Raw genomic sequence first — 114,789 nt, forward strand, 5'->3', positions numbered from 1 at the left:
CAACGCTCATCGGCGCGCTTCAACTGGCCCGCGCCCTGGAAGGGACGGAATTGTCGGATCGCATCCTTGCAGCGGGAGCAGCTGCCGCAAAGGCGCTGATCCGGCCGGTTCAAGACGAGGTGGCCCCCTGAGGGCAGCCCGGACTATTCGGCCGGCTCGAATCTGCCTTGCACCAAGACAGTCTCCACCGGTCCAAGCGGATTGATGATCCGGCTCTCCAGGACTTCGATAAGTTTGCGTCCAACACCCGCCATATCCACGGAATGAACTCCGATCTTTGCCGGCAGGAAACGTGCCAGCCGCGTGCTGTCACGGGTGACGATGTGGACGTCGCGGCCTGGTGTAAGACCCCGCTTGCCGAGGGCGTGCAACGCTCCCAGAAGGCCCAGTTCGTTGGCGCACGCCAAGCCCGTCGGCGGATCTGATGACGCCAGCAAGCGATCGAACCAGCCTGCGCTCGATTCCATGGTGAACATGCCATGACCGATCAGCGATTGGTCGATCGGAATACCGGCCTCGGCCATTGCCCTTCCATACCCGGAAAGACGCATGGCACTCGCCTGGTCCTCCGGAACGAGAAGTTGCAGCGCAATGCGTCGACAGCCCTTATCCATGAGCCGCCGGGTCGCCTCGTAGGCAATCTGTTCATTGTCGACATCGACATAAGGATACGCGATATCCAGGTCGGTTCTTCCAAACGCGACGAATGGCATGCGTTTATCCAGCAGCAGCTTGACGCGCGGATCAGCCGACACCAGGCGTGTGATGATCAGGCCGTCTGCGCTGCGCGCCTGGAGCTGCCGCTCCACACTCTCGACGGGATCGTCGTCGGGAGTGGTGGAATAGATGGACAGACTATAACCGGCTTGCCGCGCCGCCAGCGTCATGCCTTCGATTAAAGGAAGCTTCAACAGATCGGACAGATGATCTCGTGTCTCCATCGGGAGTACTGCCGTCAGCGTCTGCGTTCGACCGGTTTTGAGCGCGCGACCATGATGATTTGGTAAATAGCCGACCCGCTTAGCCGCCTCCTTGACGCGGGCTATGGTCGAGGGCTGCACTTCCGGCCCATCCTTCAGAGCGCGGGATACCGTGGTCACCGAGAGGGAAAGTTCCGCCGCGATCTGCTTTAGATTGGCCATTGTTCGCCCGACTTCGTTTGCGAAAGCGCCGGCTGATTTTGCTGACCGCCAACGTTACCGGATTCGACATCCCGGTCAATCCAAACTCCCGCAGGAAGCAGCTTGACTCCAGCGCATTCAAATGCAATCGTAACGTTACGATTACAAAATAATGGCACTTTTGAGCGACATTTGGATAAAGTTGGGGAGGAGAACCTATGTCCTGGCTACGCATTTCCTTAACAGCATTCGCAATCTCGGCTGCCTTGCCCGTCCATGCGCAAACAGTCACCATCACGACCGCAGGTGGCGATTATGGCAACGCCATGAAGGAGGCCATGTGGGGGCCTGCTGCAAAAGAGCTCGGCTATGATGTCCGCGAGGAGACCCTAAGCGACGGCCTGCCGCCTTGAAGATGCAGGTCACATCGGGTGCGGTCACGACCGACGTCATTCACCTGGGCTCACCGGAAGGTGCCCAGGCGGCCGCACAATCGCTGCTGGAGCCACTCGACTACAAGATCATCGACCCAAAGGCCGTGCCGGAGGGTGCGAAGTCCGACTACTGCTATCCGTTCGATTCCTATGGCACCGTCATGTCGTGGAACACCAAGACCTATGGCGAGAATCCGCCGAAAACCTGGGCGGAATTCTGGGATGTTGCCAAATTCTCGGGCCGCCGCGCGTTGCGCGCCAATGCGCAAGACTCGATCGAGATCGCGCTTCTCTCCGATGGCGTAGCACCGGCGGACGTCTATTCCGTGCTCAGCACGCCGGAAGGGCTAGAGCGCGCCATCAAGCGGCTTGAAGCGATCAAACCAAACGTTGCCGTGTGGTGGACCTCGGGAGCTCAGTCGGCGCAGTTGCTGAAAGATGGTGAGGCGGATTTGGTCATTACCTGGAACGGACGGGCTCAAACCGTGAAAGCAGATGGCGGCGCGGCTGACTACACGTTCAAGGGTTCGGTCATCGGCACGGACTGCCTTGGGGTGCCGAAGGGAGCGCCGAACAAGGAAGCCGCGATGAAGCTCATCGCAGCGATGACGCAGCCTGCGCGAGTTGCGAAGCTGACCGATTTCATTGCCTATGGCCCAGTCAATCCTGCGGCATATGAGGGTGGCCTTATTCCCGAGGACCGTCTGAAGACCCTTGCGACCGCGCCTGAAAATGCTGGCACTTCGGTGTTTTCGAATTCAGAATGGTGGGTCAAGAATGGCGAGGCTGCCCAAAGAGCCTTCGATGAAATGATGGCCCGCTGACTCTCAGCTCTAATGCATATCGCGCAAAAGTGTGCAGCGGATTTGCGACAACGACATGCATGAAAACAAGAACCTAAAGCGTGTCGCGTGAGGCCGGTCGAAGGCGACGCGCCTTAAGGCTGGAGCACATGATGAAGTCGCTCGCGATCACCATCGAAAGCGTGCACAAGGCTTATGGATCCTACGTCGCACTGGATGATGTTTCGCTCGACATTCAGGCTGGCGAATTCCTCACGCTGCTAGGGCCATCGGGATCGGGCAAGACCACGTTACTCATGGCTCTGGCCGGTTTTGTCCGGCCGGATTCCGGTAAACTTCTCTTGGGCGATCGAGACATCACCCGCCTGCCGCCCAACAAACGAGACATTGGCATAGTATTCCAGAATTACGCCCTGTTTCCCCACATGAATGTCCTGGCGAACGTCGCGTATCCGCTGGTGCTGCGCAAGATACCGAGAGCGGAGGCGCGTCAGCGGGCGCTTGATACCTTGGCCCGCGTGAAGCTGGATGGCCTGGCGGAGCGCAATGTTGCCGCACTATCCGGCGGCCAACGTCAACGGGTGGCATTGGCGCGGGCTATCGTCTTCGAACCGCGCGTGATGTTGATGGACGAGCCGCTGTCGGCGCTCGACAAGAATCTGCGCGAGACCATGCAGTATGAGATCCGGCGCCTGCATGATCATCTAAGGATCACCACAATCTATGTGACCCATGACCAGCGCGAAGCGTTGATTATGTCTGACCGGATTGCGGTGATGAATTCTGGCCGCATCCAGCAGATAGATACGCCGCAGCGGATTTATGATCGTCCATCGACCCGCTTCGTCGCGGAGTTCATGGGCGAGGCTAACATTGTGGCGCCAGGCTCAGCACGCAGAATCGACGGCGCCGAACCATCACGCGAAACTCTGATGATCCGCGCCGAAAGCTTCCATCTTGATGCGAAGCTCGTCGGGGGAGACGGAGTGGCTCTCGAAGGAATACTGCGCGCCAAAGTGTTCCGCGGCGAGAATTGGCTTTTGACGCTGGCGCTTGACGGTGGGCAAGAGGTTCTTGTCTGCATTCCGGCAGCGCTGGCCGGCGGCTGCGCCGAGCTTGCCGCCGGTCAGCGGATGACTGCATATGCACCAGCAGCGAAGGTTCACGCGATACCGGGAGCGATGGCGTGATCGTCGTCCGGGATCCGGCGCTCGCGGCGGATGCACGGCGCGAGCGGCGGTTTTTTCTTTCGCTTTCGCTCCCGGCGCTGTTCATCGTTGGGCTGGCGGCGATACTGCCCATCCTTTGGATCATCCGGCAATCCTTCCTGACCACCGGGGGTGAGTACACGGTCGGCAATTACCAGAAGGTCCTTTCGAGCGGACTGACGTGGTCGGCGCTCGTCACGACCCTCGAACTGTCCTTGGGTACGCTGGCGGCCTGCATTCTTCTCGGCATCCCTCTGGCGCTGGCTCTGGCCAGCGTCAGACCAAGGGTGGCCAACGTGCTGATGGCGTTCGTCATGCTGCCGCTGTGGACCTCCATTCTGGTGCGTACCTATGGTTGGCTCGTGCTCTTGCGGCGCGATGGCCTGATCAACGCGGCGTTGACCGGTTCAGGCCTGACGGCGGAGCCATTGCCGCTGGTCTACAACTTCACCGGAACGCTCATCGGCATGGTGCACTACATGCTGCCACTCTTTCTGCTGCCTGTTTATGCTGCGATGCGCGATATCGACCCAAATCTCATTCGCGCGGCAGCGAGCATGGGAGCCACTCTCAGGCAGGTCATCCGCACAGTCATTTTGCCGCTATCGGCGGGCGGCATCTTCTCCGGTTCGATCATCGTCCTCATCTACGCCATAGGTTTTTTCATCACGCCGGCGGTGCTTGGCGGCGGCAAGGTAAATCCTCTCTCTACCCGGATCGAGCGTACACTATCGACCTTTCAGGACTGGGGGTCGGCGAGCGTCCTGGGCATTCTGCTCCTCGTTCTTATGGCGCTGATCGGTGTGATGTTGCTGGCGGCACGCCGCCTGGTGGCCCAGAACACAGTGGAAGCCCCCTATGCTTGAAGCCTATCCGCAAAACAGGCTCGCCCGCATTTTGCTCTGGAGCTTTGCCGCTCTTGTCATGGCATTTCTGATGCTGCCAACGCTCGTGGTGGTGCCGCTTTCCTTTTCGGCGTCGAATCTCCTCGAGTTTCCGCCGCACGCCTACTCGTTGCGTTGGTATGAGAACTTCTTCGGCTCGGCAACGTGGATGGCTGCGCTCAGAACGAGTTTGATCCTTGGGACATTGACGGCGTTGATCGCGGTGCCGTTTGCGCTGCTCGCCTGCATTTCAATGAATCGGCTAGGCGGAAAAACCGCTGCGATCATCCAGAGCGTCCTGCTAACCCCCTCGATCACCCCGGGTATCCTGCTTGCGATCGGTCTCTTCTTTGTCTTGGCTGCACAACATCTGATCGGAACGCTATTCGGTGTGCTGGTCGGACATGTGGTGCTGGCCGTTCCGGTCGCCTGCATTGTGTTGCTGCCGGCTCTCGCCCGCTTTGACTGGAACCAGGTCCAGGCGGCGCGCAGCCTCGGTGCAAACTGGGCCAGAGCCATTGGCGGAATAATCGTTCCGCAACTTCGGATCAGCTTGCTGTCGGCGACATTGATGGCGTTCCTGACTTCGCTCGACGAGTCTGTGATTTCGATCTTCATCGCAAGCGGTCGCAACAGCACGATGCCGAAGCTTATGTTCCTGTCGCTGCGCGATCAGATCGATCCGACCATTGCGGCGATCTCGACATTGTGGACCGTCATCGTGGTGGCCGTGGTCCTGATTGTGACCCTTCGCCAAAAATCCTGACCGAGACTGGAAACATGCCCACCAATCACCATGCAGCCGACGATCTGACGGATCATTCGACGGACATCCCTCAGGTAGGGTTGGGCATCATCACCGGGTCGGCAAACTGGGGGCTTGCCTTCCCGGAAGATGTCGAATTCGATGGTGTGCGCACGTTGCGGCGCGACATGAGTTTTGAAACGCCTTTCGGTCGTACCGACAACTGGAAGCTGCTCGAGTTCGATGCGTCGATCACAGCCGAAGGGAGAGCAAAACGTGCGTTGTGCATGTATTCGCACGGCAATCCCCGCGACCGTATCGACCATTCCTGCCATCGCCGCGCGTTCTGGGTATTGATGCGGGCGGGTGTACGGCAAGTTCTCGCCTGCTCGACTGTAGGCGCCGTCAACAAGGCGATCCAGCCGGGCGACATGGTGGTGACCGCCGACATCATTGAACTGACGCAGACCCCGTTTTCACTGCTTCCTGACCGCCAGAGCTTTGACTGTTCGGGCAAGCAAATCGTGTGTCCAAGATGTGCGGCGGTTCTGGTCGAAACGGCCCGCCGTCATTGGCCAGCCGAATGCCGCGTTTACGGCATCGAACAGCAGTTGGTGGCTGCCCATTGTTATGGGCCCCGACTGACAACGCCAGCCGAAGCCTTGGCGTATCGGGGCATGGGTGCGGATGTCCTCAACCATTCCATCGCCCCTGAGGCGACCTTGTCGCGCGAGATCGGCGCGTGTTTCGTGCCTTGCGCATTCGTGACGGCGGGCTTCAACGACTATATGGATCGCAATCGCCAGAAATTGCTGCAGGAGGACGTGCTGCCCAGTCTCTCCATGACAGCCTCGCGGGTCGCGCTGGAGACCGCCGCGCGACTTCCCGCTGATCCGGAATGCTCCTGTCACGGCTTGAAGTCGCCTCAGCCGAAAGAACGCTCCAGCCGGTTCTGAGACGACCTTGGTGCGCCGGATAGCTGAAGCTCTGCCACCGACCAAGAATCCCGAGGGCGCTGCATTGGGCGTGTTTGCGACGTTCGAAACGCTGAGGGCGGCGTTTGAGGATTAGGGTCAAAACTCAATCAGACTGGCTGCCGCCAATGGCCCAGATGGGCGGAACTTGCCGTTTGAATTAGTCGGCGGGAATGAGCACAGAGCGCCATTTGCTGACAATCATGGCGCTTCAGCATTGCGCTCGTTCTCGCTACGACCTGATGCGGACCCGAAGCGGATGGTCGTTTGATCCGGTTAAACTCAACGCGCCACCCGACCACATGCGCCATCTCGAGACGTTCCCGAAAACCCCCACGTCGGTCGCGACTCGACCATGGAGCGGAAGTACAGGCGAAGTACTGTTTCGTTCGAGATGGCCTGGTTCAATCTCCAGCATCCTCCTCCTGCCATACTGGCCGGAGCGAGTGCCGGCCGCGAGCGAGTGGCCTTTGAGCGTAGCTCAGAGCGTCTTGCTCATCATCAGGATCGGAACCGGAGCGCCGCCACGGTCATCGACGAATTTCTCGGCGGGTTGGTAGCCGCAGGCTCGATAGAGCGGCTCTCCTGCCATCGTGGCTGCCAGATCGGCACGGCGGAAGCCCTCAGCCTTAGCGGCACGTTCACACAGCGAAAGGATAAGGCGGCCGACGCCTCGCCGGACAAAGTCCGGATGCGTATACATGGCTCTGATACGCGCCGCGTCCGTGGCTGGATCAAGCAGTGCCGCGTTGCGTCCCGGTGACTGATCACCACCATACATGGTCGTGCGCCGGCTCCAGCCACCGCAGCCTGCCAGGACGCCGGCGTGCTCCACGACGAAATAGGTGCCATCATCGACAAGCTGCGTGTCCAGCCCCATGATTGCGCGGCTGGATCGGATCTGGTCATCGTCGAGAAACGGTTTCTGGAGTTCGGAGATCGCTGCATCCATGAGCGCAATCATGGAGGCGAGGTCCTCGCGTCGCGCTATCCGGTGCCGAAAGTCTTCACTGGCCATGTTCAAGCACACCATGAGGCGAAACAAACGCACGATATGGCGAATTTCGTTCCGTCAGAAGACCAAAATGTTCGCTGCTGCGGCAGCCTTGGGACGCCTGTCGACAGCAGGCCGAAGGTATAACCAATGACAGTCATTCTGGCAGCCCCGCCATGCGATAACCTTCCACGATATGCCGGCGCACGTCTTCGGCTGGGAATGGCTGCGAATCCGACCAGTGCCGGATAGTGAAGTGCGGATTGCTTATCATGAACATTTTCGCCTCCCAGCGCGCTTCCTCCAAACGGCCAAGTTGCGCAAGGCTTGCTGCAAGCAGGCGTCGTGAAGTCGTGCGATAGGTTTCGGGCCTGCGCAGCGTTTGGATCGCGGATTCGTAGTCGCCCATGGCATATTGGGCCTGGCCCAACATCCAGTAATACCAACCGGGCGGGTGAGGGTTGAGTCGCAGTGCCCTGCGGACCTGCTCTATGGCTTCGGCAGGTCGCCCCTTTTCAGTCGTCAACTCGGCCCGCATCGCCCAAGCGTCGGCGTGGTTGGGGTCCAGCTCGTGGGCAGCATCGAATTCGGCATCCGATTCCACCCAGCGACTCTCATGTCCCAGTATGACGCCCAATACCCATCTGTTCCCGGCGTCGTTCGGGTCGAGTTCGACCGCCAGCTGTGCTTCGGCGAGCGCTCTTGCGCGGTTGGGGTCCATCGGTTCGTCCCAGAACTCCCAGCCCAGCCAGAGGTTGAGTGCCAGCCAACGGTGCGCCTCCGCGTATTCCGGGTCGAGCGCGATTGCCCGGTTCAGCAGCAAAATGGCCTCTTTCGCGGTGAGCGCCGTTTGCAGGCCAAGGGCCCGGGCACGCACACAGAGATCATAGGCCTCCAGGTTGCTCGGTCTGTTGCGCGCCGGCGCGGTGGTCAGGCGGCCAACCAGAGCCTCGACAATCTTGCCGGTCACCTCGTCCTGAACGGCGAAGATATCTTCTAGGCTCCGATCGAATCTTTCGGCCCAAAGGTGGTCACCCGCGATCGCGTCGATCAGTTGGGCGTTGATACGCACCCGTCCAGCGGCCCGCCGTGCACTACCTTCAAGAAGATGGCGAACTCCCAGTTCTCGCGCGATGCGACGCACATCCACGTGCCTGCCTTTGTATGCAAATGCCGAGTTGCTGGCGATGACGAACAACTCGCTTGTCCTCGACAGATCCGTAATCAAGTCTTCGGTGAGGCCATCGACAAATGCCTCCTGCTCCGGATCATTGCTCATGTTCGTAAAGGGCAGGACGGCAATGGAGGGCTTGGCGGGGAGCTGCAGAGGCGCTTTCTCCGCGAGCCCGCCATCGTCCGATGCGGTCGACAGCCGGATCCGGTAGACAGACACTGGTTCGGTGACGTTCTTGATCGCTTGCGGACCAAGTTCGTCGAAGCCGCAATCGAGCTTCCGCTTGACTTGGTCGTAGACGCTGCCGGACACACAGACATCTCCTGCCCCGGCCATTGCCTGGAGCCGCACTGCGACAATGACGCCGTCGCCGAACAGATCGCCGTCCTCGACAACGACATCGCCCAGATTGATGCCGATATGCAGGTAGATTCTCCGGTCGGCGGTCACACCCTCGTTTGCGGCCGCCATCCGCTTCTGAAGGTCCACGGCGCATGACACGGCGTTCACCGCGCTTCCGAACTCGACCAGAACGCCATCACCCATCACTTTCACAATACGGCCATGACGGTCGCGGACGAGTGGTTCGAGGATTTCCTTCCTCGTCCTCCTTAAAGCGGCCAACGTTCCTTGCTCGTCCAGGTCCAGAAGTCGACTGTAGCCCACCACGTCGGCAGCCAATATGGCGGCAAGGCGGCGTTGGGCGCGTTCTTCGGCCATTTCGCGTTGCTTTCATTGAAAGCAGAAAAGCGAATTTTATGCCGCCCATTTCAAAAGTCTATCAGGTTGACTTCGAGGCTCGATCGCCAAGCAGCTACATAGGGTGATCGCGCCTGTCGATTGTCCCCACTGGGGCCACGACTTGCGCTTGGGGCTCGTCTTGGAGAAGGTCAGCAAGGGGTCAGTGCCGAGTGCCGCGAATGTCGGCTATCGCGCAGTGAAATGGGCTGACGAAGGGCAGCTCAGGGTCAACTTGCGTCGTCAGGGCTCTCGGCGTCAAAGGTCCGAGAGGGTTCGAAGTCGGTCGTTCAGAGTGATTGCGTTTTGACTCCAGAGCGCCGCGCGTCATTGGACGCGCAAAGGACGCTATAACACTTTGAATTTGCATGATCCTTTCCGAACCGGAGGTCAGCGCAGCAAAACCATGCCGGTTTCCGGGTGTCATGCCCTAAGGCAGCCTAAACCGGTATTCCGTCACGTGATGGTAGATCTGGCCCGGCCACAGCGTGGCTTGCGGGAAATACGGCCGGTTGGGCGCATCCGGCCAGATTTGCGGTTCCAGGCAGAAGCCTGAAAAAGGCTTGTACTGGCGGCCGCCCAAACCAGGCGAAGACGGCGCCAGATACTGGCCGGTATAGAGCTGGACGCCCGGCTCGGTGGTCCAGAGCTCCATCTCGACGCCGGAATTCGCGCCTTGCGCCCATGATGCCTGCTTCAGCGGCCCGCGCGTCGAGGCAAGGCAGAAATTCTGGTCGTAGGGGAGCTGTTCGCCCTCGGTCTCCATGCGCAGCGGCCGCGCCTGGCGAAAGTCGAAAGGTGTGCCGTCGACCGGCTTGACCGTGCCTGTCGGAATCAAATCGGCGTCGACAGGAATATAGGCGCCGGCATTCAGCATCAGCCGGTGGTCGAGAATGTCGCCGGCGCCGCCGTCATCCAGGTTGAAATAGGAATGCTGGGTGAGGTTGCAGAGCGTCGGCTCCTCGCAGGTGGCGGTCAGTTCGATGCTGAGCGTGCCGGGGATCTTCAGCCGGTAGGTGCAGGTCACGTCGAGCGCGCCGGGAAAGCCCATCGTGCCGTCGGGGTCATGCAGGGTCAGCGTGACAAAATCCCTGCCATGCAGCGAAACCGCCCAGGCTCGTCGCGAAAAACCTTGCGAACCGCCATGCAGCGTATGCTTTTCGAGGAAATTGCGCTCGGTCTGGTAGCGTTTGCCGGCAAGCGTAAAGCGGCCGTCGCGGATACGGTTGGCGTAGCGCCCGACGACAGTGCCGAAGAAGGCCTTATCCGTCTCATAGTACTGGAAACGATCATACCCGAGCACCAATGGCGCCTCGTGCCCGGCCAGGTGCAGATCCTGGATGATCGCGCCCAGGCCGATAATGTTGGCGGTAAGGCCGCCGCCACGGATGGTGAAACGGCGGACTTCCTCGCCCGCCTGCGTCGTGCCGAAAACCTCGCCGTCCTTCATCGCCATGCTCGCAAGTTCGTTGCTCGATCGACGCCAGCCTGGCCTTTCCGAAGCGGCCCAGGATCGTTTTCGGTATTACCGTATGAGGCTTCTAGAGACCAAGTCCGCCGATGCAGACATATTTGGTGTCGAGATAATCCTCGATGCCCTGATGGCCGCCTTCCTTGCCGAGGCCCGATTCCTTGACGCCGCCGAACGGCGCCTCAGGCGTGGTGATGAGCCCTTCATTGACCCCGACCATGCCGTATTTCAACCCTTCCATGACCCGGAAGGCGCGGCCGAGATCGCCGGTGTAGAAATAGGCGGCCAGCCCGAACTCGGTATCGTTGGCGAGTCCTACGGCCTCTTCCTCGGTCTCGAACTTGAACACCGGCGCCACCGGGCCAAAGATTTCTTCCTTCATGAAGCGCATCTTCGGCGTGGCATTGGCGATCACCGTCGGCTGGAAGAACGAGCCGCCGAGCGCGTGGCGCTTGCCGCCGGCGACGATCTTGCCGCCTTTGGCAGTAGCGTCGGCAATCAGCTCCTCGACCTTCTCCACCGCCTTCTCATCGATCAGCGGTCCCTGCTGGACACCGTCTTCGAGGCCGGAACCGACCTTCAGCCCGTTGCTCGCAGTAGCCAGCTTTTCGACGAACCGGTCATAGATGCCGGCCTGCACCAGGAAGCGGTTGGTGCAGACGCAGGTCTGGCCGGAATTGCGGTATTTGGCGGTGATGGCGCCAGCGACGGCCCGATCGAGATCGGCGTCGTCGAAAACGATGAACGGCGCATTGCCGCCGAGCTCCATCGACACTTTCTTGACGGTCACCGACGACTTCTGGATCAGGATCTTGCCGACCTCGGTCGAGCCGGTGAAGGTGATCTTCTTGACCAGCGGATTGGCACAGATCTCGTCGCCGATCTCGCCGGCGGCGCCGGTCAGGATGTTGATCACGCCTTTGGGGAAGCCGACTTCTTCGGCAAGCGCGCCCCAGGCAAGCCCGGAATAAGGCGTCTGCGACGCCGGCTTGACCACGGCCGTGCAGCCGGCGGCAAGCGCCGGGCCGAGCTTGCGGGCCAGCATCGAGGATGGAAAATTCCATGGCGTGATGGCGGCGATGACGCCGACCGACTCCTTGGTCACCAGGATGCGGCGGTCCGCCCAGGGTGACGGAACGACGTCGCCATAGGTGCGGCGGCCCTCTTCGGCGAACCACAATATGTAGGACGCGGCCGAGCCGATCTCGCCCTTCGATTCGAACAGCGACTTGCCCTGCTCGATGGTCAGCAGTTCGGCCAGCACGTCCTGATTGTCCATCATCGCGTCGTGCAGCTTGCGCAACAGCTTCGAGCGTTCGAGCGCGGTGGTCTTGCGCCATGTCTTGAAGGCAGCGTCGGCGGCCTCGATGGCGCGGCGGGTCTCGGCCTTGCCCGACTTCGGCACGGTGCCGATCTTGAGGCCGGTGGCAGGGTTGTTGACGTCGACCGTCTGGCCTGAATCGGCCTGCACCCATTCGCCATTGATGAGATTGGCCTGCCGCATGAAATGGCTGGTTTTCTGAAGCATGATCTCGCCTCCGTTCGGCACCTGGCGGGCCGGTCGCTGATTTCGTGAATGGACGTGCGCGATAGCATCGCTAGAGCCACTGCTCTTAGCCCAGGGCAAGCCCCGCAAGCAATCACAAGATGGCATATAGGGTTTAGGCCAGCCAAAGCGAGAGCGATCCCGCCGGGCTCCTATCCAAAAATATGGACGACCACTGTCAGCCAAAACGCAGTGGTCACGACCGCACTGGCGGTGGCGATGGTCATCTGGTTCGATGCCAGCGCCTGGCCGGTGTTGAACTGCACGGCAATGAGATAGGAATTGATGCCGGACGGCAACGCCGCAACCATGACCGCCACTTTGGCGGTCAATGGCGGCAGGCCGATCAGCCAGACCAGGCAAAGAACCAGTGCTGGCATCAGGAACAGTTTCAGCGCCGACAGCGCCAGCGCCGGGCGGACATTGCCGGAAATACCGAAACGGCGCAGGCTTAGCCCCATGGCAAACAGCGCCACCGGGGCGGCCGTGCCGGCCAGCGCGTCGCTCAACCGCGTCGCAAGCGCTGGCAGCGGCGTACCGGTGAAGCGCCACGCGAGCCCGGCCAGTATGCCGATGATCAGCGGGTTGATGAATACCCTCCTGAGAAAGCTCGTGATGACGCGGAGCGGATGCACAGGCTCGCTGCCGCCGCGGCCGAACATTTCGAACAGGATGATCGAGGCCATCATCATCACCGGCAGGTGAATGGAAACCAGCAGCGACAGCACTTCGAACCCGGCCGGGCCGAACACGCCGATGATGAAGGGAGCACCGAGCAGGACGACATTGGAATAGGACGACGACACGCCGCCGACGACGCCGGCGCGTGCGTCTCGTCCGAAGATGCGCGTAATGACCAGATGGCCGGCAGCCCAGGTAAGCGCCACCGCTGCGAAATAGGCGCCCCACAGCGACCACGGCGCCACGCCGTGGAAATCCGCCTTTATCATGGTCTGGAACAGCAAAAGCGGCATTGCCACGTTGATGGCGAATTCGGATACGCCCTCGCCGCTCGCCGGCTTCAAATAGCCGGTCAACCCGGCAAGATAGCCGAGCCCGACGAGACTGAAGACGAAGAGGACGGTTTCGGTAAGCGGAGACATTTTTGCCGTGATAGGCGAGCCCTGATCGCGGCGCAATCGCCCTTCCCTCGCGAATGTACCAGCCAACAATCCGGCCGCTCGGATCTTGCCCGAATTTGCTCATGGTTGGATGGCAGCGCTATACAGGGTTGTCGGGGGACACGCGGCGAATGGGCCTTGTCGGAAATCAGCACTTCTTCAAGCAGGCGTGGCTGACGGCTTTCGTCGCCGCCCTGCTCTGTCTCGTGGTGACCTCGACTCATGCCGCGGAGCCAGCAAGCCTCAAGGGCGTGGCGCTGATCGTCGGCCAGTCGAAATACCGGCACATAACGGCTCTTCCCAACCCCGCCAACGACGCCCGCGACATCGCCAAGTTGCTGACCGATCTCGGCTTCGACGCGCGCAGCGTCACCGACCGCGACGCGGCAAAGCTGAAGCGTGATCTCGAGCGTTTCGCCGAGGATGCCGAGGACGCCGACGTCGCCTTGATCTACTATTCCGGCCACGGCATCGAGGCCGGCGGCGAAAACTATCTGGTGCCGGTCGACGCCGACGTTTCTTCATTGAAGGACGCCGATCAGGCCCTGGTGCCGATCTCCGCCGTCATGGACGAATTGAAGACGACCGTGCCGGTAACGATCATGCTGCTCGATGCCTGCCGCACCAACCCGTTTCCGGCGGACGCGGTGCTGCGCCGGACGCCCACGGCCTCGGCCTCGCCGATCGGCGCCGGCGGACTGGAGCCGGTGCGCGGCGCCAAGGCACTGGCGGACGCGACCGCGACGGAAAATCTGGGAACGGTGATCGGCTTTGCCGCCGAGCCGGGGCGGCCGGCACTCGACGGTATCGTCGGCGAAAACAGCCCCTACGCAGCGGCACTTCTGCGCCATCTCGCGGCGATGAAGGGCACGGAGTTCGGCTCGGTCATGCGCATGGTGACCGAGGAGGTCTATCTCGACACCAAGGCAAAGCAGCGGCCATGGGTCAATGAAAGCCTGCGCCGGCTGCTCTATTTCGGCGTAGCACCGCAGGAACCGACCGGCGACGACGGGCTGATCACCGGCGAGCGGCGGCAATTGCTGCTGACGATTGCCGAGTTGCCGGACCCCAAGCGGGCACAGGTGGAACTGGCCTCGCTGCAGGACGGCGTGCCGCTCGACGCGCTTTATGGCGTGCTGAAGGCGCTCGGCACCGAAAAGATGCCGGAAGACCCCACCGACCTGCAAAAGCTGCTCGACGCCCAGGCCGAGCGCCTGAAGAAGATGATTTCCGAGCGCGACGCGCTGCGCACCGACGACCCCGAGATAAGCCGCCTCGTCGCCTCGGCCGACAAGGCCATAGGCCAGGGCGCCATCGTCACCGCGCGCAACTTCCTCGACCAAGCGGTGGGCCGGGTCGAGCAGGCCAGCGGCGCCGTCGACCAGGCGGAGGAATTGGTCAGGCAAAAACGTCTTGCCGACGCGGCGATTTATACCAGGCGCGCCGACGCTTCGGCGCTGGTCTTCGACTATCTGTCGGCCGCCAACGATTACGGCAAGGCCTTCTCGCTGGTCGAGAAACGGGACGACAGACTGCGCTGGAACTACAAGAACCAGGAGGCGGAAGCGCTGAATGCCCATGGCAATGCCACCGGCGACAGGCAAGCGCTGCAGCGCGCCATCGACGCCTACCGCGTCATCCTGAATTTCATCCCCAATGGCGAGCAGAACCGCGACTGGGCGATCACCCGCAACAACATGGCGGTGGTGCTGCAGACGATCGGCGAGCGCGAGCGCGAAACCGACCGGCTGGAAGAGGCAGCGAAGATCTTTCGCGATTCGCTTGTCGTGTTCGAGCGCGAGAAGGACGACCTCAACTGGGCCGCCGCCCAGAACAACCTGGCCAATGTGCTGCTTAAGATCGGCGAGCGCGAGAGCGACCCGAAACGCCTGAACGAGGCGGTGGTGGCGATGCGCGCCACGCTGGAGAAGCGTCCGCGGGACAAAGTCCCGCTGGACTGGGCCGCCTCGCAAAACAATCTCGGCCTTGCGCTTTATGCGCTTTCGGAACGGGAACCGAATGGCGAGCGCCTGACCGAGGCCGAGACTGCCTACCGGCTGGCGCTTGAAGAGTACACGCGCGAAAAAGCACCCGTTCAGTGGGCGATGCTTCAGAACAATCTGGGCAACACGCTGGTGTCTCTCGGCACGCAACGCAACGACAAGGCGAAAATCGACGAAGCGGCCGATGCCTTTCGCGCTGCGCTCAAGATCCGCACCCGCGCCACCTTTCCGGTCTCCTGGGCGACCAGCCGCCTTAATCTCGGCAACGCGCTGAGCAGTGCTGCTCGTTTCGATCTCGGCACCGGCCTGCTCGAAGAGGCGGCTGCCGCCTACGGCGATGCGCTGACCATCTTCACCCGCCAGCGCTTTCCGATGGATTGGGCTTCCGCTGAGAACAATCTCGGCTCGATCTACCAGACGCTCGGCCAGCGCACCCGCGATGCTGCCAGGCTTGAGCAATCGGCCGCCGCATACCGGGCGGCACGGCGCGTCTATACCAAGAAGGGCTTTCCGCTCGACTGGGCGATGACCCACTATAATCTCGGCAACACGCTGCAACTGCTCGGCGGCGTGACCGACAAGCCGGTGCACTACGAAGACGCGATCGAGGCCTATCGCGATGCACTGCGCGAATACAAGCGCGAGACGACGCCGCGGCAATGGGCGCTGGCGCAGGCCGGCCTCGGCTCGGCGCTGCAATGGCTGAGCATGAGCGAGGCCGATCCCGGCAAACTGGCCGCTTCTATCGCCGCGCGCCGGGCGGCGCTACAGGTGCTGACCTTCGAGACCTCCCCCGTCGATTGGGCAAACGCGCAGAACGGCATCGGCATGAGCCTGATCAATCTCGGCAATCTCGAACGGACCGGCAGATATCTGGACGACGCCGAAGCCGCCTTCGAGGCGACGCTCAAGGTCTTCACCCGCGAAGGCCAGCCGATGCAATGGGCCTTCGAGCAGAACAATCTCGGCGACGTCCACTGGAACCGCGGCAGCTATGGCGGCGGCAATGCCGAATACCAAAAGGCGATCGAATTCTTCGAGAACGCCAAGCAAGGCTTTACCGAAGCCGGCTACACACTCCCCATCCCGCTGACCGACCGCAAGATCGATCTGGTGAAGAAGCAGATAGCGAAGAAATAGGCGTCTCGGCCGCAGGTTGCACTCGGCTTGTCTTTCAGCCGGCTTTGCCGTCCCTATATGCCGGTCACCGGGGACCTGCCTGCCGGTCACCCGAAAGGATGTCTGATGCTTCGATTTGTGCTGGCGCTGCTGTTGCTTGCCGTTTCCGCCACAGCCCATGCGACGGAAGCCGGCTGGGCGCTGCTCCGCGACGGCGGGCATGTGGTCCTGCTTCGCCATGCCATGGTCACCGGCACCACCGATGCGGCCAATTTCGACCTCGGCAAATGCGCGACCCAGGTCAATCTCTCTGAGCGCGGCAAGCAACAGGCGCGCAAGATCGGCGCGCTGTTTGGCGCCCGCGCCGCACCGGTCGAGCGCGTGCTGTCCAGCCGCTATTGCCGCTGCCTCGAGACCGCCCGCATCGCTTTCGAAAGCGAGCCGGAGCCGTTCGCACCGCTTGACCTGCTGAAGACCGACGAAAAGGAAAAGGCCGACCAAATTGCCGCGATCCTTGCCGAGATCCGCGGCTATTCCGGCTCCGACAATCTGGTCATGGTCACGCATCTCGAAAACATCCAGGAATTGACCGGGATCTCGCCGCGTGAAGGCGAGGCGGTGGTCGTCGAGCCGCAGGGCGACGGCCTGCGAGTACTCGGCCGCGTCACTTTCTGACTGCGCCGGAGCCGGTTGAAGCGTTCGCTAGTAGTGAAATCTAGCGTTTGGTACCTTAAGCGGAATACCGGTTCCGACCCGCGATGAGGTCTTGATCGAGTCCAAGGTCGACATTGACCCTTAGTCAGGACCAACGAGCGCTTTCAACGAAAGCGAATGCGATGGTACGTCTCATTAGGCCTTCCGAGCCGTGACAACGGGCGAGGTTTTCGTCCTCTACTTTGCCGGCCGGAGCCTCAGCGGCCGAAAAAAGGCCCGGATGTCCTCGACCAGGAGTTCGGGTTGCTCAATCGCCGCGAAATGTCCTCCTTTCGGCATGTCGGTCCAGCGCTCGACACGGAAGACTCGTTCGACCCAGGAGCGAGGTGGCATAGGGAGCTCTCGAGGGAAGACTGCAACGCCGAGGGGCGGTGTTATTCGCTCCCTTGGCCCGAAGATCAGGGGGCAGAGCCGGTTCTCTTTGTAAATCCGGAGCGAGGCCTCGATCGTGTTACCGAACCAGTAGAGCGAGATGTCGGTAAGCAGCGTGTCTAGAGGGATGGCGCGTTCGAGTTCGCCTTCGCAGTCGCTCCAACTGCGGAACTTCTCGGCAATCCATGCGGCTAGCCCGATTGGGGAATCTGTCAGTGCAAAGGCTAGCGTCTGGGGCTTGGTCCCCTGCAGAAAAGCGTAGGCCCCCTCCGTCGCGACGAAATTCGCCGCACTGTCGAGGAATGCCTTCTCCTCCGGCGTGACAGGTGGGTCGCCGCGACCGAGGGTCGGGCGGAAACTGCCCGGAATGTAATTCAGGTGCAATCCGATAAGGTCCTCCGGGTAAAGCTGAGCGAGCCAGGTCGAGACGCCGGCGCCGATGTCGCCACCTTGTGCGGCGAAGCGATCATATCCCAGTTCGCGCATCAGCCCCCGCCACAGCTTCGCGACATGCTTTGAGCTAACGCCGGCTTGACGCGGCGGGGACGAGAAGCCGAAACCCGGAAGCGACGGTGCGACGACATCGAAGGCGTCATCGGCATCCCCGCCGTATTTGGCAGGTTCCGTGAGCAGCGGAATGACATGCTCGAACTCGGCGAAGGAGCCGGGCCAGCCATGAGTGAGGATCAACGGCAAGGGCGATGACCCCTTTCCTTTCTGGTGAACGAAATGGATGTCGCACCCGTCTATCGTGACCCTAAACTGAGGCAACAGGTTCAGACGTTTTTCGTGATCGCGCCACCTGAAATCGTATTCCCAGTAACGTGAAAGCTTTCTGAGGAAATCAACGTCAGTACCGTCCTCCCATCCGTATGCGAAGATCGACGACGGCCATCTTGTCGCTTGGATACGACGCTGGAGGTACTCGATCTGTTCATCCGGGATGTGGATGTGGAAGGAATGCATGACCACGGGTGTTGCTCCGATCAGCGGCGAAGAATTGTCCCATCAAGGCACAGAACGAAGGAAAACTCACTGAGCGACCGCTTTGTCCGCTACTTGCTCGTTCCCATCTACGAGACGAAGGTAACATTCCACCGTTGGTGGCAATTCGTTCAAGTTACCCGGCGTCAGATTTTCACCGCTACCAGCCAAGCGTCGACATGGAGCTTCCATCCCTCGATCATGTCCGCGAACGCGTCCTCCGTCAGTTCGGACAGATACGATGCTCCTGCCGGGCTCAGGCAGTGAACGCATAGGTAATCGACGCCTCCGTGCCTCCGTTAGTGGTCGGTCGGCAGGCCACCTCGACAATCCGACACGCGAATCCGGCGTAACGCGAACATAGCGGATGCGGTGCGCCAGCCGCCCACCCATGCTCATGTCGCCATGCTTAGCCAAGGCCTTGAGCACCTTCACCAATCGTTTTTCCAGGCGCACCCGGTCTGCACGCGTTCTATGGTCATAGATCTTCGTGGTACATTGGTACACGCAATGACCAGAGATGGGACGGTTTCGGCATATCGCCGGGAGGAGTTGCCAGCGACCCCTATTGCTCTGCCAGAACAGCAATCCCAGTTGCCGCCGGCGCATCAGGCCTTTTCCTGCCCGGAAAAACCGATTAGACAGCCCAAAACACATGCGGACAGATTCCGCCCGCAATCGAAGGAAAAGCCCTTGTCCACCACGTTCGACAAAGTCGCCAAGATTATCGCCGACACCAGCGAGATCGACATCGAGACGATCACGCCCGAAAGCCACACCATCGACGATCTCGGCATCGACAGCCTCGACTTCCTCGACATCGTCTTTGCCATCGACAAGGAATTCGGCATCAAGGTGCCGCTGGAAAAGTGGACGCAGGAGGTCAATGACGGCAAGGCGTCGACCGACGACTATTTCGTCATGAAGAACCTGTGCGCCAAGATCGACGCGCTCGTCGCCGCCAAGAACGCCACGTAAGCACAGCGCTTGACGCGCCTTCACCCGAACAGCCGCCCATGAACCCCCACGACGTCGTCATATCAGGCATCGGCCTAGTCTCGTCGCTGGGCGAGGGTCCGGATGCGCATTGGCAAAAGCTCGTCCAGCCGCGCCTTGAGCCGGTTCTGGAGGCCTCGCGCTTCTCGCCCTATACAGTCCACCCGCTGCCGGAGGTCGACTGGAACCTGCAGATCTCCAAGCGTGGCGACCAGCGGCAGATGGAGACCTGGCAGAGGCTCGGCACCTATGCGGCCGGCCTTGCGCTCGATGATGCCGGCATCAAGGGCAATGACGAACTCTGCGCGACCATGGACATGGTGGTGGCCGCCGGCGGCGGCGAGCGCGACGAAGCGGTCGACGCGGCCATTCTCGCGGCATCGGAAAGCCGCAATGACCGCGACGTGCTGCTCAACGAGAAGCTGACCACGGAATTGCGCCCGACGCTGTTTCTGGCACAGCTTTCCAACCTGCTCGCCGGCAACATCTCGATTGTCCACAAGGTGACGGGGTCGTCGCGCACCTTCATGGGCGAGGAAGGTGCGGGCGTCGCCGCCGTCGAGACCGCGGCCGCGCGCATCCGTTCCGGTCAGTCGACGCATATACTGGTCGGCGGCGCTTTCCAGACCGAACATTCCGACATGCTGCTCGGCTATGAACTGGCCGGCTACCTGCATCGCGGTCCGTGGCGGCCGGTCTGGCAGAGGCAAGGTGCCGAGGGCGGCGGCGTGGTGACCGGATCCGGCGGCGCGTTTCTCGTCCTGGAGCAGCGCGAGCACGCGACAAGCCGTGGCCGGAAGATCTATGCGGAACTTGGCCCGGTCCTGTCCGGTCGCGCCAGGCGCCGGCGGGGCGAACTCGATGGAGAGATCGCCATGCTGCTGAAGCAAGCCGCATTGCCGGACGGCGAGTTGCTGGCGATCTCCGGCGCTTCGGGCGCCCATGCCGCGACCGCCGCCGAGAAATCGGCGCTCGAGGCCAATCCGGCGATCGCCGCACGCGGCTTTTCGACGCTCACCGGCCACATGAAGGAAGCGCAGTTCCCCTTCGCCGTCGCGCTGGCGGCCCTGGCTGTCGACCGCGAGGCCGCCTACCCTGTCTTCGACGCCACAGTCGAAAAACCGTTTGCCGGCGTCCCGAAGACCGTCCTTGCAACGGCGATCGGCTATCACCAATTCGAGGGCATGGCGCTGATCAAAGCCGCCTAGAGCATCGGACCGAAAACGTGACGCGGTTTTCGGGCGATCCGATGCTCCAAGAGAAACAGGTTTTTGGACAACAAATGGCCAATCTGAACGACCACATGGGCAGGCCGATCGTCGCCGTCACCGGCATCGGCGTGGTGACCTCGCTCGGTGTCGGCAAGGCCGATAATTGGGCGGCGCTGACATCCGGCAAGTCCGGCATCCATCCGATCACCCGCTTCCCGGTCGATCATCTCAACACCCGCATCTCCGGCATGGTCGATTTCCTGCCGTCGAGTTCCAAGGGCGCCAGTCTCCTCACCTATGAGCTTGCCGAAACCGCGGCCCAGGAAGCGATGTCTGAGGCAGGCCTCGATGCCGGCGATTTCGGCGGACCGCTTTTCCTCGCTTCGCCGCCGGTCGAACTCGACTGGAGCGAGCGCTTTTCGCTCTACAATTCCGACACGCACGATACCGGTGCAGAGAGGCTCCTGCGGGTGGCGCGCGGCCTGAGGGAACTCGACATTTTCGAGACCACCCAGTTCGGTTCGATCGCCGACCGGCTTGCCGATCGTTTCGGCACGCGCGGCCTGCCGATCACGCTGTCGACCGCCTGCGCCTCGGGCGCCACGGCGATCCAGCTCGGCGTCGAGGCGATCCGCCGCGGCGAATGCGACCGGGCGCTGTCGATCGGCGCCGACGGATCGGCAACCGCGGAGGCGCTGATCCGCTTCTCGCTTCTGTCGGCGCTCTCCACCCATAACGACATCCCCGAAAAGGCATCCAAGCCGTTCTCCAAGGATCGCGACGGCTTCGTGCTGGCCGAAGGCTCGGGCGCCCTTGTGCTGGAATCGCTGGAGGCAGCACTTGCCCGCGGCGCCACCATTCTCGGCATATTGCGCGGCTGCGGCGAAAAGGCCGACGACTTCCATCGCACCCGCTCCAAGCCGGACGGTTCGCCGGCGATCGCGGCGGTGCGCGCCGCCCTTGCCGATGCCGGCCTGAGCGAGGACGGGATCGATTATGTCAACGCCCATGGCACCTCGACGCCCGAAAACGACAAGATGGAGCATTTGTCGCTGTCGACGGTGTTCGGCGAGCGTATCTCGTCAATGCCGGTCTCGTCGAACAAGTCGATGATCGGCCATACCCTATCGGCAGCCGGTGCCGTCGAGGCTGCATTTTCGCTGATGACGATGCGCGAAAGCGTCATTCCGCCGACCATCAACTACGACAATCCCGACCCGGCGATCGTGCTCGACGTGGTGCCGAACACCAAGCGCAACGCCGAGGTCGGCACGGTCCTGTCGAACTCCTTCGGCTTCGGCGGCCAGAACACCTGCCTTGTCATGGCGCGGGAACCGGTCTAAGCGACCGTTCCGCTCTAGCACTGTTGTCGTGCGCATGGTCCTTTCCGAAACGGTTCTCGGGTCATGCGCAACCTGGGATCTGGCATGCGCGCATTGCAACTTATCGAGGATCGCCGGCTTGAAACGGTGGACCTGCCACCACCGCCGCCGCCTTCGCTCGGCGAGGTGACGCTGTGCATCAAGGCCGTGGCGCTGAACCACATCGACGTCTGGGGCTGGCGCGGCATGGCTTTTGCCAAGCGCAAGCTGCCGCTGGTCGTCGGCGCCGAGGCTTCCGGCGAGGTCGAGGCGGTCGGCCCCGGCGTTTCCAGCCTTGTGCCCGGGCAATTGGTGTCGATCTACGGTGCCCGCACCTGCGGTCTTTGCCGCGCCTGCCGCGAAGGCCGCGACAATCTCTGCGAGCATGTTTCGGGCGTGCACGGCTTCCATCTCGACGGCTTTGCGCAGGAAAAGATCAACCTGCCGGCGCGCCTTCTGGTCCCCGCGCCGCCCGGCGTGAGCGAGATCGGCGCGGCGGTGGCGCCGGTTACCTTCGGCACGGTCGAGCATATGCTGTTCGACAATGCCCGGCTGCAGCCCGGCGAGACGATACTGGTCCATGCCGGCGGCTCCGGCATCGGCTCAGCCGCCATTCAGCTGGCCAAGAAGATGGGCTGCACGGTCATCACCACCGTCGGCTCGAACGAAAAGATCGACAAGGCCAAGGCGCTCGGCGCCGACCACGTCATCAATTACCGCGACGACCGCTTCGAAGGCGTCGTGCGCAAGCTGACGAAGAAGAGGGGCGTTGACGTGGTGTTCGAGCATGTCGGCGCCGACACCTTTGCCGCTTCGATGCTGTGCCTGAAACGCGGCGGACGGCTCGTCACCTGCGGCTCGACCTCCGGCGTGTCGACGCAGATCAATTTGATGCAATTGTTCCAGCAGCAGCTGAAGCTGCTCGGCTCGTTCGGCTGCCGCATGGAAAACATGGCCGACGCCATGCAGAAGATGGCGGCAGGTCTGGTGGCGCCGGTGATCGACACCGAGGTCGGTTTCGACGGCATCGATGCCGCGCTGAAGCGCATGGAGGGCCGCGACGTGTTCGGCAAGATCATCCTGCGCGTCGGCTGAGAATGATCGGCAACGCTTTCAGGAAGATCCGCAGGGACCTGGGATTCCGCTATGGCAGGCGGCTTCGCCAGTTCAACTACTGGCTGGTCGCGCGGGTTGCGATGATCATCATCTCCGCGCTGCGGCTGCTGCCGCCCGACCGGGCGCTCAATTTCGCCGACCGCGCCGCCCGCCGCATCGGCCCTTGGGTGCAGCGCCATCAAGTTGCTGTCGACAATCTGCGCAAGGCCTATCCGGAAAAAAGCGATGCCGAGATCGAGGCGATCGCTTCCGATATGTGGGGCAACATGGCTCGCCTCGCCGCCGAATATATCTTCCTCGATGCCCTATTCGACTATGATCCCGCTGCGACAAAGCCGGGCCGCGTCGAGGTCAAGGGCGAGCAGCATTTCGTGCGCATCGCCGGCGAGGACAAGCCGCATATCGTCTTTACCGGGCATCTCGGCAATTTCGAGCTGCTGCCTGTCGCGGCCGCCACTTTCGGCATGAACATCACGGCACTGTTTCGCCCGCCCAACAATCCTTACCTAGCCGATTACATCCTCTCGACCCGCCGCTCGAGCATGGGATCGCTGCTGCCGTCTTCGACCGGCGCCTCGTTCGCGCTTGCGGCCGTCCTCGAGAAAGGCGGCAATATCGGCGTGCTGGTCGACCAGAAATTCACGGGCGGGCTCGAAACGACGTTCTTCGGCCGCCCCTGCGAGAGCAACCGGGTTCTCGGCACCCTGGCGCGGCACTATGACTGCGATGTCTATCCGGCGCGCTGCGTGCGCCTGCCGAACAATCGTTTCCGGCTCGAGATCGAGGACAAGCTCACCTTGCCGCGCACCGCAGGCGGCAATGTCGACGTCCCCGCCACCACTCAGCTTCTCAACGATGTGGTCGAGCGCTGGGTGCGCGAAGACCCTGGCCAGTGGATGTGGTTCCACAAGCGCTGGGAGATCAGCAAGCGCAGAAAGCGGCGGCCGTTGAAATTGCGCGACAAAGCCGCCTGAGCGGAAATCATAGCAAACATTTTCCGCTACTGACGTATTTTGTTCTTGCTTTGTGCCGGCAGCTATGCTACTAACTTCGGTATGGTGCTACTTGGCGCCGACGAACCTGCCGCTCCGGCGGGTTTTTTATTTTCGGGCCCAGTGACAGGCCTAATTCGTCACCAGGATCCGCGTGTTGCCGAAGCCGGCTTTGCGCACCATCGAATAGAAGGCCGCGGCGTTGCTGGGGTGGAGGCGCACACAGCCATGCGATGCCGGGCGCCCCAATTGCCGGACGGCACCGGTGCCGTGGATGGCATAGCCGCCGCGGAAGAACACCGAATAGGGCATCGGCGACATATCGTATTTGCGCGAATACCACATCCTGGCCGTCCGCTGCGGACGATAGCTGCCGCGCGGCGTGATGTAGCCTTTGCGGGCGGTGGAAACGCTCCACCGGTAATACGAAAGCCCGTATCTTACCGTCATCGTCTGTGAGGAAATATCAATGTTCGCGACCAGGCTGGCCGCCCGGCCCTCGAACGACGAACCGAACAGCATCGCTACCAATGCTGCTGCCATGAGAACAGTGTTTTTCATGCGATCAAACCCCTTTGATGCCCCTTGCCTGCCTGCCCTCACGCTGTTCTCCAGCATTTTGATGGCAAGCCAGCGAGCTAACACCTACTCCCTGACGATTTCACCAATCCAAAGCAGCGAATTTGAACGATTTCCCGCAATAGTTGCCGTAACGACACGCAATCGCCTCGCAATTCGCCATCGGGCTTGCAAAACCGCCTCATCCGCTGCTCAATTCGCCGAATGAACGAACCGAACGAACGGCTCCTCAAGGCGATCGATGACCGAGCCGATGATCTGGTTGCGCTGGCCGCGGATCTGATCCGCTTTCCGACCATCAACCCGCCCGGCGAAGCCTATCAGCCGTGTGCCGAATTTATCGGCGCGCGGCTGAAGAAGCGCGGTTTTGAGATCGAATTCATCCGTGCCGAAGGCACGCCCGGCGACACTGACCGTTATCCGCGCGTCAACGTCGTCGCCCGCTTCGATGGCCGCGCGCCGGGTGCTTGCGTGCACTTCAATTCGCATATCGACGTGGTCGAGCCCGGCGACGGCTGGAGCCTCGATCCGTTCGCCGGCATCGTCAGGGATGGCAAGGTCTATGGCCGCGGTGCCTGCGACATGAAAGGTGGGCTTGCCGCCTCGATCATCGCCGCTGAAGCCTTCATGGAGGTCTTTCCCGATTTTCCCGGCGCCATCGAGATTTCGGGGACGGTCGACGAGGAGTCCGGCGGCTTTGGCGGCGTCGCCCATCTGGCCAAGCTCGGCTATTTCTCCAGGCCGAAGGTCGACCACGTCATCATTCCCGAGCCGCTCAACAAGGACCGCATCTGCCTCGGCCATCGCGGCGTCTGGTGGGCGGAGATCGAGACCAAAGGCGAGATCGCGCACGGCTCGATGCCGTTCCTCGGCGACAATGCGGTACGCCATATGGGCGCCGTGCTGCGGGCCTTCGAGGACGAATTGTTTCCGGTGCTCGACCGCAAAATGACGCGCATGCCGGTCGTGCCCGAAGGCGCAAAACGCTCGACCATGAACATCAACTCGATCCATGGCGGCCAGACGGAGGATTTCCGGCCCGGCCTGCCCTCGCCCAACGTGCCTGATTCCTGCCGGCTGACCATCGACCGCCGTTTCCTGCTCGAAGAGGATCTCGGCACGGTCAAAAGCGAAGTGATCGATATCCTCGAGCGGCTGAAGCGCGAGCGCAAGAAATTCGATTACGAAATCCGCGATCTGATGGAAGTGCTGCCGCTGATGACCGAGCGCGACGCACCGGTGGTGAAGGCGGTCGCGCAAGGCATCATGGAGATATTCGACCGCGAGCCGGATTACGTGATCTCGCCCGGCACCTACGACCAGAAACACGTCGCCCGCATCGGCCACATCTATGACTGCATCGCTTATGGGCCGGGCATTCTCGACCTTGCCCACCGACCCGACGAATGGGTCGGCATTGCCGATATGCTGGACTCGGCAAAGGTGATGGCCATCGGCCTCGGCGTTCTGCTGAGGGGGGCCGGCCCGCAATGATCCGGCCATGGGCGGAAAAACATTCCTCCCGGCGGCGGCGGACGGTACGAAACGCAATTTACTCGGCGGCGAATTCACGCTTCTATCCGCCGGGTTTCAGCACGTGTTTTAGCATATGGGGAGTTGCACGATGAAATTGTGGAAAACCATTCTGGCCGCAGCGGCGCTGGCGTTGGCCGCCGGAACCTCGGCGATGGCCGCGCGAACTGACCTGGTCATCGGCATTCCGCTCGAACCCCCGCATCTCGATCCGACCGCGGGTGCCGCGGCTGCGATCGACGAGGTGCTCTACGCCAATGTCTTCGAGGGCCTGACCCGCATCGGACCGAACGGCGAAGTGCTGCCCGATCTCGCCGAAGGCTGGAGCATTTCCGACGACGGCAAGGTCTACACTTTCAAGCTGCATACAGGCGTGAAATTCCATGACGGCAGCGACTTCAACGCCGACGACGTGAAATTCTCGCTCGATCGTGCCCGCGCCGACAATTCCGTCAACGCGCAAAAGGGCCTGTTCGCCGCCATCGGCAAGGTCGAGGTCGTCGATCCCGCGACGGTGACGGTCACGCTGAAGAACCCGCAAGGCTCGTTCCTTTACAATATGGGCTGGGGCGACGCGGTGATCGTCGCGCCTGAGACAGCCGACACCAACAAGGAAAAACCGATCGGCACCGGCCCGTTCAAGTTCCAGAACTGGGCCAAGGGCTCATCGATCACGCTGGTCAAGTCGGACAATTACTGGGGCGCCCCGGTGTTCCTCGACAAGGCCGAGTTCCGCATCGTTCCGGACGCCGCCGCCGCCGTTCCGGCGCTGCTTTCCGGCGACATCCAGGCCTTTCCGTTCTTCGATCCTGACAGTGTCGCCCAGGTCAAGGACGACCCGCGCTTCAAGGTGGTGATCGGCTCGACCGAGGGCGAAACCATCCTGTCGATCAACAACAAGAAGCCGCCCTTCGACAAGCTGCAGGTCAGGCAGGCGATTTCCTTTGCGCTCGATCGCAAGGCGATCATCGACGGCGCCTCGGCCGGCCTCGGCGTGCCGATCGGCTCGCACATGTCGCCCGCCAGCAAGGCCTATGTCGACCTCACCGGCCTCTATCCGCACAATGTGGACAAGGCCAAGGAGTTGCTGAAGGAAGCCGGCCTGGAGAATGGCTTCAAGGCGACGCTGAAGCTGCCGCCGCCCTCCTATGCGCGGCTTGGTGGCGAGATCATCGCCTCCGAGCTTCGCGAAATCGGCATCGACCTCGAGATCATCCCTGTCGAATGGGCGCAGTGGCTTGATCAGGTCTTCACCAAGAAGGATTACGACCTGACCATCGTTTCCCACACCGAGCCCAACGACATCGATATCTATTCGCGCAAGGACTATTACTTCAACTACGACAATCCGGCCTTCGACAAGATCATCGACGAGCTGAACCTTACCTCCGACGAGGCCAAGCGCATGACGCTGCTCGGCGAGGCGCAGAAGGTTCTGGCCGATGACGCCGTGGTCGGCTTCCTCTACGAATTGCCGAAGGTCGGCGTCTGGGACGCCAAACTGCAGGGCCTATGGGAAAACGCCCCCATCCAGGCCAACGACCTGACCAAGGTGAAGTGGACGGATTGAGCCGCTGACAGAAGGGCGAAAGTTGCACTCCGTCACACCCCCCTCTGTCCTGCCGGACATCTCCCCCTCAAGGGGGGAGATCGAGCCCTCATCGCCGCTTTCGCTAACCACTAGCGTTGCAAGGACAGTGTCAGCGTGGAAACTGCCAATCTCCCCCCTTGAGGGGGAGATGTCCGGCAGGACAGAGGGGGGTGGGCGGGAACGCAAGCTTCGCCCGGTTTTTGCGTCCGGCAACACAGCGGTTCCTCAACGTCCATGACCGCCTACCTCCTCAAGCGCCTCGCCATCGCCGTCGTCACGCTGGTTCTGGCCTCGATGGTGGTCTTTGCCGTGCTGGAGATCATTCCCGGCGACCCGGCACGGCTGATGCTTGGCCTGAACGCCAGCGCCGACCAGATCGAATTGCTGCGCAACCAGATGGGCCTCAACGCTCCCGTCGTGCTGCGCTATCTGCATTGGGCCGGCGGGCTGCTGAGCCTCGATTTCGGCCGTTCCTATACCTATTCGGTGCCGGTCATCGATCTGGTCCGCGAGCGCCTCGTCGTGTCGCTGCCGCTAGCGTTGATGGCGCTGGCGCTGTCCACCGTCATTGCCATCCCGGTCGGGCTGTTTTCCGCCAGCCGTAGCGGCCGGGCCGGCGACACGATCGCTATGGGCGCCGCCCAGCTTGGCGTCGCCGTGCCCAATTTCTGGTTTGCGCTGATGCTGATCTATCTTTTCGCCGTCTGGCTGCGGCTGGTGCCTGGCGGCGGCTTTCCCGGCTGGAGCGCCGGCGTCTGGCCGGCGCTGAAATCGCTGCTCCTGCCGGCAATCGCACTCGCTCTGCCGCAGGCGGCGATCCTTGCCCGGGTCACCCGTTCAGCGCTGATCGAAGTGCTGAGCGAGGACTACATCCGCACCGCCCGCGCCAAGGGCCTGCCCTATCGTATTGTCTTGTGGCGGCACGCACTGCGCAACGCCATGCTCCCGGTGGTCACCATTCTAGGCCTGCAATTCGCCTTCCTGCTCGCCGGCACCATCATCATCGAGAACGTCTTCTACTTGCCCGGCCTCGGCCGGCTGGTGTTCCAGGCGATCAACCAGCGTGACTTGATCGTGGTCGAGAGTGTCGTCATGCTGCTGGTCGCCGCCGTCATCGTCGTCAATTTCGTTGTCGATCTCTCCTATGCGGTGGTCGATCCGCGCCTGAGAGGCCGGCAATGACGCTGCACATCGACATCCCCGACGAGAACCTTGCCGGCATCCTGGCCAAGGCGTTTCGAAACCGTTCGTTCCTCGCCGGCTTCGTCGTCACCGCACTGGTGGCTGCGGTCGCGATCCTCTCCTTCGTGTGGACGCCTTACGACGTCACCAGGCTGGTCATTTCCGACAAGACCCAGGCGCCGTCGCTGGCGCACTGGTTCGGCACCGACCATTTCGGTCGCGACATCCTGTCGATGATCATGGTTGGCGCCCGCAACTCGATCGCCGTGGCGCTGGTGGCGGTCGGCATCGGCATGGGCATCGGCGTGCCGCTCGGCGCCTTTGCCGCGGCGCGTGGCGGCTTCGTCGACGACGTGCTGATGCGGCTGAACGACCTGGTCTTCGCCTTTCCGGCGCTGCTTTCGGCAATCATGATCACCGCCATCTTCGGGCCCGGCGCGTTCAACGCCATCATCGCCATCGGCATCTTCAACATCCCGGTGTTCGCGCGCGTCGCCCGGGCCGGCGCCCTGGCGATCTGGCCGCGCGAATTCATCCTCGCCGCCCGCGCCGCCGGCAAAAGCAGGACGCTGATCAGCATCGAACATGTGCTGCCCAACATCGCCACGCTGCTGCTGGTGCAAGGCACCATCCAGTTCGCGCTGGGCATACTGGCCGAAGCCGGGCTTTCCTACGTCGGGCTGGGCACCCAGCCGCCGATGCCGAGCTGGGGCCGCATGCTGTTCGACGCCCAGACCCGCATGGTGGTGGCGCCGTGGATGGCGATCTTTCCGGGCATGGCGATCGTCATCACCGTGCTTGGCCTGAACCTGCTTGGCGACGGCATTGCCGACATTCTCGACCCGAAGTCGCGGCGGCAGCGATGAGCCTGCTCGAAATCGAGAAGCTGTCGCTGACCATCGGCGGCACGCCCATCCTCAGGGACGTCGAGCTATCCGTCGCGCCCGGCGAAGTCATGGGGCTGGTCGGCGAATCCGGCTCCGGCAAGTCGATGACGGCGCTCACCGTGATGCAGCTCTTGCCCTGGGCGGCACGCGCCACGGGACGCGTTACCTTCGACGGCATCGATATTCTGGCGGCGAGCGAGGACCAGATGTGCGCGCTGCGCGGCGACGACATCGGCATGGTGTTCCAGGAGCCGATGACGGCGCTCAATCCGGTCAAGACCATCGGCGAGCAGGTCGCCGAAGGTATTCGCTGGCACACCAGGGCGAGCCGCGCGGACGCCGAGCAACGGGCGCGAAAAATGCTCGACCGGGTCGGCTTGCCGGCGGCGCAGTTCCCGCTGTCGCGTTATCCGCATGAGCTGTCCGGAGGCCAGCGCCAGCGCGTCGTCATCGCCATCGCCTGCGCGCTGAAGCCCAAGCTGCTGATCGCCGACGAACCGACGACCGCACTCGACGTGGTGCTGCAGGCGCAGATCCTCGACCTGCTGCGCGACCTCGTAGCGGAAAACCGCATGGGTCTTCTGCTCATCTCGCACGACCTCGCAGTGGTGACCGAGATGGCGGACCGCATCACCATCCTGCGCCATGGCGAGGTGATGGAGGCCGGCGATACCGCGCGCACGCTATCCGAACAGCTTCACCCCTACACGCGCCAACTGGCGCAGGCCTCGATGCATTTGCCGGCGCGAGCCCGCACGCATGACAGCGGATCAGCCAAACCGCTGCTTCAGGTAGCGAACGTAACGCGGGACTATCCCGGACGGCGCATATCGCTGTTGAAACCGGCAGCTCCCATCCGCGCCGTCGACGATGTCTCCTTCTCGATGGCGCCCGGCCAGTCGGTGGCGCTCGTGGGGCGCTCCGGCTGCGGCAAGTCGACGCTCGCCCGCATGGTCCTGGCGCTGGACAAGCCGACGGCCGGTACGATCCGCTTCCGTGGCGACACCCTCACCGGCAAGAGCGAGGCGGAGCTGAAGCCGGCGCGGCGCGACATGCAGGTCGTGTTCCAGGACCCGTATGGTTCGTTCGACCCACGCCAGAAGGTCGAGAGATTGGTGGCCGAGCCGCTGCATGTGCTGGAGAAGAAGCCGGCGCCCGCCGCGCGGCGCGAGATGGTGGCGCATGCGCTGCACGAGGTCGGCCTGTCGCCTAAAGACATGGACAAATATCCGCACGAGTTTTCGGGCGGCCAGCGTCAGCGCCTGTCGATCGCCCGCGCCATCATCACGCGACCGAAGCTGGTCGTCGCCGACGAGCCGGTCTCGGCGCTCGATGTCTCGATCCGCGCGCAGATCCTCGATTTGTTCGCCGAACTCAACCAGAAACTCGGCATCGCCTATCTGTTCATCACCCATGATCTGACCGTCGCCCGCGCCATCACCGACGAAGTGATGGTCATGCATGACGGCAAGATCGTCGAGCGCGGCAGGACGAGCGAAGTGCTCGACCACCCGCAATCCGAAGCCGCCAAGGCGCTGGTCGCCGCCGCTCCCGATTTGCATCGGGCAATTGCGAAAAGGCTGCAGGAACAGGGGTGAGCAGCTTCGTGGCACGGCTTGATCCACAAAGCATACCTACCCCCCTCACGTGAAAACTACACCGATCGCGGTCAATCAGGCGAGCGGAGTGTCGAGTCTAGCCACAAAGAAAGCAAGGATTCGACCGGCAACAATGGCGGACATTAGAATGGCTAAGGAGGCGGCGAAACGGGGCGTCGGGACCCTGTAAAGCCAAATCCCAACAAAGGAGGCGATAAACCTCCTTCTGTTCCAAACGACTAACAGGAGGGGCTAATGGTCGACCTATCAATGCTCGAGTGGTTAGAGGAGTGGTACCAAGGGCAGTGCAACGGCGATTGGGAACACCAATACGGCATAAAAATTGATACGATCGACAACCCTGGATGGGAAGTTTCAATAGATTTGCACGGGACGCAGCTCTATGGAAGAAAGTTTACAGACGTAAGCTTTCAGTATGGCGAGGAAATAGATTGGTTTTTTTGTAACAGTCAAGGATGGTACTTTCAAGGGATTTGGAGGGGCAAGGAACTTGTCGAAGATTATCGAACAGTTTAAAAAGTTTGCGATGGAGACGCAAAGGTAAATAGAGAAATTAGATGCCTAAAGATTTTTTTCGCTAGATGTACAAAACTGGAACTACGGTGACAGTGCTGGACCTCACCACATAAATGAGACACGGCAATTTCTGTGACAGGTTATCCTGGAGGATGACCTATTACAGACAAAATGACGCTCAGAACGTCAGCAGTCAGCCGATGACTCAGTCTTGCGGCTTCACCACATCGGCCGGGCTGATGTCGAGCAGGTCGAGGGTGCGGCGTAACAGCTGCATCTCGCTCCCGGCAAGTTGCGAATCGGCCTTGGCGATCTCGGCCATATGGCGGGCGAGCAGCTTGCGCCGTTCGATGTCGAGGTCGCGAAACTGAGCGATGGCCTGCGAGCTGTTGGTCTCGTAGCCGAACTCGTTGAGATATTCGATAACGCTGTCGATGCTGGTTTCGGGAATGCCGAAGGCTTCCCGGCAGATACGCCTGAAGGCTGTCATTTCGCTTTCGCTGACCGATCCGTCGGCCAGGATCATGCGGAACAGCATCAGCAGTTCCGCCGACAGCACCGGATCGTCTGCGACCTTGCGCACGCCGGGATCGCCGTCGAAGATCGAGCGTATCTGGTCCAGCAATCCCATCGCCATGAGCCCCTTCCGATTCGTCGGGAAGGTAGCGCGGAATCGGCTTTGCGCAAACGGGGTGCGAAGGGTGGAACTGGGCAATCGCTTCAGGTTTTGAATTCGTCTCCTCACCCCTTTAGGGCGTTGGCGCTGCCCCTCACCTGCCTGCCGGCATCCTCTCCCCGTTTAGTAACGGGGAGAGGGCGCTCTCGTCACCGGTTTCGCCAATCGCAGACGCTGCAAGAAAAGGCGCCGACGTTGCGACCAGCCCTTTCTCCCCGTCACTATACGGGGAGAAATGCCCGGCAGGGCAATGAGGGGCGGCGGCGACATCGACAATTGGTGGTCTCCGCCACAATTTGGAAACTGTCATTCGTCTGAAGCGATTGCCCTTCGTGATCGAACTCGCGGCACCGTTCTGGCCGCTCCCATAAAACTGCCGGCCAATCCGGCAAGCCCGCTGCGCTCATTGGTGTGTGACCGCGCGACTGATACTATGCGGCTGTACGAATCATGTTGAGGAGGGACCGGACATGAATCTCAGTGCGCCTACCCAGCTTATTTTCATCATATCCCTTGTCATCGCCATCATCGGCGTTCTCGCCGCGCTTGGCGTTCTTGCGTTTATCCCTTTGAATGCCGCGTGGATTGTCGTCATCGCCTACATCGTGCTGGCCGCCGGCTGCCTGATGCGCGGCGCTTAAACACGTCCAGACAATTCAGAATCTCAGGCAACTCGGAGCGCCCGGCCAAAAGCCGGGCGCTTTGATTCTGCAGGATGGTCTGTTAGAATTCCTGGACGAGGGAAGCACATGCCCGCCAGCGAAGACGGCAGCCGCCACGACGGCCCAGGGCTCGATCGGTTCGAGATGGTGCGGCGCGCGCCCAGTCATCGGCTTCAAGGCGCCGTCACCGACATGTGCGGCTTTCGCGAAACCATGCCAGGCCATTTCCGCGTCATCGAATATGCCTCGCTGACCGTGCCGCTGGTCATCAGCTTTGCCGAACCCTTTGCCATCGGGCTCGGCAGGGACCCCGGCGACAATGACCGCTTCGCCAGTTTTGCCGCCGGCCTCTACGCCGGGCCGGTGGTGATCGAATCCTTCGGCGGCGCCTGTTGTGTGCAGATCAATTTCACCCCGCTCGGCGCTCGTCGCTTCTTCGGCCGGCCGATGAGCGAACTGACCGATCGCATGGTCGGCCTGGATGACGTGCTCGGCGTTGGAGGCGTCGCGCTTCGCGAAAGGCTTGGCAATGCGCCGGATTGGAGCTCACGCTTTGCCATCGCCGAGGCCTTCGTCGCCGACCGGTTGGCAACCACAGACGGCACTCAAGCCGAAATTGTCTGGGCCTATGAGACGATCGTCTCGACGAGTGGTCGGACCCGCATCTCGACGCTGGCCGAAAAGCTTGGCTGGAGCCGCAAGCATCTCGCCGGAAAATTTTCGGGCGCGGTCGGCGTTGGACCCAAGACGCTCTCGCGCATCGTCCGCTTCAACCACGCGCTTTGCCTGTCGAGAAAGGCCAACAGCGATTGGGCCGACATCGCCGCCGACTGCGGCTATGCCGACCAGGCGCATCTGGTGCGCGAGTTTCGCGACCTCGCAGGCGTCACGCCGACGACTGTCGCCGTGAGGTAACATTTCTTCAAGACGCGCGACCGGCCTTCGCCCAGACTGGGTTGATCGACCAACACAGCGAAGGAGATCAGCCATGCCGAACACCACCGAAGCACAGCGGCTTTACCCGGCGCTGCGCTACAGAAATGCCGGCAAAATGATCGACTGGTTGTGCGAGGCCTTCGGCTTCAGCGTCCGCACCCGCTATGGCGAAGGCGACGTGGTGCACCATGCCGAACTCGCATTCGGCTCCTCGATCATCATGCTCGGCACGGCCCGCGACGATGCCTATGGAAAGATGGTCGGCGCGCCCGGCTCGGGCGGCGGCAAGTCGATCTATGTCGCGGTCGCTGACGCCGACGCGGCATACGCTCGGGCAAAAACCGCCGGCGCCGAGATTCTGGAAGAGCTCACCGACCGCGACTATGGCAGCCGCGAATTCATCTGCCGCGATCCGGAAGGCAATGTCTGGTCGTTCGGCACCTACTGGCCGAAGGCTGACGACGCCGCCAGCTAACGCGCCAGCCCGAAAATCGCGTCGCAGTCGAGGTGGGTTTCCAGTTCGGCTGCGATCTCGTCCAGTGCCCGTTCGACCTCGGCGCGGTAGTCGATGCCGCCGCCCTTGACGCCGAGGCTTTCGAGGAATTTCGCCCGGAAGGCGTCGGCGGAAAACAGCCCGTGCATGTAGGTGCCTGACACCTTGCCGTCGGCGGAGATGGCGCCGTCATCGACGCCGTTGATAACGGCGGATGGCCGCAGCGTGTCGGAACCGGTGGTGCGGCCGAGATGGATTTCGTAGCCCTCGAGCGGCAGATCGAACGGCACCGAGCGCGCGCTGACATTGCGCACCGTCTTTTCCGGCTCCATAACCGTTTCGACGTCGAGCAGGCCGAGGCCTTGCGTCTCGGTAACGCTGCCCTCGATGCCGTAGGGATCGCGCACGCTATGGCCGAGCATCTGGAAGCCGCCGCAAATACCGACGATATGGCCACCGCGTTTCCTGTGCGCGGCAAGGTCGCGGTCCCAGCCATTCTCGCGGAATTTCACGAGATCGCCGATCGTCGACTTTGAGCCGGGAATGACCACCAGCCCTGCATCCTGCGGCAGGCGTTGGCCAGGCGGCACGAACACCATCTCGACCTGCGGTTCGGCCTTGAGCGGGTCGAGGTCGTCGAAATTGGCGATGCGCGAGAGCACCGGCACGGCGATCTTCAGCGCGCGCCTCTGGCCGGACGCCAGCCGTTCGAGCACGACGGAATCCTCCGACGGCAGCCGCGCCGCCGCCTTCAGCCACGGCACGATGCCAAAACAGCGCCAGCCAGTGAATTTTTCGATCGCCTCGATGCCGTCATCGAACAGCGAGACATCGCCACGGAACTTGTTGATGAGGTAGCCGACGATCATACGCCGGTCCTCCTCCGGCAGGATCAGATGGGTGCCAGCGACCGAGGCGATGACACCGCCGCGATCGATATCGCCGACCAGGATCACCGGCACGCCGGCGCGCGTCGCAAAGCCCATATTGGCAATGTCTCGGCTCCTGAGATTGATCTCGGCCGGCGAGCCGGCGCCCTCGACAATGACCAGATCGGCGCCCTCGCCGACCTTCGCCCAGGAGTCCAGCACCGCATCCATCAACCGGCCCTTCAGCGCCTGGTAGTCGCGCGCCCGCGCCTCGCCGAACACCTTGCCCTGCACGACAACTTGAGCGCCGACATCGGTCTGCGGCTTGAGCAGCACCGGATTCATGTGGATGGTCGGCGGCACGCCGCAGGCGATCGCCTGCAGCCATTGCGCGCGGCCGATCTCACCGCCGCTTGAATCGCCGGGAATATCGGCGACGGCGGCATTGTTCGACATGTTCTGCGGCTTGAACGGCCGCACTTTCAAGCCGCGGTTCTTCGCCGCGCGGCAAAGACCGGCGACGAGCACCGTCTTGCCGACATCCGAACCCGTGCCCTGCAGCATGATTGCCTTGGCCATATCAGCCCCTGCCCTGCGCAACGGTTCCGGTGATCGTCGACTTGGCTGCCAGCGGGCCGCCGCGCCAGAGATAGAGCGCCATCAGTGGCTCCTTGCCGGTGCGCATGGCGTGGCTGACGTCAGAGGCATGGTGGATCACCTCGCCCGCCGCTCGAAGGCGAAAACCGCCATCGCCCATGCGCCATTCGGTGCCGCCGGTAAGCGGGACGTAGATCTCCTCCGCGACATGGTGGTGATCGGGGTAGACGATGTCGGGCCCAAGGATCAGCAGGCCGGCCGCGACCTCTTCATTGACGAAATGACCGCGCGTGCCGAATACCTCCAGCCAGCCGTAATTGTCGATGAAAATCTTGCCGAAATCCGCTTCGCCATAGGTCTGGCCCCAGCGCAGATCGCCGCGACGCTGCGCAACCAGCCGCGCCAGCGGCTTGGCCGCAGCGGGAGCGAGTTCGACGATACGGTCGAGCAGGACGAGACAAGGCAGTGCATGCGGTTCGAGCGGCCGGCTTGGCATGTCCCAGCCGATTCGGGCCACGGCGTCGCGCACCAGCGCATCATCGAACGTCTGGAGATAGGCATGGAAGCGTCCAAGCAGTTCGTCGAAATTTGTCGTCACACTTTGCTCCAAAGCGCATTCGCACACAGCGGCTGCGCAGACGGTCGGGTTGCGCGGCGGCATCATTGGTCTAGATTGGACGGCGCGCAAAGCCAAAAACGACAGGCCAGCAGGCCGGAAACATCAGGGAGCACGCCATGGACGCCGCTGTCGATGCGGGCACCAGCCAGTTCGAACTCAACGAGGACCAGCGCGCCATCCAAGAGATGGCCGAGGCCTTCGCCGCCGATCGTGTGGCGCCGAACGCACTCGACTGGGATCGCAACAAATATTTCCCCGCCGACGTGATCCGCGAGACCGGCCCGCTCGGCCTTGGCGGCATCTATGTCCGCGACGATGTCGGCGGCTCGGGGCTCGGCCGGCTCGACGCCGTGCTGATCTTCGAGGCGCTTTCGCGTGCCGATCCGGCGTTTTCCGCCTTCATCTCGATCCACAACATGGCAGCATCGATGATCGACCGCTTCGGCAGCGACGAGCAGCGCCGGCGCTTCCTGCCGAAGCTGACCTCGATGGAATGGCTGGCAAGCTACTGCCTGACCGAGCCGGGCTCGGGCTCGGATGCGGCGGCGCTGAAGACGCGCGCGGTCAAAAGCGGCAGTGACTATGTGCTGAACGGCGCCAAGCAGTTCATCTCCGGTGCCGGCGACAGCGACCTCTATGTCGTCATGGCGCGCACCGGCGCCGACGGGCCGAAAGGCATTTCCACCTTCGTCGTGTCGAACGATGCGCCCGGCCTTTCCTTCGGCGCCAACGAACACAAGATGGGCTGGCACATGCAGTCGACCCGCCAGGTCGTCTTCGAGGACTGCAAGGTGCCGGCGGAAAACCTTTTGTCGGCAGAAGGCGCCGGCTTCGGCATCGCCATGGCCGGGCTCGACGGCGGCCGCTTGAACATCGCCGCCTGTTCGCTCGGCGGCGCGCAATCGGCACTCGACAAGGCTCTCGCCTACACCGCCGAGCGCAAGGCCTTCGGCTCGAAGATCAACCAGTTCCAGGCGCTGCAGTTCAAGCTCGCCGACATGGAGACCGAATTGCAGGCAGCACGCATCTTCCTCTACACCGCCGCCTCGAAGCTCGACCGCAAGGCGCCGGATGCCGGAAAATGGTCGGCGATGGCCAAGCGCTTCGTCACCGACACCGGCTTCAACGTCGCCAATGACGCCCTGCAGCTGCATGGCGGCTATGGCTATCTGCACGATTACGGCATCGAGAAGCTGGTACGGGACCTGCGCGTCCACCAGATCCTCGAAGGCACCAACGAGATCATGCGCGTCATCATCGCTCGCGCGCTGATCGGACGGTAAGGCAGTAGGCAGTAGGCAGTAGGCAGGAAGATGACCGGCAAGATCAATTCGTACAAGGATCTTATCGTATGGCAGCAGGCGATGGATCTGGCCGTCACCACCTACTCCTTGACCAAGGCATGGCCAAAAGAAGAATTGTATGGGTTGACCAGCCAAATTCGCCGCTCAGCAACCTCTATTCCTGCAAACATCGCGGAAGGTTATGGTCGAGACAACAGAGGCTCCTATCAGCAATTTCTCAGGATAGCCCAAGGATCGTTGAAGGAGTTCGAGACACACCTTCAGATCGCTGAACGCATTGGCCTTGCCACGCATGACCAAGCTTATCACGTACTGTTAGCGACCGAGGGCATCGGAAAAATGCTTCGCCAACTTATTAGCAAACTTGCGCCCGAATAGGTCGCCTACTGCCTACTGCCTACTGCCTGCCTTACCCAAACCGCGGAGTGCCATTATGACCACCATCGCCTTCATCGGCCTCGGCAATATGGGAAATCCGATGGCCGCCAACCTGGTCAAGGCCGGGTATGCCGTGCACGGCTTCGACCTGGTGCCGGAAAACCTCGTCATCGCCAGGGAGCACGGCGTCGTCATCATGGCCAATGCCGTTGCGGCGGTAAAGGATGCCGATGCGGTCATCACCATGCTGCCGGCCGGCAAGCATGTGCTGTCGGTTTACGCAGACATCGCGGCCAAGGCGAAAAAAGGCGCGTTGTTCATCGATTCCTCGACCATCGACGTCGAGTCGGCGCGAAAGGCCCATGCCACCGCGGCCAAGCACGGATTGCTGACGATCGACGCGCCGGTCTCCGGCGGGACGGGCGGTGCGGCGGCCGGCACGCTGACCTTCATGGCCGGCGGTTCGAAGGACGCCTTCGCCAAGGCCGAACCGATCCTCAAGCCAATGGCCGGCCGCATCGTTCATTGCGGCGACGACGGCGCCGGGCAGGCGGCGAAGATCTGCAACAACATGATTTTGGGCATTTCGATGATCGGCGTTGCCGAGGCCTTCGTGCTGGCGGAAAAGCTCGGCCTGTCGCACCAGGCGCTGTTCGACGTCGCCTCGACCTCGTCCGGCCAGTGCTGGTCGCTGACCACTTACTGCCCGGTGCCCGGCCCTGTGCCGACATCGCCCGCCAACAATGGCTATAAGCCCGGGTTTGCAGCGGCACTGATGCTGAAGGACCTGAAACTGTCGCAGGAGGCCGCACAGAGCGTCGGTGCGGCAACGCCGCTCGGCGCCGAGGCAGCCCAGCTTTATGCGCTGTTCAACGCACAAGGCAATGCCGGCGCGGATTTTTCCGGCATCATCAATTTCCTGCGCGGTGACCCTGCGTAAGGTCAAATTTCATAGTTTTCGATCTGCCCAAAGCGGAAAGTCGGCAAATTTAGGTTTGCTTAAGCTCTTGCTAACCCTGCAGTAACGATGTGCGTTTAAAACGGATTGCGAGGCGGACATCCGCCCGGCGCTCCGGATCAGGTCTCGCGTACCGGAGCCCGTAAGTTTCGCCGTAAGTTTCGCAAGTGTATTGTTGGCGAAGCACCATGCGTATCTGGCAAAGCCGCGTTCCGATGGAGCGCGGTTTTTGCGTTTTCGCCATGTCGTCGGAGCTATATTCCGATTGCCGCGTCGCTGATGCGGCCCTTCGGTGCTGTCTCAGTTTGAATTTCCGCTCACGACCCCCACATGAATTTCGGCTCGCTACCATTTCCACCGAGCGGGCTCGAAAGCTTGAAGGCAACCCAGTTGCAGACATAGTCGCGAAGACTATTTCATTAGAGGCTATACGGCCGCACGAATCTCTTCACATATTGAGGTCCCGCAATGGCGCACGAGCCTCGAAAAAGACCATTATTCCGCAAGCTCGATAATCATCTATTGCGGGTGAGCGACCTCGATGCAGCCGTATCGTTCTATGGGGATCGTCTCGGTCATGCGCTCGTTTGGCGGGACGATGAAGCCGCCGGCTTTGCGCTGCCTGAAACCGATGCGGAGCTGGTTGTCCATCTTCATATCGGTCCCGAGACCGACATCCTGGTCGATAACGTGGACGACGCGTTTGAGGAATTCTTGGCCGCCGGCGGTGAGGCTGTGCAACCGCCATTCGAGATCGCGGTCGGGCGGTGCGCCCGTGTCCGCGATCCTTTCGGCAACATTGTTGTGATCTTGGACCAATCGAAAGGGATGTTGGTCACTGACGCGAAGGGGCACGTCATCGGTGTCAAGGCGGGCCAGTGATCACGCGTGGTCGTCGATACTGCCAACAGCCTCGCCTGGCGAACTCTTCGCCATAAAGCGGCATTCAAACTCCGGGCGCCCGATTACCGGACGCCCGGCGATCGTTCCATCTTACCGCTTGCGCAAATCTGCTTCGGCCAGGTCGAGCGCCCTGGCGATGCGGTCGCAGGCCATGTCGATCGTCTCGCGCGTCCAGATCAGCGGCGGCGACAGGATCATCGTGTCGCCGGTGGCGCGCAGCATCATGCCTTGGGCAAGGGCGTGGTCGCGAACCATCACCGCCGCGCTGCCGGCCGGCAGGAAGCGCTCCTTGGTCACCTTGTCCTTGACGATCTCGATCGCCCCCATCAGCCCGAACGAGCGCACCTCGCCAACCAGATCATGCCCACCGAAACGTTCCTGCAGCGCCCTGGCGAAGTAAGGCCCGGTGTCGTTCCTGACGCGCTCGACCAGGCCCTCGCGCTCGATGATCTCGAGGTTCTTCAGTGCCACCGCGCAGGCCACCGGATGCCCGGCATAGGTGTAGCCGTGATAGAATTCGCCGCCCTTTTCGACCAGCGTCGCCGCGATGCGGTCGCCGACAAGCAGCGCCGACAGCGGCTGATAGCCGGAGGTCAGCGCCTTGGCCGTGGTGATGGTGTCGGGCTCGACATCGAAGGCTTGTGCGGCGAACCACTCGCCGGTGCGGCCATAGCCGGTGATAACCTCGTCCAGCATCAGCAGGACATCGTATTTGCGGCAAATGCGCTGCACCTCCGGCCAGTAGCTCATCGGCGGGATCTTCACCCCGCCTGCCCCCATCACCGGCTCGCCGATGAAGGCGGCGACCTTATCGGCGCCAGCTTCGAGGATCGCGTCCTCGACCGCTTTTGCCGCGCGCAGGCCGAAATCATGGTCGCTTTCGCCGGGCAGTGCGAGCTCGTACGCATAGGGCATCATCACGTGGACGATGTTGGGCACGGCGCCGCCGAGCTGGTTGTGCATCAAATCCATGCCGCCGAGCGAGGCACCGGCTATGGTCGAGCCGTGGTAGCCCATCTTGCGCGAGATGATGCGGTTCTTCTCGGGGCTGCCTTCCAGCACCCAATAGTGGCGGACGAGGCGCAGCGCCGTGTCGTTGGCCTCCGAACCGGATGAGCCGTAGAACACCTGGTTGATGTGCCTTGGCGCGATCTCCGCCAGCTTTTTCGACAGCAGAACCGGCGTCGGCGTCGAGCATTTGAAGAAGGAGTTGTAGTAGGGCAATTCCTTCATCTGGGCGTAGGCGGCGTCGGCAAGCTCGTCGCGGCCGTAGCCGACATTGACGCACCATAGCCCGGCCATGCCGTCGAGGATTTCCGTCCCTTCGGCATCGTAGATGAACGGACCGTTGGCGTGAGTGATGATGCGCGAGCCGGTCTCGCGCATCTCCTTGTGGTCGGTGAACGGATGAAGGTGATGCGCGGCATCGATCTGCTGAAGCTGCTTCAGCGAATAATTCTGGTAGGTCATGTCTGGTCTTTCCTCTTGAACCAATCCGGCAGCTTTCGCGCCGGGGCGGATTCGTTAGAGGACAGCGGGCGGCGAATAGCCGATACGGGCGCACAGCCGCAACAGCTCGGCGCGAAGCGTGCGCGGCGACGGCGTCACCGCCACCCCAAATGCGCACCCCGATTTCGCCAGCCGAGCCATGCATGTACCTTAGGCTGCCTCCAGCCCTCAGTTCAAGCCGTACCGGTCAAGCGATGTCGGTCAATTGGTGCCAGTCAGGGCCCGCTGCAGGAAGACGTACTTCATCGCCGCCTGTGCGGCCTGCGGCCGCCGATCGCCGCGCCCGCCATGCCCGCCCTCGGTCTCTTCGAAGAACAGCGTCTTGCCATGGCCCGCCGCCTGCAGCCGCGCCGCCATCTTGCGGGCATGGCCGGGATGGACGCGGTCGTCGGCAGTCGAGGTCGTCAGCAGTACCGGCGGATAGGCTGCATCCGTGTCTACATGCTGGTAGGGCGAATAGGAGGCGAGCCAAGCTGCCTCTTCCGGCTTCGCCGGATCGCCATACTCGGCCATCCATGACGCGCCGGGCGGCAGCTCGGTGTAACGCAGCATGTCGAGCAGCGGCACGTCGATGATCACCGCGCCGAACAATTCCGGGCGTTGCGTCAGCGAGACGCCAGTCAGCAAGCCCCCGTTCGAACCGCCCTGGATGCCCAGCGTGGCCGGTGTGGCGATGCCGCGTTTGACCAGATCTTGCGCCACCGCTGCGAAATCGTCGAATGCATTCTGGCGATTGGCCTTGAGCGCCGCCTGGTGCCAGTTCGGGCCGAACTCGCCGCCGCCGCGGATGTTGGCCTGCACATAGGCATTGCCCTTCTCCAGCCACAGCCTGCCGCGCACGCCGGCATAGCCGGGCAGCAGCGGCACTTCGAAGCCGCCATAGCCGTAAAGCAATGTCGGCACCGGCCCGTCCTGGTCGCGCCGCCTGACGACGAAGTACGGGATCATCGTGCCGTCCTTCGAGCGCGCCTCGAACTGTTCGGAGACCAGGGACGACGCATCGAAGCGCGCCGGCTGCGACTTCACCGTTGCCAGCGCCGCGGCATTATCGTCCGACCAGATGATCGAGCTCGGCGTCAGGAAATCGGTGAAGGAGAAGGAGACGCTGGAGCCGAAATGCTCGGCATGGCTGATGCCGACATTGCCGTTTTCGGGCAATGCAACGGGCTTGAACTCCCAGCCGCTGTCGCTGCGCTCGCCGGCGATGACCTTGCCGCGCACATTGTCCATCAAATTGATGAACAGCCGGGCCTGCGTGCGGGCGATGCCGGCGATCGAGACACGGTGCGCCGGCTCGAGCACGATATCGATGGATCCGAACAGACCGGTTTCGATCCAGCGCTCGAAATCGAGTGAATAGAGCCCGTCGGGCTTGCACAGCGTGCCGTCCGGCGCCGTCCACGGGGTACGCACGCCGAAGACAAGCTGGCCCTTGAACAGCGCCGTATCGGTGACGTCGTCCGGCAACGGGATGCGCCGGTTCTCGCCAGAAGGCAGCCGCAGGAAACTGTGCGAGGCGAAGAAGTCGAGCGTCCGGGCCAGGAAGACGTGGCGCCTGTCACCGTCGAATTCGACGGATCCGCCGGCGGCGAGATCCTGCTTCAGCGCCTCGAAGATCGGCATCGCCGCTTCCAGTGGCGTGCCGCGCCGCCAGAGCTTGACCACGCGCGGATAGCCGGACTGGGTCTTGTCGTCCTCCTCGAAGGCGGCGGAAACGATGACCGTGTCCTCGTCCAGCCAGCTGAAGTTCGATTTCGAGGCGGGAGCACGAAAGCCACCCTCGACGAAGGACCTGCTTTCGATATCGAATTCGCGCATCTCGCTGGCATCGCCGCCATCCGGCGACAGGCTGAGCAGGCAGCGGCTGAAATCGGGGTAAAGCCGGCTGGCGCCGCTGAACACCCATTTCACCCCCTCTTCCGCCGCCAGACTGTCGAAGTCAATGATCGTCTGCCAATCCGGCTTGTCGGTCTTGTAGGACGCGACGGTGGTGCGCCGCCAGAGGCCGAGTACGTTCGTGCGGTCCTGCCAGAAATTATAGACATGGCCGTTGATAGCGGCCCCGACGGCGATGTTATCCTCGGCCGTCATCAGGTCGAGCGCGGTCTGGAACGTTGCCTGGTAGGACGGGTCACCCTGCAATTCGGCGACAGTGATTTCATTCTGGCGATGAACCCAGTCGAGCGCTCGCTGGTCAGTCCTGCCCTCCAGCCAGAGGAAGGGATCTTCGGCCGCCGGATCCGGTTGGGCCTGGCTGTTCAATTTGGTCATGAGGTCTCCGGTTGAGTCGGGCGTCGGCATCGCCAAGATCGACACGGGGCCGCTAATATTCAAGTCATTGCGTCAGAACGGCGACTTCAGGCATTCACACCATCCGCCTTCGAATGACCGTTACAAGCGCCAGCGCCAGGCAAATGGCGCCAAGCGTGAGCGGCAGGCCGCCTGCGCCAACAACATCCATGGCGCCGCCCGCCAGCGGCGGCACGGCGATGCCGCCGACGCCCCACATCAGCGAAAAGGCGGCGTTGCCGGCGACCAGCGCCGAGCCGGTGAACCGCTCGCCGAGCTCGATGATCGACATCGTGTAGATGCCGTAGGAAACCGCACCCCAGATGAAGACGCATGGCCATATGAGCGGCGTCTCGATGAGAACCGGCAACAGCACGCATCCGAGCACCGTCACCGCCACACAGATGAACCGCACCAGCCGCGCCGTCAGTCGTTCCGCCAACAGGCCGAGCGGCACCTGCATAGCGATGTTGCCGGCGATCATCACCGACAGCAGCGCCGACATGCGCGCTTCGGCGATGCCGTAATGCGTTCCGTAGACCGGCAGCAAGGCGAGCACTGCCTGTTCGAAACCAGCGGCCACCACGACCGCCGACAACAGCAGCCACGCCTGCGGCACGAATCCCAGCACCGAAACCCGGTGCCCGCTCTCGTCGACCCTCGGCAGCCGTGCCAGCACCGAGGCAAGGCAGGCGCCGCAAAACAGGAATGCGCCGATGCCGACCAGAAACGGCGGCCATCCCACGGTGCCGACCGCAAGCAGGCACAGCGGCCCCGCCGCAAAGCCCGCCGAAATGATCGTCGAATAGATGCCCATGACGCGGCCGCGGCGTGCTGGCGGCGCCAGTGCGATCACCCAGACTTCGCTCAGCACGTAGAGCGGGTTGGTGACCCCACCGATCAAAAAGCGCAGCGGAAACCACAGATAGACATTTTGCGTCCAGCCGATCAGCGCCAGCACCAGCGCGGAAAGTGCCGCGCAAGTAAGCGCGGTGCGCCCGGCCCCGAAACGGCGCGACAGAGCCGGGACCAGCGGCGAGGAGACGATGAAGCCGATCGGCGTCATTGCCGCCGACAGGCCTATCATGGCCGGCGAGACGCCCTGGCGCTGCAGGATGAAGCTCAACAGCGGATAGCTCAGCCCTTGCGCAATGGCGAACACCGAGACGGTTGCGATCACGCCGGTGATGGCCGCCCATTGCACTGTCTCGCCGCTGTTCTGTTCCGCCCGGTCCATGATGCAGGATTAGCGTTTCGGTTCCGTCGCAGTAAGCACCGGCAACGAAAACCGCTTGCGCCAGCCGGAACGCGATCAAGAGGCTGACGATCCCGCCGGCTGCCCCCAGGGCATGTCGCTTCCCTCGTCCTAGTGGTCGCCGCCTCCGCAATGGCCGGAGGGCCGGCAGTCCATTATGCCGCCGCATTGCCGCAGCGTACGAGGACTATCATGACCGCCGCCCTTCAGCCCGCCGAACCGGCACTGGCAAACGACCGCGCCCGTCGCGGCGGCCGCGCGGGGAAGCGTGCCGGCGGATCGGCGGCGTTCGACCAGCCGCCGTTTCGCCAGTTGAAGAACCCGCTGACGCCGACCCGGCTGGTTTCCGAGGACGAGCTGGAATCCATCCACCTCGCCTCTCTGCGCGTGCTGCGGGAAATCGGCGTCGACGTGCTGCATGACGAAGCGCGGCGCATCATGAAGGCGCATGGCGCCGATGTCCGCGAAGGCAGCGAGCGGGTGCGCTTCGACAGCGACATGATCCTGGAACTGGTTGCGCACTGCCCGCCGGAATTCACCATCCACGCCCGCAACCCGGCGCACAATGTGCGCTTCGGTGGCGATAATCTGATCATCTCGATGATGGCGTCGGCACCCAATTGCTCCGACGTCGACCGCGGCCGCCGGCCGGGCAACCAGCAGGACTATCGCAACTTTCTCAAGCTTGCGCAGATGCACAACATATTGAATTGCACGGGCGGTTATCCGGTGGAGCCGATCGACATCCATCCGTCCGTGCGCCACCTCGAATGCATCCGTGACCTCGCCACGCTGACCGACAAGATGTTCCACATCTATTCGCTCGGCAAAGAGCGCAACGTCGACGGCATCGAGATCACCAGAATCGCACGTGGCATCAGCCACGAGCAGTTGCTTGCGGAGCCGTCGGTGTTCACCATCATCAACACCAATTCGCCGCTCAAGCTCGACGTGCCGATGATGGAAGGCATCATCCAGATGTCGAGCAAGGGCCAGGTGGTCATCGTGACGCCGTTCACCCTGTCGGGCGCCATGGCGCCGGTGACGATTGCCGGCGCGCTGGTGCAACAGAATGCCGAGGCGCTGTCCGGCATCGCCTTCGCACAGATGGTGCGCAAGGGCGCGCCTGTCGGCTACGGCGGCTTCACCTCGAATGTCGACATGAAGTCCGGCGCGCCGGCCTTCGGCACGCCGGAATATATGAAGGCGCAGCTGGTCGGCGGCCAGCTCGCCCGCCGCTACAACATCCCCTACCGCACCTCCAACACCTGCGCCGCCAACACCGTCGACGCGCAAGCCGCCTATGAAAGCGTGTTCTCGCTGTGGGGTGCCATCCAGGGCGGCGGCAATCTGATGATGCATGCCGCCGGCTGGCTCGAAGGCGGCCTGCGCTGCTCCTATGAGAAGACCATCCTCGACATAGACCTGTTGCAGATGGTCGCCGAGTTCCTGACGCCGCTCGATCTTTCCGACGAGGCGCTCGGTTTCGACGCCATCCAGTCGGTCGGCCCCGGCGGCCATTTCTTCGGCACCCAGCACACGCAGGACCGCTACAAGACCGCCTTCTATGCGCCGATCATTTCGGACTGGCGCAATTTCGAGAGTTGGGCGGAGGCTGGGTCACCGACCGCGCTCGAAAAAGCCAATCGCGTCTGGAAGGAGCGGCTGGCCTCCTATGAAGAGCCTTACATGGACCCGGCGACCCGCGAGGAGCTCAATGCTTTCGTCGACAAGCGCCGGGCCGAAGGCGGCGCCCCGACCGATTTCTGATCATCTGATGAGTAGTGGGCCCCCCCGCCGGCGGGCCTCGGGGGCCCCCCCCCCTTTTTTCTTATCTTCTTCTTATCTCCCCCCCCCACCGCGGTCTCGTTGCGCCCCCCACCTCTCCCCCGATCGACGGGGTAGAGGAAGGGCGCGAAACGATTCCAGTTGGCGCCCTTCCTTTCCCCCCGGAGGGGGGAGAGGTGGCGCCGCGAAGCGGCGACGGAGTGGGGGAAGCCGTTCATGAAACGCGCAGCCGCCGCAAAACAGGCACAACCCAGCGAGCGCGTAGCCTGCGGCAAGCAGGCAATCAGGCCGAAGCACTGCTTTGGCCTGAACTAAAGGCGCGCAAGCTTGGCGGCTATCGCTTTACGCGTCAGTTCTCCATCGGCGCCTTTTTTGCAGACTTTGTCTGCCGCGAAAAATGGCTTGTTGTTGAAGTCGACGGACAACAGCACGCCGGCAGTTCATATGACCGCCGCCGCGATGATTTCATGCGCGCCCAAGACTACTCGATCCTGCGTCTTTGGAGCCATGACGTCCTGAAACATCGTACTTCCGTCTGTGAAACCATTCTTGCCGCGCTTGATGGCAGGCTGGCCGAAAACATCGCTGTATTCGATCTCCGCTTTGTTTTCGCGCCCCGCTCACTCGATTCAATCTCTTCAAAAACGGAACTATCTTCATGAAATCTCATGCAAAAGCGGTTGTTATCGGCGGCGGCGTCGTTGGCTGCTCGGTGCTCTATCATCTGGCCAAGGCCGGCTGGACCGACATCATGCTGATCGAGCGTTCGGAGCTCACCTCCGGCTCGTCCTGGCATGCGGCGGGCGGCTTTCATACGCTGAACGGCGATCCCAATGTCGCCAAGCTGCAGGCCTATACGGTGCAGCTTTACAAGGAGATCGAGGAGATTTCCGGCCAATCCTGCTCGCTGCACCTGACCGGCGGCGTCATGATGGCCGACACGCCCGAGCGCATGGACTTCCTTCGCCTCGCCCATGCCAAGGGCCGCTATCTCGGCATGGACACCGAACTGATCACGCCGTCCGAAGCCAAGGCGATGTTCCCGCTGATGGACGAGACGAATTTCGTCGGCGCTATGTGGGACCCAGTCGAGGGCCACCTCGACCCTTCCGGCACCACCCACGCCTATGCCAAAGCCGCCCGGAAGCTCGGCGCCGAGATCGTGCTGCGCAACCGCGTCGTCGAACTGACGCAGGAGGTCGACGGCACCTGGAACGTCGTCACCGAGCAAGGCACGATCAAAGCCGAGCATGTCGTCAACTGCGGCGGCCTGTGGGCGCGCGAGATCGGTCGCATGGTCGGCGTCGAGCTGCCGGTGCTGGCGATGGAGCACATGTATCTCCTGACCGAGCCGATGCCGGAAGTCGAGGAATTCAACAAGTCGACTGGGCGCGAGATGATCGGCGTGCTGGATTTCAAGGGCGAGATCTACACCCGCCAGGAACGCAACGGCATCCTGCTCGGCACCTATGAAAAAGCCTGCAAGCCGTGGTCGCCGGTCAACACGCCATGGGATTTCGGCCACGAGCTGCTGCAGCCCGACATCGACCGCATCGCGCCGTCGCTCGAGATCGGCTTCAAGCATTTTCCCGGCATCGAGAAAGCCGGCATCAAGCAGATCATCAACGGCCCCTTCACCTTCGCGCTCGACGGCAACCCGCTCGTTGGCCCTGTGCAGGGCCTGACCAATTTCTGGTGCGCCTGCGCCGTCATGGCCGGCTTCAGCCAAGGCGGCGGCGTCGGCTTGGCGCTGTCGAACTGGATGGTCCATGGCGACCCCGGCTTCGACGTCTGGGGCATGGACGTTGCGCGCTTCGGCGAATGGGCAACGCTGCGCTATACCAACGCAAAGGTGCGCGAAAATTATTCGCGCCGTTTCTCCATCCGCTTTCCCAACGAGGAATTGCCGGCGGCAAGACCGGCGCAGACGACCCCGCTTTACGACACCATGCTCGCCAACAACGCCGTCATGGGCGACAGCTGGGGTCTCGAAACCCCGCTCTGGTTCGCGCCGAAAGGCTCGGAGCCGAAGGACATCGTGTCCTTCCACCGCTCGAATGATTTCGGCGCGATCGGCGAGGAAGTGTGCGCCACCCGCGAGAGGGTCGGCGTCACCGAGATCGCCAACTTCGCCAAATACGAAGTCTCCGGACCTGGGGCCGAGGATTTCCTCAACCGGCTGATGACCAACCGCATGCCGAAGACCGGCCGCATCGTGCTGACGCCGATGCTGAACGAGTTCGGCAGACTGATCGGCGACTTCACCATCGCCAAGGCGGGCGAAGAACGCTTCATGATCTGGGGTTCTTCGGCCGCGCAAAAATATCACATGCGCTGGTTCGAGAAGCATCTGCCGAAGGACGGTCCAAGGGCGTCGGAGGTGCGCATCCACCGCTTCGACCAGACGCTGGTTGGCCTCTCCATCGCCGGGCCGAAATCGCGCGACCTGCTGCAGAAACTGGTCGACGTCGACATCTCGACCAAGGCCTTCCGCTTCATGGATTTCCGCGAGATGGCGGTCGGCGGCGCGCCCTGCATGGTCAACCGCATCACCTACACCGGCGATCTCGGCTATGAGATCTGGATGGCGCCGGCCTATCAGCGTCTGGTCTACAAGGCGATCAAGGAGGCCGGCGAAGAGTTCGGACTTGTTGATTTCGGCATGCGCGCCCTGCTCTCGATGCGGCTTGAAAAGAACTTTCCGACCTGGTTCCGCGAGCTACGTCCGATCTACGGACCGTTCGAAGGTTCGATGGACCGCTTTATCAAGCTGGAGAAGAACGATTTCATCGGCCGCGAGGCAGCGGCCAAGGAACAGGCGGCAGGGCCGAAGCTGCGCCGCGTTTCCTTTATCGTCGATGCTGCGGATGCCGACGTCATGGGCGACGAGCCGATCTGGGCCAAGGTCGGCGACAAGGATTTCGGCACGGTAGAAAAGCCGCATGGCTATGGCGCGCCGCGCTTCGACGCGGGCGGCAAGGAAGTGCGCGGCTCGAACGCCGCTGAAGGCGCGTCTGCCGTGCGCGGTATTGTCGACGGCAACTGGCGCGTGGTCGGCTGGGTCACCTCCGGCGGCTATGCGCATTATGTCGAGAAGTCGATGGCGCAAGGCTACGTACCGGCAGTGCTTGCCGAAAACGAGAGCGCCGGGCTGTTCGAGATCGAGATCCTTGGACACCGGCGGTCGGCGCGCATCAACGTCGAGCCGCCCTTCGATCCGAGTGGCGAAAAGATGCGAACGTAGGTGCAGCCAGCCGGTCGCATTGTGCGGAGCACGCTCTTCATGCTAGCCCAGCCGGCAACTGTGCCGGCAGGGGCGATGAGACTTCCTTGAAGTACGACATGAAATGGGCCGAGTGGCTGGCCGAGGGACGGATCGGCCCCTTCCCGGCGGCGATCGTCATGGTCGCGGCTTATTTTGCCTTGCAGACCATCATACTGTCCCTGTTGAGCTCTTGGGCGGGAACCGGCGTCGGCATCGACGATGCGGAGCAGCTGATCTATGTACCGTATCTCTGGGCTGGATATGGCGGCTCGCAACCACCTCTCTACACCTGGATCAATTGGCTGGCCGCGCATGTTTTCGGCACCAGTATCTTCACGCTGAAGCTCGTCAAATACTCAGTGCTGTTCCTCGCCGCCTGCAGCGTGTTCGCCGCCATGCGGCGGTTCGGCTACACCAAGGCGACAGCGGCGGCGGCCATGTTCGGCCTGTTTACGATCCCGCAGGTCGTCTGGGAATCGCAGCGCGCTTTGTCGCATTCCGTCGCCGTCGTCGGCTTCTGCTCGCTGCTCCTGCTCACCATGGCCTATCTTCTCGAGCGGCGTAGCATGATTGCCTATGCGGCGTTTGGCCTGGCCACGGCGGCGGCAATTCTTGCCAAGTATAACGATGTCTTCCTCGTGGTGGCCCTTGTTGCGGCAGCGCTGTCGCTGCGCGAATTGCGCAGCGCCATCCTTGATCCAAAGTTCGCAATCAGCATAGCGGTCGCGATATTGGTGCTGGCACCAACCACCTATTGGAGCCTCATGCATCCCGCCGATTTATTGTCGAGAGGCGAGAAGTTCGGAATAGACCCGCAACAAGGGCGCATCGCGGCGGCCTTTGTCGGCGCCGGCAAGTTTGTCATGGGGACCTTCAATTTCGCGGTCTTGCCGGTGCTCGTTTCCGCGCTGGCCTTCGGGGTGGCGAAGTTCCGTTTCTCCGAGCGGCACCCGAAACGTCCGGCCAGGGAAATTCTGTTGTGGCGTAGCTTGGCGCTCGGCTTGGCTATGCTGGCAATACTTGTGCTGGCCACCGGCGTGACGGTTGTCAAGGACCGCTGGCTGCTGCCGGTCCTGTTCATGTTGCCGCTGGCCATCGTCGCCACTATGGAACGGCTGGCGCCGCGCGGCAGGAATGCGCAGCTCCTGGTGATCGCGGCTGGAGCGATCATCGCCGTGTTGCTCGCGCCCGCCACTTGGTACGTCCAGATAAACGGGACCAGTGGCCTCTCCCGCATGATCCGCTTGGATTACCCGGCCCTCTATCGCCAACTGACCGCGGACGGACCGGTGAAAACTGCAATATCCGACGGTGCATGGGTCGGCAACCTGCGGCTGGTCGACGAAAAACTGGTCGCACTTGACCAGGAAGTGCCTAATTTCGAAACGCTGATGCGGGGGCCGGCCGTACTCGTCTGGCTTGATCACGACGATCCGCGGCCGGTCATTTTGGACCAGCTCAAAGCGGCCGGCTATGAGCCGGACGGCCAACCGCGGCAAATCATGGTTCCGCTGTTGCGTGGCACCGACAAGTCCGCCCGGCCCGGCGCATTCGTCCGACTGAAGAGAATGGAAGGAGCCATGGCGCCCAAGGAAGGCGCTGGCGAAGGAGTCGAGGGTGGACAGGAATCCGACTGACCGGCCCCGTCATCATCGCAAGATCATGCCGTTCGAGCCGGAGGACTCGATCGATGCGCTGCGCAAAAAATCGCGCCTGAAGGCCGCTGAACTCAACCAGCATCTGCTGGGCTATGGTGCGCTGGCGGAAGCCGAGTGGCAGGCGGCGGGTATTGACGCTCCTGACTTGCGCGCCATGCGCCGATACCGGCTCGAGCGCATCCGCGCCGAGCTGAAGCGCCGCGACTATGCGGGAGCCCTGCTCTACGATCCGGTCAACATCCGCTACGCGACCGATGCGACCAACATGCAGCTCTGGGTCGCGCACAATCCGACCAGGCATTGTTTCGTCGCCACCGATGGGCCGGTGGTACTGTTCGACTATTTTTCCTGTGAGCACCTTTCCGACCATTCCGGCGTCGTCGACGAGGTGCGGCCGGCGGTGTCGTGGGCGTATCTCTACAGCGGCGAGTTGACCGGGCAAAAAGTCCGCCGCTGGGCAGCCGGCATCGCCGAGCTGGTGCTGGAACATGGCGGCGGCAATCGCCGTATCGCGGTCGATCACATCAATCCCGAGGGCATCGAGGAACTCGCCCGTCTCGGCATTTCGACCGGCAATGGCGAGGCGGTGATGGAAAATGCGCGGCTGATCAAATCGCCCGACGAGATCCTTGCCATGCGCCGGGCGATCGTCGCTTGCGAGGCGGCGATGGGCGAGATGGAGCAGGCGCTGAGACCTGGTATTTCCGAGAACGAATTGTGGGCCGAACTCCATCGCGGCAACATCGCGCGCGGCGGCGAATGGATCGAAACCCGGCTCCTGTCGTCGGGTCCGCGCACCAATCCGTGGTTCCAGGAGTGTTCGTCGCGGACGATCGAGGCCGGCGATCTCGTCGCCTTCGACACCGACCTGATCGGTCCTTACGGCTTCTGCGCCGACCTGTCGCGCACCTGGCTTTGCGGTGACGCGCCGCCGTCGCAGGAACAGCGTGACCTGTTTCAGATCGCTGCCGACCAGATCGCCCACAACACCGAACTGATGCGGCCGGGCATATCCTTCCGCGATCTCGTCGAGGGCTCGTCGGTGCCGCCGGGAGACTGCTTCCCGGCGCGCTACGGGGTGCTCTATCACGGCGTCGGCCTGGCCGACGAATACCCGACATTGCCGCATGCCGGCGACTGGACCGACGACACGCCGGACGGCGTGCTTGTGTCAGGCATGGTGCTGTGCGTCGAGAGCTACATCGGCAGGCTTGGCGCCTACGAAGGCGTCAAGATCGAGGAACAGATCCTGATCACCGACACCGGCAACGAGAAGCTTTCGACCTATCCGCTCGACAATCGGCTGCTTGGGGGCTGAGCGAACCTAATGCATGTCGCGCAAAAGTGTGCAGCGGTTTTGCGATAACGACATGCGTAAAACAAGAATTTAAAGCGCGTCGCATGAGGCCGACCGGACGCGACGCGCTTTATGTGAGCGCCTCGATCGCCTCGCGCATCATGGCGACGATCGTTTCCGGCGTCCTGCTGGCCGTGATGAACGGCAATCCTTTGCGCCGCCTTGTCCAGCCGACGACCGTCATCTTCTGCGCTGCAGGCTCGAAACGCTGCGCCAGCGCCCAGCTCTCGCAGTCGATCGCCGCGACGTCGGCCCTGCCCTCGGCAACAGCAACAATCGAAGCGCGGTGCCCCCAGCTTTCGCTCAGCGCGGAAAAGATATCCAAACTCTCGCCCAGTGCTTGCAGGTCGCGTGTCGGCGCGATGATGCCCGACATGGAATCGAGGCTGTTGAAGGTGAAACGTTTGCCGCGAAGCTGATCGAGCGGAATGACGGCGCCGCCGTCGGCCGGCGACCTTGCCGGCGGTGCCTCGCCCGCCCTCATGACGATGGCGCTCGAATAGAGTTCGCCCTGTCCGCCCTCAAAGGCGTCGTAGCGCGGCTGGCCGACGAGGTGGACACGCTGCGACAGGCCGAGTTCCATCGGTCCCCAGCAGGTTTGCGCAAAGAGCAGCGCCGGGTGCAGCCAGAGCCGGTGAAAATCCAGTTCGTCCAGCGGCAATGTCGCCGGATCGGGCGCGATGAGTTTTCCCTTATCGTCGCGAATACCGCCAGGCACCGGGGGCAAATCGCCATTGCGGCGGATAATCGTCTCCGGCGCATCGATGCCTTTTTGTCTGAAAGCATCGCGCAGCCGCGCCCATTCTGCGTCGACCTCGTCCCGCGCTTCCGGCCAGTCGTACATCGGCAAAGCCGCAATGAATTCGCTCATGCCGGGATTTGACCGTTATGCAGGGAAATTGACAAGGTCAGGAAAGCGTTGCCCGCGCGGCAGCGCCTGCAATGCCGCGAGGATCATTCCTTCGGCGGCTCGGCGGGTACCGGTGCGCTGCCAAGCCCATTGAGGCTGCGTGCCCTGACGCGCGGCTTGAACGCGCGTCCTGGTTCCGGCATGCGCCGCAGCACGGGATGGACGATCGGTTCCTTCGCCTTGAAGGCATAGGCCTTGAGCAGCGCGAAATAGTTCGGATAGGCGTAGCCATTGTTCATCCGCAGCCACTCGTCGCGGCGGTCGCGAAACAGCTTCGGCAGCCTGTACCAGGCCACCGTCGGGCTCTTGTGATGGACGAAATGCAGATTGTTGTTGAGGAACAGGAAGGACAGCGGCGAGCGCTCGACGATGATCGTGCGGCCTTCCGGATGTTCAGACCATTGATGCTCGGCGTAGGTGCGGATCGAAATCAGCGACTGCCCAAGCCACACCGGCACCAGTATGTAGAGCCACAACGGCATGCCGAAGCCGAACTGCACGACAGGCAACACTACGGCGAGGCCGATCGCATGCAGCAGCCATGCCTTGCAGATGGAATTGTCGCCCGCGGCAACCTGCCTGGCGTCGTCGATGAAGAAGCCGATGCAGGAGAGCCACGGACCGAGCACCAAACGCCCGAGCATCGTGTTGTTGACGTTCAGCAGGAACTTCATAGCCGACGGCAGCTCTTCGTGCTGCCAGAGCGCCTTGTAATAGCTTTCGGGATCGTCGAGCGGATCGGTCAGGCGCTCGTCTGCATGGTGGCGCAGATGAATGGTCTTGAACCGGCGAAACGGCCAGACAAGGCCAATCGGCAGGAACACAACTGCTTCGTTGAGCCGCGCGTTCCGGGTTGGGTGGCCGTGCAGGGCCTCGTGCATCAGCGAGGATTGCAGCGCCGCAATCAGGGCCAGAAGGGCGAGCGCCAACAGCGGGTAGGATGGCCAGAGCAGAAAGCCGGTAGCGAGCCAGCCGCCGTAGCAGAAAAGTGCGAGAAACACCGTCGGCCATTCGATGGTCGCCGCGCCATGTCGCCTGTTGCCCATGCTCGTCATGCTATCGACCACTGCCTTCCAGTCGCCGGAACCCGTTTGATTCCTGACAGCATTGTGTCAGGAGCGTTGCATTGCTGCAACGCGATAAAGCGCACAAACTGTTGCGATTGCGCATTTTCAGCTGCATATGTTATGCATTGTAAACAACGCACCGGATTCATTTACGCCTGAAGCTCCGCGTTCGCGGCTTCAGCGCAAATTTTTCCTCCTATCGGGTGGGGTGGCGATTTGGACAAGCGCGACCTGTCGACGATCTTTCGCGAGCGCCTGAAAATGCTCTTGACAAGGTCCGATCTGAACCAGTCGGCCTTCGCCGCCGCGGTTGGCATCGACCGTTCGGCGCTGTCGCAGCTGCTCTCCGGCGCCTCGACCCGCCTTCCCCGCGCCGAAACGCTGCTCAACATCGCCGCCGAATTCAAAGTCTCGCTCGACTGGCTGCTCGGCCTCAGCCAGGACGAGGGCGTCACCGGTGAAATCCGCGAGAGCCTTGAGATCGAGGAGGCGCCGGACGGCTTCGACCGCACGCTGCTGGCTCGCTGGCATGCCGAGGCGGCGGGAACGAAAATCCGCTACGTCCCGGCCGGCATTCCCGATCTTCTGCGCACCGAGGCGCTTGTCGACTATGAAGCCGTCATCGCCAACAAGAGCCGCGAGGCACAGGCCGGCGAAACGCAGTACCGCATCGACTACAACCGACGGCCCGAAACCGACATGGAAGTCTGTATGCCGCGCCACACGCTGGAGATCTTCGCGCGCGGGCTGGGCGTGTGGGACCGCTTTCCGGAGGCCGACCGCCACCAGCAGCTCCTGCACATGGCGACGCTACTCGACGACCTCTATCCCACCTTCCGCCTGTTTCTCTATGACGGGCGGATGCGCTATTCGATCCCGTACACCATCTTCGGGCCCTATCGCGCAGCCATTTACGTCGGCGACATGTATCTGGTGCTGAACGCCACGCAGCCGATCCGCATCCTGACCAGCCATTTCGACAATCTGATCCGTGCCGCGGACGTCAACGCGCATGAAGCGGCCAGCTTCACACGAAAGCTGGCGGAGATGCGATTTTGACCGGTTGCTCTCCGTGTCGACATTGACGGCACATAAAGAATTCTTTATATCCTTATCTCAGTTATTCTTCCGGGAAGGCGTATTTCACATGACCAATCCGATCGACGCTCTGCTTGCCGAAAAGGGCGTCCTGCTCGCCGATGGCGCCACCGGCACCAATCTGTTCGCGATGGGCCTTGAGGCCGGAGAGGCTCCTGAGCTCTTGAACGAGACCGCGCCCGACACCATCACCAGCCTGCACCAGAACTTTGTCGATGCCGGCGCCGACATCATCCTGACCAACTCTTTTGGCGGGACCCGCCATCGGCTCAAGCTGCACCATGCGCAGGACCGCGTCCACGCACTGAACAAGCGCGCCGCCGAGATCGCAAGCGCCGTCGCCGGCAAGGCCGGCCGCAAGGTGATCGTGGCCGGCTCAGTCGGCCCGACCGGCGAATTGCTGGTGCCGCTCGGCGCCATGACCTATGACGAGGCGGTCGAGGCCTTTGCCGAGCAGATCGAGGGCCTGAAGGCCGGCGGCGCCGAAGTCGCCTGGATCGAAACCATGTCGGCGCCGGACGAGATCCGTGCCGCCGCCGAAGCCGCCATCCGCGTCGGCTTGCCCTATACCTATACCGGCTCCTTCGACACCGCCGGCCGCACCATGATGGGGCTGCTGCCGAAGGACATCCACGGTGTCGTCGACGGCCTGTCGCAGACGCCGCTCGGTGTCGGCGCAAATTGCGGTGTCGGCGCCTCCGATATTCTCGCTTCGCTGCTCGACATGACCGAGGCGAAGCCCGAGGCAACGGTGATCGTCAAGGGCAATTGCGGCATCCCCGAATTTCGCGGTGCCGAGATCTACTATTCGGGCACGCCCGAGCTGATGGCCGATTATGTGCGCCTGGCCGTCGATGCCGGCGCCAAGATCGTCGGCGGCTGCTGCGGTACCTCGTTCCAGCACCTTGCCGCCATGCGCAAGGCGCTCGATGCGCACACCAGGTCGGATCGCCCGACCGTCGAGCAGATCGTCGAACGCATCGGCCCGATGCGCAACAAGCAGGCGACGGTCAACGTCGCCGAGACCAGCGAAGCCCGCCGCGAACGGCGCCGCGGACGCGCCTGACGCTTTCGGCTGCGACGCGGTCCGCGAAGCGGTGCAGCCACGAAAAAAGGCCGGCAAGGTTTCCCTCGCCGGCCTGCCTCACCCGCCCGTAGGCCGGTTCCCCCTGTCAGAACGATCCCATCTGAAAGAAACCGGCCATCATTGCCACTACCGGTTACCGCCGAGCGCCGAGGCAAGGCGCACAAGCGAGAGGAACTCGGACCGGTACCCAAACGGGTCGGCTCCTCTGGCGGCGGTGGCAATCTCCATGATCTTGTCGTAGCCGAACTTCGCGGTCGCATCCTCGTCGCGCAGCTTCTGGCCGAAGGCAGCGACGGCAACGGAGAAACGCTGGTCGGTGCTGGCCTGGTCGAACGACGCCACCTCGTTGGCTGACGTCACCGGCGTGGTGATCAGCTTCGAAGTGTCCTCGTTCGGCAGCTTGTAGCGGATTTTGACGAAGGCATATTCGTCGGCATTGGCGACACCGCCATTGTTCACCGAGGCCTGGCCATAGCGCAGCTGATCGATCTGTTCGCCGCCGCTGCCCTTAGGCGTGATCTCGTAGATCGCGGTGACCGAATGGCCTGAGCCGATCTCGCCGGCGTCGACGCGGTCGTTGTTGAAATCCTCGCGGTTCAAGGCGCGGGTCTCGTAGCCGATCAGCCGGTATTCCGAGACCTTGTTCGGGTTGAACTCGACCTGGATCTTCACGTCCTTGGCAATGGTGAACAGTGTCGAGGAGGCATCCTCGACCAGCACCTTCTCGGCCTCCGCCAAAGTGTCGATATAGGCGGCGGTGCCGTTGCCGTTCTGGGCGATGGTCTGCATCATCTGGTCGTTCAGGTTGCCGCGGCCGAAGCCGAACACCGACAGGAACACGCCTGTCTTGCGCTCCTTTTCGATCAGCCGCTTCAGGTCGTCGTCGTCGGTCTGGCCGACATTGAAATCACCATCGGTGGCGAGCATCACCCGGTTGATACCGTCCTTGACGAAGGATTTCTGCGCCAGCCTGTAGGCTTCCTTGATGCCCGCCTCGCCTGCCGTCGAGCCGCCGGATGTCAGGTTGTCGATGGCAGCGAGGATCTTGTCCTTTTCCGAAGCCTTGGTGGGCTCCAGCACGGTACCGGCATCGCCCGCATAGGTGACGATCGAGACGGTATCGTCGGGTCTCAGCTTGTTGACCAGCAGCCGAAAGGCCGACTGCAGGAGCGGCAGCTTGTCCTGCTCGTTCATCGAGCCCGACACATCGATCAGAAAGACCAGATTGGCCTTGGGCTGCTCGGCCGGCTTCACGTCGAAACCCTTGATGGCGACATGCATCAGCCTGGTGTGCTCGTTCCACGGAGTCGGCATGACGCTGACGGTCGAGTTGAACGGCGTCGAGGCGGAGTCCGGGCCTTTCCAGTCATAGGGGAAGTAGTTGACCATCTCCTCGACGCGCACCGTATCGGCCTGCGGGATAAAACCTTCCTTCAGCGAGCGCCGGACGAAGGAATAGGAAGCGGTGTCGACATCGATAGAGAACGTCGAGACCGGGTCTTCGAGTGCGGCATGCACCGGATTGGTCTTGAAATCCTCGACCCGGTCACGGTTTTCCTCTCGCGGCAGCATCTGGTCGGCCGGCGCAGCGGCAGGCTGCTGTGCCATCAGCTTGGACTCGGCAACCGTGCCAGGCATGCGTCCGACCCGCGCGCCACCATCGACTGCCGGAGCCACGGAGTTTGCACCGCCATCCAGCGCAAACTCGCCGCTCTGCGCCGGTTCGGGTGCATTGCGGGTGAGCACATCCTGCTGCGTCAACCCGCCGACCGCGGTCGATTCCGCTTTCGGCGGCGATGTCGGCGCCACAAGCGCCTCGCCGGCGTCGCGGCTTTCGCTGTCGGCGTCCGCCTTCTTCTGCTTATCTGCTTCGGCAACAACCGGCGGTTTGACGGTCGCCGGCTTGTCAGCCAGCGTTTCGGTGATCTTATCGTCGCCGCCGAATTCGGGCCCGCCGAATTTGGATTCCCCAAGCATATAGATGGTGGCGTATCCGGCGATCGGCAGGGCAACGAGCCCGGCAATGGCCGGCGTGGCGAAGAGTTTCTTTTGCATGATTTCGCTCCAGAGCCTTTGTGCTCGCTCTGTGAGACGAAGCCCGCCTGCCGATCCTTGGGCGGCCGGTAAAGTTTTTTCTTCCATGTCATAGGCGCGCAGCGCGGCCTGGAGGGCACGCGCCTTTGCATCCGCGTCAGGCGCCGGTGCTGCGATATCGCGCAGCCTGTTCAGTTGCTTGTCGTCGACCATGGTCACACTTCCCCGGCTGAACGCATCAGCGTCTTCAACCGTTTCTTCGCCTCATGGATGTGCCAGGAAACCGTCGTCTCCGAGATCGCCATCGCCTCGGCGGCGGCTGCGTGGCTCAGCCCTTCGCCATAGACCAGCAGCACCGCGTCGCGCTGCTTGTCCGGCAGCTTGCGCACCGCTGCCCAGAGCGCCTCGACCGGGTCTTCCGCCTCGGACGAGGTTTCCCCCGAAATCAGCGCATAGGCGCCATAGGCCTCGGTCTTGGCCGTATCGCGGGCGGTCTTGCGCATCATGTCGCGCGCCGCATTCAGCGTCATGGTGTAGAGCCACGTCGTGAAGGCGCCGCTGCCGTGATAGTCGCGGATCGCCCGGCCGAGCCGAACGCACACTTCCTGGGCGATATCCTCGGCGTCGGCCTTTTTCCCGCACCAGCGATAGGCGGCGCGATAGACGAAACCGTAGTGCCTTTCAAGCAACTTGCCGAAAGCACCCCTGTCTCCGCCCTTCGCCCGCCCGATCAGTTCGGCGTCGGAGGCTTCGCTTTCGTCCAGCATCATCGCCATCATTTGCCTGTTGGACGAAGGCTAATGGCGATTCCTTGGGTGATGGGAAGAATTTTTTGGCGGGCAGTCACGTCGTAATGGTTGGCGCGCCTTGGCCGAGCGTCTCCGCAAACAGCATCGTCAGCCGCTCCCAGTGGCGTTCGGCGCCGGCTGCATCGAAGGCACTATGTGGAGCCGCCACGTTCACAAATGCGTATCGGGGTTGCTTTACGCTGGCTTTGTGCACAATTTCGCCGACTGCCTGCCATGCTATGGCGGCCTGAAGTGAACGGCGCGCTTCAATTTGCCAAGGGACGGAGCTCATATGTGGCTGACGGCATTCCTTGCTTTTTTCGCGGGTGTTTTTGGCGCCAATGGCGTCCCACATTTCGTGAGTGGGATAACCAAGGGTTCCTACCCGTGCGTCTTCGGTAACTCCGCCGTGCCCAATCTGATAGCCGGCTGGGCGAGCTTCGTGGTGGCCCTCTTCGCGTACGGGGCCAACTTCGCACAGTATCCCATCGTCTCGTTGGTCTCTGGTGCCATCGGGGTGCTGCTGATGGGTCTCTTTCACGCGGCGGGGCTGGCTTTCGGCCAAAAATCCTGAGATCGGAACGGTCGACGTCTTTGCGTGCAGCGGGGTCTTGTCTGGCTAGCGCGCGAATGCTGCCATGTGAAAGGCCTGAACCTCGGCCGGATAGCGATAATCGATGCCGTAAGGACAGGCGTTGCGATCAAGGCAGCCGCCGGTCCGGCAAGGTCCGCCGTTTTGCCCACGCACATGCGCCAGACAGGTTTCATGCACAAAACCATCCGCAGAATAAGCCGCGACCGGACAGGATTTCAGGCAAGGTTTTTCCAAACATGTGTCGCAAAGGTGAATCACGTCGCGACGTTCGTGGAGCGCAATCTCGTTCTCGAACAACAGCGCGCCGCGATAGGCATGCCAGAGCCCGTATTGCGGATGCATGAGGATGCCGAGCGGCGACGGCTTCAGCCCCTCCGCCTGCATCGCCCATTGCTGGAACGGCAGATAAGGCCTGTCGGACGGTGACACCGCGCGTGCCCCGAATTTTTCGGCCACAGCGCCGATCACTCCGCGCGACCATCTGTCGAGCGAATCGTCGATCGGCTGTGACTGTTTCTCCAACCAGCGCAGGAAGTGCGGCCAAGGTGCGGCGCCTGCCTGCCCCACCAGCAGGACGGATCTGGCGGCGGCGCCGGAGAGACCGGAAGGTGTCCCCTCACCGCCCGCAAAATTGAAGCCGCCGCGCAGGATGAGGCCGTGGGCGGAAAGCGCGGCCGCGATGGTTTCGACCATGCCGCGCTCGAGAATCATCCCTTCTTGTCCGGGTCGGAGAAGGCGCTCCGCCAGACTTCCTTGTGGATGATGTTGGCGACTTTAGCCCCGCCTGATTCGGGCTCCTTTCAGGTGAAGGCGTCGGCCATCGACGCCTTCTTCCTGGCGATGAAGTCCTTCAGCCCGTCGTCGATGCCCTGGTCGAGATAAGGCGCCTCGTAGCTCTCCAGCCAGCGGCGGGCGAGCTCGTTGGCGCGCTGCGGCGCGGTTTTTTCGCCTTCGGCCAGCCACTGCTCGTAGGAATTGTTATCGGCGATGTTGGAGCGGTAGAACGCGGTCTGGAAATTGGCCTGGGTGTGATCGCAGCCGAGGTAATGGCTGCCCGGACCCACCTGGCGGATGGCATCCATCGCCTGACCGTTTTCCGACAGGTCGACACCCTCGGAGAACTTCTGCGTCATGCCGAGTTGGTCGATATCCATCATGAACTTTTCGTAGCAGGAGGCGAGCCCGCCCTCGAGCCAGCCGGCCGAATGCAGCACGAAATTGGTGCCGGCGAGGATCGTCGAATTCAGCGTGTTGGCGCTCTCATAGGCCGCCTGCGCATCGGGGATTTTCGAAGCACAAAGCGAGCCGCCGGTGCGGAACGGCAGCCCGAGCCTGCGAGCAAGCTGGGCGGCGCCATAGGAGACCAGCGACGGCTCCGGCGTGCCGAAGGTCGGCGCGCCCGACTGCATTGAGATCGACGAGGCGAAGGTGCCGAACAGTACCGGCGCACCCGGCCGGATCAGCTGTGTGAACGACGCCCCGGCCAGAACCTCGGCCAAAACCTGGGTCAGTGTGCCGGCGACCGTCACCGGGCTCATCGCCCCGGCAAGGATGAACGGCGTGACGATGCACGCCTGGTTATGGCGCGAGTAAACTTTCAGCGCTCCCAGCATGGTCTCGTCGAAGACCATCGGCGAGTTGGCGTTGATCAGGCTGGTCAACACCGTGTTGTTCTCGACGAAATCGTCACCAAACACGATCTTGGCCATCGCCACCGTATCTTCGGCGCGCTCGGGCGCGGTCACCGAGCCCATGAACGGCTTGTCCGAATATTTGATATGGCTGTAGACCATGTCGAGATGGCGCTTGTTGACCGGCACGTCGACCGGCTCGCAAACCGTGCCGCCCGAATGGTGGATCGATGGCGCCATATAGGCAAGTTTTACGAAATTCCGGAAATCCTCGATCGTCGCGTAGCGCCTGACGCCGTCGAGATCGCGCACGAAGGGCGGTCCATAGACCGGCGCGAACACGGTCGCGTTGCCGCCGATCTGCACCGAGCGCTCGCCGTTGCGGGCGTGCTGGGTATAGACGGACGGAGCGGTCTTCAACAGCGAGCGGCAGAGGCCCTTGGGGAAATGCACCCGCTCGCCCTTGACGTCGGCGCCCGCCTCTTTCCAAAGCTGCAGTGCCTCGGCGTCGTCGCGGAAGATGATGCCGATCTCTTCCAGCACCGTGTCGGTGTTCTTTTCGATCAGCGCCAGGCCTTCCTCGTCCAGCACTTCATAGACGTTGATCTTGCGCTTGATATAGGTGAGCTGTGTACCGGGGCCGCCGCCCGAACGTGCAGCCCGGCGCGCTGCGGCGCCACCGCTGGCAGCGCGCCCGCGCCGTGCGTTTGACGCTTCCTGATCGACCGGCGCGTTCTCACTCATAATCGTTCTTCCCTGGCTTTCGTTCTGGCCTGATTTGCTTTGGCCGGGCTCTTGTTCCGGCCTGAAATCCATTTGCAGCCGCATATTGCGGTCTCTGGCCGGATCGTAGCCATGCACCTTATTCGAAACGGCCCGCCAGCGCCAACGCCTGTCGCAAAATCGACAAGAATTCCAAGAGATTTACGGTCGCTTTCGTTTTGCGGGAAGTCGCAAATCAGCTATGGACAACCGGCCCGCGCGGGTTAGGTAATGGCGCGATATTTTTAAGCTGCCGCGATAGTTGTAGCCGGCAAGGAGCCTGAGAAAAAATGGCCGACGACGAGATCATCCTTTCGGAACTCTCCGACGACGAGTTGGTGCAGCAGATGCACGACGACCTTTATGATGGGTTGAAGGAAGAAATCGAGGAAGGCACCAACATCCTTCTCGAGCGCGGCTGGGCGCCTTACAAGGTGCTGACCGAGGCTCTGGTCGAAGGCATGCGCATCGTCGGCGAGGATTTTCGCGACGGCATTCTGTTCGTTCCGGAAGTGCTGCTGTCGGCCAACGCGATGAAGGCCGGCATGTTCATCCTGCGTCCGTTGCTTGTCGCCACCGGCGCGCCGAAGCAGGGCAAGATGGTGATCGGCACCGTTAAGGGCGACATCCACGACATCGGCAAGAACCTCGTCGGCATGATGATGGAAGGCGCCGGCTTCGATGTCATCGACCTCGGCATCAACAATGCGGTCGAAAAATATCTCGATGCCATCGAAAAGCATCAGCCCGACATCATCGGCATGTCGGCCCTGCTGACGACGACCATGCCTTACATGAAGGTCGTCATCGATACGATGAAGGAAAAAGGCATTCGCGATGATTATGTCGTGCTGGTCGGCGGCGCGCCGCTCAACGAGGAATTCGGCAAAGCCGTCGGCGCCGACGCCTATTGCCGCGACGCCGCGGTGGCGGTCGAGACCGCCAAGGACTTCATGAAGCGCAAGCACAACGTCCGCGCTTCGGCCTGAGTCAATAAATTCGGCACCGACGAGAAAAGCCGCGCCTTGCAGTGCGGCTTTTTTATTCCCAAATGTTTGAAATCGTGCAGATCAGGGTTTCTTGACGGTATCGTCAACCGCCTTCGCAGTGGATTTGATATCCTTACCGACGCCGCGCACCGTGTTGGCGCAGGCCGAAACAGCCAGGGCGCAGGCGAGAATAGCGATTGGCGCAACGCGGAACAATTTCATGATTGGTGTCTCCCTCAGAATATAAATTCGCTGGACAGCAACGAAGATGGATTAGACTGGTTCCATGACTACCGCGCGAAAACAACAATCCGATCAAGGCGACAGGCTGCTCGTCATCGCCTGCGGGATGATTGCGCGCGAAGTTCTGGCGGTCAAGGAGCAGCTCGGGCTCGACCATCTCGACCTGACCTGCCTCCCGGCGGAGTTCCATTTCTATCCGGACCGCATTGCGCCGGCCATGGACAAGGCAATCGCCAAGGCCAGGGCTGACGGCTACAAACACATCTTCGTCGGCTATGCCGATTGCGGCACGGGTGGCCTGCTCGACCGGATCTGCGAGAAGCATGGCGTCGAGCGCATGGCCGGGCCGCATTGCTTTGCCTTCTACCAAGGCATGGATGCCTATGCGAAGGTTGCCGATGACGACATGATGTCGTTCTACATGACCGATTTCCTCTGCCGGCAATTCGATGCCTTCTTCATGAAGCCGCTCGGCCTCGACAAGCACCCGGAGCTGATCAAGGACTATTTCGGCAATTACGAGAAGCTGATCTACATCGCCCAGACCGACGACCCGGAACTCGACAAGGTCGCCGAAAAGGCGGCGAAAATGCTCGGCCTCGCCTATGAGCGCCGCTCGACCGGCTACGGCGACCTGACGAAGGAACTAGCTGGGGCCTCAGCCCTGGCCTGACACTTTAGGCACCGTTTTCTTCAGCTTCGAGCCCAGCGAGCACATCGGCAAAGCTCGTCTTGCAGACGAAATCCAGCCGGTCCCTCGCCCGGGACGCATCGTAGACCCGGTTGATCGACGAAAACATCGTCCAGCCTTTCTTCAAGTAGCGTGCCGGATAATCCGGAAAATAGCGCGCGACGATCGACGGTGCGTCGGCGATCAATGCCGCGCAATCGTCGGGCTGGAAAGGTGTCGGCGCCGAGATGATGAAGGTGTCGAAGCCCAATTGCGGCGCTTTCTCCAAGGCAGCGATGTGGGCGTCGGCAGCATCCTCCACCGTCAGCCGGCGAAACAACAGCTCATTGGCCTTGGTGTTGGCGTCCGACTGTTCGATCACATGCGCCATATCGTCTGCTTCGGGAAAGAAGCGGGCGGTGCGCAGTACGATCACCGGCAGGCCGAACTGGATATGGTAGAGCCGACAAAGATGTTCCGCCGCAAGCTTTGTCACGCCGTAGATGTTGCGCGGTTCAGGCGACATGTCTTCCGTTAGCCAAGCCGCCCTGCCGGGCAAGCCGGCGCGGATGGCCTGGGTAATCATCAGCGATGTCGTCGACGTGAAGATGAAGCGCTGAACGCCGAAAGTTGCCGCCGCATCGAGCAGGTTGAGCGTGCCGCGCACATTCGTCTCGACGAAATCCTCGTTGCGATGATGTTCGATGTCAGGCTTGTGCAGCGCGCCACTATGGATGATGGCCTCGATGCGGTTCTCCTCGACCGCCCTCATGACCAGGTCGCGATCGGCGACTGAGCCGACGATTCGCGTTTCCGAGGATGGGACGGGATCGAGGCCAGTGACGTCATGGCCGAGAGTCCGCAGGCGTGGCGCCAAGGCCCTGCCCAGCCAACCCGACGATCCCGTCAGCAAGATCCGCATTCTTTCCACCTCGTTTCTGCTGTCGATGCTCAAGCAAGGATGACAGAGCGCGGCGAAACATTAAGGTATGCGCCAGACAAGAAAACAGGCTGCTCCAGTCATCAAAAGGGAAAACGCCACCAATGATCGCTCGCCTTATGTTTGCCGTAGCAGCTGTCCTCTGCTTGACGTTGCCCGCGTTCGCCGATGGCGAAGTGCAGAAGCTGATCACCGCTGCCGACAAGGCGCGCCTCGACAAATATGGCGAGACGCGCAAGGCAGCGCTTGACGAGGCGAAGGCCGGCGATCCCGCCGAGGTCAAGCAGCTCGACGCCTTGCTGGCAAAGCCGCTGGTTTCCTTCTCCGACAAGGACCTGACCGGCAATTGGCAATGCCGCACCATCAAGGCCGGCGGATTGAGCCCGCTCGTCATCTATGGCTGGTTCAAATGCAAGGTGAGCGACGACGGTTCCGGCTGGAGACTGGAAAAGATCACCGGTTCGCAGCGCACCAAGGGCCGCTTCTTCGACGATGGCGAGAAACGCGCGATCTATCTAGGTTCCTTCTACGTCAACGACGATCCGGCAAAGCCCTACGGCAGCGGCCCGGAAAGCGATCAGGTCGGCTATGCCTTCCGCCACAGCGCCAGCGAATGGCGCATCGAGTTCCCGGCGCCCCACTACGAATCGAAGCTCGACATCCTCGAATTCAAGCGCTGAGCCCGCCCCCGATCACCAAGGGTTAACCCGGTCAACCTAGCATTCGCGCACAAAGAACAGCTCTTTGCGGGGGTCGCGAAGCATGGCACGGTCGAAAACAAACCAACGGCCGATCGTCGTCGTCACCGAAGGCGGCCCGCATATCTGGGCGATCGTCAACGCCATCGCCGACCACCTCGCGCCTGTCAGCGTCATCCTCGAAACCCCTGAATCCAAAAGGCAATTGCTTCTCGGGCGGGCGCGGCGGCAAGGCTGGACCTCGGCCATCGGTCAACTCGGCACGATGATGCTGACCCGGCTCGGCAAGCGCTTCTTCGCCGGCCACGCAGCACGGCTCGCCGCCGAGCAAAAGCTGCAAACCGAACCGAAGCCTGGGCAAAAGATCGTCCAGGTCTCGTCGGCCAACGCGCCGGAGTGCCTGCAGGCGATCGAGAAAATCCAGCCGGGTGTCGTGCTGCTCGCCGGCTGCCGCTTGCTGTCGCGGCAGACGCTGGCGAAAATCCCTTGCCCGGTCCTCAACTACCATGCCGGCATCGCCCCGAAATATCGTGGCATGAACGGCGGCTATTGGGCGCTGGCTTCAGGCGATGCGGAAAACTTCGGCACCACCGTGCATCTGGTCGACGCCGGCGTCGACACTGGCGGGGTGTTGCGGCAGGCACGCGGCAAACCCCAACCTAGCGACACTATTTCAAGCTACGCGTTGCGGCAGGCGGCATTCTCGCGCGACATCTGCGTCGAGGCGGTCAGGGATGCGCTGGCCGGCAAGCTCGGCACGGTCGATCCCGGTCTGCCTTCGAGACAATGGTATCATCCGACGGTCTGGTTCTATCTCTGGACCGGGATAAGAAACGGCGTCTGGTGACACGCGCGCCGATTTACCCGACAGCCACCCGCCGCTAACATTGCATCATGAGCGACATTGACCACCGCACCATCATTGCCGGTCTTTCGGTTGAGGAACGTCGCGACCTCACCGCCCGGGTCGACGGGCCAGGCATTGTCCGGCTGGCCGTCCATGGCGGGCTGGTTGTCGTGCTGGGCGCACTGATCGCCGCCCGCATCCCGTTCTGGCCGCTTCTCGTCTTGCCGCAGGGGATCCTGATCGTCTTCTTCTTCACGCTGTTGCACGAGACCATCCATGAAACGGCGTTCAGAACGGCGTGGCTCAATCGCGCTGTTGCCGCCGTGGCCGGCTTCTTGATCCTGCTGCCGCCCGCATGGTTCCGCTATTTCCATTTCGCCCATCACCGCCACACCCACGACCCGGACAACGACCCCGAACTGATGGCGCCGAAGCCGGAGACCATCAGCCAATATCTGCGCTATCTGTCCGGCGGCCCCTATTGGATAGGCATGGCTCGTGTGATCGCAACCAATGCGGCGGGCCGCAACCGCGACGGCTTTGTGCCGGAAAAGGGCCGCGGCAAGGTGGTTATTGAAGCGCGGCTGTTCCTGATCGGCTATGCGGTGTTGCTGGCCGCATCGCTCGCCGCACAGTCGGCGCTGCTGTTGTGGGTCTGGATCGTGCCGGTGCTGGTCGCACAGCCGTTTTTGCGGGCCTACCTGCTGGCCGAGCACGCATTGTGCCCGCATGTCGCCAACATGCTCGAGAACACCCGCACCACCTTCACCACAAGGCTGGTGCGCTTCGTGGCTTGGAACATGCCGTACCATTCCGAGCACCATTCCTATCCGGCCGTTCCCTTCCATCGCCTGCCGCGCTTCCATGAGATCATCGCGGAGCATTTACGCACGACCGAACGAGGTTACGTGCGCTTCCACAGGAAACTGGTCGGCAGCTTCGATGGCCGCGCCGGCTGACCAGTGCTGGAAGAGACTCCGCTTTCGGCCGCGGCCGTCGATTGCGTCGCTTTTGAAGGCCCCCGCGTCGTCCCATAACAAGCAGCCCAACAGCGCTTCCGGCAATGCTCGAAACCACTGCATCGGCCAAAAGGATCGGAATCGATCTTCGGAGGGCACGATGCAGCGGAGTTAGATGGTAGAGCATCGTTTGTGTGTTCGATTGGACGCGCGGCGCTCTCCAGGAGCAGGAATTCATGGCCGATCTGATCGTCGTCTACTGGCGCGACATCCCCGCCCAGGTCATCGTCAAGAGGGGCCGGCAGAACGCCAAGCGCGAACTGCCGCTGCGCTTCACCGAGGCGATCGACATGTGCGCCATGCGCACCGGCGCCGGCGGCACCGACGACTACCTTGCCGAATGGCGCAAGGCAGAGCCCATCCCAGTCAGTGACGATCTTGAAGTCGAGGCCGAGAAGGCTCTTCAGGAGCTCGATGCGAAATACGACCGTGAGCGGTTGGTCGCTTTGGTCAAGGCGGGCGGCAAAGAAAATGTCTGATCCCCAATCAATGCCGGTGACGACGGCTCAAGCCGGCGTGACCCAGGCGACAATCGTCAAGAAGGCGGCGCCGAAATCCGACTACAAGCCGGCTGACGTGTCGCCGCAGCGGCGCGTGCAGCGCTCGTTTGCGGTGCGGCTTTGGTCGGTGCGGCATTCGCGGCTGCTCGAATGGTTCTACGCCAAATTCGCCGACATGTTCCTGACTCTCCACCCGCTATGGAAGGGCATCGGCTACAGCCGTGTCGAAGGGCCGGTGAAATTCGTCGAGAAGCGCGTCAAGGGCTTCATGTTCGACTGCCGCATGTGCGGTCAGTGCATTCTTTCCTCGACCGGCATGTCGTGCCCGATGAACTGCCCTAAGCAATTGCGCAACGGCCCTTGCGGCGGTGTGCGCGCCAACGGCAATTGCGAGGTCGAGCCTGATATGCCTTGCGTCTGGGTCAAGGCCTGGGAAGGCTCGCAGAACATGGTGCATGGCGACAAGATTTTGGACGTGCAGAAGCCGGTGGATCAGTCCTTGCGCGAAACCTCCGCCTGGCTGCGGGTGACCGCGCAGGCCGCGGCCGCCCGCAATGCGGCCCAGAATACTACGAACACCGGAGCGTCGGCATGATCGGCCGTCAGCCAGACGAGAATCCGGCCGGCATCCATTTGCCGCTCGATCCCCTACCCGGCCACACCTCGCGCGGCCGGCTTGAGCGGGTCCTGCGACGCGGCGAGTTCGCAGTGACGACCGAGCTCAATCCGCCCGACAGCGCCGATCCGGAAGACGTCTACAACCGCGCCAGGATTTTCGACGGCTGGGTCGACGCCATCAATGCCGTCGACGCTTCCGGGGCCAACTGCCACATGTCGTCGGTCGGTATTTGCGCGCTGCTGACCCGCATGGGTTATGCCCCGATCATGCAAATCGCCTGCCGCGACCGGAACCGCATCGCCATCCAGGGCGACGTGCTGGGGGGTGCCGCGATGGGTGTTGCCAACATGCTGTGCCTGACTGGCGACGGCGTGCAGGCCGGCGACCAGCCCGGCGCTAAGCCGGTGTTCGATCTCGACTGCATGTCGCTGCTCGAAACCTGCCGCATCATGCGCGATAACGGCAAATTCCTGTCCGGCCGCAAACTCACCACGCCGCCGCAGCTTTTCCTTGGCGCGGCCATCAACCCGTTCGCGCCGCCGATCGATTTCCGGCCGTATCGGCTGGGCAAGAAGATCGCCGCCGGCGCGCAGTTCGTGCAGAGCCAGTACTGCTTCGACGTACCGATGTTCCGCACCTACATGCAGAAGGTCCGCGACCTCGGCTATACCGAGAAATGCTTCATCCTGTGCGGAGTCGGGCCGCTGGCCTCGGCCAAGACGGCCAGATGGGTCCGCTCCAACGTGCCGGGCATTCACATTCCCGATCAGATCGTCAAGCGCCTGGAAGGCGCTCAGGATCAGAAGAAGGAAGGCAAGCAGCTCTGCATCGACATCATCAATGAGGTGAAGGAAATTCCAGGTGTGTCCGGCGTCCATGTGATGGCCTATCGCCAGGAAGAGTATGTCGCCGAGATCGTCGACGAGTCCGGCGTGCTGAAGGGCCGCCGGCCGTGGAAGCGCGAAATCCGCCGCGACGACCAGCTCGTTGCCGACCGGCTCGACCACATACTGCATGACGACCTCACCGAAACCCAGGTCGACATGGTCAAGACCGCGCATTGACAGCGCGAATCGTCAGCATTCGCTTGATCGGAAACAGATAACGATATAAAGAACTCTTTATATCACGATGGAGAGATTTCATGACCCGGACCATCGTCGCCTCGGCGACACGAGAAATCATCATCGGCTTCGATCAGCCCTTCTGCGTGATCGGCGAGCGCATCAACCCGACCGGCCGCAAAAAGCTGGCCGCCGAAATGATCGCGGGCAATTTTGAGACCGTCATCAGGGATGCGCTGGAACAGGCCGCCTGCGGCGCAACCATGCTCGACGTCAATGCCGGCGTCACCTCGGTCAACCCGAACGAGACCGAACCCGGCCTGCTGGTGCAGACCCTGGAGATCGTGCAGGGCCTGGTCGACCTGCCGCTGTCGATCGACTCCTCGGTGACCGCGGCGATCGAAGCGGCGCTGAAAGTCGCCAAGGGCCGACCGCTGGTCAACTCCGTCACTGGCGAGGAGGAAAAGCTCGAGGCCATCCTGCCTCTGGTCAAGAAATACAACGTTCCGGTCGTCGCCATTTCCAACGACGAGACCGGTATTTCGATGGACCCCGACGTGCGCTTTGCCGTCGCCAAGAAGATCGTTCAGCGCTGCGCAGACTTCGGTATTCCGGCGCATGACGTGGTCGTCGACCCGCTGGTCATGCCGATCGGCGCGTTGGGCGATGCCGGCCGCCAGGTGTTTGCACTGCTACGCCGCCTGCGCGAGGAGCTCAAGGTCAACACCACCTGCGGCCTCTCTAACATCTCGTTCGGCCTGCCGCACCGTCATGGCATCAACGCCGCCTTCATTCCGATGGTGATCGGCGCCGGCATGACCTCGGCGATCATGAACCCGGTGCGGCCGCAGGAAATGGAAGCGGTGCGTGGCGCCAATGTGTTGAACGGCACCGATGAGAACTGCACCAACTGGATCAGGACCTACAAGGATTACAGGCCCGCCGAAGGCGGCCAGGCCGTTGCCGCCCGGACGCAGGTCAACGCGCCGGGCGATGGCAATGGCAATGGCGGACGCAGGCGCGGCGGCCGCGAAGCGCGGATGGCCCGGGGTTGAGCCATGGCTTGGCCGACACGATATGGGGCCTAGGACTGGGGAGGAACCGAAACACTGCGGCATCGCTGCCGCGGCCAAGACCTGAGCAGCGTAGAAAGTAAAGTCTGGAACGTATGAACTCTCCCGTCAACATCACCGATCCGCTCGTGCTGTTCATGCCGTCTGGCAAGCGGGGGCGGTTTCCGGTCGGCACGCCGGTGCTGGATGCCGCGCGCCAGCTCGGTGTCTATGTCGAGAGCGTGTGCGGCGGGCGTGCCACTTGTGGGCGTTGCCAGATCGAGGTGCAGGAAGGCAATTTCGCCAAGCACAAGATCGTTTCCTCCAACGACCACATCTCGCCCAAGGGCGCAAAGGAAGAGCGCTACGAGCGCGTTCGTGGGCTGCCCGAACGCCGCCGCCTGTCCTGCTCGGCGCAGATTCTCGGCGATCTCGTCGTCGACGTGCCGCAGGACACCGTCATCAACGCGCAAACCATCCGCAAAGACGCCGACACCAGGGTCATCGCCCGCGATGCGGCAATCCGCATGTGCTATGTCGAGATCGAAGAACCCGACATGCACAAGCCGCTCGGCGACCTCGACCGCCTGAAAATCGCGCTGATGAAGGACTGGGGCCTCAAGAGCCTCGATTTCGATTTCCTTCTGTTGCCGCAGGTGCAAGGCATTTTGCGCAAAGGCAACTGGGCAGCGACCGCCGCCATCCACAAGGACACCGACAGCGAGACCGCACGGGTCATCGCCTTGTGGCCAGGCCTCAAGAACGAGGCGTACGGGCTTGCCTGCGATATCGGCTCGACCACGATCGCCATGCATCTGGTGTCGTTGCTATCGGGCCGCGTCGCCGCCTCGTCGGGTACATCCAATCCGCAGATCCGCTTCGGCGAGGATCTGATGAGCCGCGTCTCTTACGTGATGATGAACCCGGACGGCCGCGAAGGCATGACAGTCGCCGTGCGCGAGGCCATTTCGGGCCTCGTCGACAAGGTCTGCGCCGAAGGCAGCGTCCAGCGCAACGACATACTGGATTCCGTTTTCGTCGGTAATCCGATCATGCACCATCTGTTCCTCGGCATCGATCCGACCGAGCTCGGCGGCGCTCCCTTCGCGCTAGCGATCTCCGGCGCCGTCCACATCAAGGCATCGGATATCGGCCTGAAGCTCAACCAGGGCGCCAGGCTTTATATGCTGCCTTGCATTGCCGGCCATGTCGGCGCCGATGCGGCGGCGGTGACGCTGTCGGAGGGGCCGCACCGCCAGGACGAAATGATGCTGATCGTCGATGTCGGCACTAATGCCGAGATCGTGCTCGGCAATCGCCAGCGGGTCGTGGCGGCATCCTCGCCGACCGGCCCGGCCTTTGAGGGCGCGGAAATCTCCGGCGGCCAGCGCGCCGCACCGGGTGCCATCGAGCGCGTCCGTATCGATCCCGAAACGCTGGAGCCCAAATATCGCGTCATCGGCTCGGAACTCTGGTCCGACGAGCCGGGCTTCCTCGACAGCGTGCAGGCGACCGGCGTCACCGGCATCTGCGGCTCCGGCATCATCGAGGTAGTCGCCGAGATGTATCTCGCCGGCGTCATCTCCGAGGACGGTGTCGTCGACGGATCGCTGAGCGCCCGCTCGCCGCGCGTCGTCGCCAACGGCCGCACCTTCTCCTATGTGCTGAAGGAAGGCGGGCCCAAGATCACCATCACCCAGACCGACGTGCGCGCTATCCAGCTTGCCAAGGCCGCCCTTTATGCCGGCACCAAGCTTTTGATGGAAAAGCAGCACACTGATCATGTCGACCGCATCCACTTCGCCGGTGCATTCGGCTCGTTCATCGACCCGAAATACGCAATGGTGCTGGGCCTGATCCCGGATTGCGACCTCGACAAGGTCTCGGCCGTTGGCAATGCGGCCGGCGCCGGTGCCCGCATGGCGCTGTTGAACCGCGGCTATCGCCGCGAGATCGAGGAAACCGTCAGCAGGATCGAGAAGATTGAGACGGCCCTGGAGCCGAAATTCCAGGAGCATTTCGTCTACGCCATGGCGCTGCCGAACAAGATCGACCCGTTCCCCAAGCTTTCGGCGGCGGTCAAACTGCCGCCGCGCAAGACGGTGAGCGAAGACGGCATTGCCGGCGACGCCGCCCCGCGGCGGCGTTCGCGCGAAGGCCACGCCGCGCGGCGCGGGCGGGGATGACTCGCCCCCGCTAGGCCTGTCATACCTTCCATTTTCATTTGTATGCAAATGTTTCCAGATCGCGCCGATCTGGAAACGAAATCGCGTTTTCGTGAAATCCGCCAGATACATAGGCGGTGCATTTAACCGGCATCGAACGGCAGGCAGAACCAGTTTCCGGCCACCGCAACGCTCCAAAGGAGATCAAGATGTCGATGTTCGAAAGCCTCGGCCGCTATGGTGCGGCCTTCAAGAAAGCACGCGAAGCGCGCAAGTCACTGCGCATCCTGAACAGCCTGCCGCCTGAGATCCAGAAGGACATTGGCTGGCCGGTGTCGCCGCGATCGAGCAAAAAGCAGCTTTCGGTCGGCTGGGGCATGCAGCGCGGATGAAATTCACCGACAAATGCAAGCTGCTCGGTATTCGCCGGGGCCGCAATGCGGCTCCGGCTGCACCCAGCAATTGGCTGCGCGCCGCATTACTGCCCCGGCGTTGAGCTGCGCCGCTGGGCCAGGGACTCCATAGGCCGGACACTTTGTCGCCGGCCGGGATCAAACCACCGTGTTGAGATCGCATAAATCTTGACTTTTTTGGTGGCGACACAATCTTCGAAATAGTCGGGGGTTCTCTTAGTCGGCTCAGCCGAAGTCCGTGTATCTGTATGCCCAGCCTCAAAAGCCACGTCGTGTCGTTCGTCCTCAGGTACAGCCGCAAGAAGGCGTTTTCCAGCCCGGAGAACCTGCAGCGCTGGATCGCCTATGCGCGCAAGACTGAAAACCATCAGCCGCCTGCGTCGCTGCAGTCGCGCCTGGAGATCACAACCCGCACGATCAGCGGCTTCCCCGTCTACGAGATCGCGCCCAAGGCTGGCGAGCGGAGGCGGATTCTCTACCTGCACGGCGGCGCTTACGTCTTTGAAATCACACCCTATCATTGGCGGCTGATCGCGGACATGGCCGACCGTCTCGGGTTCGGCATCACTGTGCCGATCTATCCCATTGCTCCCGAACACGATTTCCACGCCATGTTCGGCATGGTCGGCGCCGTCTACCGCCAGATGTTCGGCGAAACCGGGGCGAATGACATCATCTTCATGGGCGATTCCGCCGGCGGAAACATGGCCGTCGTGCTGACCATGATGGCTGCGCAAGACGGCCTGCCCTTGCCATCACGCCACGTGCTGATTTCGCCCGGCCTCGACGTGTCGCTCGCCAACCCAGAAATGTATGAGGCTGAACGCAACGATCCGTGGCTGGGCATTGCTGGCGGCCGCGAGGCGATCCGGCTTTACAGCGCCGGTATAGATCCCACCGACTGGCGCATCAGCCCGGTTTACGGCGACCTGTCGGTGCTGCCCAAAACGTTGCTGCTGACCGGTTCACGCGATCTGCTCACCCCCGACAATCTGATCTTCGCTGAAAAGGCACGCGCGGCCGGCGTCGAAATTGAGGTCGTCCACGAGCAAGGCATGTTCCATGTCTGGCCGTTGATCGACATGCCGGAGGCGCGACGCGCGCGGGACAGTATAGTGGCCTTCTTGACCAACGAAACTGACAGTTATCATGCCACGGCAGGCGTGTTGTCGCTGCAGAGGACAGACCGCGACGGAACCCCTCGCGATCTGGTTGCGCCGCTCAGGTCGTAGTTTGGGTCAGAACTTCCCAGTTTCCCTGAACATCTCAAACGTCGCGCGGATATGGTCGGCGACTGCCTTCACCGGCGCGCTGGCGTCTGGCGTCACCACCATGGCGAGATTGTAGGTGCCGATGTCAGGCATACCGTCCTTCGGGCACAGCTCGACCATGTCACTGCCGAGGAACGATTTCGGCAGCGGCGCGACTGCAAGATCCGCCATGATCGCGGCGCGCTGGCCGGCCGTGTGTGCGCTCATATAGGCGATGCGGTAGTTGCGGCCCTCGCGGCCAAGCGCCTCCAATGCCCCTGCCCGCCAGGCACAGCCCTCTTCCCACAATGAGACCGGCAGCGGCTCGCGCAGATGCGCGCAACCGCCCTTGGCACCGGCCCAGACGATCGGCTCTGTGAGCAGCACTTCGGCGCCGATCGCGCTGGTCTTGTAGGAGTTGGTGAGCAGCGTGATGTCGAGCGCCCGGTCGTCCATGCGCCGGCGCAAATTGACGCTCTGGTCGATGGTGACGTCGACTGCGATCGATGGATGCGATTGTGCGAACCGCTTCAGCACATGCGGCAGCACACGTTCGCCGTAATCGTCCGGCGAGCCGAGCCGCACCACCCCGACAATGTCTGGAATGATGAACTTCGACACCACCTCGCGATTGATCGACAGCAGCCGGCGCGCATAGCCGAGCAGCATCTCGCCATCGGTGGTCAGCGTCACCGAACGGGCGTCGCGCGCGAACACCGAGCGGCCGAGAATGTCCTCCAGCTTCTTGATCTGCATGGAGACGGCCGACGGCGTGCGGAAGACCGCATTGGCCGCAGTGGTGAAACTGCCGGTCTCGGCGATTGCGACGAAAGTGCGCAGAACATCGAGATCGAGCAGCGGCAGTGGATGATTGAGTGGGGCGTTCATGGGAAGCGACCTTCAATTTTTCTGATGCAAACCATCATTCCATTTCGTTTGATTGAACATCAGTTTGGGAGGATAGTCAACTCCATCGAAGGCAAGACACGTAGAAGTGGTCCCGAAACAACCATGACACGGACCTGCAATCGACACGAAATGAAGCTGAAACAAACCCGGTGTACCGCCTGACGCTGCAAGCGCCGGGACAATCCCGGCCCAACGCGAAGGAGAATGAGATGTCTATCCTGTCATCCATCGGTCGGATCGCGACCGAGTTCAGCGAGGCCCGTGCCCGCTACCAGACGGAACGCGCCATCCGCGCGCTGCCGATTGAACTGCAGAAGGATATCGGCTGGCCCGAAGCTGCCGATGCCAAGACTGGCACTCGCCATGGTGTGGGATCTTGGGCCGGAGCAAAGTAACCGTGTGTATCAACAGCTGAAGGCCTGCCGCGCAGATCAGCCCGGCAGGCCTTTTTGTTTGTATTCAAATGATTTCCCCGAGCCATGTCGCCGCCGCATGACGCATATGAGCAAGTCGCATAGCAGCCCGCGCCGGCAATCAACACGTTGTAAATAATCGTAAATCCTGGGCAGAATGCCCAAATTTGTCGCATTCCGTGTCGCTTTTCATATCAAGTGCTTCGCTTTTGCGATTTAGTTTCCCCTCACCTAAGCCTATATCATCATCAACAAACGAGCTGCCCCACTCCATCAAGCGAAGGCGACCCGTCTGAGCAACCGAATGGAGATGATCATGAAGCTTTTTGCCCGCCTCTTTGCCCGCCGCGAAATGAACCTGACGACCGCGCTCGAGCGCCAGCGCCTGGCTAACACCATGCCTGGCCAGACCGGTGCCATGGCCGCCGCGCGCCTCGGCTTTGTCGCCTGAAACAGCAAATCTTGGCAGAAGCAGCCTAGCGCTGCTTCGAAGTCGATCCAGCGCCGCTTCGGCTTTGCCGAGGCGGCGTTTTCGTGTGCGCAGACTGTTCGGCTCGTTTGGACAATCCGGCGGCACGTTGTGCCCTTCGCCGCATAGCGATTGCCCATTTGCGACCCATGTCGCAAATAAAGTCTTTCCGTTGCCATCTAGCCAATTGACAGGAAACGTTTTTCCTGATGTCGCTATGCTGATCGCGACATCCTGTTCGCGCCATTGCAGCGTGAGGATCTACCCGTGAACGTCGTAAAGCACCCGATCCGGCGATCGTTTGTATTCTTCCTGATCCCCGATTTCACCATGATCGCCTTCGCGACGGCGCTTGATCCGTTGCGTTCGGCCAACCGCATGCTCGGCTATGAAGCCTATCGCTGGCGGCTCGCCAGCATCGACGGCAAGCCGGTGCGCGCCTCGAATGGCGTCGAATGCGCCGTCAACACCTCGCTGGAGGAAGAGCGCAAGAAAATGTCCGGACCGGACCGGCCGAACATGGCCATCGTCTGCAGCGGCATCAATGTCGAGCGCTACCAGAACAAATCGGCCTTTGCCTGGCTGCGCGAGGAGTACAATCGCGGCGTTGCCGTCGGTGGCCTGTGCACCGGCGCGCATATCCTGGCCGCCGCCGGCCTGCTGTCCAACAAGCGCTGCGCCATCCATTGGGAGAACCTGCCGGGCTTTTCCGAGGCGTTCCCCAAGGCCAATGTCTTCGCCGACCTCTTCGAGATCGACCAGAACATCTACACCTGCGCCGGCGGCACCGCCGCGCTCGACATGATGCTGAAGCTGATCGGCGACGATTTCGACGAGAGCCTCGTCAACCGCGTCTGCGAGCAGGTGCTGACCGATCGCGTGCGCAGCCCGACCGACCGCCAGCGCCTGCCGCTACGCGCCCGTCTCGGCGTGCAGAATTCCAAGGTTCTGACCATTATCGAGCTGATGGAGGCCAATCTCTCCGAGCCGCTCTCGCTGATCGAGATCGCTGACCATGTCGACCTGTCGCGCCGGCAGATCGAGCGCCTGTTCCGCACCGAGATGGGGCGCTCCCCTGCCCGTTACTATCTGGAAATCCGCCTCGACCGCGCCCGGCACCTGCTGATCCAGTCGTCGTTGCCGGTGGTCGAAGTGGCAGTCGCCTGCGGCTTTGTTTCCGCCTCGCATTTCTCCAAATGCTATCGCGAACTCTATGCCCGCTCGCCGCAACAAGAACGCGTCGACCGCAAGCAGCTTCTGGCGGCTTGATCCGAGCCATCAGCTGAAGAAAGTCCACTGAGTTAATGCGCTTCGGCCGTGCGCATTGCCTCGACGCGGATGTCTTCCGTCAGCCGCGCCTTCAGTGCCGAAAACTCCGGGCTGGTCTTCAGCGTATAGTGGCGCGGATGCGGCAGGTCGACGGCAACGTCCGACTTGATGCGGCCGGGCCGCGCCGTCATCACCACCACGCGCGACGCCATGAAGATCGCCTCCTCGATGTCGTGGGTGACGAACAGCACCGTCTTTTGCCGGCGCTCCCAGATGCCGAGAAGCAGTTCCTGCATCAGCCCGCGGGTCTGGTTGTCGAGTGCGCCGAACGGCTCGTCGAGCAGCAGGATCTCCGGATCGTTGGCCAGTGCCCGGGCAATCGCCGTGCGTTGCTGCATGCCGCCGGAAAGCTGCTTCGGCCAATGGTTCTCAAAACCTTTCAGACCGACCAGATCGACATAGGACGCGACGATGTCGCTGCGCTCGCGCTCGGCCATTCCACGTTCGCGCAGGCCGAAGGCGATGTTCTCGGCGACCGTCAGCCACGGGAACAGCGTATAGGACTGGAAAACCATGCCACGGTCTGGACCCGGCCGGTCCACCGCCTTGCCGTCGAGCAACACGCGGCCCTCACTCGGCGCTTCGAGGCCGGCGACGATCCTGAGCAGCGTCGATTTTCCACAGCCGGACGGCCCGAGGATGGTGATGAAGTCGTTGGCGGCGACCGCCAGATCGATCGGCATCAGCGCCTGGACCGGTTGCCCGCCGCCGACACCGGCAAACGTGCGCGAGACGCCTTCAATAAGAAGCTTGCTCACGCCAGGCTCCATGGAAACAGCCAACGGTTGAGCGCCTTGAAGGCGAAATCGGACAACAGCCCAATCAGGCCGATGACGATGATGCCGAAGATGATCTGCCCCGTCGCCAGCCGCGATTGGCTGTTGATGATCATGTAACCGATGCCCGACGACGAGCCGATCAGCTCGGCGACGATGACATAGGTCCAGGCCCAGCCGAGCACCAGGCGCAGGGTCTCGGCAATCTCCGGCGCATTGGCCGGCATGATCACGCGCCGCACGATGCCGTTGTCGGACGAGCCCAGCGTGTAGGCCGCCTCGACCAGGTCGCGCCGTGTGCCGCCGACCTTGACCGCGATGATCAGAATGATCTGGAACACCGAGCCGACGAAGATCACCAGCAGTTTTTCGAGTTCGCCGACGCCCGCCCACAGGATGAGCAGCGGGATGAAGGCCGATGCCGGCAGATAGCGGGCGAAGGAGACGAACGGCTCCAGGAACGCCTCCACGGGCTTCCAGGCGCCCATCACGATGCCGAGCGGGACGGCAACGATGGCTGCCATCAGAAACCCGCCGAAGACGCGCCAGATGGTGATGAGGATGTCGAGCCAGAAGCGGTCCTCGACCAGCAGCCGCCAGCCGTCTCTCAGCATCGAAAGCGGATCGGCAAGGAAGATGCGATTGACGTGGCCGCCAAGCGTGATCCACGCCCAGAACGCCACGAACAGCACGAAGAACGAGATGCCGAGCACGGTTCGAATGCCGGGCGAGACCGGATGCAAGGGGCGCGGCATCGTCAACCGTCCTTTGATCTGAATGAAAAAGCGGCGGCGCAGGGCACCGCCGCCGGGCGACAATCCTGCCGGTCAGTCGGCGACGGCGCTGGTGTCGGCCAATGTCGAGACGTCGGGCGCTTCCTTGATCAGGCCCATCTGCAGCAGAAGCTCGCCAGCGGTCTTGGAAAAGTCCTGGAACTCCTTGGTGAAGAACTGCTTGTTTTCGGCCTTGTCCGCCCATTTCAGATATTTGGCCGACTCTTCGAACTCCCTGGCCGACTGCTTCACGTCGGCGCCCATGGTCTCATAGGATTTCGCCGGATCGCTCTTGATCAGGGCGAGTGCCTCGAAATAGCTGTCGGCAAGCGCCTTGGCCGCATCCGGATTGGCCTTGAGGAACTCCGGCGTGCAGCCGACCGTGTCGAGCACCATCGGATAGTCGAGAGTGGTCACAAGGATATGGCCCTGGTCGGATTTTTCGCGCACCGCCGAGATGAACGGCTCGTAGGTGACTGCCGCATCGTTCTGTCCGGCAAGAAACGCCTGCGCCGCCGCATCCGGCTCCAGATTGACGACCGTCACGTCCTTGGTCGACATGCCGTTCTTGTTGAGCACCCAGGCCAGCATGAAATAGGGCGACGTGCCCGGCGCCGATGACGCAACCGACTTACCCTTGAGGTCGGCAACGGTCTTGATGTCGTTGCGGGCGACGATGCCGTCGGCGCCGTAGGACTTGTCGAGCTGGAATATCTGCTTAGTCGTCACACCGTTGGCGTTCCAGACCAGCCAGGTCTCGACCGTGGTGGCGGCGCATTGCAGGTCGCCGCTGGCGATGGCGAGCGGCCGGCTGGCTTGCGGCACCTTCTTCAAGGTGACGTCGAGGCCATGCTTTTCGAAGATGCCGGCCTGCTTGGCGAGCGTCAGCGGCGCAAAGCCCGTCCATCCGCTGATGCCGATGCTGACCGATGTGGCGGCCATCGCCGGCGCGCACAACCCAGCGACAAGCGTCAAGCCTGTGGCAAGAATTCCGATCCTGTTCATGTCGGTTCCCCTTTTTTGTTCGGATCGGAATTGTGTCACAGACGCCCGCAGGCTTGTCAATGAAGCCGATGCTGCACTGCGGTATCTCACCGCCGGCAGCAAACTTCGCCATTAGCGGGTGTTGTACATCCAGCTGCGGTCGCGCCACATTTTTTCGCCGACCAGGCAGTCGGTGACGGGGCTGTCCTGTGCCAAGACCAATGGCGGATGCGCCGCCTCTTCCGCCGCTCGCTGCGGCGAGGCCGGACCGGCAAGCTCAAGCACCAGCTTGCGGCGGATGGCCTCCGGAAACTGCGTCCAGTCATTGACCGGGATCATGAAGGAACCCGGCCCACCGATGACGCAATCGCTGTAGTAACGGTCGAGATTGTTGACATCGTAAGCGCTGCTGAACCCGCCGCCCTTGGTCATCAGCGGCAGGCCGTTGACAGTGATGCCCTGCTTGATCACGGCGTCGCGGGTGATGTCGACAGGTGCGCCCTGGTTGTTGGGGCCGTCGCCCGAAATGTCGATCACCCGCTTGACGCCCTGGAAGCCGCTTTCGGCGAACAGATCGCTGGCGAATTCCAGCGCGCCGGAGATGGAGGTGCGCCTGGCACTGGCCGGCGGATGAGCGGAAAGCTGCGCTGCCAGCCGCTCGGCGTCGGCACGGTTGGCGATTACCGTCCACGGCACAACGACCTGCTGCCAGGTCGCGCCTGCCCATTCGACGTAGGTGACGGCAATCTTGCCGTGAGCGCCGTCGCCGATTGCCTGCAGCACGTCGTCGTGCGTCAGCGCCGCCGCATAGCCGTGGCGCTGGATTTCGAGCTCGTCGGGCGACATGGACAAGGACACGTCGACTGCCAGCACCAGTTCGACGTCAACCGGCTCGGCGGCGCGGGAGATTGCCGCCGGCCATAGCACCGACGCCAGCGCGGCGGCACCCGAGACGAGATGTCTTGCACAGGCAAAAGCAGACATGCCGCACGGTAAGCTAAAATCGACGACCGACAAAGAGGAAAGCCCGGCCGAGAGCGCGGCTGTTCCAGTCACGTTTTTGCGAGCACGTCTCTAAGTTCAGCTGCGCGGATTGAGGTTCTCCGGGTCGTAGAGCGGCCTGTAGCCGACGGCGGCCACTTCGACCGGGTATTTCTCGCCGAAATATTCGACGCTCAACTTGCGGCTCTCCTGGCAATAAGCCCAGGGCAGGTAGGCGAGCGCGATATTCTTGCCGAGGGTCGGACCATAGGCCACCGAGGTCGTGAACGACCGACGGCCGAGCTCGTCGACCAGCGTCTCGCCGGTTTGCGGGTCCATCACCGGCATCGTGCCGACCGGATAGCGGGGAACGCCGTTGGAATCGGTATTGTCCGTCATCACAAGGGTGCAAAGCATGGCCGGCTGATGCGCCCGGGCGCGATATTCCAGATGCTTTGCCTTGCCGCAGAAATCGGCCTCCTTGACCTTCGGCCGGGCAAGATCAGCCTCCAGCAGATTGTACTCGGTCAAGAAATCCGCGTTCTGCAGGCGCAGGCTCTTTTCCATGCGGCGGCTGTTGGCATAGGTCTCGACGCCAAAGGCCATTACGCCGGTCGACCGCAGGGCGTCCCAGACGGCCAGGCCGTCCTCGTAGCGCATATGCAGTTCCCAGCCTTGCTCGCCGACATAGGAGATGCGGAAGGCGGTCACGTCCTTGCCGGCGATCCTGACAGGCTTGATGGCGGCAAAGGGAAAATTCTCCGGCGTCAGTCCGTCGGGATTTTCCACGACCTTGCTCAATGCCGCCCGCGCATTCGGACCCCAGATGCCGACGGTCACGTACTTCTCGGTCACGTCGGTGACGGTAACGTCGAAGCCTTTGTCTTCTGCCGTCCGGCGCATGTACTGGAAGTCGCGCGGTCCGGCATCGGCGCCGTCGATCACGCGGCAGCGGTCGGCCATGCGGATGACGGTCAGGTCGGCGCGCACCATGCCTTCCTCATCGAGGAAATGGGTATAGATGCCCTTGCCGATATTGCCGTCGCCGCCGATCTTTGCCGCGCACAGCCATTCCATCAGCGCGACGTGATCGGGGCCTTCGACGTCGTACATGGCGAAATGCGACAGGTTGACGATGCCGCAATCCTCGCTCATGGCGAGATGCTCGGCATTCGAGACGCGCCAGAAATGGCGGTTGTCCCACTCGTTTTGACGCATCGGCACCCGGTTGCCGTATTTCTCGAGCAAATGCTCGTTGGCGGCGTAGCCATGGGCGCGTTCCCAGCCGCCGAGCTCCATGAAATAGCCGCCGAGTTCCTTCTCGCGCTCCCAGAAGGGCGAGCGGCGGACATTGCGGGCCTTGGAGAAGGGTTCGCGCGGATGCACCGCCGGGTTGTAGACCTTCATCGCCGTTTCGGTGCAGCGGTCCCAGATGAACTGCTCTTTCGTCTGGTGCGGATAGAAGCGCGAATAGTCGATGGCGTGGTGGTCGATCGCCGTGCGGCCGTCCGTCATCCAGTCGGCGATGAGCTTGCCCATGCCCGGGCCATCCTTGACCCAGATGGCAACGGCATACCAAAGGCCCCTGACCTTCTGGCTTTCGCCCATCGACGGGCCGCCGTCCGCCGTCACCTGCAGCAGGCCGTTGAAGGAATGGCTCTCATTGTAGCCCAACTCGCCCAGGATCGGCGTCAGTTCCATGGCGCGCTCGAGCGGCGCCATGATCTGCTCCATGTCGAGATCGCGCTGCGACGGCGAAAGCCGTGCCTCGTTTTTCTCGAGAATGTCGCGCGGATGGCAAAGGCGCGGATTGGTCTCTTCGTAGTAGCCCCACTCGATCTGCCCGCCTTCGGCCGTCTTGGGATCGCCGGTATCGCGCATGTAAGCCGAGTTGCCCTGGTCGCGCAGCAGCGGCCAGCCGATCTCCTTGCCGGTGCCGGCGAACTCGGTGTACGGCCCGAAGAAGGTAAGCGGATGGTCGATCGGCATCACGGGCAGGTCCTCGCCCGCCATTTCCGCAATAAGCCGTCCCCAGATTCCGGTGCAGACCACGACATAGTCGGCTTCGATAGTGCCGCGGTCGGTCACCACGCCCTTGATGCGGCCGTTCTCGATGACGAGCGACTTGGCGGAGGTATTGGCAAACGCCCTGACTTTGCCGGAGGCTTCCGCCTGGTCGACCAGCTTGCCGGCGACCGTCTGCGAGCGCGGGATGACGAGGCCGGCGTCGGGATCCCACAGGCCGCCCTGTACCATCTGCTCTTCGATCAGCGGGAATTTTTCCTTGATCTCGGCGGGATCGATCAGGCGGGCGCGTGTGCCGAAGGCCTTCGCCGAGGCGATCTTGCGCTTGATCTCCGCCATGCGGGCGTCGTCGCCGACGCGGGCGACCTCGAGGCCGCCGATGCGCGCGTAATGGCCCATCTTTTCGTAGAAATCGATGGAATAGAGCGTCGTCCAGCACGACAGGAAATCGTGGCTGGTCGTGTAGCAGAAGTCGGAGGCATGCGCCGTCGAGCCGATATCCGTCGGGATGCCTGATTTGTCGATGCCGACAATATCGTCCCATCCGCGCTCGATCAGGTGATGGGCGACCGATGCGCCGACGATGCCGCCAAGCCCGACGATGACGACCTTCGCCTTTTCCGGAAACCCTGCCATTGCCCGCGACTCCAAGATGCTATTGCGCCAGACTATAGGGCGGCGCCGCGCCGCGCTTGCAGCCTGTTTGCGACATCGCCAAAAAAGCCCGCGCCACCAGCCCGTCGAATGCAGTTAGACCTACGCCTTCGCCCTGCTCAGTACGAAGGCGCTGCTAGAGCCCGTCCTGCGCAGCTTCGAAGAAAAGTGCATACCTTCATCGCCGATTACCGGAAGCAAATAAAAGGCCGGGCGTTTGCCCGGCCTTCAAAAAATCATGGCGTCGACTTTACTTGATGCGCGCGACGCCGCCCGAGATCTCAATGGTCTCCGAACCGGTCAGCGCCTCGAGGTCGCCATTCGGCAAGGTAACAAAACAGCCGCTCGGGCAAAATTCCACGGTTTCGCCGGCGGCCAGCGCCAGCTCGGTCTTGCCGCCGCCTTCGGTCACGATCAGCGTGCGGGTCTCAGCGTCCTTGTTGACCGCGCTGGCGGCATGGGCCGAACCGCCCACGGCCAGAAAAGCGATGGCGGCGACGAGAGACTTCCACATTTTGCAGTATCGGTGTTGCCACCGCCTCTGTTGCATTTTGCAAGGCATTCTCGCCGTTTGCAGGTGAGCTTATATGCAATGCAAGCTGAACGGCAACTGAATGCCGCATTCATGCCGCAATTGGTTTCCGAAGGCTTGAAGGCAAGCTCCAAACAGCTAGTCAGGATCGGGCTTCCGCACCTTGCGTCCCGACTTGGCGAGACGTTTCGCCTCCGCAACTGCCAGTGCTTTTGCTTGCTCTCGCTCGGCGAATTCGACTTCGATCTTGTCGTCGTCGATCGGCCACGCCTCGTGCTTTTTGGTCTCGACGACGGCGCGCGGCGCCGACGGAATTTCGATATGCTGGTCGGCGAACACATCGAAGATTGCAAAGCGGATGTCGTTCTGGACGATATTGCCACTAAGAACGTCTGCCAGGAACACGCGAATCTCGAATTCGAGTGCGGCCGGGCCGAAATTGGAAAACAGCACAAAGGGTTCCGGGTTCTTCAGCACCAGCGGATGGCTGCGTGCGATCTCCAAAAGGACGCCATGCACGTGCTTGACGTCGCTACCATAGGCAACGCCGACCTTGATGTCGACGCGGCCGAGCTTGTTGCGGTGCGTCCAGTTGCCGACCGCATTGTTGATCAGGTTTGAATTGGGCAGGATCACCGATTGCCGTTGGAACGTCTCGATCTCGGTGGCGCGCACGCTGATCTTCTTGACAGTGCCGCTGATGTCGCCGGCGACGATCCAGTCGCCGACCTTGAACGGCCGCTCGGCCAACAGGATCAGGCCCGAGACGAAGTTCGAGACGACATTCTGCAGGCCGAAGCCGATGCCGAGGGACAGCGCACCGGCGACCAGCGCGAGGCTGGAGAGGTCGATGCCGGCGGCCGAGATGCCGACCAGTGCCGCGACGGCGACGCCGGCATAGCCGACCGCCAGCCGGATCGAATTGCGCACGCCGGTGTCGACGCGGCCGCGCGCCATCACCGAGCCGTCCAGCCATCCCTGGAACCAGCGCGTCAGGAAATAGCCGATGATGAAGACAACGACGCCTGAGAGGATGCCGGTGATCGAGATCGTCACCGAGCCGATGGTCAGCCCCGTTGCCAGCTTGTAGGCCCAAGCCTGGATGTCGCCGGGCTGGAAGCCCCACGTCAACAGGATCAGCGGCAGGAACACCAGCACGATCATCACGTTGATGGCGACGCTGACGACCAGGCCGAGCTGGTCGAGCGCGGTCGGCTCATAGCTTGAATTGGCGGATAGCCAACGGCCGATCGAGCTATTGGCGAAGCCGCCTTCCTCGCCGATCGCCCGCGCCGACAGGAAGCCGATATAGGCGGTGACCAGGATGGTGCCGGTGATCACGACCTGCACCGAGACGAACATGGCAAGGCCGATATAGCCGAACAGCGCCGACGCGATGGTGAACAGCCCCAGCGCCACGGCGGTGTAACGCAGCCACGCCGGCCACGGCCGCCAGATCCCGTCGGCGGCCTTGAACGGCTTCAGCAGGCCCATCAGGATCAGGATGACGCCGACGATGATGGTGGCGACAAAGCTTCTGGCGATGGTCAGCGACAGCGGCGAGCCCATCTTGTCGTTCACGACCGACAGGAAATAATTGATGCCGATGGCGACGGCCATGGCCGTCGTCAGCCGCACCAGCCAGCGCGCCGGGCCGGTTTCGACAGGGATCAGACGCCAGTTCGGCAGTCGCGGCTCAAGCGCCGCATTGGTCAGCCGGTTGACGCAGAACACACCCGCGACAACGGCAGCCAGCGCATTCAGGAAGATGCCGATATCGCCGCGCAAGACGTTGTAATAATTGAAAAAGAAAATGGTCGAGGCAAGGAAGACGCCGACTGCCAGCGTCGGCAGCAATGTCGACCAGAACGCCACCGACAGCCGGCTGAGATAGGAGGGATCCTCCACCGAGGGGTCCGCTTCGAACACACGGCCGAACAGGCGCCGCCCGCCGACGAAAAGCACGGCGGCCAAGGCAAGCGCCATCAAGGCCGCGGCAAGAACGGCCTGGAACTTGAACTTGAAGGCAAAGCTCAGCCAGGACGACACCGCCTTGTAGAAACTGGTAAATTCGTTGTTGGCATCGGAAATGACCTCCGGGCTCAATGCATCGGACAGCACGTAGCGCTTGGTGAGCTGGTTGCGGAAAAGCTCGCTGCGCATATTGCCGATCTTCTCGATCAGCCCGCTGATGCGGATCGACAGGTTTTGCGCCGTGGCGATGACGGCATTGATCTCGGCTTTTTCGGAGGCCAGCGCCTGGCGTTCGCCGGTCACGATATCGGGCTCGGCCGGCTGGCCCGCGGCCGGCGGCGGGCCTAGCTGCTCGAGCCGGCTGTTGATCTCGTTCAGCCGCGGCCGGAAAGCGAGCGCGCTGTTGAGCGAGGCACGCGACATTTCTTCCAGCTGCAGCCGAATATCGACAAGGCTGGCGTCGTCGTCGCCGTCCTGCTGGATCTTCGTTTCGAGATTGTCGGTCTTCGTCGTCAGGTCCTGGAGGATTTTCTGCTGGTCGCTGACCAGTCCCGCAGGCGCCTGGCCAAGCCCTTGCGCCACCGCTCGCAACGAAAGCGGCGCCGTGGCGACAAGCGCCAGGACCAGAACGAAACGGATCAGTCGGAAAAGCATGATTGTCTGGCGACTCACGGGCGGTAAGGCGTTCTAAAGGCCTGCTCTTGATAAAGACCGTCATATCTGGGGGCAAGCCGTCCCTGACGGCCCGCTTTCGAAGTCGGCAAATCCAATCGAAGTCGGGGAGTCGAAAAGCGATGGCGCAATCTTGGCTTTGGGTTGGCGGCCTGCTCTATAGTCTGCCGCAAGCCTGAAATGGATGACAATAAGAATGGCGGAATATTCGGCCTTTTCGCTTCTCAAGAACGCGCTGACCGGAAACAAGGACTGGAAGCCGGCCTGGCGCAAGCCCGACCCGAAGGCGTCCTACGATGTCATCGTCATCGGCGGCGGCGGCCATGGCCTGTCGACCGCTTACTATCTCGCCAAGGAGCACGGCATCACCAATGTCGCGGTGCTGGAGAAGGGCTGGCTCGGTTCCGGCAATGTCGGCCGCAACACCACGGCGGTCCGTTCCAACTACCTGCTGCCCGCCAATACGCGCTTCTACGAACATTCGATGAAACTGTGGGAGAACCTGTCGCATGACCTCAACTATAACGTCATGTTCTCGCAGCGCGGCTGCCTGAACCTCGCCCACACACCTGCCCAGCTCGACGACTATGCCCGGCGCGGCAACGCCATGCGCCATCTCGGCGTCGACGCCGAACTGATGACCACGGCCGAGATCGCCCGCCTGGTTCCGGCGCTGGACGTCTCCGCCACGGCGCGTTTCCCGATCGTCGGCGGCCTGATGCAGCGACGCGCCGGCACCGCCCGCCACGATGCGGTCGCCTGGGGATATGCGCGTGGCGCAGATCGCCGCGGCGTCGACATCATCGAAAACTGCGAGGTCACCGGCTTCCTGCGCGACGGCGACCGTATCACCGGCGTCACGACGACGCGCGGCGAAATCCGCGCCAAGAAGGTAGCGGTAGCGGTGGCCGGCAGCACCGGGCGGGTCATGCGGCTTGCCGGCATCGAGACGATGCCGATCGAGAGCCACGTGCTGCAGGCCTTCGTTACGGAATCGCTAAAACCCTTCATCGATACGGTCCTGACCTTCGGCATGGGCCATTTCTATATGTCGCAATCGGACAAGGGCGGTCTTGTCTATGGCGGCGACCTCGACGGCTACAACAGCTACGCCCAGCGCGGCAGCCTGCCGATCGTCGATGAGGTGATGAGCGAGATGCTGGCGCTGTTCCCGGGGCTCGCCCGCGTCCGCATGCTGCGCTCATGGGGCGGCGTCTGCGACATGTCGATGGACGGCTCGCCGATCATCACCACCGGCCCGCTGCCGGGCATGTATCTCAATTGCGGCTGGTGTTATGGCGGCTTCAAGGCGACGCCGGCTTCCGGCTGGTGCTTTGCCTGGACCATCGCCAAGGACGAGCCGCACGATCTCAACGCGGCCTTCACACTCGACCGCTTTTACCGTGGCATGGTGATCGACGACAAGGGCCAGGGCGCCACACCCCGGCTGCATTAGGCCATGATCCCGAACCGCAGGTCCGCGTCAGCGAAAAGTGGAAACCGGTTTTCGGACAAGATCATGGTCAAACGAGAAGTTTAAGAGATCCATGCTCATCACCTGCCCCTATTGCGGCCCGCGCGACGTTATCGAATTCACCTATCAGGGCGACGGCAATCGCCAGCGCCCACAGCCCGCGTCGCAAAACCTCGACGCCTGGAACGCTTATGTCTACGACCGGCTGAACCCCGCCGGCGACCACAATGAGATCTGGCAGCATTCCGGCGGCTGCCGCGCCCATCTCAGGGTGGTGCGCAACACGCTGACGCACGAGATCTCCAGCACTGCCTTCGCGCGCGGCGACCACAACTCGGTTGCGCGGCACAGGGCCGAGGACAAGTCATGAGCCCGCGCCGTACCGAGACCGGCGGCCGCATCGACCGGCTGCGGACCATCCGCTTCACCTTCGACGGCGCGCCTTATACCGGCCATGCCGGCGACACGCTGGCTTCGGCGCTGCTGGCCAACGGCGTCACCCTGTTTGGGCGTTCGTTCAAATATCACCGCCCGCGCGGCGTGCTGACTGCCGGCGTCGAGGAGCCAAACGCGCTCGTGACTGTGTTGAGGGGCGAGGTTCGCGAGCCGAACATTCCCGCCACCATGGTCGAGATCTATGACGGGCTGGCCGCAATGAGCCAGAACCGCTTCCCCTCGCTTGCCTGGGACGTCAATGCCATCAACCAGCTCGGCGGCAAGCTTTTGTCGGCCGGCTTCTACTACAAGACCTTCATGGGACCCGTGGTCGGTCCGCTGAAGGGCACGCGCTTCTGGATGTTCTGCGAGCATTTCATCCGCCGTGCCGCCGGCCTGGGCAAGGCAGGCACGGCTCCCGATACGGCGCGCTACGAACGCATGAACGCGTTTTGCGACGTGCTGGTGGTCGGTTCCGGCCCGGCCGGGCTGATGGCCGCCAGGGCGGCCGCCGATCAGGGTGCACGCGTCATCCTGGCCGAGCTCGAGCCGCATTTCGGCGGCTCGGCCAATTGGTCGGGCGAGACGATCGATGGCATGCCGGCCGCCGACTGGGCGGCGCGCGCCGCCGGCCAGCTCGAAGGCCATGACAATGTTCGCCTGCTGCCGCGCACCACCGTCTGGGGCTATTACGACGGCAACACGCTTGCCGCGATCGAACGCGTCACCGACCATAAGGAAACGCCGGACAAAGGCGAGCCGCGCCATCGCTACTGGACCATCCGCGCCAAATCGGTGGTGCTGGCCACCGGCTCCCTGGAGCGTCCCTTGGTCTTTCCTGGCAATGATCGGCCAGGCGTGATGCTGGCGCATGCGGCCGAGCGCTATGCCAATGAATATGGCGTGCTGCCGGGTCACAGGGTCGCGCTGTTCACCAACAATGACAGCGCCTATCGCGCAGCACTGGCGTTGAAGAAGGCCGGTGCCGCGGTCGTCGCCATCGTCGACGCGCGCCCAGAGCTTTCGAGCGAAATGCGCAAGCTGGCCGGCGAGACCGAAGCCGAGATCTTTTCTGGCCACGCGGTGATAGCCACCGAGGGCGGCAAGGCGCTTTCCGGCTTCAAGGTGCAGCGCTTCGACATGGCCAGTGGTGCGCTTTCCGGCGATGCGCGCAGCATCCACGCCGATTGCCTGCTGATGTCGGGCGGCTGGTCGCCGACCATCCATCTGGCCAGCCAGGCCGGAGCCAAAGCGGAATGGAACGAAGCGTTACAAGCGTTCCTGCCGCCGAAACCGACAACACGGCAATGGATCGGCGCCGGCGCCTTCACCGGCAGTTTCTCCACCGCCGAGGCGATCGCCGAAGGTCGCGCCGCCGGCCTTTCCGCTGCGGGCGCAACAGCCACGCCGGCGGCCTTGCCTGCCGTCGGGGCAGCACCTGGCGATCCCGATCCGGCACCGGTGTTCGAGATCAAGGCCGCAGGAAAAAGCTTCGTCGACTTCCAGCATGACGTGACGGCCGACGACGTGCGTCTGGCACACCGCGAAGGCTTCGTCTCGGTCGAGCATCTGAAGCGCTACACCACGCTCGGCATGGCGACCGACCAGGGCAAGAGCTCCAACATACCAGGCCTCGCCATCATGGCCGAGGCGCTGGGCAAGCCGATCCCGCAGGTCGGCACGACGCGCTTTCGTCCGCCTTTTTCGGCGGTGTCGATCGGCTCGCTTGCCGCCGAACGCTTCGGCGATCTGAAGCCCGAGCGGCTGACGCCGATGCATGACTGGCACGTCGCCAACGGCGCCACCATGTATTCGGCCGGCCTCTGGTACCGGCCGATGATCTACGGCCATCCCGGTGAAACGATCGAGCAGGCCTATGTGCGCGAGGCGAGAGCCACGCGCGGGAGCGCCGGCATTGTCGACGTCTCGACACTGGGCAAGATCGCGGTGCAAGGCCCGGACGCGGCGGAATTCCTCGACCGCGTCTACACCAACATGTTTTCGACGCTGGCCGTCGGCAAGGCGCGTTATGGGCTAATGCTGCGCGAGGACGGCCTCGCCTTCGACGACGGCACCACCTGGCGGCTTGGCGAGCAGGATTTCCTGATGACCACCACCACCGCCAATGCCGGCAAGGTAATGCAGCATCTGGAGTATTTTCTCGACGTGATCTGGCCGGAGCTGAAGGTCCACGTCACCTCGGTCACCGACCAATGGGCCGGTGCCGCCATCGGCGGGCCGAACGCCAGGCAGATATTGGCTGCTTGCGTCAGCGGCACCGCTGTCGACAATGCCGCCCTGCCCTTCATGGGCATCGTCCACGGCGAAATCGCCGGCGTGCCGGTGATGATCTGCCGGCTGTCCTTCTCCGGCGAAATGGCCTTCGAGGTCTATTCCGGCACCGGTTACGGCACCCATGTCTGGGAGGCGCTGATCGAAGCCGGCAAGCCGTTCGGGCTGGTGACCTACGGACTGGAGGCGCTGGGCACCCTGCGCATCGAGAAGGGCCACGTCACCGGCGCCGAGATCGACGGTCGTACCACGGGGCGCGACCTGCATCTCGACTGGATACTGTCGAAGAAGAAGCCGTTTATCGGTTCGGCGATGATGGATCGCGAGGGGCTGATCGCGCCCGACCGCCTGGAACTCGTCGGTATTGTTTCGCTCGACAACCAGCCGCTAAACGGCGGCGCACACATCGTCGAGGAGCTTGACGAAGCCAATCCGCACGGCTCGCTCGGTCACATCACCGCTTGCTGCTATTCGCCGGCGCTCGGCAAATATATAGCGCTTGCCTTGGTCAAGGGCGGCAAGGCGCGGCGCGGCACGCGCGCTTATGTCTCCGACCCGTTGCGCAACCGGTTCGGGCCGGTCGAGATCGTCTCCAACCATTTCTTCGATCCGGACGGGAGCCGCATGCATGGTTGAGCGCCAATCACCGCTTGAGCCGGTGCTGCATCCAGGCTCGCATGGCAATTTCGAGCACGGTGTCGAAATCATCCTCTCCGAAACCAGGCCGGGTTCGATCCTGCAGCTCGCCGCCTGGCCCGGCCAGGAGAAGGCGTTGATGGCCGGCATCCATGCGGTCACCGGCCTGGCTCTGCCCGACGGCGCCGGCGGCGGCGTCACGGACGGCGTCAGATCGGTGTTCGGCTTCGCGCCGGGAAAGTTCACAATGGTCGATGAGGCCGAGGGATTGGCGTCGGCCTTTGCCGACGTCGTCACTCCGGCTATCGGTACGGTGACCGACCTTTCGCACGGCCGCACCGCGATCCGTATCGCCGGGCCGAAGGCCGAGTGGGTCCTGGCAAAATTCTTCGCCATCGACTTCGCGCTGCCGGCCTTCCCGATCGGCGCCGGCCGCTCGACCATGCATCACGACGTCTTCGCGCAGATCCAGCGCACCGGCGCCGATCAATTCGACATTTATGTGTTCCGCTCGTTCGCACGCTCGTTCTGGAAGGCGCTCTGCCACGCCAGCGAGGAAGTCGGTTACGAAGTGCAGTAGCTAGACGGCGCGTCGTCACCCTACTCCGCGAACGTAACCCACTCTTCCAGCGGCGCGCGGTCGGTGCGGAAGGCATTTTCGGGCTTGGACGTATCCTCATGGCCGAGCGCCATGCCGCACACGACGATCTCCTCGTCGGGGATGTCGAGCACCGGCCTGATCTGCCGGTGATAGGGCGCGAAGGCGGCCTGCGGGCAGGTGTGTAGGCCCCTGCCCCGCGCCGCGACCATGATGTTCTGCAGGAACATGCCGTAATCGATCCACGACCCTTTGTTCAGCCGCCGGTCGACGGTGAAGATCATGCCGACCGGCGCATCGAAGAAGACGAAATTGCGGTCGTGCTGGGCGCGCATCCTGTCGACCTCGCGCCGGCCGATGCCGAGCACGCCGTAGAGGCCGAAGCCGTTGGCCCGCCGTCGCGTCAGATAGGGTTCGAAGAACTGGTCAGGATAGTAGCGGTACTCGTCCCACTCCGCCTTTTCGGCGCGGATGCCCGAACTGAGAATGGCGTCGGTGATGCGCTGCTTGACCTCGCCCTTGGTCACATAGACCTTCCAGGGTTGCATGTTGGTGCCTGAAGGCGCGCGCGCGGCAACGGCGAGAATATCGCGGATGGTGTCGTCATCGACCATGTCAGGCAAGAAGGCGCGTACGGACCGGCGCGAGGTGATCGCGTCATCGACGATCGCCGCCGCAATCCGGGAGTTGTTTTCCAGCATGGGCCGTCCCTTTGCGCATAATCCTGGAACCCGGCTTTTCCGGAAAGGATCATGCGCCGACTAGAAGTGATGGAGCATCCTTGCGAGTTTCTATGAACGCTCGACGCCCTATCCGCCTCGACCGGACGCCCCACTCGCCGCTCGTGTGCCGAGCCTTTGCCTGAACCGTCAAAATGGCGCAAGTAAATCTTGTGGGTTCATGAAAATCATCTTGATTTTTTCACAGACCTGCGGTCACATGAAATTTGCTGGGAATTTTTCATCGAGACAGGGATGGCTTTGCCCTCAACCGCCGCAACACCGGAACAAGATAACGGCGAACGGCTGCTGGCCGGCGACATTCGCGCGTTGCGCAAGGCGCGCGGCCTGACGCTTGCCGAAATCGGGCTGAAGCTCGGCCGTTCCGTCGGCTGGGTCAGTCAGGTCGAGCGCGGCCTGTCGATCCCGTCGCTCGGCGATCTCAGGGCCTTCGCCGAATTGTTCGGCGTGCCGGTCAGCCTGTTCTTCAGCCATGACGTGCCTGTCGAGACCGAACGCGGCGTGGTCGTGCGCGCCGGCAACCGGCGCACCCTTGGCACAAGCGATTCCGGCCTGGTGGAGGAGCTTCTGTCGCCGGATCTCGGCGGTAGCTTCGAGATGCTGCGTTCGGTCTTCGCCCCCGGTGCCGAGCTGAAGACCGAGGCCCGCCGGCCGACCGAGGAAGCCGGCTACGTCGCGTCCGGCAGCTTCGACATCGAAATCGCCGGCGTCTGGCACCGGCTTGGAGCAGGCGACTCCTTCCGCTTTGAGGGCAAGCCGTTCCGCTGGCGCAATCCTGGAGCGGAACCGGCTGTGGTGATCTGGGTGGTTTCGCCGCCCGTCTATTGATCTGGAGAAGAACATGGCCAGTTTGCCGACCACGGCACGCGTGGTGATCATCGGAGGCGGTGCCGTCGGCGCCTCCTCGCTCTATCATCTCGCCAAGGCGGGCTGGACCGACTGCGTGCTTCTGGAGAAGAACGAGCTGACTTCCGGCTCGACCTGGCATGCCGCCGGCAACGTGCCGACGTTCTCCTCGTCATGGTCGCTGATGAACATGCAGCGCTATTCGACCGAGCTCTATCGCCGGTTGGCCGACGAGGTCGGCTATCCCATGAACTATCATGTCACCGGCTCGCTCAGGCTCGCCCATACGATCGAGCGTATGCAGGAATTCCAGCGCGCCAAGGGCATGGGCCGCTATCAGGGCATGGACATCAATGTCGTCGGCCCCGACGAGATCAAGCGCCGCTACCCCTTCATCGAAACGCATGAGCTGAAGGGCGCGCTCTACGATCCGAGCGACGGCGACATCGACCCGGCGCAATTGACCCAGGCGCTGGCCAAGGGGGCGCGCGACATGGGTGCGAAGATCATCCGCTTCTGCCCGGTCACCGGCGTGCGCCGCGAGAACGACGAGTGGGTGGTCGAGACGCCGCAAGGCGAGATTCGCTGCGAGATCGTCGTCAACGCCGCCGGCTACCGCGCCGCCGAAGTCGGCAGGATGTTCGGCCGCGAGGTGCCGATGATGGTGATGAGCCATCAATACATCCTGTTTGAGGAAATCCCCGAACTGGCGGCGTGGTCGAAGGAACAAGGCAAGAAGCTGCCGCTGCTGCGCGACGTCGATACGTCCTATTATCTGCGCCAGGAAAAGAACGGCATGAACCTCGGCCCCTATGAGCGCAATTGCCGCGCCCATTGGGTCGGCCACAACGACCCGATGCCGGACGACTTTTCGTTCCAGCTGTTTCCCGACGACCTCGACCGGCTGGAACATTACCTGGCCGATGCCGTCGCCCGCGTGCCGATCCTCGGCACCGCCGGGCTGTCCAAGGTCATCAACGGGCCGATCCCCTATGCGCCGGACGGCAACCCGCTGATCGGCCCGATGCCCGGCGTGCCCAACGCCTTCGAGGCCTGCGTCTTCACCTTCGGCATCGCCCAGGGCGGCGGCGCCGGCAAAGTGCTGGCCGAGTGGGTGACCGAGGGCCAGACCGAATGGGACATGTGGTCCTGCGATCCACGCCGTTTCACCGCCTTTGCGTCGGCGCCGGATTACTGCGTCGCCAAGGGCATGGAGATCTACGGCAACGAGTATGCCATCCAATTCCCGCGCCACGCCTGGCCGGCTGGGCGCGACCGCAAGCTGTCGCCGCTCCACGGCCGCATCAAGGCGTTCGGCGCCCAGTTCGACGCCTATAATGGCTGGGAACGCGCCACCTGGTATGCGAAGCCAGGCGACGACATCTCCGAACAATCCACGCTGACCTTCCGCCGTGACGGCCCCTGGCAGCATCGTGTGCGCGAGGAATGCCTCGCCGTCCGCGATGCCGCCGGCATTCTGGACCTGCCGGGATTTTCCCGGTTCAATCTAGACGGTCCGGGTGCCGCCGAATGGCTGAGCCTCCAGGTGACAGGCCTGGTGCCGAAACCCGGCCGCATCGGCCTCGTCTACTTTGCCGACGACAAGGGCCGCGTCGTCACCGAGATGTCGGTGGTGCGTCACGACGAAGATCACATGACGCTGATCACCGCCGCGGTGGCGCAGTGGCACGATTTCGAATGGCTGAAATCGCGCATGCCGAAGGACGCGACGTTCAAGTTGACTGACCGGACAGAAGAGTATTCGACCCAGATCCTCGCCGGACCCAACTCGCGAAACATCCTCGCCGAACTCTGCGCGGCCGACCTCACCCTGCCCTGGCTGACGCATCAGGAAACATCGATCGCCGGGCGCTGGGCCAAGCTGGTGCGCGTATCCTTCGCTGGCGAGCTCGGCTGGGAAATCCACAGCAAGGTCGACGATACCGCAGTCATCTTCGACGCTGTCTGGGCGGCCGGCCAGAGGCACGGCCTGAAACCATTCGGCATGTACGCGCTGGATTCGCTGCGGCTCGAAAAAGGCTACCGTACGTGGAAGGGCGATCTGTCGACCGACTACTCGATCCTGCAGGGCGGGCTGGAGCGCTTCGTCAGATGGGACAAGCCCGACTTCCGCGGTAAGGCGGCGTTGCAGAGCGAAAAGCAGCAAGGCGTCAAGAAACGCTTCGTCACGCTGGTCGTCGAAAATCCCGGCGACTGCGACACACCTTACATGTCGACGCTTTGGCATGACGGCCGGATCGTCGGCGAGACGACATCCGGCGGCTGGGGTCATCGCATCGACAAGTCGATCGCGCTCGGCATGCTGCGCGCCGACCTCACCGAGCCGGGAACCGCGGTCGAGGTCGATATCTTCGGCGAACGTTTTCGGGCGATCGTGCAGAAGGATGAGCCGTTATGGGATCCGAAGAACGAGAGGCTCAAAGCATGAAGAAAGTCATCCTCACCGATGGCGGCATGGGCCAGGAGCTGGTCCGCCGCAGCAGCTCCGAGCCGACGCCGCTCTGGTCGGCCAGGGTGCTGATCGACGAACCGGATCTGGTGCGCGACCTGCATGCGGAATTCATCCGCGCCGGAGCCCGCGTCATCACCATCAACACTTATTCCGCAACGCCGGAGCGGCTGGCGCGCGAGGGCGCGGAAGAGCTGTTCAAGCCTGCAGAAGCGCGGCATCGAACTGGCAAGGCAAGCACGCGACCAGACCGGCGACGCGGCGATCGCCGGCTGCCTGTCGCCGCTGTTCGGCAGCTATGCGCCGGCGCTGACGATATCCTTCCAGGATACGCTCGACATCTATCGCCGTATAGTTGCCGAGCAGGCGGACGGCGTCGATCTGTTTCTGTGCGAAACCATGGCGTCGGCCGAAGAGGCGCGCGCCGCCGTCACCGCGGCATCGGAAAGCGGCAAGCCTGTCTGGGTGTCGTGGACGCTCGCGGATCACGGCATGCCGCGCCTGCGCAGCGGCGAAGCCATTGCGGCGGCGTCGGGCGCTCTTGACGGCCTACCCGTCGCGGCCCGGCTGATCAATTGCTGTCGGCCCGAAGCGATCGCTGCAGCGCTGCCCGGACTGATCGCTCTCGGCGGTGCGGTCGGCGCCTATGCCAATGGCTTCACCTCGGTCGAGGCGCTCAAGCATGGCGGCACCGTCGAAGTGCTGCACGCCCGCCACGACCTCGATCCGGACGCCTATGCCGGCCAGGCGATCGGCTGGGTCGAGGCCGGCGCCGGCATCGTCGGCGGCTGCTGCGAAGTCGGACCGGCCCACATCGCCGCCTTGCGCGACCGGCTCGAACAGGCCGGCTACGAAATTTCGGGAGTAGCATAATGCCCAGGCCATCATCGCGCATTTCCGGCATCGTGCCTTCGGGCAAGGATGGCTGGGAGGTTCATTCCGCTGCCTGGGCGCGCAAGCAGGCCGGCGAGGACATCATCATGCTGTCGGTCGGCGACCATGATTTCGACACGCCGAGCGAGACGATCGAAGCCTGCGTGACGGCGGTCCGCGCCAGCAATCACCACTACACCCCACTTGCCGGCGTTCCGCGGCTGCGCAAGGCGATGGCGGCGGCCTCGACGCTCTGCACCGGTGTTGCGACCAGCCCCGACCAGGTCATCGCCACGCCGGGCGGGCAGGCCGCGCTTTACGCAGCTATTCAAGCTGTTCTCGACCAGGGCGACCATGCCATCGTCGTCGCGCCCTATTACGCCACCTATCCCAATACCTTCAGCGCGGCGGGCGCCGCGTTCAGCGTCGTCGAGACACCCGCCGAGGATGGCTTTCAGCCGCGCGCCGCCGAGATCCGCGCCGCCCTACGGCCGAACACCCGCGCCATTCTGATCAACACGCCGAACAACCCGACCGGTGCCGTCTATTTGCGCGAGCGCCTGGAAGAGCTGGCGCAGATCTGCCGCGAGCATGACCTATGGCTGCTGTCGGACGAGGTCTACTGGACGCTGGGTGGCGGCGAGCACGTCTCACCACGCTCGCTGCCCGGCATGGCCGAACGTACGCTGGTCATCAATTCGATGTCCAAGAGCCACGGCATGACCGGCTGGCGCATGGGCTGGCTGACCGGGCCCGAACCAATGGTCTCGCTGCTGACCGACCTCAATCTGGTGATGACCTACGGCCTGCCGGCCTTCATCAGCCTCGCCTGCGCCGAGGCGCTCGAAAACGGCTACGGCGTCAAGGAGATCGCCGAGCGCTATGCCGCAAGGCGCGCCGTCGTTCTCGATGCCATGCGCGGCATGAACAACATCACCGTGCGCGGCTCCGAGGGCGGCATGTACGTGATGCTCGACATATCGGCGATCGAGCCGGACGATGAGAAATTCGCCTGGGCGTTCCTCGACCAGGAGAAGGTCGGCGTCATGCCCGGCTCGAGCTTCGGCGAAGCTGCAGCCGGCCACATCCGCTTCAGCCTCTGCCAGCCTGAGCCGGTGCTGATGGAGGCTGCCACGCGCCTGCGCCGCTTCGCCTCCAGCTACCGCCGCGAAGCCGCATGAACTCGCCGCCCGCCAAAACCATACCGACCAAGGCCATTCCTCCCAAAGCAAGGGCGGTCATCATCGGTGGCGGCGTCTCCGGCTGCTCGGTCGCCTATCATCTGGCCAAGCTCGGCTGGACCGACATCGTTCTGCTCGAGCGCAAGCAGCTGACATCGGGCACGACATGGCACGCTGCCGGCCTGATCGGCCAGCTGCGCGGCTCGCAGAACATGACCCGGCTGGCGAAGTATTCGGCCGATCTCTACGTCAAGCTCGAGGCCGAGACCGATGTCGGCACCGGCATGCGCCAGGTTGGCTCGATCACGGTGGCGCTTACCGAGGAGCGCAAGCACGAGATCTATCGGCAGGCGTCTCTCGCCCGCGCCTTCGATGTCGACGTGCGCGAGATTTCGCCAGGTGAAGTCAAGGAGATGTACCCGCATCTCAATGTTTCGGATGTTGTCGGCGCCGTGCATCTGCCGCTCGACGGCCAGTGCGATCCGGCCAACATCGCCATGGCCTTGGCCAAGGGCGCACGTCAGCGCGGTGCGACCATCCTGGAGAACGTGAAGGTCACCAAGGTTCATACCAGGGCCGGCCGCGTCACCGGCGTCTCCTGGGCGCAAGGCGACGAGCAAGGCACGATCGAAGCCGATATCGTCGTCAACTGCGCCGGCATGTGGGCACGCGAACTTGGCGCCCAGAACGGCGTCACCATCCCGCTGCACGCCTGCGAGCATTTCTATCTCGTCACCGAGCCGATCCCGGGGCTCTCCCGCCTGCCGGTGCTGCGCGTGCCGGACGAATGCGCCTACTACAAGGAAGATGCCGGCAAGATGATGCTCGGCGCTTTCGAGCCGGTGGCCAAGCCGTGGGGCATGAACGGCATAAGCGAGGAGTTCTGCTTCGACCAGTTGCCGCAGGACATGGACCATTTCGAGCCGATCCTCGAAATGGGCATCAACCGCATGCCGATGCTGGCCACCGCCGGCATCCACACCTTCTTCAACGGCCCAGAGAGTTTTACCCCCGACGACCGTTATTATCTCGGCGAGGCGCCGGAGCTTTCCGGCTACTGGATGGCGACCGGCTACAATTCGATCGGCATCGTCTCCTCCGGCGGCGCCGGCATGGCGCTGGCGCAATGGATCAATGACGGCGAGGCGCCGTTCGATCTCTGGGAGGTCGACATCCGCCGCGCCCAGCCGTTCCAGAAGAACCGCCGCTATCTCAAGGAGCGCGTCTCCGAAACGCTCGGCCTGCTCTACGCCGATCATTTTCCTTACCGGCAGATGGCAACCTCGCGGAACGTGAGGCGTTCGCCGCTGCACGAGCACCTGAAGACGCGCGGCGCGGTGTTCGGCGAGGTCGCCGGCTGGGAGCGCGCCAACTGGTTCGCTAGGCCCGGCCAGGAGCGCGAATACCGCTATTCGTGGAAACGGCAGAACTGGTTCGACAACCAGCGCGAGGAGCATCTGGCGGTCCGGAACGGCGTCGGCCTGTTCGACATGACCTCGTTCGGCAAGATCCGCGTCGAAGGCCGCGACGCCTGCGCCTTCCTGCAAAGGCTCTGCGCCAACGACATGGACGTGGCGCCGGGCAAGATCGTCTACACCCAGATGCTCAACCAGCGCGGCGGTATCGAGAGCGATCTGACCGTCTCGCGATTGTCCGAAACAGCCTTCTTCCTCGTCGTGCCGGGCGCCACGCTGCAGCGCGATCTGGCCTGGCTGAAAAAACATCTTGCCGACGAGTTCGTCGTCATTACCGAGGTGACCGCTGCCGAAGCGGTGCTTTGCCTGATGGGCCCGGATTCGAGGAAGCTGATCCAAAAGGTCAGCCCGAATGATTTCTCCAATGACAACAATCCGTTCGGAACGTTTCAGGAGATCGAGATCGGCATGGGCCTGGCCCGCGCCCACCGCGTCACCTATGTCGGCGAGCTCGGCTGGGAGCTTTATGTCTCGACCGATCAGGCCGCCCACGTCTTCGAGGCGATAGAAGAGGCCGGCGCCGATGTCGGTCTGAAGCTATGCGGCCTGCACACGCTGGACTCCTGCCGCATCGAAAAGGCGTTCCGGCATTTCGGCCACGACATCACCGACGAAGACAATGTGCTGGAGGCCGGCCTTGGCTTCGCCGTGAAGACGGCCAAGAGCTATTTCCTCGGCCGCGATGCGGTGCTGAAGAAGAGAGAAACCGGCCTGTCACGCCGGCTGGTGCAGTTCCGCCTGAACGACCCCGAGCCGCTGCTCTTCCACAACGAGGCGATCCTGCGCGACGGCAAGATCGTCGGTCCGATCACCTCGGGCAATTACGGCCATCATCTCGGCGGCGCAATCGGGCTTGGCTACGTGCCTTGCAAGGGTGAGAGCGAGGCGGATGTGCTGTCGTCGTCCTACGAGATCGAGATCGCCGGCGAGCGCTTTGCCGCCGAGGCCTCGCTCAAGCCGATGTACGATCCGAAGGCCGAGCGAGTGCGGATGTAGCTCAGAACGCATCCATCTCGGCCGCGACCTTCGCCACGAACCTCGTCCGCCTCTCGTCGGTCGATAGGTTCATCGAGTACTGCGCGAGGTAGGAAACCGAGCCGCCAGGCTTGATGGTCGCACGCAGCACCCGCTTGACCAGCTTGCGCGGCGGGTCGCCCATCAGCATGGCGCGGAACCGACTGCCGCCATAGGTGGCGACCGCGGCGACCTTGCGAATGTTCTGCAGCGACGGCTGCACCTTGCCGTCAACCAATTTGAACGACACGCCGGGCAGGAAGACGCGATCGAAAAAGCCTTTCAGAATGGCCGGATAGCCGAAGTTCCACACCGGAAATGACAGCACCAGCGCCTCGGCCCACAGCAAGCGCTCGACGTAAGCCGCTGCAGGATCGCCGTCACTGCGCGCGTCGTGATAGGAGAGCCGTTCGGCCCGCGTCAGCCTGGGATCGAACCCCTCGGCATAGAGATCGCAATCGTCGACGGCATGGCCGGCGGCCTTCAGCCGCTCGACGATGGTCCGGTGCAGACCGGCATTGAAGCTGGTCTCGACCGGATGAGCGTAGAGGACGAGGATGTTCACCCAAGTCCTCGCAGGTCGGCGCGAGGCACCCCCCTCTGCCCTACCGGGCATCTCCCCCTCAAGGGGGGAGATTGGCGGTTCCATCGTCTCGACCATCTTCCAACGTCGTCAACTGGCGAAAGCGATACCGACAGCCGATCTCCCCCCTTGAGGGGGAGATGGCTGGCAGGCCAGAGGGGGGTGTTCAAGCGCAAACCTCTCCTCAACCCGTCTTCTCCAGCCCCTTGAACAGGAACGACTTGCCTGAGCGATAATCATAGTCCGGGTTTTCCCAGGCGATCATCTTGCCCGGATTGAGTAGCCCTTGCGGGTCGGTCTCACGCTTGAAAGCCAGTTGCACTTCATCCGTCCGCTTCATGCCGCCTTCTTCCAGCGTGTAGCGGTGCGGGTTGAAGATCCAGCAGCCATTGTCCTCGTGGATGCGGATGATCTCGTCCAGCCGCTCCGCCGTGGTGAAGCGCACCAGCGGCAGCCCTGCGATGCCGATGGCGCCGTCGAAGCGGATGAATTCGAGATGCGCCGGCACCTCGTCGCCGAAGCCTTCGACCATTGCCTTGACGTGGCCGAGGTGGTCCGGCGACGGGTAGCGGGTCTGCAGATAGGTGATCGTCGGGTCGACCCGGATGGCGCGCAGCGTGGTGTGGTTCCAGGTCAGCTCATAGGCCGGCGGCAGCCCCTTGAGATCGGCCTCCTTATCGGCGCGAAAGACGATCTCGCCCTTACTGCGCGCAGTGAAGGCGAGGAAGGCATCCATCGCATGCGGCGCGATCATCAGGACGACGATGCTTTGGCCGCGCCGGAAAAACCGCTGGTAGCGCTTGAAGTAATCGTAGGGGATGGGTGCTGCTATCGGCGTGATCAGCTTCGCCAGGATGCCGTCCTGGATGGCGAGATCGTTGCCGAAGCCGGCCGCATCCATGAAATCGTCGAAGCCGACGATGACGTCGATCCAGTCATAACTGGCGGTTAGCGGCATCTCGACTTCGGTGATGATGCCGTTGGTGCCGTAGGCGTGCATCACTTTCAGCACGTCCTCGCCGGTGAGCTCCATGACGCGGGGCTGTGCCTCCATCGTCACGGTCCTCAGCCGGATGACGTTGCCGAGGTCGCGCAAGCCGCCCCAGCGGATCGAGCCAATACCGCCGGAGCCGCCGGCGACGAAGCCGCCGATCGATGCCGTGTTGTAGGTCGACGGCGACATGCGGAGCTCCTGGCCGGAATGCGCCCGAGTCGCCTTGTCGATGTCGGCGAGCACGGCGCCGGGACCGGTGACGACACGACCGGGCGCGATCGCCTTGATCGCGTTCATCTCGGCGAGATTGAGCACGACGCCGCCGGACAGGGGCATCGCCTGCCCGTAATTGCCGGTGCCGCTGCCGCGCGGCGTCACCGGCACGCCATGCCGGTGGCAGGCGGCGAGCACGCGGACGACCTCGTCTTCCGTTTTCGGCGTCACGATCAGGTCGCCGGTGACATGCTCGAGCTGCTGCTTCAGCACCGGGCTGTACCAGTAGAAGTCGCGGCTCTTCTGCTGGACGATCGCCGGATGGTCGTCGACCTTGAGGCCGTCCAGGTCGCGCTTGAGCGCCGCAATATCCATCATTCCACCATCAGATCATCGAGTTCGGCATAATCGGGCAGCTGGCGTTCGATCGCCTGGCCGTCGCGCACCACGATGCGATCGGATTCGGGCCGCGACAGCAATTCCGTCCAGCTTCGCCCCTTGAAGACGACGAAATCGGCCGGCCCTCCGGCGGCAAGCGTGCCGAAACCATCGAGCCGCATCACCTTGGCCGGCGTCGCTGTCACCGCTTGCGGCCAGTCAGCGACGGGATGGTCGAGATGCAGGATGCGCGTCGCCGTGCGATAGACCTCCAGCATGTCGAGATCGCCATAGGCGTAGAACGGGTCGCGCGTATTGTCGGAGGCGACGGCGACGGCAATGCCGCGCGCCTTCATCTCGTGCAGCAGCGTCACCCCGCGCCAGCGCGGCGTGGTGTTGTCGCCGCGCCGGTCCTGCAAATAGAGATTGCACATCGGCAGCGACACCACCGCCAAGCCGGCCTTGGCGACCTTGTCCAGCGTGTCGAGCACCTCGAGATCGGGCTGGCGCGCCAGCGAGCAGCAATGGCCGACCAGGATGTTCCCGTCAAAACCGTTCCAGAGGGCGGCTTCGGCAATCTTCTTGAGCGAGATCGCCGAGACATCGTCGGTCTCGTCGGCATGGAAATCGAGGTCGAGGCCATGCTTGATCGCCTGCGCAAACACCTGGTCAAGCAGTTCCTCGAGGTCCGGCACCATATAGGTGACGACGCCGAGCACGCCCTTGGCGGCAGCCACCCGCTTGGCCAGCCTCTCGAACCATTTCCTGTCGCGCACGCCTTCGATGCCGAGCAGGCAGGCCGCCTGCAGCTCGATGCGGCCGCGCCATTTCTCCCGCATCGTCTCGAACACCGGCCAGGAGATCTCTTCCTGCGGCGCAACGCTGTCGAGATGCGTACGCAGCGCCTTGGTGCCATGCGCATAGGCAGAGCGCAGCGAAAAATCCATGCGGCGGGCAACGTCGTCGGCGCTCCAGCGCGCCGCGCGGTCGGCGCCGGTCGCGTTCAACGCGCCCATGAAAGTGCCGTCGGGATTGGGCTTTCGCGGCCAGATATGGCCCTTGTCGATATGGGTGTGACAGTCGACGAAACACGGCAAGACGATCCGGCCGCCGAGGTCGAGGGCGTCCGCCGATGCGTTGGATCGATGCGCCGTAATCCCGGAGATCTTGCCATCGGCGATGGCGATATCGGCGAGCCCAAACCCGTCGGTATCGAAGGCTCCAGAAAAGCCCGGCGTCAGTGAGGCATGAAGCCGAACCTTGGCGAGATGGTAGGAACCAGAAGCTGGTATCAAGGCGGCGCTGTCCACCATCACCGCTCCTGCCTCAGTGCGCTCTCGTGCCAGCGCCGCAAAATGAGATGCGATATCAGCGACAGCACCAGGAAGATCAGGATGCCGGTGAGCGAGATCAGGATCAGCGCCGCGAACAGCCTTGGTGCGTTGAGCCGGTAGCCGGCCTCGATGATGCGCGAGGCTAGGCCGGACGACTGGCCGGTGGCGCCGGCGACGAACTCTGCCACCACCGCGCCGATCAGCGACAGGCCGCCGGCGATCTTCAGCCCGCCGAGGAAATAAGGCATCGCGGCCGGCAGCCGCAGATAGCGCAATTGCTGCCAGCGGGTGGCGCCGTTGAGCTTGAACAAATCGCGCAGATTGCGGTCGACGGAATTGAGGCCGAGCGTGGTGTTGGAGAGGATCGGGAAGAAGGCGACGATCCAGGCGCAAAGCAGCAGCTTTGTCGTCTGGTTGTCGACATAGATGTTGATCAGCGGAAAAATCGCGACGATCGGCGTCACCTGCAGCACGACGGCGAACGGAAAGAACGACATCTCCACCCATTTCGACTGGGCGAACAGCACCGCCAGCCCGACGCCGCCGACCGCGGCGAGAAGCAGGCTCAAGAAGGTGATCCTGAGCGTCACCAGCAGCGAGGAGAACAGCAGCCCGGCATCGTCATGCAGCGTCTGCAGCACCACGCCGGGACGCGGCAGGATGTATTTCGGGATGTCGTTCCAGTCGCAGACGCGGTCCCACAGCCAGATCGCCAGGATCATGATCGCCAGCGGCAGCAGCCATCTGCCGATGCGCTCGAAGCGCTCCTGGCGGACGCGACGCGCCTCCTCCGGGTCGAGCGCCAGCACTTGTTCTTCAATGGCCGTCATGATGCGGTCCGGCAGTTGAGTTGATGGCGCCGATCAGCACGTCGGATGCCTGGCGGCAGAGCGCGGCATAGTCAGGCGAGGTGCGAAACGCCTCGTCGCGCGGATAGGGCGCATCGACGGCAAGCTCGGCGAACACCCGGCCCGGCCGCGCCGCCATGACGACGACGCGGTTGGAGAGGAAAACGCTTTCGAAGACGCTGTGGGTGACGAAAACGACGGTGAAACGTTCATCCTGCCACAGCTCCAGCAGATCGTTGTTGAGCTTGAAGCGGGTGATCTCGTCGAGTGCTGCGAACGGCTCGTCCATCAACAGAATCCGCGGCTTGGTCACCATGGCCCGGGCAATCGAGACGCGCATCTTCATGCCGCCCGACAATTCGCGCGGCACGGCATTCTCGAAGCCGGTCAGGTGAACCCGCGCCAGCATCTCCATCACCGCCGGCGCCGCCTTGGCCCGCGACACGCCCTTCAGCCGCAGCGGCAGCCAGACATTGTCGAAGACGTCGGCCCAGGGCAGCAGCGTCGGCTCCTGGAAGACGAAGCCGATATTCGAGCGGCCGCCGATATTCGAACGATCGAGGGCACCGCTGCCGCGCCAGTCGAGCACGCCCGAAGTCGGCGTCGACAGGCCGGCAATCAGCCGCAGCGCCGTCGATTTGCCGCAGCCCGACGGTCCGAGCAGGCTGAGGAAATCGCCTTCCCGGATCGTCAGCTCGACATTGCTGAGCGCGGTGACGCCGTTGGAAAACACCTTGCCGACGCCACGCAGCGCCAACAGCGTCGGCCCCGATACGCTTCCTGGCTGTTGCGCCACTTTCTCCAGCTTCACGGCCTACTTCTTCAGGTCGAGCCCGACGCTCTTGTTGACGAAGGCCAGCGTGTAGGCCTTCTTGATGTCGATGCCCGCCGGCGTTACCTTGGCCTTGACCATCTTGTCGTAAAAACTCTGGATGCGCGCATCGGTCATGGCGCCGATGCCGAGCTTTTCGCTGTCGCCGGAATCGACCACGCCGAACTTCTTCAGCTGCTCGATCGAGAAGGCGATCTGCTCATCCGTCATGTCCGGATTTTCCTTCTTGATCATCTCGTTGGCGGCCTTGTTGTCGCCGTAGAGATAATTGTACCAGCCCTTGGCCGAGCCATCGACGAAGCACTGGACCACCTCGGGCCGCTTGTCGACCGTCTCCTGCATGGTTTCGACCGTCGTTGCATATGTGTCCCAGCCATAGTCGGCCAGCAGGAACTGGTTCGGCGTGAAACCGCCCTGCTTCTGGACGGCGAATGGCTCCGAGGTGACGTAGCCCTGCTGGATCGACTTCTTGTTGGCGATGAACGGAGCCGGGTTGAAAGTGTAGGGCACGCGTTTTGCGGCATCGAAGCCGAGGTCGGTGACCATCCACTGGAAGAAGGTCTGCGCACCTTCGTCGCCGAGGATGTACTGGTCGGCGTTCTTCAGGTCTTCCCATTTGTCCAGCCCCTGGCCGGGATGGGACATGATGACCTGCGGGTCCTTCTGGAAGTCGGCGGCCACGACGCGCATCGGTATGCCTTGCTGCACGGCATCGAAGGCCGACAGCAGATTGCCGCCCATGTAGAAATCGATCTTACCTGCGAGCAGCAGCGGCCGGCCGCTGACCTGTGGGCCGCCCTGCATGATCGTCACGTCGATGCCGCATGCGGCATAGGTACCATCCACCACGGCTTGGTAGTAACCGCCATGTTCCGGCTCGGCCAGCCAGTTGGTGCCGAAGGTGACTTTTTCGTTCGCTGCCGCGGCAAGCGTACCTGCGCCAAGCAGCACGATCACGCCCGCCGAAATCTTGAGTCTTCCGTACATCCACACCACCCTTTGTTCGCTCCGGCGCATCACGCGCCGGGCTCGACACCATTGTTTCAAGAAGCAAGACACATGCCACCGGCGCGTTGCGTCGGGACCGCCCGCTTGTGCAATGCCCGCCTGTGCAATGGCGGCGCGAAGGCCGGACGGGTCATGCTGTACGGAAGGCATCGTGCCTATTTTTTGATCGCCTGTCCACAATCGCCCTCGTGACATGCACCGCCATCTTGATGCCCGCCTACATCCAGCTTTACGCTGCCGTGAACGGAGATTGCCATGTTCAAATTTCTCACGCCGAAGTCGATCAAGCCGCCCTTCGCCCGCTACAGCCATGGCGTCGAGCTGCCGCCCGGCAAGCGGCTGGTGCTGTGTTCGGGCCAGGTCGCGATCACAGCGGACGACCAGATCCCCGAGGAGGCCGGCGCACAGGCCGAGCTCTGTTTCCAGAACATAGCGGCGATTCTCGGCGAGGCCGGGCTCGGCCTGTCCGACATCGTCCGCATCAACGCCTACGTCACCGACCGCGCCTTCCTGCGGCCCTATATGGAGGTTCGCGACCGGCTGTTCGCCAGTCCGGCGCCGGCCTCGACGCTGATGATCGTGTCCGGCTTTGCCCGGCCGGAGTTTAAGGTCGAGATCGAGGTCATCGCGGCGGGTTGAGGAGCGCTGGCCAGCGGCTGGAATCGACAGGCCGATGATCTCAAGTTACACGACAAAGGTTGGTGCCGCCCCTCATCAAGCGCGCATCCAGTCTCTTCGAGGTAAAAAATGGCCGGAACAAAAAAACGCGTATGGTGGGGTGACTACCGGACCACCGAATACGCGACCGTCGATCCTGAGGCGACCATTGCCGTTCTGCCGCTGGCGGCGATCGAGCAGCACGGGCCCCATCTGCCGGTTTCGACCGACACCTCGATCATGAACGGCATGCTGGAAACGGTGATCGCGCGCCTGCCCGGCGATCTCGACATCCGCATCCTGCCGGTTCAGGCGGTGGGCAAGTCGAACGAGCATTTGCATGCGCCCGGCACCCTCACTCTGCCGGCGACGACCCTGGTCGAGGCGTGGACCGAACTTGGCCTGTCGGTCGCACGCGCCGGCGTGCGAAAACTGATTGTCGTCAACTCGCATGGCGGCAATGAGGAGATCATGGGCATCGTCACCCGCGAATTGCGCGTGCGGGCAAAGATGCTGGCGGTAAAGACCAGCTGGCAACGGTTTGGCCGGCCGGCCGGCATGTACACCGACCTCGAAGACCGCCACGGCATTCATGGCGGCGACGTCGAGACCTCGCTGATGCTGCACTTCCGGCCCGACCTCGTCGACATGGCCAAGGCCGACAATTTCGTCTCCAAGGTTGCGCGCGCCGAAAAGGAATTTTCGCTGCTGCGCCACACCGGAACGCACGCCTTCGCCTGGATCGCCAGCGACCTCAACCCAAATGGCGTGGTCGGCGACGCCAGCATTGCAACCGCCGAAAAAGGCCGGCTCACCGCCGAGCATCAGGCCGACGGCTTCATCAGCTTGCTGAAGGACGTGCGCAAGGCAAAACTGGCGGATTGGCTGGCGTAACTAGCCCTCGATCCTCAGCGCAAACGGCGTGCCCTCAAACGCTTCGGCGCCGCGCCCGATCGCCTCGATGGCGCGGCTCATGCGGCCGTCGCGCTCGAGCAGTGCGTCGGCAATTGCGATCAGCCGCGGATTGGGTGTCGCCGTGGGCGACAGCGCGCGCAGCGTCTTGGCCAGTTCGGCTTCGTCGCGCTTCGGCGCCAGCGCTGCCGCGATAATGTAGGCCGAGGCGGTCGACCGGCTGATGCCGGCATAGCAATGCACCACCAGCGGCCGCGAGCGATCCCATTGGCGGGCGAAATCGAGCAGGTTCAAGACATGCTCCTCGCCCGGCATGGTCATGCCCTCCTGCGCTACCGCAATGTCGTGCATGACTAGGTGCAGATGGTTTTCCCTGGTGATCGAGGCCGGCCGCATCACCTCCGTGCCGGCAGCGAGCAGCGAAAGCAGCCGCCCGGCCCCGGTCTTCGTCACCGTTTCCTCGACTTTGGACAGCGAGCAGACATGGATCATTGGATCGTTTCTCCCTTGGCATCATCGTCGCGCCGCGAGGCCCAGCCGGCAAGCGCTGATTCGAGCCGCCGCCATTCTTCGTCGGCTCCCGGTAGGCCGGCGCGCAACACATCCGGCCGGTCGGCGAAATGCCGAAGCAGGATGCCGCGCTGGCCGAGCACCGAAAACAGGCGGGCGGCGTTCGCCAGCCTGATATAGCGGAACAGCGCGGTGCCAGCGGCGACAGGCACGCCGAACCGGCCGAACAGCGCATCGAGCCGTGCGGCATCCTCGGCCAATCGGCGCCGCATCCCGGCCTGCCAGCCGGTATCGGCAAGCGCCCTTATGCCATATTCGAGCGCCGGCCCGGAAATCGCCCATGGCCCGAATTGCGCCTGCAGCCGCTCGACCGTCAGCGCGTCGGTCAATGCAAAGCCAAGCCGCAGGCCGGCCAGGCCGAAGAACTTGCCGAACGAGCGCAGCACGACGATGCCGCCCTGGTCGACGTCGCCAGCGAGACTTTCGCTGCGTGGGCCGACATCCATGAAGGCCTCGTCGATGACCAGCAGCCCGCCTCTGGCGCGCAATTTTGCGGCAAGTCGAAGCAGCCTTTCGCGCTCGACGACGCGCCCGTCCGGGTTGTTGGGATTGACGACGACGGCAAGGTCGGCCGCCGCCAAGGCTTCGAAATCATCGACTTCAGCCGCTGCATGGCCGGCGATCGCCGCTGCCCGCCGATGCTCGGCATAAGTCGGCCCGAGCACCAGCGCCTTACCTGGGCCGACCAGCGAAGCGACGCGCGGCAACAGGATCTGCGTGCCGGGCGCCGCTGCGACATTCGCCGCCGACGGCACGCCATAGGCGCTTGCCGCGACTTCGGCCAATTCACGGGCACGCGCTGCTTCCGGCAATCGCGACAGGGCGGTGGCGGGCAAATCGAAAAGCGGGTAGGAGTGCGGATTGATCCCGGTCGAGAGGTCGACGAAAGGCAGCGGCGCGTGAGCGAAAAGCGCCCTCGCCCGGCCAAGGCTTCCGCCGTGGTCCACTGCCGCCGTCACTCCATCAAGAGACTTCATGTCGATCCTGATCACTTTCCTGTCGCTGGCCATCGAACTTGTACTCGGCTACCCGGCCCAGCTCTTCGATGCCATTGGCCATCCCGTCACCTGGTTCGGCAGGCTGATATCCTTTCTCGACCGCAGGCTCAACCGCGCCACTGATTCCGACGCCCAGCGTCGCCGCTGGGGCGTCTTCGCGCTGCTGGTCATCGTGCTGGTGCCGGCCGCCCTCGCCTTCTGGATCGAAGCCATGCTTTGGAGCATTCCCCTCGGCTTGTTGGTCATCGCAATCCTGGCGACGTCGCTGCTGTCGCAGAAGAGCCTGGCCGAGCATGTCGAAGCGGTGGCCGACGCCCTCGACAGCGGCGGACTGGACATGGGCCGCATTGCCGTCTCGCGGATCGTCGGCCGCGACCCGGAAAAGCTCGACAGGGCCGCTGTCTGCCGCGCCGCGATCGAAAGCCTGGCCGAGAACTTCTCCGACGGCGTCGTCGCGCCGGCGTTCTGGATCGGCGTTGGCGGGCTCGCCGGCGGCGTCGCCTACAAGGCCGCCAACACCGCCGATTCGATGATCGGCCACCGCACCCCGCGCCACGAGGCCTTCGGCTGGGCAGCGGCGCGCTTCGACGATTGGATCAACCTGCCGGCATCACGGCTGACGGCGCTGCTGATCGTGCTTGCCGCTTTCCTGATCAAGGGCGCCGATGCCAAAGCCGCCTGGCATGCTGTGCGGCGCGATGCGAAAAAACACCGCTCGCCCAATGCCGGCTGGCCGGAAGCAGCGATGGCCGGTGCGCTCGGCCTGGCGCTCGCCGGCCCCCGTTCCTATGACGGCGTCATGGTCGAAGACGCGTTGATGGGCGAAGGCGGCCGCCGCGACGATATCGAGAGCACCGACATCCGACGGGCGCTGAAACTTTACCGGGTCGCCGACTTACTGCTGATCGCGCTGTTCGGGGTGGTCGCAGTGGTTGTTGTCTTGGCGTGACCTGCGCCCGAGATCGAGCGGAAACAAAAAACCCGCCAAGCGGCGGGTCGTTGGAGCCAGTTAGCACCATAGCGAGATTAGTACCATAGCTGCCGGCACAAAGCAAGAACAAAATTGCTGTGCCCAAAGAATAATCGCCCCAGCTTTGCGCTTCTCATTCCCTGCCTTTGACGTTCGAGGTTGGCGAAATCCGAAGCGCCATCCAATCTCCCCCCTCGCGGGGGAGATGTCCGGCAGGACAGAGGGGGGCGCGAAGGATCGCCAGCCTCTTGACCGTTCACCTGCTAATGACGGTCTGACGACGTAGTTGTCTCCGACTGACAGGCCGAGGGACAGTGCCCCCCTTTGCCCTGCCGGGCATCTCCCCCACAAGGGGGGAGATCGGCAGCTTCGCCGGCGCCGCCTGCTCCGAAACGCCCTTCCCCGATCGCCAAACCCCTCAGAACTCTATCCCTTGCTGCGCCTTCACGCCGGCGGAGAAGTGGTGCTTGGTCACGCCCATCTCGGTGACCAGATCGGCTGCCTCGACCAATACCGGCTTGGCATTGCGGCCGGTGACGACGACATGCAGGCCCTCGCGACGCGCCTTCAGCGCTGCGACCACCTTTTCGAGGTCGAGATAATCGTAGCGCAACGCGATGTTGAGTTCGTCGAGCACCACGAGGCTGATCGACGGCTCGGCCATCAGCTCGAGCGCCTTGGCCCAGGCGGCCTCAGCGGCCGCGATGTCGCGCTTCAGGTCCTGCGTTTCCCAGGTAAAGCCCTCGCCCATGGCGTGCCAGACGACGCGGTCGCCGAAGCAGGCAAAAGCATCCTTCTCGCCGGTGTGCCATTTGCCTTTGATGAACTGGACGACGCCGACGCGCTTGCCGTAGCCGAGCATTCTGAGCGCCAGCCCGAAGGCGGCCGTGGTCTTGCCCTTGCCCGGACCGGTGTTGACGATCAACAGCCCTTTCTCGACCGTCTTGGCTGCAACCTCGGCGTCCTGCACCGCCTTGCGCTTGGCCATCTTCGCGCGGTGGCGTTCCTCGTCCTTGGGATCGATGTGGTCGGTATCAGCCATGTCATTTCACCCTGAGCGGCAGCCCCGCCACCATCAAAAGCACGGTGTCAGCGACGGCGGCAACGTCCTGGTTCAACCGGCCGGCCGCGTCGCGAAACCGTCTTGCCAGCGCATTCTCCGGCACGATGCCCTGGCCGACCTCGTTGGACACCACGAACCAGGGTCCACGCGGCCGCGACAGCACATCTGCCAGCCTTCGGCATTCGGCCTCGACATCATGTTCGGCCAGCATATGGTTGGTCAGCCACAGCGTCAGGCAATCGATCAGCACCGGCTGGCCGTCAGGCAGTGCCTCGATCGCGCCGGCAAGGTCGAGCGGCGCCTCGATGGTCGTCCAGCCGGCGCTGCGGCGCGAGCGGTGCAGCGCGATCCGTTCGCGCATCTCCTCGTCATAGGCTTGCGCCGTCGCGATATAGCTCCATGGCGCCGGACAGGCACTCACCAGCCTCTCGGCATGCACGCTCTTGCCGGAGCGCGCACCGCCGATGATCAGGGTCAGCGCCCCGGCAGCGCGGTCAGGCAAAGCTGTCGCGCAGGCTGGTCGCCGTGCCGGTGAAGCGGCCGCGCACCACGCCGACGACCGCGCCGAGCACCAGCCAGAACACCAGATTGGTCAGCGTCACCGCCACCACGAACTGATGATGCAGGCCTTCCGGGATTGTCGTCTCGAAGCTGTCGGGCTGCGGCGCGCCGACAATATGCGGCGCCACCATCAACGCCACGGCAAGGACCGCCAGCGGCAGCGATCTGCGGAAGGCGAGCAGGCCGAGACCGGCGGCGGTCGCCACCACCGTTGCCCACCACCAGATCTGGCGTTGGACAAGGTCGGCCGCCGGCATTGCCGGCAATTCCGGCGGCAGGCCGAGGCCCGGCGCCAGCGTGAACACGGCAAAGCCGGCAAGCCCCCAGAACAGGCCCTGGCGCCAATTGCCGATGCCGCCGGCGAACTCCGAAACCGCAACCAGGACCAACGCGAAGCC

103 protein-coding genes and 1 pseudogene (2 of these 104 running past the window's edge) are annotated in these 114,789 nt (G+C 62.8%); 62 read left to right on the top strand and 42 right to left on the bottom strand.

The genetic code is table 11. The features are described from left to right. Window positions 1–131, top strand: partial view of a TetR/AcrR family transcriptional regulator gene (locus tag NKI01_RS01900; protein ID WP_352937387.1) — the 3' end only. It extends 454 nt beyond the left edge of the window; the window shows 131 of its 585 coding nt (coding positions 455–585); its start codon lies off the left edge, out of view; its stop codon occupies window positions 129–131. Window positions 132–143: 12 nt separating this feature from the next. On the opposite strand, the gene NKI01_RS01905 is transcribed toward NKI01_RS01900, so the two are convergent. Continuing rightward, window positions 144–1,142, bottom strand: a complete 999-nt coding sequence (locus NKI01_RS01905; RefSeq protein WP_023719991.1) for a LacI family DNA-binding transcriptional regulator — start codon at window positions 1,140–1,142, stop codon at window positions 144–146. 197 nt (window positions 1,143–1,339) lie between these two features. On the opposite strand from NKI01_RS01905, the gene NKI01_RS01910 reads away from it, so the two are divergent. From NKI01_RS01910 to NKI01_RS01935, 6 genes are all read left to right on the top strand, one after another. Next, a complete protein-coding gene (locus tag NKI01_RS01910; protein WP_352961648.1) occupies window positions 1,340–1,534 on the top strand; it encodes a hypothetical protein in 195 nt (64 codons plus the stop codon). A 2-nt stretch (window positions 1,535–1,536) separates the two neighbouring features. After that, on the top strand, window positions 1,537–2,379 hold the full coding sequence (locus NKI01_RS01915) for an ABC transporter substrate-binding protein (protein WP_352961651.1): 843 nt from the start codon (window positions 1,537–1,539) through the stop codon (window positions 2,377–2,379). A 131-nt stretch (window positions 2,380–2,510) separates the two neighbouring features. Further along, complete coding sequence (locus tag NKI01_RS01920) at window positions 2,511–3,548, top strand: ABC transporter ATP-binding protein (RefSeq protein ID WP_352937391.1); 1,038 nt, start codon at window positions 2,511–2,513, stop codon at window positions 3,546–3,548. Next, window positions 3,545–4,432: an ABC transporter permease gene (locus NKI01_RS01925; protein ID WP_352640453.1), complete on the top strand. Its 888-nt coding sequence runs from the start codon at window positions 3,545–3,547 to the stop codon at window positions 4,430–4,432. The genes NKI01_RS01920 and NKI01_RS01925 overlap by 4 nt, the downstream gene beginning before the upstream one ends. Then, a complete protein-coding gene (locus NKI01_RS01930) occupies window positions 4,425–5,216 on the top strand; it encodes an ABC transporter permease (protein WP_023719987.1) in 792 nt (263 codons plus the stop codon). The genes NKI01_RS01925 and NKI01_RS01930 overlap by 8 nt, the downstream gene beginning before the upstream one ends. 14 nt (window positions 5,217–5,230) lie before the next feature. Continuing rightward, window positions 5,231–6,151, top strand: a complete 921-nt coding sequence (locus tag NKI01_RS01935) for a phosphorylase family protein (RefSeq protein WP_352961654.1) — start codon at window positions 5,231–5,233, stop codon at window positions 6,149–6,151. 499 nt (window positions 6,152–6,650) lie between these two features. On the opposite strand, the gene NKI01_RS01940 is transcribed toward NKI01_RS01935, so the two are convergent. From NKI01_RS01940 to NKI01_RS01960, 5 genes are all read right to left on the bottom strand, one after another. After that, window positions 6,651–7,121, bottom strand: coding sequence for a GNAT family N-acetyltransferase (locus NKI01_RS01940; protein WP_352894252.1), 471 nt, complete (start codon window positions 7,119–7,121; stop codon window positions 6,651–6,653). Window positions 7,122–7,320: 199 nt separating this feature from the next. Beyond that, on the bottom strand, window positions 7,321–9,057 hold the full coding sequence (locus NKI01_RS01945; RefSeq protein ID WP_023719984.1) for an adenylate/guanylate cyclase domain-containing protein: 1,737 nt from the start codon (window positions 9,055–9,057) through the stop codon (window positions 7,321–7,323). Window positions 9,058–9,505: 448 nt separating this feature from the next. Continuing rightward, a complete protein-coding gene (locus NKI01_RS01950) occupies window positions 9,506–10,531 on the bottom strand; it encodes an aldose epimerase family protein (RefSeq protein WP_023719983.1) in 1,026 nt (341 codons plus the stop codon). An 85-nt stretch (window positions 10,532–10,616) separates the two neighbouring features. Then, the gene (locus tag NKI01_RS01955; protein WP_352640456.1) at window positions 10,617–12,074 is read right to left on the bottom strand and encodes an NAD-dependent succinate-semialdehyde dehydrogenase; all 1,458 of its coding nucleotides are present in this window, start codon (window positions 12,072–12,074) and stop codon (window positions 10,617–10,619) included. Between the two features lie 170 nt (window positions 12,075–12,244). After that, a complete protein-coding gene (locus NKI01_RS01960) occupies window positions 12,245–13,195 on the bottom strand; it encodes an AEC family transporter (RefSeq protein ID WP_352495988.1) in 951 nt (316 codons plus the stop codon). A 149-nt stretch (window positions 13,196–13,344) separates the two neighbouring features. Between NKI01_RS01960 and NKI01_RS01965 the strand changes: the two genes are divergently transcribed. Both NKI01_RS01965 and NKI01_RS01970 read left to right on the top strand, forming a co-directional pair. Then, window positions 13,345–16,356 (top strand): caspase family protein, encoded by a 3,012-nt coding sequence (locus NKI01_RS01965; RefSeq protein WP_352961657.1) that lies wholly within the window; start codon window positions 13,345–13,347, stop codon window positions 16,354–16,356. A 105-nt stretch (window positions 16,357–16,461) separates the two neighbouring features. Further along, a complete protein-coding gene (locus NKI01_RS01970) occupies window positions 16,462–17,010 on the top strand; it encodes a histidine phosphatase family protein (RefSeq protein WP_352495969.1) in 549 nt (182 codons plus the stop codon). Between the two features lie 216 nt (window positions 17,011–17,226). On the opposite strand, the gene NKI01_RS01975 is transcribed toward NKI01_RS01970, so the two are convergent. Continuing rightward, window positions 17,227–18,387 carry an alpha/beta fold hydrolase gene (locus tag NKI01_RS01975; protein ID WP_036245003.1) on the bottom strand — a complete coding sequence of 387 codons (1,161 nt, stop codon included), beginning with the start codon at window positions 18,385–18,387 and terminating at the stop codon, window positions 17,227–17,229. Window positions 18,388–19,098: 711 nt separating this feature from the next. Between NKI01_RS01975 and NKI01_RS01980 the strand changes: the two genes are divergently transcribed. The 5 genes from NKI01_RS01980 to NKI01_RS02000 all read left to right on the top strand — a co-directional run bounded on the left by NKI01_RS01980 (window position 19,099) and on the right by NKI01_RS02000 (window position 24,063). Next, on the top strand, window positions 19,099–19,383 hold the full coding sequence (locus NKI01_RS01980) for an acyl carrier protein (protein WP_023719977.1): 285 nt from the start codon (window positions 19,099–19,101) through the stop codon (window positions 19,381–19,383). A gap of 38 nt (window positions 19,384–19,421) precedes the next feature. Further along, window positions 19,422–20,609 (top strand): beta-ketoacyl-ACP synthase, encoded by a 1,188-nt coding sequence (locus NKI01_RS01985; RefSeq protein ID WP_352495968.1) that lies wholly within the window; start codon window positions 19,422–19,424, stop codon window positions 20,607–20,609. A gap of 74 nt (window positions 20,610–20,683) precedes the next feature. Further along, complete coding sequence (locus tag NKI01_RS01990) at window positions 20,684–21,955, top strand: beta-ketoacyl-ACP synthase (RefSeq protein WP_023719975.1); 1,272 nt, start codon at window positions 20,684–20,686, stop codon at window positions 21,953–21,955. An 84-nt stretch (window positions 21,956–22,039) separates the two neighbouring features. Beyond that, the gene (locus NKI01_RS01995) at window positions 22,040–23,068 is read left to right on the top strand and encodes a zinc-binding dehydrogenase (protein WP_352961660.1); all 1,029 of its coding nucleotides are present in this window, start codon (window positions 22,040–22,042) and stop codon (window positions 23,066–23,068) included. Between the two features lie 2 nt (window positions 23,069–23,070). After that, entirely contained in the window at window positions 23,071–24,063 is a 993-nt protein-coding gene (locus NKI01_RS02000; RefSeq protein ID WP_352640463.1) for a lipid A biosynthesis lauroyl acyltransferase, read from the top strand. Window positions 24,064–24,213: 150 nt separating this feature from the next. Here NKI01_RS02000 and NKI01_RS02005 read toward each other — a convergent pair whose 3' ends face one another. Continuing rightward, complete coding sequence (locus NKI01_RS02005) at window positions 24,214–24,642, bottom strand: L,D-transpeptidase (RefSeq protein ID WP_023719972.1); 429 nt, start codon at window positions 24,640–24,642, stop codon at window positions 24,214–24,216. Between the two features lie 222 nt (window positions 24,643–24,864). Here NKI01_RS02005 and NKI01_RS02010 point away from each other — a divergent pair, with 222 nt between their 5' ends. From NKI01_RS02010 to NKI01_RS02035, 6 genes are all read left to right on the top strand, one after another. Beyond that, a complete protein-coding gene (locus tag NKI01_RS02010; RefSeq protein ID WP_352640464.1) occupies window positions 24,865–26,154 on the top strand; it encodes an acetylornithine deacetylase/succinyl-diaminopimelate desuccinylase family protein in 1,290 nt (429 codons plus the stop codon). Between the two features lie 130 nt (window positions 26,155–26,284). Continuing rightward, window positions 26,285–27,763, top strand: a complete 1,479-nt coding sequence (locus NKI01_RS02015; RefSeq protein WP_023719970.1) for an ABC transporter substrate-binding protein — start codon at window positions 26,285–26,287, stop codon at window positions 27,761–27,763. Window positions 27,764–28,018: 255 nt separating this feature from the next. Then, complete coding sequence (locus tag NKI01_RS02020) at window positions 28,019–28,966, top strand: ABC transporter permease (protein WP_352961663.1); 948 nt, start codon at window positions 28,019–28,021, stop codon at window positions 28,964–28,966. Further along, window positions 28,963–29,832 (top strand): ABC transporter permease, encoded by an 870-nt coding sequence (locus NKI01_RS02025; protein ID WP_352961666.1) that lies wholly within the window; start codon window positions 28,963–28,965, stop codon window positions 29,830–29,832. Before NKI01_RS02020 ends, NKI01_RS02025 begins: the two co-directional genes overlap by 4 nt. Continuing rightward, window positions 29,829–31,451, top strand: a complete 1,623-nt coding sequence (locus tag NKI01_RS02030; RefSeq protein ID WP_023719967.1) for an ABC transporter ATP-binding protein — start codon at window positions 29,829–29,831, stop codon at window positions 31,449–31,451. The genes NKI01_RS02025 and NKI01_RS02030 overlap by 4 nt, the downstream gene beginning before the upstream one ends. Before the next feature lie 255 nt (window positions 31,452–31,706). Continuing rightward, window positions 31,707–31,988, top strand: coding sequence for an Imm53 family immunity protein (locus NKI01_RS02035; RefSeq protein WP_352894243.1), 282 nt, complete (start codon window positions 31,707–31,709; stop codon window positions 31,986–31,988). 205 nt (window positions 31,989–32,193) lie between these two features. Here NKI01_RS02035 and NKI01_RS02040 read toward each other — a convergent pair whose 3' ends face one another. Continuing rightward, on the bottom strand, window positions 32,194–32,625 hold the full coding sequence (locus NKI01_RS02040) for a TerB family tellurite resistance protein (protein ID WP_352961671.1): 432 nt from the start codon (window positions 32,623–32,625) through the stop codon (window positions 32,194–32,196). A gap of 509 nt (window positions 32,626–33,134) precedes the next feature. Between NKI01_RS02040 and NKI01_RS02045 the strand changes: the two genes are divergently transcribed. The 3 genes from NKI01_RS02045 to NKI01_RS02055 all read left to right on the top strand — a co-directional run bounded on the left by NKI01_RS02045 (window position 33,135) and on the right by NKI01_RS02055 (window position 34,737). Further along, window positions 33,135–33,305, top strand: a complete 171-nt coding sequence (locus tag NKI01_RS02045; protein WP_023676480.1) for a hypothetical protein — start codon at window positions 33,135–33,137, stop codon at window positions 33,303–33,305. Between the two features lie 108 nt (window positions 33,306–33,413). After that, the gene (locus NKI01_RS02050) at window positions 33,414–34,241 is read left to right on the top strand and encodes a helix-turn-helix domain-containing protein (protein ID WP_352791996.1); all 828 of its coding nucleotides are present in this window, start codon (window positions 33,414–33,416) and stop codon (window positions 34,239–34,241) included. Between the two features lie 73 nt (window positions 34,242–34,314). Continuing rightward, window positions 34,315–34,737, top strand: a complete 423-nt coding sequence (locus tag NKI01_RS02055; RefSeq protein WP_352961675.1) for a VOC family protein — start codon at window positions 34,315–34,317, stop codon at window positions 34,735–34,737. Here the strand turns inward: NKI01_RS02055 and NKI01_RS02060 are convergent. Further along, complete coding sequence (locus NKI01_RS02060) at window positions 34,734–36,203, bottom strand: cobyric acid synthase (protein ID WP_352791995.1); 1,470 nt, start codon at window positions 36,201–36,203, stop codon at window positions 34,734–34,736. The genes NKI01_RS02055 and NKI01_RS02060 overlap by 4 nt on opposite strands. Window position 36,204: 1 nt before the next feature. Next, the gene (locus NKI01_RS02065; RefSeq protein ID WP_352484187.1) at window positions 36,205–36,819 is read right to left on the bottom strand and encodes a dimethylsulfonioproprionate lyase family protein; all 615 of its coding nucleotides are present in this window, start codon (window positions 36,817–36,819) and stop codon (window positions 36,205–36,207) included. A 137-nt stretch (window positions 36,820–36,956) separates the two neighbouring features. Between NKI01_RS02065 and NKI01_RS02070 the strand changes: the two genes are divergently transcribed. The 4 genes from NKI01_RS02070 (at window position 36,957) to NKI01_RS02085 (ending at window position 40,362) form a co-directional block, all read left to right on the top strand. Next, window positions 36,957–38,123 (top strand): isobutyryl-CoA dehydrogenase, encoded by a 1,167-nt coding sequence (locus tag NKI01_RS02070; RefSeq protein ID WP_023719959.1) that lies wholly within the window; start codon window positions 36,957–36,959, stop codon window positions 38,121–38,123. Between the two features lie 30 nt (window positions 38,124–38,153). Beyond that, window positions 38,154–38,522 (top strand): four helix bundle protein, encoded by a 369-nt coding sequence (locus NKI01_RS02075; protein WP_023719958.1) that lies wholly within the window; start codon window positions 38,154–38,156, stop codon window positions 38,520–38,522. Between the two features lie 55 nt (window positions 38,523–38,577). Then, a complete protein-coding gene (gene mmsB, locus NKI01_RS02080) occupies window positions 38,578–39,462 on the top strand; it encodes a 3-hydroxyisobutyrate dehydrogenase (protein ID WP_352484536.1) in 885 nt (294 codons plus the stop codon). A gap of 486 nt (window positions 39,463–39,948) precedes the next feature. After that, on the top strand, window positions 39,949–40,362 hold the full coding sequence (locus tag NKI01_RS02085) for a VOC family protein (RefSeq protein ID WP_156948098.1): 414 nt from the start codon (window positions 39,949–39,951) through the stop codon (window positions 40,360–40,362). A gap of 111 nt (window positions 40,363–40,473) precedes the next feature. Here the strand turns inward: NKI01_RS02085 and NKI01_RS02090 are convergent, their stop codons facing one another. From NKI01_RS02090 to NKI01_RS02100, 3 genes are all read right to left on the bottom strand, one after another. Next, entirely contained in the window at window positions 40,474–41,853 is a 1,380-nt protein-coding gene (locus NKI01_RS02090; protein ID WP_352484535.1) for an aspartate aminotransferase family protein, read from the bottom strand. A gap of 240 nt (window positions 41,854–42,093) precedes the next feature. After that, on the bottom strand, window positions 42,094–44,163 hold the full coding sequence (locus NKI01_RS02095; RefSeq protein ID WP_352484534.1) for a prolyl oligopeptidase family serine peptidase: 2,070 nt from the start codon (window positions 44,161–44,163) through the stop codon (window positions 42,094–42,096). A 94-nt stretch (window positions 44,164–44,257) separates the two neighbouring features. After that, window positions 44,258–45,418, bottom strand: coding sequence for an MFS transporter (locus NKI01_RS02100; protein WP_352484533.1), 1,161 nt, complete (start codon window positions 45,416–45,418; stop codon window positions 44,258–44,260). 210 nt (window positions 45,419–45,628) lie between these two features. Here NKI01_RS02100 and NKI01_RS02105 point away from each other — a divergent pair, with 210 nt between their 5' ends. From NKI01_RS02105 to NKI01_RS02125, 5 genes are all read left to right on the top strand, one after another. Then, a complete protein-coding gene (locus tag NKI01_RS02105; protein WP_352961679.1) occupies window positions 45,629–47,206 on the top strand; it encodes a trimethylamine methyltransferase family protein in 1,578 nt (525 codons plus the stop codon). Between the two features lie 218 nt (window positions 47,207–47,424). Then, window positions 47,425–47,886 carry an endonuclease domain-containing protein gene (locus NKI01_RS02110; RefSeq protein ID WP_051409687.1) on the top strand — a complete coding sequence of 154 codons (462 nt, stop codon included), beginning with the start codon at window positions 47,425–47,427 and terminating at the stop codon, window positions 47,884–47,886. After that, entirely contained in the window at window positions 47,883–50,468 is a 2,586-nt protein-coding gene (locus NKI01_RS02115; RefSeq protein ID WP_352547270.1) for a GcvT family protein, read from the top strand. The genes NKI01_RS02110 and NKI01_RS02115 overlap by 4 nt, the downstream gene beginning before the upstream one ends. Window positions 50,469–50,554: 86 nt before the next feature. Next, on the top strand, window positions 50,555–52,126 hold the full coding sequence (locus NKI01_RS02120) for a glycosyltransferase family 39 protein (protein ID WP_352495951.1): 1,572 nt from the start codon (window positions 50,555–50,557) through the stop codon (window positions 52,124–52,126). 25 nt (window positions 52,127–52,151) lie between these two features. Next, window positions 52,152–53,465 (top strand): M24 family metallopeptidase, encoded by a 1,314-nt coding sequence (locus NKI01_RS02125; RefSeq protein ID WP_352640497.1) that lies wholly within the window; start codon window positions 52,152–52,154, stop codon window positions 53,463–53,465. A gap of 109 nt (window positions 53,466–53,574) precedes the next feature. Here the strand turns inward: NKI01_RS02125 and NKI01_RS02130 are convergent, their stop codons facing one another. Both NKI01_RS02130 and NKI01_RS02135 read right to left on the bottom strand, forming a co-directional pair. Beyond that, window positions 53,575–54,375: a phosphate/phosphite/phosphonate ABC transporter substrate-binding protein gene (locus NKI01_RS02130; protein WP_023719947.1), complete on the bottom strand. Its 801-nt coding sequence runs from the start codon at window positions 54,373–54,375 to the stop codon at window positions 53,575–53,577. Window positions 54,376–54,458: 83 nt separating this feature from the next. Next, window positions 54,459–55,469: a fatty acid desaturase gene (locus tag NKI01_RS02135; RefSeq protein ID WP_352856316.1), complete on the bottom strand. Its 1,011-nt coding sequence runs from the start codon at window positions 55,467–55,469 to the stop codon at window positions 54,459–54,461. 228 nt (window positions 55,470–55,697) lie between these two features. Here NKI01_RS02135 and NKI01_RS02140 point away from each other — a divergent pair, with 228 nt between their 5' ends. Together NKI01_RS02140 and bmt are read left to right on the top strand one after the other, a co-directional pair. Then, complete coding sequence (locus NKI01_RS02140; RefSeq protein ID WP_023719945.1) at window positions 55,698–56,540, top strand: helix-turn-helix domain-containing protein; 843 nt, start codon at window positions 55,698–55,700, stop codon at window positions 56,538–56,540. Window positions 56,541–56,628: 88 nt separating this feature from the next. Continuing rightward, window positions 56,629–57,645 carry a betaine--homocysteine S-methyltransferase gene (gene bmt, locus NKI01_RS02145; RefSeq protein WP_023719944.1) on the top strand — a complete coding sequence of 339 codons (1,017 nt, stop codon included), beginning with the start codon at window positions 56,629–56,631 and terminating at the stop codon, window positions 57,643–57,645. Window positions 57,646–57,792: 147 nt separating this feature from the next. Here the strand turns inward: bmt and NKI01_RS02150 are convergent, their stop codons facing one another. Both NKI01_RS02150 and NKI01_RS02155 read right to left on the bottom strand, forming a co-directional pair. Next, window positions 57,793–59,913, bottom strand: a complete 2,121-nt coding sequence (locus NKI01_RS02150; RefSeq protein ID WP_352495950.1) for a vWA domain-containing protein — start codon at window positions 59,911–59,913, stop codon at window positions 57,793–57,795. 2 nt (window positions 59,914–59,915) lie between these two features. Continuing rightward, window positions 59,916–60,476 (bottom strand): RNA polymerase sigma factor, encoded by a 561-nt coding sequence (locus NKI01_RS02155; RefSeq protein WP_023719942.1) that lies wholly within the window; start codon window positions 60,474–60,476, stop codon window positions 59,916–59,918. 304 nt (window positions 60,477–60,780) lie between these two features. Here NKI01_RS02155 and NKI01_RS02160 point away from each other — a divergent pair, with 304 nt between their 5' ends. Continuing rightward, window positions 60,781–61,062, top strand: coding sequence for a hypothetical protein (locus NKI01_RS02160; protein WP_031194271.1), 282 nt, complete (start codon window positions 60,781–60,783; stop codon window positions 61,060–61,062). A 45-nt stretch (window positions 61,063–61,107) separates the two neighbouring features. Here the strand turns inward: NKI01_RS02160 and NKI01_RS02165 are convergent, their stop codons facing one another. Together NKI01_RS02165 and NKI01_RS02170 are read right to left on the bottom strand one after the other, a co-directional pair. Beyond that, window positions 61,108–61,794: a hypothetical protein gene (locus NKI01_RS02165; protein ID WP_031194270.1), complete on the bottom strand. Its 687-nt coding sequence runs from the start codon at window positions 61,792–61,794 to the stop codon at window positions 61,108–61,110. A gap of 89 nt (window positions 61,795–61,883) precedes the next feature. Then, window positions 61,884–63,458, bottom strand: a complete 1,575-nt coding sequence (locus NKI01_RS02170; RefSeq protein ID WP_023719938.1) for a trimethylamine methyltransferase family protein — start codon at window positions 63,456–63,458, stop codon at window positions 61,884–61,886. A gap of 308 nt (window positions 63,459–63,766) precedes the next feature. On the opposite strand from NKI01_RS02170, the gene NKI01_RS02175 reads away from it, so the two are divergent. Further along, complete coding sequence (locus NKI01_RS02175; protein WP_023676506.1) at window positions 63,767–64,465, top strand: cobalamin B12-binding domain-containing protein; 699 nt, start codon at window positions 63,767–63,769, stop codon at window positions 64,463–64,465. Between the two features lie 81 nt (window positions 64,466–64,546). Here NKI01_RS02175 and NKI01_RS02180 read toward each other — a convergent pair whose 3' ends face one another. Beyond that, on the bottom strand, window positions 64,547–64,687 hold the full coding sequence (locus NKI01_RS02180; protein WP_023676507.1) for an entericidin A/B family lipoprotein: 141 nt from the start codon (window positions 64,685–64,687) through the stop codon (window positions 64,547–64,549). Window positions 64,688–64,751: 64 nt separating this feature from the next. Here NKI01_RS02180 and NKI01_RS02185 point away from each other — a divergent pair, with 64 nt between their 5' ends. Beyond that, window positions 64,752–65,381, top strand: coding sequence for a DUF1638 domain-containing protein (locus tag NKI01_RS02185; protein WP_023719937.1), 630 nt, complete (start codon window positions 64,752–64,754; stop codon window positions 65,379–65,381). Between the two features lie 4 nt (window positions 65,382–65,385). On the opposite strand, the gene NKI01_RS02190 is transcribed toward NKI01_RS02185, so the two are convergent. Next, entirely contained in the window at window positions 65,386–66,300 is a 915-nt protein-coding gene (locus tag NKI01_RS02190; RefSeq protein WP_352961684.1) for an NAD-dependent epimerase/dehydratase family protein, read from the bottom strand. Window positions 66,301–66,422: 122 nt separating this feature from the next. Between NKI01_RS02190 and NKI01_RS02195 the strand changes: the two genes are divergently transcribed. The 10 genes from NKI01_RS02195 (at window position 66,423) to NKI01_RS02240 (ending at window position 75,927) form a co-directional block, all read left to right on the top strand. Continuing rightward, complete coding sequence (locus tag NKI01_RS02195) at window positions 66,423–66,998, top strand: DUF4893 domain-containing protein (RefSeq protein WP_023719935.1); 576 nt, start codon at window positions 66,423–66,425, stop codon at window positions 66,996–66,998. 82 nt (window positions 66,999–67,080) lie between these two features. Next, a complete protein-coding gene (locus NKI01_RS02200; protein ID WP_023719934.1) occupies window positions 67,081–67,863 on the top strand; it encodes a formyl transferase in 783 nt (260 codons plus the stop codon). Between the two features lie 47 nt (window positions 67,864–67,910). Continuing rightward, window positions 67,911–68,822, top strand: a complete 912-nt coding sequence (locus NKI01_RS02205) for a fatty acid desaturase (RefSeq protein WP_245278621.1) — start codon at window positions 67,911–67,913, stop codon at window positions 68,820–68,822. 236 nt (window positions 68,823–69,058) lie between these two features. Next, on the top strand, window positions 69,059–69,361 hold the full coding sequence (locus NKI01_RS02210) for a virulence factor (RefSeq protein WP_352861057.1): 303 nt from the start codon (window positions 69,059–69,061) through the stop codon (window positions 69,359–69,361). Beyond that, window positions 69,354–69,977 (top strand): methylenetetrahydrofolate reductase C-terminal domain-containing protein, encoded by a 624-nt coding sequence (locus tag NKI01_RS02215; RefSeq protein WP_352640482.1) that lies wholly within the window; start codon window positions 69,354–69,356, stop codon window positions 69,975–69,977. Before NKI01_RS02210 ends, NKI01_RS02215 begins: the two co-directional genes overlap by 8 nt. Continuing rightward, on the top strand, window positions 69,974–71,065 hold the full coding sequence (locus tag NKI01_RS02220) for a methylenetetrahydrofolate reductase (protein ID WP_023719930.1): 1,092 nt from the start codon (window positions 69,974–69,976) through the stop codon (window positions 71,063–71,065). The genes NKI01_RS02215 and NKI01_RS02220 overlap by 4 nt, the downstream gene beginning before the upstream one ends. An 80-nt stretch (window positions 71,066–71,145) precedes the next feature. Next, complete coding sequence (locus tag NKI01_RS02225; RefSeq protein WP_352961688.1) at window positions 71,146–72,120, top strand: methyltetrahydrofolate cobalamin methyltransferase; 975 nt, start codon at window positions 71,146–71,148, stop codon at window positions 72,118–72,120. A 113-nt stretch (window positions 72,121–72,233) separates the two neighbouring features. Further along, window positions 72,234–74,303: an ASKHA domain-containing protein gene (locus NKI01_RS02230; protein WP_352495947.1), complete on the top strand. Its 2,070-nt coding sequence runs from the start codon at window positions 72,234–72,236 to the stop codon at window positions 74,301–74,303. 188 nt (window positions 74,304–74,491) lie between these two features. Further along, window positions 74,492–74,674, top strand: coding sequence for a hypothetical protein (locus NKI01_RS02235; protein ID WP_023719927.1), 183 nt, complete (start codon window positions 74,492–74,494; stop codon window positions 74,672–74,674). Between the two features lie 269 nt (window positions 74,675–74,943). After that, a complete protein-coding gene (locus NKI01_RS02240) occupies window positions 74,944–75,927 on the top strand; it encodes an alpha/beta hydrolase (RefSeq protein ID WP_023719926.1) in 984 nt (327 codons plus the stop codon). A 6-nt stretch (window positions 75,928–75,933) separates the two neighbouring features. On the opposite strand, the gene NKI01_RS02245 is transcribed toward NKI01_RS02240, so the two are convergent. Beyond that, on the bottom strand, window positions 75,934–76,833 hold the full coding sequence (locus NKI01_RS02245) for a LysR substrate-binding domain-containing protein (protein ID WP_023676521.1): 900 nt from the start codon (window positions 76,831–76,833) through the stop codon (window positions 75,934–75,936). 230 nt (window positions 76,834–77,063) lie between these two features. Between NKI01_RS02245 and NKI01_RS02250 the strand changes: the two genes are divergently transcribed. The 3 genes from NKI01_RS02250 (at window position 77,064) to NKI01_RS02260 (ending at window position 79,005) form a co-directional block, all read left to right on the top strand. After that, a complete protein-coding gene (locus NKI01_RS02250) occupies window positions 77,064–77,249 on the top strand; it encodes a hypothetical protein (RefSeq protein ID WP_023719925.1) in 186 nt (61 codons plus the stop codon). 322 nt (window positions 77,250–77,571) lie between these two features. Further along, window positions 77,572–77,718 (top strand): hypothetical protein, encoded by a 147-nt coding sequence (locus NKI01_RS02255; RefSeq protein ID WP_198030510.1) that lies wholly within the window; start codon window positions 77,572–77,574, stop codon window positions 77,716–77,718. 348 nt (window positions 77,719–78,066) lie between these two features. After that, window positions 78,067–79,005 carry a GlxA family transcriptional regulator gene (locus tag NKI01_RS02260; protein WP_302895626.1) on the top strand — a complete coding sequence of 313 codons (939 nt, stop codon included), beginning with the start codon at window positions 78,067–78,069 and terminating at the stop codon, window positions 79,003–79,005. A gap of 32 nt (window positions 79,006–79,037) precedes the next feature. Here the strand turns inward: NKI01_RS02260 and NKI01_RS02265 are convergent, their stop codons facing one another. From NKI01_RS02265 to NKI01_RS02295, 7 genes are all read right to left on the bottom strand, one after another. Continuing rightward, entirely contained in the window at window positions 79,038–79,823 is a 786-nt protein-coding gene (locus tag NKI01_RS02265; RefSeq protein ID WP_352791112.1) for an ABC transporter ATP-binding protein, read from the bottom strand. Further along, a complete protein-coding gene (locus tag NKI01_RS02270; protein ID WP_352484520.1) occupies window positions 79,820–80,596 on the bottom strand; it encodes an ABC transporter permease in 777 nt (258 codons plus the stop codon). The genes NKI01_RS02265 and NKI01_RS02270 overlap by 4 nt, the downstream gene beginning before the upstream one ends. 72 nt (window positions 80,597–80,668) lie before the next feature. Further along, window positions 80,669–81,619, bottom strand: a complete 951-nt coding sequence (locus NKI01_RS02275; protein ID WP_352961692.1) for an ABC transporter substrate-binding protein — start codon at window positions 81,617–81,619, stop codon at window positions 80,669–80,671. A gap of 111 nt (window positions 81,620–81,730) precedes the next feature. Continuing rightward, window positions 81,731–82,582, bottom strand: coding sequence for a DUF1194 domain-containing protein (locus tag NKI01_RS02280; RefSeq protein ID WP_023719921.1), 852 nt, complete (start codon window positions 82,580–82,582; stop codon window positions 81,731–81,733). Between the two features lie 96 nt (window positions 82,583–82,678). Continuing rightward, on the bottom strand, window positions 82,679–85,240 hold the full coding sequence (locus tag NKI01_RS02285) for a GcvT family protein (protein WP_352961695.1): 2,562 nt from the start codon (window positions 85,238–85,240) through the stop codon (window positions 82,679–82,681). A 268-nt stretch (window positions 85,241–85,508) separates the two neighbouring features. Continuing rightward, window positions 85,509–85,772 carry a hypothetical protein gene (locus NKI01_RS02290; RefSeq protein ID WP_023676533.1) on the bottom strand — a complete coding sequence of 88 codons (264 nt, stop codon included), beginning with the start codon at window positions 85,770–85,772 and terminating at the stop codon, window positions 85,509–85,511. Between the two features lie 156 nt (window positions 85,773–85,928). Beyond that, window positions 85,929–88,418: a mechanosensitive ion channel domain-containing protein gene (locus NKI01_RS02295; protein ID WP_352961698.1), complete on the bottom strand. Its 2,490-nt coding sequence runs from the start codon at window positions 88,416–88,418 to the stop codon at window positions 85,929–85,931. A 214-nt stretch (window positions 88,419–88,632) separates the two neighbouring features. Between NKI01_RS02295 and NKI01_RS02300 the strand changes: the two genes are divergently transcribed. From NKI01_RS02300 to NKI01_RS02315, 4 genes are all read left to right on the top strand, one after another. Continuing rightward, window positions 88,633–89,892, top strand: a complete 1,260-nt coding sequence (locus tag NKI01_RS02300; RefSeq protein ID WP_352861090.1) for a sarcosine oxidase subunit beta — start codon at window positions 88,633–88,635, stop codon at window positions 89,890–89,892. A gap of 91 nt (window positions 89,893–89,983) precedes the next feature. Continuing rightward, entirely contained in the window at window positions 89,984–90,280 is a 297-nt protein-coding gene (locus tag NKI01_RS02305) for a sarcosine oxidase subunit delta (RefSeq protein ID WP_023719917.1), read from the top strand. Next, window positions 90,277–93,273: a sarcosine oxidase subunit alpha gene (locus NKI01_RS02310; RefSeq protein ID WP_352961702.1), complete on the top strand. Its 2,997-nt coding sequence runs from the start codon at window positions 90,277–90,279 to the stop codon at window positions 93,271–93,273. The genes NKI01_RS02305 and NKI01_RS02310 overlap by 4 nt, the downstream gene beginning before the upstream one ends. Further along, entirely contained in the window at window positions 93,266–93,853 is a 588-nt protein-coding gene (locus NKI01_RS02315; protein WP_352484514.1) for a sarcosine oxidase subunit gamma, read from the top strand. Before NKI01_RS02310 ends, NKI01_RS02315 begins: the two co-directional genes overlap by 8 nt. A 20-nt stretch (window positions 93,854–93,873) precedes the next feature. On the opposite strand, the gene NKI01_RS02320 is transcribed toward NKI01_RS02315, so the two are convergent. After that, window positions 93,874–94,572, bottom strand: coding sequence for a nitroreductase (locus NKI01_RS02320; protein WP_352484513.1), 699 nt, complete (start codon window positions 94,570–94,572; stop codon window positions 93,874–93,876). Window positions 94,573–94,845: 273 nt separating this feature from the next. Between NKI01_RS02320 and NKI01_RS02325 the strand changes: the two genes are divergently transcribed. The 5 genes and pseudogenes from NKI01_RS02325 to NKI01_RS02345 all read left to right on the top strand — a co-directional run bounded on the left by NKI01_RS02325 (window position 94,846) and on the right by NKI01_RS02345 (window position 102,452). Continuing rightward, entirely contained in the window at window positions 94,846–95,439 is a 594-nt protein-coding gene (locus tag NKI01_RS02325) for a helix-turn-helix domain-containing protein (protein ID WP_352791108.1), read from the top strand. Window positions 95,440–95,452: 13 nt separating this feature from the next. Then, window positions 95,453–97,906, top strand: coding sequence for a GcvT family protein (locus tag NKI01_RS02330; RefSeq protein ID WP_352961707.1), 2,454 nt, complete (start codon window positions 95,453–95,455; stop codon window positions 97,904–97,906). Next, window positions 97,903–98,800: pseudogene (locus NKI01_RS02335) on the top strand (homocysteine S-methyltransferase family protein). The gene NKI01_RS02330 and the pseudogene NKI01_RS02335 overlap by 4 nt, the downstream one beginning before the upstream one ends. Further along, entirely contained in the window at window positions 98,800–99,981 is a 1,182-nt protein-coding gene (locus NKI01_RS02340) for a pyridoxal phosphate-dependent aminotransferase (RefSeq protein WP_023719911.1), read from the top strand. The pseudogene NKI01_RS02335 and the gene NKI01_RS02340 overlap by 1 nt, the downstream one beginning before the upstream one ends. Beyond that, window positions 99,978–102,452 (top strand): GcvT family protein, encoded by a 2,475-nt coding sequence (locus NKI01_RS02345; protein WP_352961710.1) that lies wholly within the window; start codon window positions 99,978–99,980, stop codon window positions 102,450–102,452. Before NKI01_RS02340 ends, NKI01_RS02345 begins: the two co-directional genes overlap by 4 nt. A gap of 1 nt (window position 102,453) precedes the next feature. Here the strand turns inward: NKI01_RS02345 and NKI01_RS02350 are convergent, their stop codons facing one another. The 6 genes from NKI01_RS02350 to NKI01_RS02375 all read right to left on the bottom strand — a co-directional run bounded on the left by NKI01_RS02350 (window position 102,454) and on the right by NKI01_RS02375 (window position 108,639). Next, window positions 102,454–103,035: an NAD(P)H-dependent oxidoreductase gene (locus NKI01_RS02350; RefSeq protein WP_352961713.1), complete on the bottom strand. Its 582-nt coding sequence runs from the start codon at window positions 103,033–103,035 to the stop codon at window positions 102,454–102,456. Between the two features lie 202 nt (window positions 103,036–103,237). Then, window positions 103,238–104,635, bottom strand: a complete 1,398-nt coding sequence (locus tag NKI01_RS02355) for an FAD-binding oxidoreductase (RefSeq protein WP_352961759.1) — start codon at window positions 104,633–104,635, stop codon at window positions 103,238–103,240. Next, window positions 104,635–105,933, bottom strand: a complete 1,299-nt coding sequence (locus NKI01_RS02360; protein ID WP_352961762.1) for a cytosine deaminase — start codon at window positions 105,931–105,933, stop codon at window positions 104,635–104,637. The genes NKI01_RS02355 and NKI01_RS02360 overlap by 1 nt, the downstream gene beginning before the upstream one ends. 17 nt (window positions 105,934–105,950) lie before the next feature. Further along, window positions 105,951–106,802 (bottom strand): ABC transporter permease, encoded by an 852-nt coding sequence (locus tag NKI01_RS02365; RefSeq protein ID WP_352961717.1) that lies wholly within the window; start codon window positions 106,800–106,802, stop codon window positions 105,951–105,953. Continuing rightward, entirely contained in the window at window positions 106,789–107,631 is an 843-nt protein-coding gene (locus NKI01_RS02370) for an ABC transporter ATP-binding protein (protein ID WP_352908291.1), read from the bottom strand. Before NKI01_RS02370 ends, NKI01_RS02365 begins: the two co-directional genes overlap by 14 nt. Before the next feature lie 3 nt (window positions 107,632–107,634). After that, window positions 107,635–108,639: an ABC transporter substrate-binding protein gene (locus NKI01_RS02375; protein ID WP_023719905.1), complete on the bottom strand. Its 1,005-nt coding sequence runs from the start codon at window positions 108,637–108,639 to the stop codon at window positions 107,635–107,637. Window positions 108,640–108,915: 276 nt separating this feature from the next. On the opposite strand from NKI01_RS02375, the gene NKI01_RS02380 reads away from it, so the two are divergent. Together NKI01_RS02380 and NKI01_RS02385 are read left to right on the top strand one after the other, a co-directional pair. Continuing rightward, window positions 108,916–109,299, top strand: coding sequence for a RidA family protein (locus NKI01_RS02380; protein WP_352640494.1), 384 nt, complete (start codon window positions 108,916–108,918; stop codon window positions 109,297–109,299). Between the two features lie 108 nt (window positions 109,300–109,407). Next, window positions 109,408–110,211: a creatininase family protein gene (locus NKI01_RS02385; protein WP_023719903.1), complete on the top strand. Its 804-nt coding sequence runs from the start codon at window positions 109,408–109,410 to the stop codon at window positions 110,209–110,211. Here the strand turns inward: NKI01_RS02385 and NKI01_RS02390 are convergent, their stop codons facing one another. Further along, window positions 110,212–110,721 carry a tyrosine phosphatase family protein gene (locus tag NKI01_RS02390; protein ID WP_023719902.1) on the bottom strand — a complete coding sequence of 170 codons (510 nt, stop codon included), beginning with the start codon at window positions 110,719–110,721 and terminating at the stop codon, window positions 110,212–110,214. After that, entirely contained in the window at window positions 110,718–111,776 is a 1,059-nt protein-coding gene (cobD, locus tag NKI01_RS02395) for a threonine-phosphate decarboxylase CobD (RefSeq protein WP_023719901.1), read from the bottom strand. The genes NKI01_RS02390 and cobD overlap by 4 nt, the downstream gene beginning before the upstream one ends. Between cobD and cbiB the strand changes: the two genes are divergently transcribed. Further along, window positions 111,775–112,746: an adenosylcobinamide-phosphate synthase CbiB gene (gene cbiB, locus NKI01_RS02400; protein ID WP_352961721.1), complete on the top strand. Its 972-nt coding sequence runs from the start codon at window positions 111,775–111,777 to the stop codon at window positions 112,744–112,746. The genes cobD and cbiB overlap by 2 nt on opposite strands. A gap of 439 nt (window positions 112,747–113,185) precedes the next feature. Here cbiB and cobO read toward each other — a convergent pair whose 3' ends face one another. The 3 genes in view from cobO to NKI01_RS02415 are tightly spaced (at most 1 nt apart) and all read right to left on the bottom strand, a layout consistent with a single transcriptional unit that may run on beyond the window. Next, complete coding sequence (gene cobO / locus NKI01_RS02405; protein ID WP_352483070.1) at window positions 113,186–113,809, bottom strand: cob(I)yrinic acid a,c-diamide adenosyltransferase; 624 nt, start codon at window positions 113,807–113,809, stop codon at window positions 113,186–113,188. 1 nt (window position 113,810) lies between these two features. Further along, complete coding sequence (gene cobU, locus NKI01_RS02410; RefSeq protein ID WP_352483069.1) at window positions 113,811–114,332, bottom strand: bifunctional adenosylcobinamide kinase/adenosylcobinamide-phosphate guanylyltransferase; 522 nt, start codon at window positions 114,330–114,332, stop codon at window positions 113,811–113,813. Then, window positions 114,325–114,789 carry the 3' portion of a CbtA family protein gene (locus tag NKI01_RS02415; protein WP_023720717.1) on the bottom strand. 318 nt of this gene lie beyond the right edge of the window, so the window shows 465 of its 783 coding nt (coding positions 319–783); its start codon lies off the right edge, out of view; its stop codon occupies window positions 114,325–114,327. The genes cobU and NKI01_RS02415 overlap by 8 nt, the downstream gene beginning before the upstream one ends.

Origin of the sequence: Mesorhizobium sp. M0815 (assembly GCF_040319995.1) — a bacterium.
Classification (GTDB): domain Bacteria; phylum Pseudomonadota; class Alphaproteobacteria; order Rhizobiales; family Rhizobiaceae; genus Mesorhizobium.

Bases quoted from the DNA above. Each gene is read 5' to 3' on its own strand.
- NKI01_RS02255 (WP_198030510.1), top strand. From the start codon at position 77,572: ATGGAGATGATCATGAAGCTTTTTGCCCGCCTCTTTGCCCGCCGCGAA.
- NKI01_RS02010 (WP_352640464.1), top strand. From the start codon at position 24,865: ATGAACGAACCGAACGAACGGCTCCTCAAGGCGATCGATGACCGAGCC.
- NKI01_RS02130 (WP_023719947.1), bottom strand. From the start codon at position 54,375: ATGAGCGAATTCATTGCGGCTTTGCCGATGTACGACTGGCCGGAAGCG.
- NKI01_RS02245 (WP_023676521.1), bottom strand. From the start codon at position 76,833: ATGAACGCCCCACTCAATCATCCACTGCCGCTGCTCGATCTCGATGTT.
- NKI01_RS02295 (WP_352961698.1), bottom strand. From the start codon at position 88,418: ATGCTTTTCCGACTGATCCGTTTCGTTCTGGTCCTGGCGCTTGTCGCC.
- NKI01_RS02030 (WP_023719967.1), top strand. From the start codon at position 29,829: ATGAGCCTGCTCGAAATCGAGAAGCTGTCGCTGACCATCGGCGGCACG.
- NKI01_RS02015 (WP_023719970.1), top strand. From the start codon at position 26,285: ATGAAATTGTGGAAAACCATTCTGGCCGCAGCGGCGCTGGCGTTGGCC.
- NKI01_RS02225 (WP_352961688.1), top strand. From the start codon at position 71,146: ATGACCCGGACCATCGTCGCCTCGGCGACACGAGAAATCATCATCGGC.
- NKI01_RS02375 (WP_023719905.1), bottom strand. From the start codon at position 108,639: ATGTACGGAAGACTCAAGATTTCGGCGGGCGTGATCGTGCTGCTTGGC.
- NKI01_RS02365 (WP_352961717.1), bottom strand. From the start codon at position 106,802: ATGACGGCCATTGAAGAACAAGTGCTGGCGCTCGACCCGGAGGAGGCG.
- cbiB (WP_352961721.1), top strand. From the start codon at position 111,775: ATGTCGATCCTGATCACTTTCCTGTCGCTGGCCATCGAACTTGTACTC.
- NKI01_RS02085 (WP_156948098.1), top strand. From the start codon at position 39,949: ATGGCGCACGAGCCTCGAAAAAGACCATTATTCCGCAAGCTCGATAAT.
- NKI01_RS02355 (WP_352961759.1), bottom strand. From the start codon at position 104,635: ATGGATATTGCGGCGCTCAAGCGCGACCTGGACGGCCTCAAGGTCGAC.
- NKI01_RS02020 (WP_352961663.1), top strand. From the start codon at position 28,019: ATGACCGCCTACCTCCTCAAGCGCCTCGCCATCGCCGTCGTCACGCTG.
- NKI01_RS01905 (WP_023719991.1), bottom strand. From the start codon at position 1,142: ATGGCCAATCTAAAGCAGATCGCGGCGGAACTTTCCCTCTCGGTGACC.
- NKI01_RS02235 (WP_023719927.1), top strand. From the start codon at position 74,492: ATGTCGATGTTCGAAAGCCTCGGCCGCTATGGTGCGGCCTTCAAGAAA.
- NKI01_RS01920 (WP_352937391.1), top strand. From the start codon at position 2,511: ATGAAGTCGCTCGCGATCACCATCGAAAGCGTGCACAAGGCTTATGGA.
- NKI01_RS02135 (WP_352856316.1), bottom strand. From the start codon at position 55,469: ATGACGAGCATGGGCAACAGGCGACATGGCGCGGCGACCATCGAATGG.
- NKI01_RS02270 (WP_352484520.1), bottom strand. From the start codon at position 80,596: ATGCCGCGCCCCTTGCATCCGGTCTCGCCCGGCATTCGAACCGTGCTC.
- NKI01_RS02380 (WP_352640494.1), top strand. From the start codon at position 108,916: ATGTTCAAATTTCTCACGCCGAAGTCGATCAAGCCGCCCTTCGCCCGC.
- NKI01_RS01960 (WP_352495988.1), bottom strand. From the start codon at position 13,195: ATGTCTCCGCTTACCGAAACCGTCCTCTTCGTCTTCAGTCTCGTCGGG.
- NKI01_RS02070 (WP_023719959.1), top strand. From the start codon at position 36,957: ATGGACGCCGCTGTCGATGCGGGCACCAGCCAGTTCGAACTCAACGAG.
- NKI01_RS02190 (WP_352961684.1), bottom strand. From the start codon at position 66,300: ATGCGGATCTTGCTGACGGGATCGTCGGGTTGGCTGGGCAGGGCCTTG.
- NKI01_RS02025 (WP_352961666.1), top strand. From the start codon at position 28,963: ATGACGCTGCACATCGACATCCCCGACGAGAACCTTGCCGGCATCCTG.
- NKI01_RS01940 (WP_352894252.1), bottom strand. From the start codon at position 7,121: ATGGATGCAGCGATCTCCGAACTCCAGAAACCGTTTCTCGACGATGAC.
- NKI01_RS02035 (WP_352894243.1), top strand. From the start codon at position 31,707: ATGGTCGACCTATCAATGCTCGAGTGGTTAGAGGAGTGGTACCAAGGG.
- NKI01_RS01945 (WP_023719984.1), bottom strand. From the start codon at position 9,057: ATGGCCGAAGAACGCGCCCAACGCCGCCTTGCCGCCATATTGGCTGCC.
- NKI01_RS02075 (WP_023719958.1), top strand. From the start codon at position 38,154: ATGACCGGCAAGATCAATTCGTACAAGGATCTTATCGTATGGCAGCAG.
- NKI01_RS02250 (WP_023719925.1), top strand. From the start codon at position 77,064: ATGTCTATCCTGTCATCCATCGGTCGGATCGCGACCGAGTTCAGCGAG.
- NKI01_RS02040 (WP_352961671.1), bottom strand. From the start codon at position 32,625: ATGGCGATGGGATTGCTGGACCAGATACGCTCGATCTTCGACGGCGAT.
- NKI01_RS01970 (WP_352495969.1), top strand. From the start codon at position 16,462: ATGCTTCGATTTGTGCTGGCGCTGCTGTTGCTTGCCGTTTCCGCCACA.
- NKI01_RS02090 (WP_352484535.1), bottom strand. From the start codon at position 41,853: ATGACCTACCAGAATTATTCGCTGAAGCAGCTTCAGCAGATCGATGCC.
- NKI01_RS02060 (WP_352791995.1), bottom strand. From the start codon at position 36,203: ATGGCCAAGGCAATCATGCTGCAGGGCACGGGTTCGGATGTCGGCAAG.
- NKI01_RS02105 (WP_352961679.1), top strand. From the start codon at position 45,629: ATGACCGCCGCCCTTCAGCCCGCCGAACCGGCACTGGCAAACGACCGC.
- NKI01_RS02340 (WP_023719911.1), top strand. From the start codon at position 98,800: ATGCCCAGGCCATCATCGCGCATTTCCGGCATCGTGCCTTCGGGCAAG.
- NKI01_RS02095 (WP_352484534.1), bottom strand. From the start codon at position 44,163: ATGACCAAATTGAACAGCCAGGCCCAACCGGATCCGGCGGCCGAAGAT.
- NKI01_RS02320 (WP_352484513.1), bottom strand. From the start codon at position 94,572: ATGCTGGAAAACAACTCCCGGATTGCGGCGGCGATCGTCGATGACGCG.
- NKI01_RS02390 (WP_023719902.1), bottom strand. From the start codon at position 110,721: ATGATCCATGTCTGCTCGCTGTCCAAAGTCGAGGAAACGGTGACGAAG.
- NKI01_RS02315 (WP_352484514.1), top strand. From the start codon at position 93,266: ATGGTTGAGCGCCAATCACCGCTTGAGCCGGTGCTGCATCCAGGCTCG.
- mmsB (WP_352484536.1), top strand. From the start codon at position 38,578: ATGACCACCATCGCCTTCATCGGCCTCGGCAATATGGGAAATCCGATG.
- NKI01_RS01955 (WP_352640456.1), bottom strand. From the start codon at position 12,074: ATGCTTCAGAAAACCAGCCATTTCATGCGGCAGGCCAATCTCATCAAT.
- NKI01_RS01935 (WP_352961654.1), top strand. From the start codon at position 5,231: ATGCCCACCAATCACCATGCAGCCGACGATCTGACGGATCATTCGACG.
- NKI01_RS02200 (WP_023719934.1), top strand. From the start codon at position 67,081: ATGGCACGGTCGAAAACAAACCAACGGCCGATCGTCGTCGTCACCGAA.
- NKI01_RS01910 (WP_352961648.1), top strand. From the start codon at position 1,340: ATGTCCTGGCTACGCATTTCCTTAACAGCATTCGCAATCTCGGCTGCC.
- NKI01_RS01990 (WP_023719975.1), top strand. From the start codon at position 20,684: ATGGCCAATCTGAACGACCACATGGGCAGGCCGATCGTCGCCGTCACC.
- NKI01_RS01950 (WP_023719983.1), bottom strand. From the start codon at position 10,531: ATGGCGATGAAGGACGGCGAGGTTTTCGGCACGACGCAGGCGGGCGAG.
- NKI01_RS02290 (WP_023676533.1), bottom strand. From the start codon at position 85,772: ATGTGGAAGTCTCTCGTCGCCGCCATCGCTTTTCTGGCCGTGGGCGGT.
- NKI01_RS02005 (WP_023719972.1), bottom strand. From the start codon at position 24,642: ATGAAAAACACTGTTCTCATGGCAGCAGCATTGGTAGCGATGCTGTTC.
- NKI01_RS02180 (WP_023676507.1), bottom strand. From the start codon at position 64,687: ATGAAATTGTTCCGCGTTGCGCCAATCGCTATTCTCGCCTGCGCCCTG.
- cobD (WP_023719901.1), bottom strand. From the start codon at position 111,776: ATGAAGTCTCTTGATGGAGTGACGGCGGCAGTGGACCACGGCGGAAGC.
- NKI01_RS01995 (WP_352961660.1), top strand. From the start codon at position 22,040: ATGCGCGCATTGCAACTTATCGAGGATCGCCGGCTTGAAACGGTGGAC.
- NKI01_RS01930 (WP_023719987.1), top strand. From the start codon at position 4,425: ATGCTTGAAGCCTATCCGCAAAACAGGCTCGCCCGCATTTTGCTCTGG.
- NKI01_RS02240 (WP_023719926.1), top strand. From the start codon at position 74,944: ATGCCCAGCCTCAAAAGCCACGTCGTGTCGTTCGTCCTCAGGTACAGC.
- NKI01_RS01915 (WP_352961651.1), top strand. From the start codon at position 1,537: ATGCAGGTCACATCGGGTGCGGTCACGACCGACGTCATTCACCTGGGC.
- NKI01_RS01985 (WP_352495968.1), top strand. From the start codon at position 19,422: ATGAACCCCCACGACGTCGTCATATCAGGCATCGGCCTAGTCTCGTCG.
- NKI01_RS02310 (WP_352961702.1), top strand. From the start codon at position 90,277: ATGAGCCCGCGCCGTACCGAGACCGGCGGCCGCATCGACCGGCTGCGG.
- NKI01_RS02100 (WP_352484533.1), bottom strand. From the start codon at position 45,418: ATGGACCGGGCGGAACAGAACAGCGGCGAGACAGTGCAATGGGCGGCC.
- NKI01_RS02170 (WP_023719938.1), bottom strand. From the start codon at position 63,458: ATGAGTGAGAACGCGCCGGTCGATCAGGAAGCGTCAAACGCACGGCGC.
- NKI01_RS02115 (WP_352547270.1), top strand. From the start codon at position 47,883: ATGAAATCTCATGCAAAAGCGGTTGTTATCGGCGGCGGCGTCGTTGGC.
- NKI01_RS02150 (WP_352495950.1), bottom strand. From the start codon at position 59,913: ATGGTCGACGACAAGCAACTGAACAGGCTGCGCGATATCGCAGCACCG.
- NKI01_RS02215 (WP_352640482.1), top strand. From the start codon at position 69,354: ATGTCTGATCCCCAATCAATGCCGGTGACGACGGCTCAAGCCGGCGTG.
- NKI01_RS02325 (WP_352791108.1), top strand. From the start codon at position 94,846: ATGGCTTTGCCCTCAACCGCCGCAACACCGGAACAAGATAACGGCGAA.
- NKI01_RS02210 (WP_352861057.1), top strand. From the start codon at position 69,059: ATGGCCGATCTGATCGTCGTCTACTGGCGCGACATCCCCGCCCAGGTC.
- NKI01_RS02185 (WP_023719937.1), top strand. From the start codon at position 64,752: ATGACTACCGCGCGAAAACAACAATCCGATCAAGGCGACAGGCTGCTC.
- NKI01_RS02205 (WP_245278621.1), top strand. From the start codon at position 67,911: ATGAGCGACATTGACCACCGCACCATCATTGCCGGTCTTTCGGTTGAG.
- NKI01_RS02055 (WP_352961675.1), top strand. From the start codon at position 34,315: ATGCCGAACACCACCGAAGCACAGCGGCTTTACCCGGCGCTGCGCTAC.
- NKI01_RS02305 (WP_023719917.1), top strand. From the start codon at position 89,984: ATGCTCATCACCTGCCCCTATTGCGGCCCGCGCGACGTTATCGAATTC.
- cobO (WP_352483070.1), bottom strand. From the start codon at position 113,809: ATGGCTGATACCGACCACATCGATCCCAAGGACGAGGAACGCCACCGC.
- NKI01_RS02275 (WP_352961692.1), bottom strand. From the start codon at position 81,619: ATGAACAGGATCGGAATTCTTGCCACAGGCTTGACGCTTGTCGCTGGG.
- NKI01_RS02230 (WP_352495947.1), top strand. From the start codon at position 72,234: ATGAACTCTCCCGTCAACATCACCGATCCGCTCGTGCTGTTCATGCCG.
- NKI01_RS02330 (WP_352961707.1), top strand. From the start codon at position 95,453: ATGGCCAGTTTGCCGACCACGGCACGCGTGGTGATCATCGGAGGCGGT.
- bmt (WP_023719944.1), top strand. From the start codon at position 56,629: ATGACCAATCCGATCGACGCTCTGCTTGCCGAAAAGGGCGTCCTGCTC.
- NKI01_RS01965 (WP_352961657.1), top strand. From the start codon at position 13,345: ATGGGCCTTGTCGGAAATCAGCACTTCTTCAAGCAGGCGTGGCTGACG.
- NKI01_RS02125 (WP_352640497.1), top strand. From the start codon at position 52,152: ATGCCGTTCGAGCCGGAGGACTCGATCGATGCGCTGCGCAAAAAATCG.
- NKI01_RS02285 (WP_352961695.1), bottom strand. From the start codon at position 85,240: ATGGCAGGGTTTCCGGAAAAGGCGAAGGTCGTCATCGTCGGGCTTGGC.
- NKI01_RS02045 (WP_023676480.1), top strand. From the start codon at position 33,135: ATGAATCTCAGTGCGCCTACCCAGCTTATTTTCATCATATCCCTTGTC.
- NKI01_RS02000 (WP_352640463.1), top strand. From the start codon at position 23,071: ATGATCGGCAACGCTTTCAGGAAGATCCGCAGGGACCTGGGATTCCGC.
- NKI01_RS02050 (WP_352791996.1), top strand. From the start codon at position 33,414: ATGCCCGCCAGCGAAGACGGCAGCCGCCACGACGGCCCAGGGCTCGAT.
- NKI01_RS02165 (WP_031194270.1), bottom strand. From the start codon at position 61,794: ATGATTCTCGAGCGCGGCATGGTCGAAACCATCGCGGCCGCGCTTTCC.
- NKI01_RS02195 (WP_023719935.1), top strand. From the start codon at position 66,423: ATGATCGCTCGCCTTATGTTTGCCGTAGCAGCTGTCCTCTGCTTGACG.
- NKI01_RS02175 (WP_023676506.1), top strand. From the start codon at position 63,767: ATGGCCGACGACGAGATCATCCTTTCGGAACTCTCCGACGACGAGTTG.
- NKI01_RS02385 (WP_023719903.1), top strand. From the start codon at position 109,408: ATGGCCGGAACAAAAAAACGCGTATGGTGGGGTGACTACCGGACCACC.
- NKI01_RS02345 (WP_352961710.1), top strand. From the start codon at position 99,978: ATGAACTCGCCGCCCGCCAAAACCATACCGACCAAGGCCATTCCTCCC.
- NKI01_RS02280 (WP_023719921.1), bottom strand. From the start codon at position 82,582: ATGTCTGCTTTTGCCTGTGCAAGACATCTCGTCTCGGGTGCCGCCGCG.
- NKI01_RS02300 (WP_352861090.1), top strand. From the start codon at position 88,633: ATGGCGGAATATTCGGCCTTTTCGCTTCTCAAGAACGCGCTGACCGGA.
- NKI01_RS02260 (WP_302895626.1), top strand. From the start codon at position 78,067: ATGATCGCCTTCGCGACGGCGCTTGATCCGTTGCGTTCGGCCAACCGC.
- NKI01_RS02220 (WP_023719930.1), top strand. From the start codon at position 69,974: ATGATCGGCCGTCAGCCAGACGAGAATCCGGCCGGCATCCATTTGCCG.
- NKI01_RS02155 (WP_023719942.1), bottom strand. From the start codon at position 60,476: ATGGCGATGATGCTGGACGAAAGCGAAGCCTCCGACGCCGAACTGATC.
- NKI01_RS01975 (WP_036245003.1), bottom strand. From the start codon at position 18,387: ATGCATTCCTTCCACATCCACATCCCGGATGAACAGATCGAGTACCTC.
- NKI01_RS02160 (WP_031194271.1), top strand. From the start codon at position 60,781: ATGTGGCTGACGGCATTCCTTGCTTTTTTCGCGGGTGTTTTTGGCGCC.